This is a genomic window from Lentzea sp. NPDC055074 (assembly GCF_053608005.1).
This window is the reverse complement of the sequence record NZ_JBSGUQ010000020.1, coordinates 55202-165901: the sequence shown is the minus strand read 5'-3', so window position 1 is coordinate 165901 and position 110700 is coordinate 55202. Positions and strand designations below refer to the sequence as shown.

General features: G+C 69.8%; 117 protein-coding genes, 1 tRNA gene, 2 pseudogenes and 1 riboswitch (2 of these 121 only partly in view). Of the genes and pseudogenes, 75 read left to right on the top strand and 45 right to left on the bottom strand.

From position 1 onward, the window contains the following. Window positions 1–693: the 3' portion of an oxygenase MpaB family protein gene (locus ACWF7A_RS35505; protein WP_452254882.1), read on the top strand. The gene continues 96 nt to the left of window position 1, outside the view; 693 of the gene's 789 nt are visible here — the last part of the coding sequence; its start codon lies beyond the left edge, outside the window; its stop codon occupies window positions 691–693. Here ACWF7A_RS35505 and ACWF7A_RS35500 read toward each other — a convergent pair. Genes ACWF7A_RS35500 through ACWF7A_RS35485 form a run of 4 tightly spaced genes read right to left on the bottom strand, consistent with a single transcriptional unit; the run spans window position 668 to window position 6019 of the window. Then, window positions 668–2056, bottom strand: coding sequence for an aminobutyraldehyde dehydrogenase (locus ACWF7A_RS35500; protein ID WP_452254881.1), 1389 nt, complete (start codon window positions 2054–2056; stop codon window positions 668–670). The two genes, ACWF7A_RS35505 and ACWF7A_RS35500, sit on opposite strands and share 26 nt — an antisense overlap. Next, window positions 2053–3666 (bottom strand): thiamine pyrophosphate-binding protein, encoded by a 1614-nt coding sequence (locus tag ACWF7A_RS35495; protein WP_452254880.1) that lies wholly within the window; start codon window positions 3664–3666, stop codon window positions 2053–2055. Before ACWF7A_RS35495 ends, ACWF7A_RS35500 begins: the two co-directional genes overlap by 4 nt. Further along, entirely contained in the window at window positions 3663–4601 is a 939-nt protein-coding gene (speB, locus tag ACWF7A_RS35490; RefSeq protein ID WP_452254879.1) for an agmatinase, read from the bottom strand. Before speB ends, ACWF7A_RS35495 begins: the two co-directional genes overlap by 4 nt. Continuing rightward, window positions 4598–6019, bottom strand: coding sequence for a sodium:solute symporter (locus tag ACWF7A_RS35485; protein WP_452254878.1), 1422 nt, complete (start codon window positions 6017–6019; stop codon window positions 4598–4600). Before ACWF7A_RS35485 ends, speB begins: the two co-directional genes overlap by 4 nt. 87 nt (window positions 6020–6106) lie before the next feature. Here ACWF7A_RS35485 and ACWF7A_RS35480 point away from each other — a divergent pair, with 87 nt between their 5' ends. The 7 genes from ACWF7A_RS35480 to ACWF7A_RS35450 all read left to right on the top strand — a co-directional run bounded on the left by ACWF7A_RS35480 (window position 6107) and on the right by ACWF7A_RS35450 (window position 12111). Then, window positions 6107–7480, top strand: coding sequence for a PucR family transcriptional regulator (locus ACWF7A_RS35480; RefSeq protein WP_452254877.1), 1374 nt, complete (start codon window positions 6107–6109; stop codon window positions 7478–7480). Window positions 7481–7624: 144 nt separating this feature from the next. Continuing rightward, window positions 7625–7696 (top strand) — tRNA-Glu (locus ACWF7A_RS35475). 119 nt (window positions 7697–7815) lie between these two features. Then, complete coding sequence (locus ACWF7A_RS35470; protein ID WP_452254876.1) at window positions 7816–8478, top strand: SAM-dependent methyltransferase; 663 nt, start codon at window positions 7816–7818, stop codon at window positions 8476–8478. 78 nt (window positions 8479–8556) lie between these two features. Beyond that, the gene (locus ACWF7A_RS35465) at window positions 8557–9165 is read left to right on the top strand and encodes a DUF4383 domain-containing protein (protein WP_452254875.1); all 609 of its coding nucleotides are present in this window, start codon (window positions 8557–8559) and stop codon (window positions 9163–9165) included. Between the two features lie 72 nt (window positions 9166–9237). Continuing rightward, window positions 9238–9918: a M50 family metallopeptidase gene (locus ACWF7A_RS35460; protein ID WP_452254874.1), complete on the top strand. Its 681-nt coding sequence runs from the start codon at window positions 9238–9240 to the stop codon at window positions 9916–9918. Window positions 9919–9981: 63 nt separating this feature from the next. Continuing rightward, window positions 9982–11715, top strand: a complete 1734-nt coding sequence (gene argS / locus ACWF7A_RS35455) for an arginine--tRNA ligase (RefSeq protein ID WP_452254873.1) — start codon at window positions 9982–9984, stop codon at window positions 11713–11715. 75 nt (window positions 11716–11790) lie between these two features. Continuing rightward, on the top strand, window positions 11791–12111 hold the full coding sequence (locus ACWF7A_RS35450) for a WhiB family transcriptional regulator (protein WP_452254872.1): 321 nt from the start codon (window positions 11791–11793) through the stop codon (window positions 12109–12111). On the opposite strand, the gene ACWF7A_RS35445 is transcribed toward ACWF7A_RS35450, so the two are convergent. Both ACWF7A_RS35445 and ACWF7A_RS35440 read right to left on the bottom strand, forming a co-directional pair. Beyond that, window positions 12081–12815 carry a SigB/SigF/SigG family RNA polymerase sigma factor gene (locus tag ACWF7A_RS35445; RefSeq protein WP_452254886.1) on the bottom strand — a complete coding sequence of 245 codons (735 nt, stop codon included), beginning with the start codon at window positions 12813–12815 and terminating at the stop codon, window positions 12081–12083. The two genes, ACWF7A_RS35450 and ACWF7A_RS35445, sit on opposite strands and share 31 nt — an antisense overlap. 98 nt (window positions 12816–12913) lie before the next feature. Continuing rightward, complete coding sequence (locus ACWF7A_RS35440) at window positions 12914–13312, bottom strand: ATP-binding protein (RefSeq protein WP_452254871.1); 399 nt, start codon at window positions 13310–13312, stop codon at window positions 12914–12916. Window positions 13313–13444: 132 nt separating this feature from the next. On the opposite strand from ACWF7A_RS35440, the gene ACWF7A_RS35435 reads away from it, so the two are divergent. Then, window positions 13445–14113, top strand: a complete 669-nt coding sequence (locus tag ACWF7A_RS35435) for an ATP-binding protein (protein ID WP_452254870.1) — start codon at window positions 13445–13447, stop codon at window positions 14111–14113. On the opposite strand, the gene ACWF7A_RS35430 is transcribed toward ACWF7A_RS35435, so the two are convergent. Both ACWF7A_RS35430 and ACWF7A_RS35425 read right to left on the bottom strand, forming a co-directional pair. Next, window positions 14110–14466: an STAS domain-containing protein gene (locus ACWF7A_RS35430; protein WP_452254869.1), complete on the bottom strand. Its 357-nt coding sequence runs from the start codon at window positions 14464–14466 to the stop codon at window positions 14110–14112. The two genes, ACWF7A_RS35435 and ACWF7A_RS35430, sit on opposite strands and share 4 nt — an antisense overlap. 178 nt (window positions 14467–14644) lie before the next feature. Continuing rightward, the gene (locus tag ACWF7A_RS35425) at window positions 14645–15313 is read right to left on the bottom strand and encodes an ANTAR domain-containing protein (RefSeq protein WP_452254868.1); all 669 of its coding nucleotides are present in this window, start codon (window positions 15311–15313) and stop codon (window positions 14645–14647) included. 265 nt (window positions 15314–15578) lie between these two features. Here ACWF7A_RS35425 and ACWF7A_RS35420 point away from each other — a divergent pair, with 265 nt between their 5' ends. From ACWF7A_RS35420 to gcvP, 9 genes are all read left to right on the top strand, one after another. Then, window positions 15579–15782 (top strand): hypothetical protein, encoded by a 204-nt coding sequence (locus tag ACWF7A_RS35420; RefSeq protein ID WP_452254867.1) that lies wholly within the window; start codon window positions 15579–15581, stop codon window positions 15780–15782. Window positions 15783–15891: 109 nt separating this feature from the next. Then, a complete protein-coding gene (locus tag ACWF7A_RS35415) occupies window positions 15892–16473 on the top strand; it encodes a CDP-alcohol phosphatidyltransferase family protein (protein WP_452254866.1) in 582 nt (193 codons plus the stop codon). Window positions 16474–16515: 42 nt separating this feature from the next. Further along, on the top strand, window positions 16516–16899 hold the full coding sequence (gene gcvH / locus ACWF7A_RS35410; protein ID WP_452254865.1) for a glycine cleavage system protein GcvH: 384 nt from the start codon (window positions 16516–16518) through the stop codon (window positions 16897–16899). 113 nt (window positions 16900–17012) lie between these two features. Beyond that, a complete protein-coding gene (gene garA / locus ACWF7A_RS35405) occupies window positions 17013–17471 on the top strand; it encodes a glycogen accumulation regulator GarA (RefSeq protein WP_030476302.1) in 459 nt (152 codons plus the stop codon). A 48-nt stretch (window positions 17472–17519) separates the two neighbouring features. After that, window positions 17520–18059 carry a transcriptional regulator FtsR gene (gene ftsR, locus ACWF7A_RS35400; RefSeq protein WP_452254864.1) on the top strand — a complete coding sequence of 180 codons (540 nt, stop codon included), beginning with the start codon at window positions 17520–17522 and terminating at the stop codon, window positions 18057–18059. A gap of 151 nt (window positions 18060–18210) precedes the next feature. Further along, window positions 18211–18684, top strand: a complete 474-nt coding sequence (locus ACWF7A_RS35395) for a bifunctional nuclease family protein (protein WP_030468959.1) — start codon at window positions 18211–18213, stop codon at window positions 18682–18684. A gap of 328 nt (window positions 18685–19012) precedes the next feature. After that, window positions 19013–19579, top strand: a complete 567-nt coding sequence (locus tag ACWF7A_RS35390; RefSeq protein WP_030476305.1) for a MerR family transcriptional regulator — start codon at window positions 19013–19015, stop codon at window positions 19577–19579. Window positions 19580–19666: 87 nt separating this feature from the next. After that, window positions 19667–20635: a Clp protease N-terminal domain-containing protein gene (locus tag ACWF7A_RS35385; protein ID WP_452254863.1), complete on the top strand. Its 969-nt coding sequence runs from the start codon at window positions 19667–19669 to the stop codon at window positions 20633–20635. Window positions 20636–20691: 56 nt separating this feature from the next. Beyond that, window positions 20692–20787: riboswitch (glycine riboswitch) on the top strand. A 152-nt stretch (window positions 20788–20939) separates the two neighbouring features. Continuing rightward, window positions 20940–23834: an aminomethyl-transferring glycine dehydrogenase gene (gene gcvP, locus ACWF7A_RS35380; RefSeq protein ID WP_452254862.1), complete on the top strand. Its 2895-nt coding sequence runs from the start codon at window positions 20940–20942 to the stop codon at window positions 23832–23834. 45 nt (window positions 23835–23879) lie between these two features. On the opposite strand, the gene ACWF7A_RS35375 is transcribed toward gcvP, so the two are convergent. Genes ACWF7A_RS35375 through ACWF7A_RS35360 form a run of 4 tightly spaced genes read right to left on the bottom strand, consistent with a single transcriptional unit; the run spans window position 23880 to window position 25741 of the window. Continuing rightward, complete coding sequence (locus tag ACWF7A_RS35375; RefSeq protein ID WP_452254861.1) at window positions 23880–24062, bottom strand: hypothetical protein; 183 nt, start codon at window positions 24060–24062, stop codon at window positions 23880–23882. A 13-nt stretch (window positions 24063–24075) separates the two neighbouring features. Beyond that, window positions 24076–24690 (bottom strand): class I SAM-dependent methyltransferase, encoded by a 615-nt coding sequence (locus tag ACWF7A_RS35370; RefSeq protein ID WP_452254860.1) that lies wholly within the window; start codon window positions 24688–24690, stop codon window positions 24076–24078. Window positions 24691–24701: 11 nt separating this feature from the next. Then, window positions 24702–25361 (bottom strand): maleylpyruvate isomerase family mycothiol-dependent enzyme, encoded by a 660-nt coding sequence (locus ACWF7A_RS35365; RefSeq protein ID WP_452254859.1) that lies wholly within the window; start codon window positions 25359–25361, stop codon window positions 24702–24704. Between the two features lie 2 nt (window positions 25362–25363). After that, entirely contained in the window at window positions 25364–25741 is a 378-nt protein-coding gene (locus tag ACWF7A_RS35360; RefSeq protein WP_452254858.1) for a DUF3224 domain-containing protein, read from the bottom strand. Window positions 25742–25790: 49 nt separating this feature from the next. On the opposite strand from ACWF7A_RS35360, the gene ACWF7A_RS35355 reads away from it, so the two are divergent. Further along, window positions 25791–26762, top strand: a complete 972-nt coding sequence (locus ACWF7A_RS35355; RefSeq protein WP_452254857.1) for a helix-turn-helix transcriptional regulator — start codon at window positions 25791–25793, stop codon at window positions 26760–26762. Continuing rightward, window positions 26750–27565 (top strand): aldo/keto reductase, encoded by an 816-nt coding sequence (locus ACWF7A_RS35350; RefSeq protein ID WP_452254856.1) that lies wholly within the window; start codon window positions 26750–26752, stop codon window positions 27563–27565. The genes ACWF7A_RS35355 and ACWF7A_RS35350 overlap by 13 nt, the downstream gene beginning before the upstream one ends. 14 nt (window positions 27566–27579) lie before the next feature. On the opposite strand, the gene ACWF7A_RS35345 is transcribed toward ACWF7A_RS35350, so the two are convergent. After that, window positions 27580–29256: a substrate-binding domain-containing protein gene (locus ACWF7A_RS35345; protein ID WP_452254855.1), complete on the bottom strand. Its 1677-nt coding sequence runs from the start codon at window positions 29254–29256 to the stop codon at window positions 27580–27582. Window positions 29257–29349: 93 nt separating this feature from the next. Next, window positions 29350–30165, bottom strand: coding sequence for a 3-methyladenine DNA glycosylase (locus ACWF7A_RS35340; RefSeq protein WP_452254885.1), 816 nt, complete (start codon window positions 30163–30165; stop codon window positions 29350–29352). Between the two features lie 76 nt (window positions 30166–30241). On the opposite strand from ACWF7A_RS35340, the gene ACWF7A_RS35335 reads away from it, so the two are divergent. Further along, on the top strand, window positions 30242–30700 hold the full coding sequence (locus ACWF7A_RS35335; protein WP_452254854.1) for a DUF1801 domain-containing protein: 459 nt from the start codon (window positions 30242–30244) through the stop codon (window positions 30698–30700). On the opposite strand, the gene ACWF7A_RS35330 is transcribed toward ACWF7A_RS35335, so the two are convergent. Both ACWF7A_RS35330 and ACWF7A_RS35325 read right to left on the bottom strand, forming a co-directional pair. After that, window positions 30675–30920, bottom strand: a complete 246-nt coding sequence (locus ACWF7A_RS35330; protein ID WP_084401880.1) for a hypothetical protein — start codon at window positions 30918–30920, stop codon at window positions 30675–30677. The genes ACWF7A_RS35335 and ACWF7A_RS35330 overlap by 26 nt on opposite strands. A gap of 10 nt (window positions 30921–30930) precedes the next feature. Continuing rightward, on the bottom strand, window positions 30931–31359 hold the full coding sequence (locus ACWF7A_RS35325) for a winged helix-turn-helix transcriptional regulator (protein WP_452254853.1): 429 nt from the start codon (window positions 31357–31359) through the stop codon (window positions 30931–30933). Window positions 31360–31439: 80 nt separating this feature from the next. On the opposite strand from ACWF7A_RS35325, the gene ACWF7A_RS35320 reads away from it, so the two are divergent. Beyond that, on the top strand, window positions 31440–32096 hold the full coding sequence (locus ACWF7A_RS35320; protein WP_452254852.1) for an SDR family oxidoreductase: 657 nt from the start codon (window positions 31440–31442) through the stop codon (window positions 32094–32096). Between the two features lie 10 nt (window positions 32097–32106). Here ACWF7A_RS35320 and ACWF7A_RS35315 read toward each other — a convergent pair whose 3' ends face one another. The 3 genes from ACWF7A_RS35315 to ACWF7A_RS35305 form a co-directional block, all read right to left on the bottom strand. Further along, complete coding sequence (locus tag ACWF7A_RS35315; protein ID WP_452254851.1) at window positions 32107–32598, bottom strand: GNAT family N-acetyltransferase; 492 nt, start codon at window positions 32596–32598, stop codon at window positions 32107–32109. After that, window positions 32591–33187 carry a dihydrofolate reductase family protein gene (locus tag ACWF7A_RS35310; protein WP_452254850.1) on the bottom strand — a complete coding sequence of 199 codons (597 nt, stop codon included), beginning with the start codon at window positions 33185–33187 and terminating at the stop codon, window positions 32591–32593. Before ACWF7A_RS35310 ends, ACWF7A_RS35315 begins: the two co-directional genes overlap by 8 nt. Window positions 33188–33278: 91 nt before the next feature. After that, entirely contained in the window at window positions 33279–33971 is a 693-nt protein-coding gene (locus ACWF7A_RS35305) for a DUF2848 domain-containing protein (protein WP_452254849.1), read from the bottom strand. 46 nt (window positions 33972–34017) lie between these two features. On the opposite strand from ACWF7A_RS35305, the gene ACWF7A_RS35300 reads away from it, so the two are divergent. Continuing rightward, complete coding sequence (locus ACWF7A_RS35300; protein WP_452254848.1) at window positions 34018–35373, top strand: MFS transporter; 1356 nt, start codon at window positions 34018–34020, stop codon at window positions 35371–35373. Here the strand turns inward: ACWF7A_RS35300 and ACWF7A_RS35295 are convergent. Next, window positions 35334–35969 (bottom strand): GntR family transcriptional regulator, encoded by a 636-nt coding sequence (locus ACWF7A_RS35295; RefSeq protein ID WP_452254847.1) that lies wholly within the window; start codon window positions 35967–35969, stop codon window positions 35334–35336. The two genes, ACWF7A_RS35300 and ACWF7A_RS35295, sit on opposite strands and share 40 nt — an antisense overlap. 25 nt (window positions 35970–35994) lie before the next feature. On the opposite strand from ACWF7A_RS35295, the gene ACWF7A_RS35290 reads away from it, so the two are divergent. After that, entirely contained in the window at window positions 35995–36771 is a 777-nt protein-coding gene (locus ACWF7A_RS35290) for a carbon-nitrogen hydrolase family protein (RefSeq protein ID WP_452254846.1), read from the top strand. After that, window positions 36771–37109 carry a cupin domain-containing protein gene (locus tag ACWF7A_RS35285; protein ID WP_452254845.1) on the top strand — a complete coding sequence of 113 codons (339 nt, stop codon included), beginning with the start codon at window positions 36771–36773 and terminating at the stop codon, window positions 37107–37109. Before ACWF7A_RS35290 ends, ACWF7A_RS35285 begins: the two co-directional genes overlap by 1 nt. On the opposite strand, the gene ACWF7A_RS35280 is transcribed toward ACWF7A_RS35285, so the two are convergent. The 3 genes from ACWF7A_RS35280 to ACWF7A_RS35270 all read right to left on the bottom strand — a co-directional run bounded on the left by ACWF7A_RS35280 (window position 37106) and on the right by ACWF7A_RS35270 (window position 40569). Next, on the bottom strand, window positions 37106–38131 hold the full coding sequence (locus ACWF7A_RS35280) for a hemolysin family protein (protein WP_452254844.1): 1026 nt from the start codon (window positions 38129–38131) through the stop codon (window positions 37106–37108). The two genes, ACWF7A_RS35285 and ACWF7A_RS35280, sit on opposite strands and share 4 nt — an antisense overlap. Further along, complete coding sequence (locus ACWF7A_RS35275; RefSeq protein ID WP_452254843.1) at window positions 38128–39438, bottom strand: hemolysin family protein; 1311 nt, start codon at window positions 39436–39438, stop codon at window positions 38128–38130. Before ACWF7A_RS35275 ends, ACWF7A_RS35280 begins: the two co-directional genes overlap by 4 nt. 114 nt (window positions 39439–39552) lie before the next feature. Continuing rightward, the gene (locus tag ACWF7A_RS35270; RefSeq protein WP_452254842.1) at window positions 39553–40569 is read right to left on the bottom strand and encodes a LacI family DNA-binding transcriptional regulator; all 1017 of its coding nucleotides are present in this window, start codon (window positions 40567–40569) and stop codon (window positions 39553–39555) included. A gap of 122 nt (window positions 40570–40691) precedes the next feature. On the opposite strand from ACWF7A_RS35270, the gene ACWF7A_RS35265 reads away from it, so the two are divergent. The 3 genes from ACWF7A_RS35265 to ACWF7A_RS35255 are packed head-to-tail and all read left to right on the top strand — an operon-like array spanning window position 40692 to window position 43634. Next, a complete protein-coding gene (locus tag ACWF7A_RS35265) occupies window positions 40692–41834 on the top strand; it encodes a Gfo/Idh/MocA family protein (RefSeq protein ID WP_452254841.1) in 1143 nt (380 codons plus the stop codon). Further along, window positions 41827–42846 carry a dihydrodipicolinate synthase family protein gene (locus ACWF7A_RS35260; RefSeq protein ID WP_452254840.1) on the top strand — a complete coding sequence of 340 codons (1020 nt, stop codon included), beginning with the start codon at window positions 41827–41829 and terminating at the stop codon, window positions 42844–42846. The genes ACWF7A_RS35265 and ACWF7A_RS35260 overlap by 8 nt, the downstream gene beginning before the upstream one ends. Further along, window positions 42828–43634, top strand: a complete 807-nt coding sequence (locus tag ACWF7A_RS35255) for a sugar phosphate isomerase/epimerase family protein (RefSeq protein ID WP_452254839.1) — start codon at window positions 42828–42830, stop codon at window positions 43632–43634. Before ACWF7A_RS35260 ends, ACWF7A_RS35255 begins: the two co-directional genes overlap by 19 nt. 111 nt (window positions 43635–43745) lie before the next feature. Here ACWF7A_RS35255 and ACWF7A_RS35250 read toward each other — a convergent pair whose 3' ends face one another. After that, window positions 43746–44780 (bottom strand): serine hydrolase, encoded by a 1035-nt coding sequence (locus ACWF7A_RS35250; protein WP_452254838.1) that lies wholly within the window; start codon window positions 44778–44780, stop codon window positions 43746–43748. Window positions 44781–44830: 50 nt separating this feature from the next. Between ACWF7A_RS35250 and ACWF7A_RS35245 the strand changes: the two genes are divergently transcribed. Next, entirely contained in the window at window positions 44831–45514 is a 684-nt protein-coding gene (locus ACWF7A_RS35245) for an SDR family oxidoreductase (protein WP_452254884.1), read from the top strand. 30 nt (window positions 45515–45544) lie between these two features. Here ACWF7A_RS35245 and ACWF7A_RS35240 read toward each other — a convergent pair whose 3' ends face one another. From ACWF7A_RS35240 to ACWF7A_RS35220, 5 genes are read right to left on the bottom strand one after another with little or no spacing between them, the layout of a single operon-like run. Continuing rightward, window positions 45545–45715, bottom strand: a complete 171-nt coding sequence (locus ACWF7A_RS35240) for a S1 RNA-binding domain-containing protein (protein ID WP_452254837.1) — start codon at window positions 45713–45715, stop codon at window positions 45545–45547. Next, entirely contained in the window at window positions 45712–46104 is a 393-nt protein-coding gene (locus ACWF7A_RS35235) for a S1 RNA-binding domain-containing protein (RefSeq protein ID WP_452254836.1), read from the bottom strand. The genes ACWF7A_RS35240 and ACWF7A_RS35235 overlap by 4 nt, the downstream gene beginning before the upstream one ends. Next, on the bottom strand, window positions 46101–46904 hold the full coding sequence (locus ACWF7A_RS35230) for an alpha/beta fold hydrolase (protein ID WP_452254835.1): 804 nt from the start codon (window positions 46902–46904) through the stop codon (window positions 46101–46103). The genes ACWF7A_RS35235 and ACWF7A_RS35230 overlap by 4 nt, the downstream gene beginning before the upstream one ends. 19 nt (window positions 46905–46923) lie before the next feature. Beyond that, entirely contained in the window at window positions 46924–47355 is a 432-nt protein-coding gene (locus ACWF7A_RS35225; protein WP_452254834.1) for a cupin domain-containing protein, read from the bottom strand. Beyond that, window positions 47352–48836, bottom strand: a complete 1485-nt coding sequence (locus tag ACWF7A_RS35220; RefSeq protein ID WP_452254833.1) for a diguanylate cyclase domain-containing protein — start codon at window positions 48834–48836, stop codon at window positions 47352–47354. The genes ACWF7A_RS35225 and ACWF7A_RS35220 overlap by 4 nt, the downstream gene beginning before the upstream one ends. Window positions 48837–48972: 136 nt before the next feature. On the opposite strand from ACWF7A_RS35220, the gene ruvC reads away from it, so the two are divergent. The 7 genes from ruvC to ACWF7A_RS35185 all read left to right on the top strand — a co-directional run bounded on the left by ruvC (window position 48973) and on the right by ACWF7A_RS35185 (window position 55187). Then, window positions 48973–49539 (top strand): crossover junction endodeoxyribonuclease RuvC, encoded by a 567-nt coding sequence (gene ruvC / locus ACWF7A_RS35215; protein WP_452254832.1) that lies wholly within the window; start codon window positions 48973–48975, stop codon window positions 49537–49539. 30 nt (window positions 49540–49569) lie between these two features. Then, window positions 49570–50151 (top strand): Holliday junction branch migration protein RuvA, encoded by a 582-nt coding sequence (ruvA, locus tag ACWF7A_RS35210; protein ID WP_452254831.1) that lies wholly within the window; start codon window positions 49570–49572, stop codon window positions 50149–50151. Then, entirely contained in the window at window positions 50151–51161 is a 1011-nt protein-coding gene (gene ruvB / locus ACWF7A_RS35205; RefSeq protein ID WP_452254830.1) for a Holliday junction branch migration DNA helicase RuvB, read from the top strand. Before ruvA ends, ruvB begins: the two co-directional genes overlap by 1 nt. 93 nt (window positions 51162–51254) lie before the next feature. Beyond that, window positions 51255–51605: a preprotein translocase subunit YajC gene (yajC, locus tag ACWF7A_RS35200; RefSeq protein ID WP_452254829.1), complete on the top strand. Its 351-nt coding sequence runs from the start codon at window positions 51255–51257 to the stop codon at window positions 51603–51605. Between the two features lie 129 nt (window positions 51606–51734). Then, the gene (secD, locus tag ACWF7A_RS35195) at window positions 51735–53516 is read left to right on the top strand and encodes a protein translocase subunit SecD (protein ID WP_452254828.1); all 1782 of its coding nucleotides are present in this window, start codon (window positions 51735–51737) and stop codon (window positions 53514–53516) included. A 1-nt stretch (window position 53517) separates the two neighbouring features. Further along, window positions 53518–54672 (top strand): protein translocase subunit SecF, encoded by a 1155-nt coding sequence (gene secF / locus ACWF7A_RS35190; protein ID WP_452254827.1) that lies wholly within the window; start codon window positions 53518–53520, stop codon window positions 54670–54672. Window positions 54673–54695: 23 nt separating this feature from the next. After that, entirely contained in the window at window positions 54696–55187 is a 492-nt protein-coding gene (locus ACWF7A_RS35185; RefSeq protein WP_452254826.1) for an adenine phosphoribosyltransferase, read from the top strand. 9 nt (window positions 55188–55196) lie between these two features. Here the strand turns inward: ACWF7A_RS35185 and ACWF7A_RS35180 are convergent, their stop codons facing one another. The 3 genes from ACWF7A_RS35180 to ACWF7A_RS35170 form a co-directional block, all read right to left on the bottom strand. Next, a complete protein-coding gene (locus tag ACWF7A_RS35180; protein ID WP_452254825.1) occupies window positions 55197–55478 on the bottom strand; it encodes a hypothetical protein in 282 nt (93 codons plus the stop codon). A 12-nt stretch (window positions 55479–55490) separates the two neighbouring features. Further along, a complete protein-coding gene (locus tag ACWF7A_RS35175) occupies window positions 55491–55832 on the bottom strand; it encodes a hypothetical protein (protein WP_452254824.1) in 342 nt (113 codons plus the stop codon). A gap of 84 nt (window positions 55833–55916) precedes the next feature. Then, window positions 55917–56192 carry a hypothetical protein gene (locus ACWF7A_RS35170; protein WP_452254823.1) on the bottom strand — a complete coding sequence of 92 codons (276 nt, stop codon included), beginning with the start codon at window positions 56190–56192 and terminating at the stop codon, window positions 55917–55919. 303 nt (window positions 56193–56495) lie between these two features. On the opposite strand from ACWF7A_RS35170, the gene ACWF7A_RS35165 reads away from it, so the two are divergent. The 4 genes from ACWF7A_RS35165 to ACWF7A_RS35150 all read left to right on the top strand — a co-directional run bounded on the left by ACWF7A_RS35165 (window position 56496) and on the right by ACWF7A_RS35150 (window position 61235). Then, entirely contained in the window at window positions 56496–57728 is a 1233-nt protein-coding gene (locus tag ACWF7A_RS35165; RefSeq protein ID WP_452254822.1) for a DUF222 domain-containing protein, read from the top strand. A gap of 93 nt (window positions 57729–57821) precedes the next feature. Beyond that, window positions 57822–58676, top strand: coding sequence for a helix-turn-helix domain-containing protein (locus ACWF7A_RS35160; RefSeq protein ID WP_452254821.1), 855 nt, complete (start codon window positions 57822–57824; stop codon window positions 58674–58676). Further along, on the top strand, window positions 58651–58827 hold the full coding sequence (locus ACWF7A_RS35155; protein WP_452254820.1) for a DUF397 domain-containing protein: 177 nt from the start codon (window positions 58651–58653) through the stop codon (window positions 58825–58827). Before ACWF7A_RS35160 ends, ACWF7A_RS35155 begins: the two co-directional genes overlap by 26 nt. A gap of 122 nt (window positions 58828–58949) precedes the next feature. Continuing rightward, window positions 58950–61235 carry a RelA/SpoT family protein gene (locus ACWF7A_RS35150; protein WP_452254819.1) on the top strand — a complete coding sequence of 762 codons (2286 nt, stop codon included), beginning with the start codon at window positions 58950–58952 and terminating at the stop codon, window positions 61233–61235. A 90-nt stretch (window positions 61236–61325) separates the two neighbouring features. Here the strand turns inward: ACWF7A_RS35150 and ACWF7A_RS35145 are convergent, their stop codons facing one another. Continuing rightward, a complete protein-coding gene (locus ACWF7A_RS35145) occupies window positions 61326–62183 on the bottom strand; it encodes a peptidylprolyl isomerase (protein ID WP_452254818.1) in 858 nt (285 codons plus the stop codon). Between the two features lie 114 nt (window positions 62184–62297). On the opposite strand from ACWF7A_RS35145, the gene ACWF7A_RS35140 reads away from it, so the two are divergent. From ACWF7A_RS35140 to ACWF7A_RS35130, 3 genes are read left to right on the top strand one after another with little or no spacing between them, the layout of a single operon-like run. Beyond that, window positions 62298–63011, top strand: a complete 714-nt coding sequence (locus ACWF7A_RS35140; RefSeq protein WP_452254817.1) for an MBL fold metallo-hydrolase — start codon at window positions 62298–62300, stop codon at window positions 63009–63011. Between the two features lie 5 nt (window positions 63012–63016). Continuing rightward, a complete protein-coding gene (gene hisS / locus ACWF7A_RS35135) occupies window positions 63017–64264 on the top strand; it encodes a histidine--tRNA ligase (protein WP_452254816.1) in 1248 nt (415 codons plus the stop codon). Then, a complete protein-coding gene (locus ACWF7A_RS35130) occupies window positions 64261–64887 on the top strand; it encodes a hypothetical protein (RefSeq protein ID WP_452254815.1) in 627 nt (208 codons plus the stop codon). Before hisS ends, ACWF7A_RS35130 begins: the two co-directional genes overlap by 4 nt. Here the strand turns inward: ACWF7A_RS35130 and ACWF7A_RS35125 are convergent. After that, window positions 64884–65720, bottom strand: a complete 837-nt coding sequence (locus tag ACWF7A_RS35125; RefSeq protein WP_452254814.1) for a spermidine synthase — start codon at window positions 65718–65720, stop codon at window positions 64884–64886. The genes ACWF7A_RS35130 and ACWF7A_RS35125 overlap by 4 nt on opposite strands. Before the next feature lie 46 nt (window positions 65721–65766). On the opposite strand from ACWF7A_RS35125, the gene ACWF7A_RS35120 reads away from it, so the two are divergent. Further along, entirely contained in the window at window positions 65767–66120 is a 354-nt protein-coding gene (locus tag ACWF7A_RS35120) for a DUF1304 domain-containing protein (protein WP_433213360.1), read from the top strand. Here ACWF7A_RS35120 and ACWF7A_RS35115 read toward each other — a convergent pair. From ACWF7A_RS35115 to pnuC, 3 genes are read right to left on the bottom strand one after another with little or no spacing between them, the layout of a single operon-like run. After that, on the bottom strand, window positions 66041–67375 hold the full coding sequence (locus tag ACWF7A_RS35115; RefSeq protein ID WP_452254813.1) for a YibE/F family protein: 1335 nt from the start codon (window positions 67373–67375) through the stop codon (window positions 66041–66043). The two genes, ACWF7A_RS35120 and ACWF7A_RS35115, sit on opposite strands and share 80 nt — an antisense overlap. A 34-nt stretch (window positions 67376–67409) precedes the next feature. Next, entirely contained in the window at window positions 67410–68471 is a 1062-nt protein-coding gene (locus ACWF7A_RS35110) for an AAA family ATPase (protein ID WP_452254812.1), read from the bottom strand. Then, a complete protein-coding gene (pnuC, locus tag ACWF7A_RS35105; RefSeq protein ID WP_452254811.1) occupies window positions 68468–69040 on the bottom strand; it encodes a nicotinamide riboside transporter PnuC in 573 nt (190 codons plus the stop codon). The genes ACWF7A_RS35110 and pnuC overlap by 4 nt, the downstream gene beginning before the upstream one ends. Window positions 69041–69066: 26 nt before the next feature. Here pnuC and ACWF7A_RS35100 point away from each other — a divergent pair, with 26 nt between their 5' ends. Continuing rightward, a complete protein-coding gene (locus ACWF7A_RS35100) occupies window positions 69067–71061 on the top strand; it encodes an intein-containing Rv2578c family radical SAM protein (RefSeq protein ID WP_452254810.1) in 1995 nt (664 codons plus the stop codon). A 52-nt stretch (window positions 71062–71113) separates the two neighbouring features. On the opposite strand, the gene ACWF7A_RS35095 is transcribed toward ACWF7A_RS35100, so the two are convergent. Together ACWF7A_RS35095 and ACWF7A_RS35090 are read right to left on the bottom strand one after the other, a co-directional pair. Next, entirely contained in the window at window positions 71114–71461 is a 348-nt protein-coding gene (locus ACWF7A_RS35095; protein WP_452254809.1) for a nuclear transport factor 2 family protein, read from the bottom strand. A gap of 19 nt (window positions 71462–71480) precedes the next feature. Next, the gene (locus ACWF7A_RS35090; protein ID WP_452254808.1) at window positions 71481–72212 is read right to left on the bottom strand and encodes a putative protein N(5)-glutamine methyltransferase; all 732 of its coding nucleotides are present in this window, start codon (window positions 72210–72212) and stop codon (window positions 71481–71483) included. Window positions 72213–72339: 127 nt separating this feature from the next. On the opposite strand from ACWF7A_RS35090, the gene ACWF7A_RS35085 reads away from it, so the two are divergent. The 8 genes and pseudogenes from ACWF7A_RS35085 to ACWF7A_RS35050 all read left to right on the top strand — a co-directional run bounded on the left by ACWF7A_RS35085 (window position 72340) and on the right by ACWF7A_RS35050 (window position 81563). After that, complete coding sequence (locus ACWF7A_RS35085; protein WP_452254883.1) at window positions 72340–72867, top strand: TetR/AcrR family transcriptional regulator; 528 nt, start codon at window positions 72340–72342, stop codon at window positions 72865–72867. Then, on the top strand, window positions 72864–73595 hold the full coding sequence (locus tag ACWF7A_RS35080; RefSeq protein WP_452254807.1) for a TIGR03084 family metal-binding protein: 732 nt from the start codon (window positions 72864–72866) through the stop codon (window positions 73593–73595). Before ACWF7A_RS35085 ends, ACWF7A_RS35080 begins: the two co-directional genes overlap by 4 nt. Continuing rightward, window positions 73592–75114: pseudogene (locus tag ACWF7A_RS35075) on the top strand (acyclic terpene utilization AtuA family protein). The gene ACWF7A_RS35080 and the pseudogene ACWF7A_RS35075 overlap by 4 nt, the downstream one beginning before the upstream one ends. Beyond that, complete coding sequence (locus tag ACWF7A_RS35070) at window positions 75111–76223, top strand: acyl-CoA dehydrogenase family protein (RefSeq protein WP_452254806.1); 1113 nt, start codon at window positions 75111–75113, stop codon at window positions 76221–76223. The pseudogene ACWF7A_RS35075 and the gene ACWF7A_RS35070 overlap by 4 nt, the downstream one beginning before the upstream one ends. Beyond that, the gene (locus tag ACWF7A_RS35065; RefSeq protein ID WP_452254805.1) at window positions 76223–77773 is read left to right on the top strand and encodes an acyl-CoA carboxylase subunit beta; all 1551 of its coding nucleotides are present in this window, start codon (window positions 76223–76225) and stop codon (window positions 77771–77773) included. Before ACWF7A_RS35070 ends, ACWF7A_RS35065 begins: the two co-directional genes overlap by 1 nt. Before the next feature lie 5 nt (window positions 77774–77778). Beyond that, the gene (locus tag ACWF7A_RS35060; RefSeq protein ID WP_452254804.1) at window positions 77779–79611 is read left to right on the top strand and encodes an ATP-binding protein; all 1833 of its coding nucleotides are present in this window, start codon (window positions 77779–77781) and stop codon (window positions 79609–79611) included. Continuing rightward, the gene (locus tag ACWF7A_RS35055; protein WP_452254803.1) at window positions 79608–80747 is read left to right on the top strand and encodes an acyl-CoA dehydrogenase family protein; all 1140 of its coding nucleotides are present in this window, start codon (window positions 79608–79610) and stop codon (window positions 80745–80747) included. The genes ACWF7A_RS35060 and ACWF7A_RS35055 overlap by 4 nt, the downstream gene beginning before the upstream one ends. Before the next feature lie 12 nt (window positions 80748–80759). Continuing rightward, entirely contained in the window at window positions 80760–81563 is an 804-nt protein-coding gene (locus tag ACWF7A_RS35050; protein ID WP_452254802.1) for an alpha/beta fold hydrolase, read from the top strand. Here the strand turns inward: ACWF7A_RS35050 and ACWF7A_RS35045 are convergent. Then, window positions 81503–82402, bottom strand: coding sequence for a hypothetical protein (locus tag ACWF7A_RS35045; RefSeq protein WP_452254801.1), 900 nt, complete (start codon window positions 82400–82402; stop codon window positions 81503–81505). The genes ACWF7A_RS35050 and ACWF7A_RS35045 overlap by 61 nt on opposite strands. Window positions 82403–82583: 181 nt before the next feature. Between ACWF7A_RS35045 and ACWF7A_RS35040 the strand changes: the two genes are divergently transcribed. The 9 genes from ACWF7A_RS35040 to ACWF7A_RS35000 all read left to right on the top strand — a co-directional run bounded on the left by ACWF7A_RS35040 (window position 82584) and on the right by ACWF7A_RS35000 (window position 92867). Beyond that, window positions 82584–83744 carry a S8 family peptidase gene (locus ACWF7A_RS35040; RefSeq protein WP_452254800.1) on the top strand — a complete coding sequence of 387 codons (1161 nt, stop codon included), beginning with the start codon at window positions 82584–82586 and terminating at the stop codon, window positions 83742–83744. A 101-nt stretch (window positions 83745–83845) separates the two neighbouring features. Further along, window positions 83846–84919, top strand: a complete 1074-nt coding sequence (locus ACWF7A_RS35035; RefSeq protein ID WP_452254799.1) for a S8 family peptidase — start codon at window positions 83846–83848, stop codon at window positions 84917–84919. Between the two features lie 118 nt (window positions 84920–85037). Continuing rightward, a complete protein-coding gene (locus tag ACWF7A_RS35030) occupies window positions 85038–86207 on the top strand; it encodes a S8 family peptidase (RefSeq protein WP_452254798.1) in 1170 nt (389 codons plus the stop codon). Window positions 86208–86267: 60 nt separating this feature from the next. After that, a complete protein-coding gene (locus ACWF7A_RS35025) occupies window positions 86268–87287 on the top strand; it encodes a hypothetical protein (RefSeq protein ID WP_452254797.1) in 1020 nt (339 codons plus the stop codon). Window positions 87288–87295: 8 nt separating this feature from the next. Beyond that, window positions 87296–88327 carry a hypothetical protein gene (locus ACWF7A_RS35020; RefSeq protein ID WP_452254796.1) on the top strand — a complete coding sequence of 344 codons (1032 nt, stop codon included), beginning with the start codon at window positions 87296–87298 and terminating at the stop codon, window positions 88325–88327. A 5-nt stretch (window positions 88328–88332) separates the two neighbouring features. Next, a complete protein-coding gene (locus ACWF7A_RS35015; protein WP_452254795.1) occupies window positions 88333–88707 on the top strand; it encodes a hypothetical protein in 375 nt (124 codons plus the stop codon). Between the two features lie 66 nt (window positions 88708–88773). Then, entirely contained in the window at window positions 88774–90585 is a 1812-nt protein-coding gene (gene aspS, locus ACWF7A_RS35010) for an aspartate--tRNA ligase (protein WP_452254794.1), read from the top strand. A gap of 474 nt (window positions 90586–91059) precedes the next feature. Then, complete coding sequence (locus ACWF7A_RS35005) at window positions 91060–92043, top strand: hypothetical protein (protein ID WP_452254793.1); 984 nt, start codon at window positions 91060–91062, stop codon at window positions 92041–92043. A 53-nt stretch (window positions 92044–92096) separates the two neighbouring features. Further along, complete coding sequence (locus ACWF7A_RS35000; RefSeq protein WP_452254792.1) at window positions 92097–92867, top strand: SGNH/GDSL hydrolase family protein; 771 nt, start codon at window positions 92097–92099, stop codon at window positions 92865–92867. Here the strand turns inward: ACWF7A_RS35000 and ACWF7A_RS34995 are convergent. From ACWF7A_RS34995 to ACWF7A_RS34980, 4 genes are read right to left on the bottom strand one after another with little or no spacing between them, the layout of a single operon-like run. After that, window positions 92846–94666, bottom strand: a complete 1821-nt coding sequence (locus ACWF7A_RS34995; RefSeq protein ID WP_452254791.1) for an ArnT family glycosyltransferase — start codon at window positions 94664–94666, stop codon at window positions 92846–92848. The two genes, ACWF7A_RS35000 and ACWF7A_RS34995, sit on opposite strands and share 22 nt — an antisense overlap. Further along, complete coding sequence (locus ACWF7A_RS34990) at window positions 94663–96384, bottom strand: ArnT family glycosyltransferase (protein WP_452254790.1); 1722 nt, start codon at window positions 96382–96384, stop codon at window positions 94663–94665. Before ACWF7A_RS34990 ends, ACWF7A_RS34995 begins: the two co-directional genes overlap by 4 nt. Before the next feature lie 18 nt (window positions 96385–96402). Beyond that, window positions 96403–97812, bottom strand: a complete 1410-nt coding sequence (locus ACWF7A_RS34985) for a sensor histidine kinase (RefSeq protein WP_452254789.1) — start codon at window positions 97810–97812, stop codon at window positions 96403–96405. Next, a complete protein-coding gene (locus ACWF7A_RS34980) occupies window positions 97790–98515 on the bottom strand; it encodes a response regulator transcription factor (RefSeq protein WP_452254788.1) in 726 nt (241 codons plus the stop codon). Before ACWF7A_RS34980 ends, ACWF7A_RS34985 begins: the two co-directional genes overlap by 23 nt. Before the next feature lie 109 nt (window positions 98516–98624). Here ACWF7A_RS34980 and ACWF7A_RS34975 point away from each other — a divergent pair, with 109 nt between their 5' ends. The 6 genes from ACWF7A_RS34975 to ACWF7A_RS34950 all read left to right on the top strand — a co-directional run bounded on the left by ACWF7A_RS34975 (window position 98625) and on the right by ACWF7A_RS34950 (window position 105264). After that, a complete protein-coding gene (locus ACWF7A_RS34975; protein WP_452254787.1) occupies window positions 98625–99134 on the top strand; it encodes a hypothetical protein in 510 nt (169 codons plus the stop codon). 62 nt (window positions 99135–99196) lie between these two features. Beyond that, window positions 99197–100870, top strand: a complete 1674-nt coding sequence (locus ACWF7A_RS34970; RefSeq protein ID WP_452254786.1) for a bifunctional metallophosphatase/5'-nucleotidase — start codon at window positions 99197–99199, stop codon at window positions 100868–100870. A gap of 74 nt (window positions 100871–100944) precedes the next feature. Further along, window positions 100945–101403, top strand: a complete 459-nt coding sequence (locus ACWF7A_RS34965; protein WP_452254785.1) for a hypothetical protein — start codon at window positions 100945–100947, stop codon at window positions 101401–101403. 10 nt (window positions 101404–101413) lie between these two features. Beyond that, a complete protein-coding gene (locus ACWF7A_RS34960; protein ID WP_452254784.1) occupies window positions 101414–101731 on the top strand; it encodes a sunset domain-containing protein in 318 nt (105 codons plus the stop codon). Between the two features lie 10 nt (window positions 101732–101741). Next, entirely contained in the window at window positions 101742–102236 is a 495-nt protein-coding gene (gene mug / locus ACWF7A_RS34955; RefSeq protein ID WP_452254783.1) for a G/U mismatch-specific DNA glycosylase, read from the top strand. A gap of 193 nt (window positions 102237–102429) precedes the next feature. Continuing rightward, complete coding sequence (locus ACWF7A_RS34950; RefSeq protein WP_452254782.1) at window positions 102430–105264, top strand: BTAD domain-containing putative transcriptional regulator; 2835 nt, start codon at window positions 102430–102432, stop codon at window positions 105262–105264. On the opposite strand, the gene ACWF7A_RS34945 is transcribed toward ACWF7A_RS34950, so the two are convergent. Next, window positions 105254–105805: an NlpC/P60 family protein gene (locus tag ACWF7A_RS34945; RefSeq protein ID WP_452254781.1), complete on the bottom strand. Its 552-nt coding sequence runs from the start codon at window positions 105803–105805 to the stop codon at window positions 105254–105256. The genes ACWF7A_RS34950 and ACWF7A_RS34945 overlap by 11 nt on opposite strands. A 241-nt stretch (window positions 105806–106046) precedes the next feature. On the opposite strand from ACWF7A_RS34945, the gene ACWF7A_RS34940 reads away from it, so the two are divergent. From ACWF7A_RS34940 to ACWF7A_RS34910, 7 genes and pseudogenes are all read left to right on the top strand, one after another. Beyond that, complete coding sequence (locus ACWF7A_RS34940; protein ID WP_452254780.1) at window positions 106047–106517, top strand: hypothetical protein; 471 nt, start codon at window positions 106047–106049, stop codon at window positions 106515–106517. A gap of 43 nt (window positions 106518–106560) precedes the next feature. Beyond that, a complete protein-coding gene (locus tag ACWF7A_RS34935) occupies window positions 106561–107319 on the top strand; it encodes an LLM class flavin-dependent oxidoreductase (protein ID WP_452254779.1) in 759 nt (252 codons plus the stop codon). A 75-nt stretch (window positions 107320–107394) separates the two neighbouring features. After that, window positions 107395–108024 carry a DUF4041 domain-containing protein gene (locus ACWF7A_RS34930; RefSeq protein WP_452254778.1) on the top strand — a complete coding sequence of 210 codons (630 nt, stop codon included), beginning with the start codon at window positions 107395–107397 and terminating at the stop codon, window positions 108022–108024. Between the two features lie 95 nt (window positions 108025–108119). Continuing rightward, window positions 108120–109451 carry a DUF4041 domain-containing protein gene (locus ACWF7A_RS34925; protein ID WP_452254777.1) on the top strand — a complete coding sequence of 444 codons (1332 nt, stop codon included), beginning with the start codon at window positions 108120–108122 and terminating at the stop codon, window positions 109449–109451. Between the two features lie 20 nt (window positions 109452–109471). Next, entirely contained in the window at window positions 109472–109921 is a 450-nt protein-coding gene (locus ACWF7A_RS34920; protein ID WP_452254776.1) for an SRPBCC family protein, read from the top strand. A gap of 32 nt (window positions 109922–109953) precedes the next feature. After that, window positions 109954–110460 (top strand): annotated as a pseudogene (locus ACWF7A_RS34915) (ATP-binding cassette domain-containing protein); the annotation flags it as partial. 224 nt (window positions 110461–110684) lie between these two features. Continuing rightward, on the top strand, window positions 110685–110700 hold the beginning of the coding sequence (locus ACWF7A_RS34910; protein WP_452254775.1) for an ABC transporter permease. Its footprint extends 956 nt past the window's final position; 16 of the gene's 972 nt are visible here — the first part of the coding sequence; it begins with the start codon at window positions 110685–110687; its stop codon lies off the right edge, out of view.

Here is a 110700-nt window from a genome sequence, read left to right as displayed (position 1 = left end):
CATCCCGTCATCGCCGCCGCCGTGCGCGACGGCTATCGCGCCGACCCGTTCGCGCGGCTCACGCGGACCATCACCTCGTCGCAGCTGCGGTTGTTCGGTGGGGAGCTGGCCGATCGGGAGGCGGAACGGCTGCTGCGGGCCCACTCGAGAATTCCCGGTGCGGACGAGGAGTTGTTCCGCTGGGTGCACGCCACGAGCTTCGACTCGTTGCTCACCGCGTATCGGTTGCTGCGGCCGCGGATGCCCGCGATCCACGAGGAACGGCTGTACCGCGAGTGGCGGGAGACGGGGGAGACGCTCGGCATCAGGTCCATGCCGGGTGATCTCCCCGCGTTGCGCGAGTACGTCGACGACGTGGTCGCCACGCAGCTCGAGCCGACCGACGGGGTGGACGGGCTGCTGGAGGCGTTCGAGCTGCGGACCGGCAAGGCGCCGGGGTCGGAGCACGTCCCCAGCGCGTTGTGGCCGTTGGTGCGGCCCGTGGCGGCGCAGGTGCTGCCGGACTTCGCCATCGGGACACTGCCGGAGGCGTTGCGGGACAAGCTTTGTCTGGAGTGGACAGCCAAGGACGGGCGCAGGCTGCGCCGGTGGGTGCGGATGATCCGGGTGGTGTCCGCGGTCGTTCCGGCTAGCCTGCTGCACTACCCGATGCCGTACCGGGCGATGCTCAGTGCGCGATCATCACGTGCTTGACGCGCGTGTAGTCCTCCAGGCCGTGCATGGACAGGTCCTTGCCGTAGCCCGAAGCGCCGAAACCGCCGTGCGGCATCTCGGCCGCGACCAGGCCGTGCGTGTTCACCCAGACGATGCCGAAGTCGAGCCGTGCGGTCAGTGACGCGACACGGCCGGTGTCGCGGGTCCAGATCGACGACGCGAGTCCCTGCGGCACGCCGTTGGCCAGGGCGATCGCCTCGTCGTCGGAACCGAACGCCTGCACGGTGATCAGCGGGGCGAACGCCTCCTCCTGCACCAGCTCGTCGTCCTGGGAGAGGCCTGAGACGACCGTCGGCTCCAGGAAGAAGCCCGCAGAGCCGTGCTGCTTCCCTCCACAGTGGACGACACCGGACGAACGGGCGAGCAGGCCGAGCACGCGGTCGAGCTGGCCCTGGCTGTTCAACGGCCCGAAGTCCGCGCCGGGAACAGCAGCCGAAGCCGTCTTCACCAGCTCCGCGACGAACTCGTCGTGCACGGCGGAGTGCACCAGAACGCGTGAGGCGGCCGTGCAGTCCTGGCCCGCGTTGTAGAACGCGGCACCGACGATGCCCTCCGCGGCGGCGGCCACGTCGACGTCGTCGAACACCAGGACCGGTGCGTTGCCGCCGAGTTCGAGGTGCGTGCGCTTGACGGTCGCGGCGGCACTGCGGGCCACCTCCACTCCGGCACGGGTCGAGCCGGTCAGCGACACCATCTCGGGCACCGGGTGCTCGACCAGCAGTCGGCCGGTGTCGCGGTCGCCCAGCACGACGTTGAACACGCCGGCCGGCAGCACGGCGGAAGCCAGTGACGCGAGCAGCACCGTGGACGACGGCGTGGTGTCGGCGGGCTTCAGCACCACGGTGTTGCCCGCGGCCAGCGCCGGGGCGATCTTCCACACGGCCATCATCAGCGGGTAGTTCCACGGCGTGATCTGCGCGATCACCCCGACGGCCTCGCGCCGCTGGTACGAGGTGTGACCCGGGACGTACTCACCGGCGGCGGCGGTGCCCAGCGCACGGGCGGCACCGGCGAAGAACCGGAGCTGGTCCACGCACTGCGGGATCTCCTCGTCCAGCAGCACCGAGCGGATCTTGCCGGTCTCGCGCACCTCCGCGTCGGCCACCTCGGAGGCGTGGGCCTCCAGCAGATCCGCGAGCTTCAGCAAAGCGCGCTGACGTTCGCCGGGAGTCGTGCGCGACCAGGCGGGGAACGCCTGGGAGGCCGCACGTACGGCCGCGTCGACCTCGGCGGAGCGGGAGACGGCCGCGCGGCCGAACTCGGAACCGGTCGCGGGATCGACGAGCGGCGAGGTCTCTTCGGCCGGGACGGAGGTGCCGTTGACGAAGTTCTCGACGATCACGTGTTCTCCAGGTGCGTGGGGGCGAACATGCGCAGGACCGCGGGCAGGACGACGACGTGCGGGCCGTCCCCGGCGAACGCCTCGGCGAGGTCCTCGCGCAACGACTCGGGCGTGCTGCGGGTGGCGGGCACCCCGAACGCACCGGCGAGCGCCACGAAGTCCGGGCGGGTGAGCTCGGTGCCGGTGGCCTGGCCGAACGCGTCGGTCATGTACTCGCGCAGGATGCCGTAACCGCCGTCGTCGACGATCAGCCACACGACCCGCGACCCGTGCTGCGCGGCCGTCGCGAGCTCCGAGATCCCGTACATCGCGCCGCCGTCACCGGACACGGCGAGCACCGGCCCGTCGACCGCCGCGGCCACCCCGAGCGCGGCCGGGAAGCCGTAGCCGAGCCCGCCGGAGCCCTGCGCGGTGAACTGCGCGCCACCCCGCGGGTCCCACGCCGACCAGGCCCAGTAGGCGAGGATCGTCATGTCCCAGCACGTGGGCGTCCCGTCCGGCACCGCCGCCCGCAGCGCCTCCAGCACCTGCCACTCCAGGTCGAGCCCCTGCCCGTGCAGCCGTTCCCGGACGCTCGCCAGCAGCCCCAGCACCCTCTCCTCGGCGACACCGTCCGCGGCACGGGCCGTCACGCCGGAAGCCAAGGCGCGCACCGCATGCCGGGCGTCGGCGTGGACTCCGAGCGCGGGGTAGTTCGACTCCAGCTTGCCGAGGTCGGCCTCCACCTGGACCACGACCCCGCGCGGCCGGAACGTCCGGTAGTTGCTCGACAGCTCACCGAGCCCCGACCCGACGACGAGCAGCACGTCCGCGTCGGCGAGGAACTCCGTGGTGTGCCGATCCTCCATCCAGGACTGAGCAGAAAGCGGGTGGTCCCAGGGGAAGCAGCCCTTGCCGCCGAACGTCGACACGACCGGCGCCCGCAGCTTCTCCGCCAGCTCCAGCAGCTCGGCCGGACACCCGAGCGCACCGCCGCCGGCGAGGATCACGGGACGGGAAGCGCCGTCGAGCAGCCGCACGGCCTCCTCGACCAACTCAGCGCGTGGGTGCAACGAACGCGGCGACCACGACACCGACGGCACGGGCGGCACGGTGGCCGGCGCGAGCAGCACGTCCTGCGGGATCTCCACCCACACCGGCCCGAACGGCGCGGTCAGCGCGATCTCCCACGCCTCGGCGAGCGCCGACGGGATCTGCGACACCTGCCGGACCACCCTGGCGTGCTTCACGACGTCGCGGAACGACGCCAGCTGGTCGGTCAGCTCGTGCAGGTACCCGCCGCGCACACCACCGAGTCCGGCGGACGGGATCTGCGACGAGATGCCCAGCACCGGCGCGGACGCGGCGGCCGACTCCTGCAGCCCGGCGAGGGTCTGCAACGCGCCGGGCCCGGTCGAGACCAGCAGCGGTGTCACGGAACCGGTGATCCGCGCGTGCCCGTCGGCCGCGAACGCGGCGTTGACCTCGGTCCGCGAGCCGACGTAGCGCAGGTCCGAGCGCCGCAGCGCGTCGAAGAGCCCGAGCGCGTGCTGGCCGGGGATGCCGAAGACGGTGCTCGCGCCGAGCGCCTCCAGCGTCTCGACCACGACATCGCCACCGTTGCGCGTCACTGCCCCTCCTTCAGCGCCAGCAAGCTCACCAGGTCGTACGCCACGTGTGACGCTGCCACAGACGTGATGTCCGCGTGGTCGTAGGCCGGCGCCACCTCCACCACGTCGGCCCCCACCAGGTTGAGCCCGCGCAGCCCCCGCAGGATCTCCAGCAGCTCGCGCGAGGTCATCCCGCCCGCCTCGGGCGTCCCGGTGCCGGGGGCGTGGGCCGGGTCCAGCACGTCGATGTCGACCGACACGTACAGCGGCCGCGACCCGATCCGCTGCCGCAGCGCGTCCACCGTCTCGTCCACGCCCCGCCGCATGACGTCCGACGACGTCACGACGCCGAACCCGAGCCGCCGGTCGTCCTCCAGGTCCTTCTTGCCGTACAACGGTCCTCGCGTGCCGACGTGCGAGATCGCCTCGGTGTCGAGGATGCCGTCCTCGACCGCGCGCCGGAACGGCGTCCCGTGCGTGTACGGCTCGCCGAAGTAGGTGTCCCACGTGTCGAGGTGCGCGTCGAAGTGCAGCAACGCCACCGGTCCGTGGATCCGCGACACGGCCCGCAGCAGCGGCAGCGCGATCGTGTGGTCACCGCCGATGGTCACCAGCCGGGTGCCACCGGCCTGCAGGTCGGTGGCAGCCTGGTCGATCGTCTCGATGGCCTCGCCGATGTGGAACGGGTTGACCGCGACGTCTCCGCCGTCGACGACCTGAAGCCGTTCGAACGGCGACACGTCGAGGCCGGGGTTGTACGGGCGCAGCAGCCGGGACGCCTCCCGCACGGCCGCGGGCGCGAACCGCGCGCCCGGCCGGTAGGAGACACCGGTGTCGAACGGGACCCCCACCACCGCGACGTCCGCGTGCGCCACCTGGTCGAGGCGCGGCAGCCGGGCGAAGGTCGCCGGGCCCGCGTAGCGCGGGACCCGCGAGGAGTCGACGGGGCCGATCATGCGTTCACCAGTTCCTCTTCTCCGGTCGCCTCGCCCGCCACCCGGCGCTCCCAGTTCGCGAGCACCTCCGGTGACGTGGCCGGCGTGGCCAGGCTGACCACCACGTACGTCACGAACGACGCGCCGAGGCTGTAGTAGATCGGCGAGTCGGCGAGCACCCCGTCGACGATCATGAACGTGATCGACGTCAGCGCACCGACGGCCATCGACACCATCGCACCCACGCGAGTGCCGCGCTTCCACACCAGCCCGCCGATGATCGCCACCAGCAACCCGCCGACGAGGATGTTGTAGGCGACCGTCAACGCGGCCACGACGTCGTTGAGGATCACCGCGATTCCGATCGCGAGCACGCCCAGGACCAGCGTGAACATCCGGTTGGAGTGGACGTCGGTCTTGCGCCGCCAGATGTCGTTGGCGGCGACGGTCGAACAGGCGATCAACGCACCGGACGACGTCGACATCATCGCCGCCAGCGCGGCCGCGAGCACCAGACCACGAACGCCGGTGGGCAGCAGGTTCTCGACCATCACCGCGAACGCCTCGTCCTTGTTCGCGATGTCCGCGTACAGCGCCTTGCCCGCCGTGCCGATCAACGCGCCCGCGACGGCGTAGACCAGGCAGTACAGCCCGGACGTGATGCCGCCCCACGTCGCGACCTCCGGCGACTTGGCGGTGAACACCCGCTGCCAGATGTCCTGGCCGATGAGCAGACCGAAGACGTAGATGAGCAGGAACGTGATGATCGTGCTGATGCCGATGTTGCCGATGTCGAACATCGCCGGATCGTCGAGCCGCTCCCGCATGCCGTCGAACCCGCCGGCGGAGATGATGCTGATCGGGAGCAGCAGGAACAGGATGCCGATCGTCTTGATGACGAACTGGACGATGTCCGTCAGCGTGATCGACCACATGCCACCGAGAACGCTGTAGAGCACCACGATGGAACCACCGATGATCACACCGACGGTCTTCGGCAGTCCGAAGAGGACGTTGAAGATCGTCGAGTACGCGATCGTCGACGTGACGGTGAGCATCAACGTGTAGGCCCACATCACCGCACCGGAGACGATCGACGAGTTGCCGCCGTAGCGCAGGTCGAGCATCTGGGAGACGGTGTAGACCTTCAGCCGGACGATCCGCCGCGCGAACAACGCGCTGAGCAACAGGATCCCGAGCCCGATGGCGAACACCATCCAGGCGCCGGAGAGGCCGAACCTGTAACCGAGCCCGACGCCGCCGATGGTCGACGCGCCCCCGAGCACGACGGCCGACATGGTGCCGGAGTACATGCCGAAACCGAGCCTGCGCCCGGCGACCAGGTACTCGCTCTTGCTGGTGGCACGGCGCATGCCCCACCAGCCCATGCCGATCATGCCGAGCACGTAGGCGGCGATCACCGCGTAGTCGAGAGCCACTGCCGACCTCCTTGAGTTGCAGGTCACAGTAGGAACGGGTGCTGGCGCCGGTAAGTGGTCGTTGTGCACAATCCTGGACTTGTGGTTGTGCACACCGTCCCGCTGAGGGATCTCGTCGCCCGCGTCGACCTCGGTCTGACCGTCCTGTGTGGAGCGGACGCGCTGGACCGGCCGGTCCGCTGGGCGCACGTGTCCGAGCTGGAGGACCCGACGCCGTACCTGGTCGGCGAGGAGCTGCTGCTCACGGCCGGCGTGCGGTTCCCGTCCGACGTGCCCGCGTACGTCGCCGGGCTCGTGTCCTCGGGCGTCTCGGCGATCGGGTTCGGTGTCGAACCGGAGTTCCCGACGGTGCCGCCCTCGCTGACCGAAGCCTGTGCGGCACAGGGCATGCCGCTGCTGGAGGTGCCACCGTCGACGCCGTTCCTCGCGGTCTCGCAGGCCCTCGGCGCGGTGCTCGCGGAGATCGCCGTGCGGGAGCAGCGGATGCTCGCGGACAGTCAGCGCGCGCTGACCCGTGCCGCGACCCGCGTCCGTCCCGTCGAGTCGGTGCTGACGACGCTCGCCGTCGTGCTGAACTGCCGCGCCGACCTCGTGGACGCCGCGCACGCGCCCGAGGACGTGTCCTCTCTCGTGGCCCGCGTCGCGTCCGGGACGGGACCCCGTTCGGCCTCCGCCCAGGTGGGTGAGGACCACGTGACGCTGGACCCGGTCGAGTCCGCGGTGCTCGTGGTGCGCAGGCCCGCCCCGCTCTCACCCGCCGAACGCGCTGTCGTCGCCGTCGCGCTGGCGCTGCTCGGGCTGCTGCGCCGCGACCTCGAGAGCGAACGCGGGCAGATCGCGCGCCTCGCGGCCTCGGCGTTGCTGCGCACCGAGGTGTCCGGTGTGGAGGAGGTGCTCGGGGCCGGGCCCTACCGGGTCGTGGCGGGAGAGTCGCGGGCGGACCACGACGTGCTCGCGCAGCGGTACGGGCCGCTGGTGTCGAAGGTGGAGGGTGGGTTCCTCGCGCTGGTGGCCGACGGGCTGGACGTGTCCGGGCCGGTCGGGGTGTCCCCGGTCGCCGTGCCCGCGGTGCCTCCCGCTCGCGCTTCGGAACCGGCCGCCCTCCCCGCCGCCGCGATCGGCGCGGCGGTGGCCGAGGCCTCGTCGCTCCTCCCACGAGCGCTCGCCACCGGCGAACCGGCGCTCCCGGCGTCCGATCTGTCCTCTCTGGTGGACCCGGTGGCCGCCCGCGCCTTCGCCCGCCGCGAGCTCGCCGGGCTCCTCGGCCGTCCCGAACTGGTCGGCACGCTGAGGGCCTGGCTCGGCCAGCACGGCAGCTGGGACCGGGCCGCGACGGTGCTCGGCGTGCACCGCAACAGCGTCCGGCACCGGATCTCCCACGCCGAACGCCTGCTCGGTCGTGATCTTGGAACGGCCGACGCGCGGGCATCGCTCTGGCTGGCGCTCCAGTGGCTCGATTAATTCCTTTGCGGCCGGTGTGCGCGGTCCGTCATCATTGTTCACATGATCCGAGCAGATGAATGGGCCGGAGCGCCCTCCAAGCCGTGACCTGCTAGTTCACTTTCTTCTATTTCTGCGAGCATTTTAGTTTCAATGCTCGTTTCAGGCGTGTTCGTCCAGTGGTCAGGACGTCGGACTCTCAATCCGGAAACACGGGTTCGATCCCCGTACGCGCTACGTGGCCCGGTCTTCGTGGGGTGGACCGGGCCCTCCCGCGGGACGGTCCATGTCAGACGGACCCAAAGAATCTTCGAAAACTTCGCCCGAATGGTCTAGGCGCCAGTTACGCTCTGCGAATGGCTGCGGTCCCCGCCTTCGCACGCTACGAGGTCGACGTACGTCGGCCGAACGCCGCGCGCATCCATGACTTCTACCTCGGCGGCGCGCACAACTACGCAGCCGACCGCGCGTTCGCCAAGCAGGCGGTCCGGATCGACCCCGAGCTGCCGCTCGTGACCCGCGCCCAGCGCACGTTCCTGCGCCAGGCCGTCCGCCACTGCTGGGCGGCGGGCGTGCGCCAGTTCCTCGACCTCGGCTCGGGCATCCCGACGTGCGGTGCCGCGCACCAGACGCTGCCCGAGGCGCGCGTGGTCTACGTGGACTCCGATCCGGTCACGGTCGCGTTCTCCCGTGGACTGTTGCGCGGCGAACCGCGGGCGTGCGCCGTCGAGGCGGACCTGCGTCGTCCCGACCAGGTTCTCCGGCATCCGGGCGTGGTGTCCCATCTCGACCTCCGCGAGCCGTACGCGGTGCTGATGGTCGACGTCCTGCGGTACGTCGACGACACCACCGGGCCGGGCCGCGTCGTCCGCCGCTACCGGCACGCGCTGCCCGCCGGCGGGTTCCTCGTGGTCTCGCACCCCACCCCGGTCGAACAGCTCATGGAGGGTCTGTCGATCGAGGCCCCGGCCGTCGTGCCGGGCGCGTACGCGGGCATCGGGCGCAAGGGCCCGCGCTGACCCCCGGCCCCGAACGTTTGGTCCCTGTGAGGTCGGGGTAGTCCGGCAGGCGACAAGACACGGAGCCTGGAGGGCGACATGACCCACCGCATCAAGGTCGCCGGTCTGCAGCCGGTGCAGTTGCTGGCCGGACTGGCCGGCATCGCGTTCATCGTGTTCGGCGTCGTGGGTTTCACCCGCACCGGGGTCGGCGACTGGGCCGCCCAGTCCTACGTGCTCGGGTTCTCGGTGAACCCGCTGCACAACACGGTGATGGTGGCCGTCGGCGTGCTGGGCCTGCTCACGGCTCTCGGTTCGGGTCTCGCGCGGTTGTACGGCTGGCTGCTCTTCGCCGCCTTCGCCGCGATCTTCGTGTGGGACCTGATGATCACCGGGATCCTCGCCCAGAACCCGGCGGAGCAGTACGGCAACCCGCTGGCGATCAACACGAACGACAACTGGCTGCACCTCGGCATCGCACTGTTCGGTCTGCTGCTCGCGGTGATGCCCGCGCGCCGCAAGCTGGTCGAGGACGAGGAGCCGGTGCTGCCCGAGCCTCGCTCGGAGGCGTTCCGCGGCGAGCGGGACACCACCCCGATCACGGAGCCGTTGCCCACCGCGGCACGGCGCGAGGAGCCGATCACCCACGAACAGGCGGTGGTCGACCCCAAGACCGAGCGGGTGAGCAAGGACAAGATCAAGCATTAGGACCCTGTCCGGCACAGACGCGCCGTGAGAGCCCACATGCGGCTCTCACGGCGCGTCTGTTTCGATGTCGCGATGCCTTCCGAGTTGCTGACCCACGAAGTGCTGATCACGTGGGGGACGGCCGCCGCCGCGTTCCTGGCCGTCGCGCTGCACGGGCTCTGGCGGGTCACCCGCAACGTCATCACCATCGCCCACGAGGGCGGGCACGCGCTGCTGGCCGTGCTGACCGGCCGCCGGCTGAGCGGCATCAAGCTGCACTCCGACACGTCCGGCCTCACCGTGTCCCGCGGCAAGCCGCGCGGGCCCGGCATGGTGCTCACCGCGCTGGCCGGCTACGTCGCGCCGTCGCTGCTCGGGTTCGGTGCGGCCGTGCTGATCACCAACGAGAAGATCCAGCTGATGCTGTGGATCAGCATCGGGTTCCTCGCCGCCATGCTGATCATGATCCGCAACGTGTTCGGCGTGCTGTCGATCATCGTCACGGGCGGCGCGTTCTTCTTCATCTCCTTCTACGCCACGTCGGAGGTCCGCGACGTGGCCGCCTACGTGTTCGCCTGGTTCCTGTTGCTGGGCGGCGTCCGGCCCGTGTGGGAGCTGCAGGTCAAGCGATGGCGGCGGCAGGCTCCCAAGTCCGACGCGGACCAGCTGGCCTGGCTCACCGGCGTGCCCGCGCTGGGCTGGGTCACGCTCTTCGGCGCGGTCAGCCTCGCCGCCCTCGTCGGCGGTGGCGCGCTGCTGCTCGGGCGGTGGTGAGGAACCGTTTTGCGACGGGTGAAATACTGAACTGAACAAGCCGGTGGTCGAGAGGTGGGTTCAGTGCTGCGTGGGGATGTCGGGCTCGAACTGGGCCAGCGGGTCGCGCGGGCGTTGCGCGTCGCCCTGGACGTGGACATCACCGCCGAGGAAGCGCTGATCCGACCGTCCACCCGGGACGGTGCCGACTACCAGTGCAACGTCGCGATGAGCCTCGCCAAGAAGGTCGGCAAGAACCCGCGCGAGGTCGCCGCGCTGATCGTCGAGAACCTGGACTCGCAGGACGCGGTGGAGACCGCGGAGATCGCCGGCCCCGGCTTCATCAACCTGGGGCTGCGCCGCGAGTGGCTCGAGACGCAGACCGCGAGGCTGCTGCGCGACGACCGGCTCGGCGTGCCCGAGACCGAGGAGCCCCGCCGGATCGCGATCGACTACAGCAGCCCCAACGTGGCCAAGGAGATGCACGTCGGCCACCTGCGGTCGACGATCATCGGCGACGCGTTCTGCCGGCTGCTGACCTTCGCCGGGCACGAGGTCATCCCGCACAACCACCTCGGTGACTGGGGCACCCCGTTCGGCATGCTCATCGAGCACCTGACCGACGAGGGCCACGGCGCCGACCACGAGATCAGCGACCTCAACGCGTTCTACCAGCAGGCGCGGCAGAAGTTCGACAACGAGCCGGGCTTCGCGGACCGCGCCCGGCGCCGCGTGGTGCTGCTGCAGGGCGGCGACGAGGCGACGCTCGCGCTGTGGCACGAGCTGGTGGGGGAGTCGCAGCGGCACTTCAACCAGGTCTACGAACTGCTCGGCATCGGGTTGTCGGCACAGGACAACTACGGCGAGAGCTTCTACAACCCGTACCTCGCGGACACGATCACCGAGCTGCAGCAGAAGGGTCTCATCGAGACCAGCGACGGCGCGCTCTGCGTGTTCCCGCCGGGGTTCTCCAACCGCGAGGGCGACCGGCTGCCGCTGATCGTGCGCAAGAGCGACGGCGGGTACGGCTACGCCACCACGGACTTCGCGACCGTGCGGTACTGGGTGCGCGAGCGCAAGGTCGACGACCTGATCTACGTCGTCGGCTCGCCGCAGGCCCAGCACTTCCAGATGATCTTCGCCACCTCGAAGCAGGCGGGCTGGCTCGACGACGCCCACACCGCCGTGCACACCGGGTTCGGCACGATCCTCGGCTCCGACGGCAAGACGATCCGGACGCGCGCGGGCGGCACGATCAAGCTCATCGACCTGCTCACCGAGGCCGTCGAGAACTCGTACCAGGTCATGCCCGAGACCTCCGAAGTGGAGGGTGAGGAGAAGGACGAGCTCGCCCGCACGCTCGGCATCGGCGCGGTGAAGTACGCGGACCTCTCCAGCGACCGGGAGAAGGACTACGTCTTCACCTGGGAGAAGATGCTCGCCAAGACCGGCGACACGTCGGTGTACATCCAGTACGCCAACGCACGCACGCTCTCCATCGCCAGGAAGGTCGGGCGTGAGGCCCCCGCGGACGCTCCGCTGGTGCTGCGGGAGAAGGCCGAACGCGATCTGGCGCTGAAGCTGTTGCAGCTGCCCACGGCCGTCCAGGCGGCCATCGACGAGCTCGCGCCGCACAAGCTCACGACCTACCTGTTCGAGACGGCCACGGCCCTGTCCACCTTCTACAACGAATGCCAGGTGGCGAAGGCGGAGACCCAGGAGTTGCAGGACTCCCGCCTGCACCTGCTCACGCTGACGTCCCGGGTGCTCACGCTCGGTCTGTCTCTGTTGGGAATCGGGGCACCCGAACGGCTGTAACAGGTTTATCCCTGGTCAGGCCTCGGGTACGCAGTGATCGCAACTCTTCTTCCCCCTAGTCTCCCGGGAGTCGCGATGACCTGCACGACCCGTCTGCCCAAGCCGGTCACCGAGGTGTGGGACTGGCAGATGGAGGGCCTGTGCCGGGGGGAGAACAGCGCGATCTTCTTCCACCCCGACAACGAACGCGGCTACGCGCGGGCAGCCCGTGAGGACAAGGCGAAGGCGATCTGCGGGCACTGCCCGGTGCTCGCACAGTGCCGCGCCCACGCGCTCGAGGCCCAAGAGCCGTACGGCGTGTGGGGCGGCATGGGAGAGGACGAACGGCGCCAGATCGTCAACGCGGCCCGGCGCCGGATTCGTGCCTACGCCTCTTCCAACACGTCCCGGAGCTGACGCAGCGTCTTCGCGAGCAACCGCGAGACGTGCATCTGGGAGATGCCGACCTTCTGCGCGATCTGGGTCTGGGTCATGTTGCCGAAGAAGCGCATGACCACGATCTTGCGTTCGCGCTCGGGCAGCTTCTCCAGCAACGGGTGCAGAGCCTCGCGTTGCTCGATCATCGCGATCTCGGGGTCTTCCTCGCCGATCGTCGATCCCAGCGAGATCGACGAGTCCTCCGACATCAGCATGTCGTCCAGAGACGCGCTCTGGTAGGCGTTCCCGGCCGCGAGTCCTTCGTGGATCTCCTCGCGGGACAGACCCAGGTGCTCGGCCAGTTCCGACGGTGTCGGCGCGCGGCCGAGCGACTGAGACAGGCGCGACGTGCCCGCGTTGATCGCCAGGTGCAGCTCCTTGAGCCGCCTCGGCATCCGCACCGACCAGCTGGAGTCGCGGAAGTACTTCCGGACCTCACCCATGATCGTCGGCACCGCGAACGACAGGAAGTCGCTGCCGCGGTCCGGGTCGAAGCGGTCGACCGCGTTGATCAGGCCCACCGTCGCGACCTGCACCAGGTCCTCGTGCGGCTCGCCGCGGTGACCGAACCTGCGGGCGATGTGCTGGGCGACCGGCAGGTGCTCGGTGACGAGTCTGTCCCGCAACGTCTCGCGCTTGGCGCCCGCGGGGGTCGCCGCGAGCTCGGCGAACAGCGGAGCCAGGTGGTCGTAGTCACCGGACCGGGACTTCTTCTCCTCGGCCTTGGGCTCTTCCGCTTCCGTCTCGGTCTCCGCCGTCTTGGTCGCCTCTTCCGCCCCGGTCACGCATCCACCGCCCCTGCCGTCGACTTGACGAGGTCGATGTGCACCACGAATCCCTCGGACTCCTCGACGTTGGTCCGCACCGAGTCCACGAGCGCGGTCAGCACGCGCCAGCCGAAGCTGGCCTCGTCCGGACCGGCCGCGGACTTCGCGGAGACCTTCGCCGACACGTGCACGGCATCCTTGTCGTCCACCGCGAAGTGACAGCTGAGCACCGCGTCCTGGGCCGCCAGCGTGATCAACGTCGAACACGTCTCGTCCACGGCGAGCTTCAGGTCCTCGATCGAGTCGAGGTCGAAGTCCTGCCGCATCGCGATGTCCGCCGCGACCGCGCGCACGATGGACAGCTGCGTGGGGTCCGCCGCCATCCGAAGCTCGACGCCTGACAATTGAGTCACAGCCACCTCGTAGTCCGTTCTGCTTAAGGACGGCACATCATTGCCGTACCCGAATCGATCTCATTTCACACGTGTACTGGTCGCGTGCCCAGGGAAGTCACCTGGTGAAGCCCACTCAACCGGAGGAGCGCTGTGCTTGTGCACGAGGATTTCCTTGCCCTCCGATTCCCGGCCGACGCGCACGAGGTGGCACCTGTGCGGCGCCAGCTTCGCGAATGGCTGCACGATGCCGGTTTCGGTGAGGACGAAGCGAGCGATCTCGTCCTCGCTGTCAGCGAGGCCGTCAACAACTCGGTGGAACACGCCTACCCCGGGGCCGCACACGGCACCGTGGAGGTGCGTGGCCGCTTCGAACTGGACGGTTCCGCCCACGTGGACGTCACCGACCACGGCCAGTGGCGCGTGCCGCCGCCGGCCATGACGATGCGAGGGCGGGGCTTCCTGCTCATGAGGGAGAGCGTGGACGAGGTCGAGATCGACCGCAGTGCGAGCGGGACGACCGTCCGCCTGCGTCGAGCCCGGTCGCCCGTGCTGCCCGCGGCCGGGGCGGCGCCCGAGTGCGACGTCCAGATCCACGAGACCTCCTCCGGCGTAGTAGCGGTCGTGCGCGGGAACGTGCCCAGCGTGGACGCTCCTTCGTTGCGCCGGGTGCTCACCACGGCGGCGCGCGGAGGAACCGTGCCGCTGACCGTCGACCTCAGCGGTCTCGGCGCGGAGAGGAGCGGAGTGGAACAGGCCCTCCACGACGTCGCCGAGGCGCTGGGCGCGGCGGGCAACCGCCTCACCGTCCGGAGGAACTAGCCCAGTGCCGAGTCGACGGAGTCGTGCAGGCTGAAGACCTCACCGAGACCGGTGGCCTCCAGAGGGCGCGTCACGGCCCGTGCCTTCGCCACGATCTTGAGGGTGGCCTCCTGCTGCTGCGCGAGCCTTGCCGCCTCGACGAGCACGGCCAGTCCGGCGGAACCGAGGAAGGTCACGCTCGACATGTCGACCACGAACACGCCGCCGTCACCGAGGCCGTTGACCAGTGCTTCACGCAACGCGGGCGCGGACACCATGTCGACCTCGCCGGACACGGCGAGGACGGTGACTCCAGGCGCCGGCTGCCGCACCTTCAGCTCGATCTGCTCCGCACGTGGGTCCTGCACAGTCACCGAAGTACTCCCTCTCGCAAACAGGGAGCCGCCACGCAGCGGCTCCGGACGCGGCTGCTGGCTCAACCGCTGCGGCCACCACCGTACGGGAGCGGCCGCCCAACAGGACAGGTCGAGCAGTCGGTACCCGGACAATGGTCGGTTCAAACGCCCGCTGCCGGATTCTCCGCGAGTTTTCTCAGGCCCGCAGCGCCGCCCACAACCGCTCGGCGACCTCACGGGCGGCGTCCGGAGGGGTGGCGACCTCGTCGGCGCCGTCCTCCAGCGTCCCGCCCGCGGCCAGCACCAGCGCCGTCGCCACGTCCCGCAGCTTCACGTTGGCGTGCTGGCTCGTCCTGACCAGCAGTTCGAAGGCGTCACCGGGGGTGCAGGACCGGGCACCCATCACCAGGCCCTTCGCCTGCTCGATGGTGCGGCGGTGCTGCACCATCCGCACCATCTGGTCGGCCCGCAGGACCTCGCCCGCGCAGAACTCGATCACCGCGGCCGCCGTCGCGACGAGCGGCTCGATCTCCTCGATCGCCGCCAGGTCCTCGACCGTGGGCGCGTGCGAGAGGTAGACCGTCAGCACCACCGGGCCGCTGTCGCCCCAGCTGCCGGGGACCGCGACCACGTGCCTGCCGGCCACCTGAGCGGACACCTGCCGTTCGCCGCGCGAGGCGTCGACGAGCGGTCCCTCGCCGCTCGTCAGCTGCTCGTCGTCCAGCTCCTCGGCGACACCGACAGCGCGCAACGACGTGCCGTCGGGCCACACGCTGAGCCCGACTCCCTCGCAGCCGTCGAGCTGCGAGCACAGGTGCTCCATCAATCTCGAGATGAGCTCCGTTCCGAATTTCACCTGGTCCACGCGCTGATATTAGGCCCGGCCGATCCCAGGTGGACGTTGTGCGGTCATCGGCGTACGACGAACGGTTGCGCAGGCAAGGACCGCGAGTTCCGTTCCGCTTCGGGCCCGAACAGCTCGGCGCGCGGATTGATCCACCCGTCGCTTGGGACCCAGAACACACGAGTGTTCTGAACCACAGTCCGACAGAATTCGTTTCAAGGGATAACGCCGGAGCCCCGGTACGCGACATCCCTGATGTCACGAGAGGACAGAAATGAGAACCGCCATGGAAACCCAGCCGCAGCAGGACGCAGAGTCCGACTCAGCGCTGCCGACCACGCCGTGCAGCGTGGTGTGGAGCCGGGGTCACGCCTACGTGCTCGAGGGTTTCCGCGCTCGCTGGGTGGGCCGCGACGACCGGGGCCGCCCGCACGCCATCACCGGTGCCGAGATGCAGCGCCGGGGCTGGACGCTCACCCACTCCGCCTGAGCGGGACCGCGAACCGAACGAAGAACGACCGCACTCCCGCAACCAGTCGCACAGCGTGCCGTGACGCCATCCGGCAGCCCATGCGCAGTCACTCGTTTAGAGTGCGGGTGTGCGTGATCCGGCTGATCGCCTGCTGACGATTCCGAACCTGCTCAGCGTGCTGCGGCTGGCCGGTGTCCCGCTGTTCCTGTACCTGTTGCTCGGACCCCGCGAAGACGGCTGGGCGCTGCTCGTCCTCGTGTTCGCGGGTTTCTCCGACTGGCTCGACGGCAAGCTCGCGCGCTGGCTCGACCAGACGAGCAGGCTCGGCACGCTGCTCGACCCCGCCGCCGACCGCCTCTACGTGTTCTGCACGCTGCTGGCGTTCGTGATCAGGGACATCGTCCCGCTCTGGGTCGCCGTCGTGCTCGTGAGCCGCGAGATCGTCGTCGGCGTCTGCCTGCTGGTCCTGCGGTACCGGGGCTGGGGCCCGTTCGAGGTGACCTACCTGGGCAAGGCCGCGACCTTCAACCTGCTCTACGCCTTCCCCCTGCTGCTGCTCGCGCAGGGGGACTCGGCGTGGGCCCAGGTCGCCCTGCCGTTCGCCTACGCGTTCACGGTCTGGGGCGGAGCGCTCTACCTGTGGTCGGCGCTGCTGTACGTCTACCAGTTCTTCCTGGCCCTGCGGGGTACACCTCGCACGGTCGCGTGAAAAGATCACCCCATACAGGTTGAGCACGAGGAGCGCAGTCAGTTGATTCCCGAGGAGCTTCGTTACACCGAGGAGCACGAGTGGATCGCCAGCACAGGCGAGAACACCGTGCGCGTCGGCATCACCGACTACGCCCAGGAACAGCTCGGTGACGTCGTCTTCGTCCAGCTGCCCGAGGTCGGTCACACCGTGGCGGCGGGTGACACGTTCGGCGAGGTGGAGTCCACCAAGAGCGTCTCCGACCTCTACTCGCCGCTCGACGGTGAGGTCGTCGCCATCAACGACGCGTTGGTCCAGACGCCCGACTCGGTGAACAGCGATCCGTACGGCGAGGGCTGGATGGTCGAGATCCGGTTGAACGACCCGGAGGCGCTGGAAGGCCTGTTGGACGCGGACGCTTACAAGGCGTTGGTGGAGAAGGAGTGACGTCGATCTTTCGCCGGATCTTCGGCCGGAAGGGGAGCCGCGCTGAAGGCGGTGACCCCAACGCGATAGGTTTTACCGGAAGTGACGGATCCAGCAGCAGGAGGAGAGCTCAGGTGAGCACGAACGACGGCCCAGGCGTTCCGCCGGAGCAGTCCCCGGAGCGGACCTCCGTCTTCCGGGCGGACTTCCTCCAGGAGATGGAAGGCGGCGCCGAGGCGCCCGCACAGGAGCCGGCCGTTGCCGGTGTTGACGCCCTTCCCGCCGGTTCCGCGCTGCTCGTGGTCAAGCGCGGTCCGAACGCCGGATCCCGGTTCCTGCTGGACCGAGACACGACGAGCGCCGGGCGCCACCCCGACAGCGACATCTTCCTGGACGACGTGACGGTCTCGCGCCGGCACGCCGAGTTCCGCCGGGAGAGCGGCGAGTTCGTCGTCATCGACGTGGGCAGCCTCAACGGCACCTACGTCAACCGCGAGCCGGTCGACCAGGCCGTCCTCGCGAACGGTGACGAGGTCCAGATCGGCAAGTTCCGCCTCGTCTTCCTGACGGGTCCTGGCTCCGCGGGAGCCTGACGCGTGACGGCCGGGCGGCCACAACGCGGGGACTCGAGCATCGGCGCTGTGCTCGCGCAGCTTCGGGCCGAGTTCCCCGACGTCACCATCTCCAAGATCCGCTTCCTGGAAGCGGAGGGGCTGGTCCGCCCGGCACGCACCGCCTCCGGCTACCGCCAGTTCAGCGTGGCGGACGTCGAGAGGTTGCGGTTCGTGCTGTCCGCACAACGCGACAGGTACCTGCCGCTCAAGGTGATCCGCGAGCAGCTCGACGCCGTGACCGACTCGGCGGCGTCGGTCTCCCGGATCGATCTGCTGGCCCAGACCGGGTTCGGCGCCGACCAGCTGTCCCAGCTGGAACGCGACGGTCTGCTGCGCCCCGGCCCCGGCGGCCGGTTCACCACCGAGGACGTCACCGCGCTCCGCACGATCCGGACGATGACCGGGCTCGGCGTCGAGCGCGAGCACCTGCGCGCGGTCCGCGCAGCAGCGGATCACGAGGTGGTCGTGCTGAAGTCCTTCTCAGATCCCGAGACGATCCGGGAATTGGCAGGCCTCTTCACCTCGTTGCACACGTTGTTGGTGAGAGCGGGCCTGCGCCAGTCCTGATCAGCTGGAGATGTGTGCCTTCTTGATCACGATCTGCCCGAAACGATTGAGCACACGGCCCGCTTGGCGGGTAGCGTCGGACAGGTACGCCGGGGGATGCTCGGGTGTGAAACCGGGTCGTCCCCGAACAAAAAGAGGGAGGCGAGGCCCGATGAGCGAAATGCGCGTCGTCGGCGTGCGGGTGGAGCTGCCCCAGAACCAGCCGATCCTTCTTCTGCGCGAAACCGAGGGCGAGCGGTACCTGCCCATCTGGATCGGCAGCGTCGAGGCCACCGCGATCGCGCTGGAGCAGCAGGGCGTGCGTCCTGCTCGACCGCTCACCCACGACCTCCTCAAGGACGTCATCGGGGCACTGGGCCGCAACCTCGAACAGGTCAGGATCACCGACCTGCAGGAGGGCACGTTCTTCGCGGAGCTCGTGTTCGACGGTGACGTGCGGGTGTCCGCGCGGCCCTCGGACTCGGTGGCGCTGGCGTTGCGCGTGGGCGTCCCCATCCACGCCGAGGAGTCGGTGCTGGCCGAGGCGGGCCTGATCATCCCGGACGAGCAGGAGGACGAGGTGGAGAAGTTCCGCGAGTTCCTCGACTCCGTCTCCCCGGAGGACTTCCGTGGAGCGGATACGTAGGCACTGCGGGGGAGCGGACATCTGAGTTTTCAGGGGTCGCGCTCTGTCTTGTATGGGCGGCAGGTCAGTTCATTCGGATGTCCCTCGATCAGACTACTTACGGTCGTCATGGCCGCTAAACGATCACTAAACGTCACCTGAACGTGCTAGTTCGGGTGACGGTATGACTCTCAACCTCAGGTTGAGGGTCGCAACTCCCCGCGCGTCGCGTTGACCTGCCATCGGACCGGTCTTACCGTCGAACTCGAGTGGACGTCGCCGCTTCACGAGAGTGGACGCGGCGGCTTGACGGTCATGAGTTTCGTGGCCGTTCCGAGGGGAGGCAGGCGTGGTCGAGGAAGCGCCCTTGAGGGCCGAATCCGGGCTGCAGGGTGAACTGTTCCCGGACTCCTCGCTGCCGGACGAGCTCGTCGGTTACCGAGGACCCGCGGCGTGTCAGATCGCGGGCATCACGTACCGGCAGCTCGACTACTGGGCAAGGACCGGGCTGGTCGCGCCGACGATAAGGATGGCGCACGGCTCCGGGAGCCAGAGGCTGTACTCCTTCAAGGACATCCTGGTGCTCAAGGTCGTCAAACGGCTGCTCGACACCGGCGTCTCGTTGCAGAACATCAGGGTCGCGGTCGACCACCTGCGCCGCCGCGGCGTGCAGGACCTCGCGAGGATCACGCTCTTCTCCGACGGCACCACCGTCTACGAGTGCACCTCGCCGGAGGAGGTCGTCGACCTGCTGCAGGGCGGTCAGGGCGTGTTCGGCATCGCGGTGAGCGGTGCGATGCGGGAGATCTCCGGCACGATCCACGAGTTCCCGGCCGAACGTGCGGACGGCGTCGAGATCGCCCCGATGACCGAGGACGAGCTGACCCGCCGGCGTCGCGAGCGCGCCACCGGCTGACCGGCCCGATGACCGTGGCCGACTGGCCGCCGTGAGTGGCCGGTCGGCAGAAGCGCCGCGATCACGCTGATCCCTAGCGTTCACGGCATGACGCACACCCCTTCCTCGCAGGTCGTGAAGGTGCTGGCCGCCGCGGTGCAGCGAGCCGTCCGGCTGGAGTTCGGCTTCCTCGGCACCGAGAACCTGCTGATCTCGCTGATCGACACCATCGGTCCGGGCCGCAAGCTCGGCGTGAGGTCGCTGGCGGCCCAGGCGATGGCGCGGGGGACCGAGCACTGGGCCGGTGACGACGGCGGTGTCGTTCCCGAGTCCCATCCGGACGTCACGGCGCTGATGAGCGCCGCCTGCGACCTGGCCCGCGTGGACACCGTTCTGCCCGTCAGCCGCGCGCTGGAGGACTGTCTCCTCGCCGCTGCCGGCCAGGCGGGCGAAGGCGTGCTGACCACGACCCACCTCTCGCTCGCGTTGCTGGCGCAGGACTCCGGTCGTGCGGCCGACCTGTTCGTGGTGCGCGGTGTGGACGTCGAGGCGACGGCCGACGCCGTGCGAGCCGACGCCGCGCGGCCCTACGCCGAGCAGGAGGAAGCACCCGCCGTGTGGTTGCTGCGCAAGGCGGGAGCCCTGGAGGGCGAGTCCGGCGGCGGGTACGTGCGCTGGCTGACCAAGCTCGTCTCGCGCGGCCAGGGGCTCGGCGGTCCGATGCTGACCGTCGTGCGCAACGAGGCCGAACGGCTCGCGGTCGCCGCACGGCGTGACCTCTCGTCACGGGACCTCGTCGAGGCGGTGCTGACCGTCGACCACCAGCTCGCGGTGGCGGGCCGCAGGCTCAAGGCGGAGTTCGAGACCGGTGGCGCCGCGGCCCTGCGAGAGGCGGGCGTGGACCCGTCCGCGTTGCCCGCGGGCGGCACCGTGGAACGCGCGGTGGAACGGGCGAAGCTCGTCGCCGCCCGGCGCGGGGACGCGGTCGTGGGCACCCGGCACCTGCTCGAAGCGCTCCGCGACGACCCGGCGGACCCGGTCGCACGGGTGCTCACCGGTCTCGGTGCTGAGACGTAGGTCGCGTCCCTAGGGACTACCTGGACTGCCTGCGGGTATTCTTCGCGGGTAGTCGCTGAACTCAGGCGGGAGAGACCGGGCCCCGAGCCCGGCGCCGAAGGAGCAAGTCCCTCCCCGGGAACCTCTCAGGCATCCAGGACCGCTCGAGCGAGACGCCTCTGGAAAGTGGATCCCCCGGGATCCCGCCGACGGTGAAAGCCCAGCCTGTGCAGGTGGGTGAACCTCTCAGGCGCCCGACATCGGGTACGGACAGAGCGGGGAGGGCACCAGGACACGTGTGCCCGCAGCCCCCCGGAGGCGTTTGATGACGCAGGACCGCATTCCGCTCGCCGCTCTCGAGCACGGCACCCCGTTCGCCGACCGCCACGTCGGCCCGCGCCCCGCCGAACTCGCGCGCATCCTCGACGTCATCGGCGTCGGGTCGCTCGAGGAGCTGGCGCAGCACGCGGTGCCTTCGTCCATCCACGAGCGCGACCTCGTGCTGGACCTGCCCGCCCCGGCCACCGAGACCGAGGCGCTCGCGGAGCTGCGCGAGCTCGCGTCGCAGAACCGCCCGATGACGCAGATGATCGGCCTGGGCTACTACGACACCGTGACGCCGGGCGTGATCCTGCGCAACGTGCTCGAGTCGCCCGCCTGGTACACCGCGTACACGCCGTACCAGCCGGAGATCTCGCAGGGCCGTCTCGAGGCGCTGCTGAACTTCCAGACGATGGTCGGCGACCTGACGGGCCTGCCGGTCGCGAACGCGTCCATGCTGGACGAGTCGACCGCGGCCGCCGAGGCGATGACGCTCGTGCGCCGCGCCGGCAAGTCCAAGTCGAACAAGTTCGTCATCGACTCCGACACGCTGCCCCAGACGCTCGCCGTAATCGAGACGCGCGCCGAGCCGCTCGGCATCGAGATCGTCGTCGCCGACCTGTCGCAGGGCATCGAGGGCCTGGGCCTCGGCGGTGACTTCTTCGGCGTGCTGCTGTCCTACCCCGGCGCGTCCGGTGTGGTGCGCGACCAGAAGGCGCTCATCGAGGAGATCCACAACGCCGGTGCGCAGGCCGTCGTCGTCGCCGACCTGCTGGCGCTGACGCTGCTGCGCGCGCCGGGCGAGATCGGCGCGGACGTCGTCGTCGGCACCACCCAGCGCTTCGGCGTCCCGATCGGCTTCGGCGGCCCGCACGCGGGTTACATGGCCGTCCGGTCCGGTCTGGAGCGTCAGCTGCCCGGCCGTCTCGTGGGCGTCTCCGTCGACTCGGACGGCTCGCTCGCCTACCGCCTCGCGCTGCAGACGCGCGAGCAGCACATCCGCCGCGAGAAGGCCACGTCGAACATCTGCACCGCACAGGTGCTGCTGGCCGTCATCGCGTCCATGTACGCCGTCTACCACGGTCCCGAGGGCCTGCGTTCGATCGCGACCCGCGTGCACCGCCTCGCGACCGTGCTCGCCACGGGCCTGTGCGAGGCCGGTCTGGACGTCGTACACGGCGAGTTCTTCGACACCGTCGAGGTCCGCGTCGAGGGCCAGGCCGCGGCGGTCGTCGCGAAGGCTCGCGAGGCCGGCATCAACCTGCGCCTCGTCGACGCCGACGTCGTCGCGATCGCTTGCGACGAGAAGACCACGCGCGCGCACATCATCGCCGTGTGGGAGGCCTTCGGGGTCACCGGGTCCGATGTGGACGCGATCGACGCCGACACCGCCGACGGCATCCCGGCCGACCTGCGCCGCACCTCGGACTACCTGACGCACCCGGTCTTCCACGCGCACCGCTCCGAGACCGCGCTGCTGCGCTACCTGCGCGCGCTGTCCGACAAGGACGTGGCGCTCGACCGCAGCATGATCCCGCTCGGCTCCTGCACGATGAAGCTGAACGCCACCGCGGAGATGGAGTCCATCACCTGGCCGGAGTTCTCGACGCTGCACCCGTTCGCGCCCGTCGAGGACGCCCGCGGTCTGCTGAAGATCGTGTCCGACCTGGAGGCGTGGCTCGCCGAGGTCACCGGCTACGACGCCGTCTCGCTGCAGCCCAACGCCGGCTCGCAGGGTGAGTTCGCCGGTCTGCTGGCGATCCGCGCGTACCACCGCGCGAACGGCAACGCCGACCGCGACGTCTGCCTGATCCCGTCGTCCGCGCACGGCACCAACGCCGCGTCCGCCGTCATGGCCGGCATGCGCGTCGTCGTCGTGAAGTGCGACGACAAGGGCAACATCGACATGGGCCACCTGCGTTCCACGGTCGCCGAGCACGCGGACGACCTGGCCGCGATCATGATCACCTACCCGTCGACCCACGGCGTGTACGAGGACACCGTCCGCGAGGTCTGCGGCCTGGTCCACGACGCGGGCGGCCAGGTGTACGTCGACGGCGCGAACCTCAACGCGCTGATCGGCCTCGCCCGCTACGGCAAGTTCGGTTCGGACGTCTCGCACCTGAACCTGCACAAGACGTTCTGCATCCCCCACGGCGGCGGTGGCCCCGGCGTCGGCCCGATCGGCGTGAAGTCCCACCTCGCCCCGTTCCTGCCGAACCACCCGCTGCAGCCGACGGCCGGCCCGGCCACCGGTGTCGGCCCGATCTCGGGCGCCCCGTGGGGGTCCGCGTCGATCCTGCCGATCTCGTGGGCCTACGTGCGCATGATGGGCGGCGACGGCCTGCGCCGCGCCACCCTGACCGCCGTGGCGGCCGCGAACTACGTGGCCCGCCGCCTCGACGAGCACTACCCGGTCCTCTACACCGGCGAGGGCGGCTTCGTCGCCCACGAGTGCATCCTCGACCTGCGCCCGATCACCAAGGCCACCGGCGTGACGGTGGACGACGTCGCGAAGCGCCTCGCCGACTACGGCCTGCACGCCCCGACGATGTCGTTCCCGGTCGCGGGCACCCTGATGGTCGAGCCGACCGAGTCCGAGGACCTGGCCGAGATCGACCGGTTCATCGACGCCATGATCGCCATCAAGCGCGAGATCGACCGCGTCGGCGCCGGCGAGTGGCCCGTCGAGGACAACCCGCTGCGCAACGCCCCGCACACCGCGGCCTGCGTGACGACCGGCGAGTGGAACCACCCGTACACCCGCGAGGAGGCCGTCTTCCCCGCGGGCCAGAGCAGCACGCCGAAGATCTGGCCGCCGGTCCGCCGCATCGACGGCGCGAAGGGCGACCGCAACCTGGTCTGCTCCTGCCCGCCGCTCGAGGCGTACAGCAGCTGACGTGGTTCGAGGGAGAAGGGGCGCACTCGGGGGTGCGCCCCTTTTTCACGCCCCGACGGGGCAGGCGTCGTCGCCGCAGTTCTCGTCGGCGCTCAGACCGGGCTGGTTCAGGTCGTGCTCGAACGCGAAGTGGAAGCAGTCCGGGTGCATCCGCTCGAACAGCTCGAAGTCCTCGGTCTCCAGCTCGACCGTCTCACCGCAACGCTGGCAGATCTGTTCCTCTGACACGGCGCAGATGGTCTCACCCGCGCCGGGCGAACAGCACCGCGCCGTCCTCGCCGTTCTCGCCGAACAGCCACCGCGCCTCGACGGTGAAGCCCGCGTCCCGCAGCCAGCCCGCCACCCGGTCCGGCGGCCGCAGGTGCACGTCCACCCGCATCGGGTGCCCTCCGTAGCCCGTGGTCTTGCGGTTGGTGCGGTCCCCGACGTGGAAACCCAGCTGCAGCAACCCGCCCGGCCGCAGCGCCTCGCGGAAGTGCCCGAACACCACGGGAACGAGCTCGTCGGGCACGTGGATCAACGACCACCAGGCGAGGATCCCGCCGAGCTCACCGCCGATCGGCTCGGTCATCGACCCCACCTCGAACCGCAGCCCGGGGTGGCTCTCCCGCGCGAGCGCGATCATCGCGGGGGAGAGGTCGATCCCGGACACGTCCACACCGAACCCGTGCAGCAGCGCGGTGATGTCACCGGGCCCGCAGCCGACGTCCACGACCGGGCCGCTGACCTCCTCCGCGAACAGCCGCAGCGCCGCCCGCAGGTGCGGCAGGCCGTCGAGCAGGCCGCGCGTGAGGTCCGCGTAGCTGACCGCCACCGTGTCGTAGGAGTCGCGCGTGTCCGCCAGCCAGTCGCTCACAGCCGAGGAAGTTACTCCTCGAACGGCTCCGGCCGGTGCCGACCGAACAACGCCAGCGACGAGATCCACACGTCCGGATCGCCGTCCCACGGCAGCGCCTTGATCTGGTCGGCCGACCGCCGCCCGCCGATGGCCCGCATCAGCTCGAACGACGTCGTCCGCAACGTCCCGGCCGGCTCGCCGTGCCCGAGCACGCGGTCCCCGTGCTCCAGCGTGATCCGCAACGCGGGCACGTCGTTCTCCCGCATCCGCTGGTCGAGCTCCTGCAACGGCCGCACCAGCGCCGCCCGCACCTCGACGCCGTCCCGGTCGCCCGGAACCCCCAGCGCCGCACGGAGGTCGTGCTCGTGCGCGACCACCTCCGAGACCAGGACCGGCCCCATCGGCGTGTCGAACAGGTCCGCGGCGAGGAGGAGGTTCGCGTCCCACTCGGCGAAGGCGTCGGCGAGCGAGTTGTCACGGCGGTCGCGCACCTGCCGTTCGCCCCACTCGCCCGACTCGACGCCGTCGAACCGGCGGTCCGCGAAGTCGCGCAGACCGCCGGCGAGGTGCGCCACCACGTCCTTGACCGACCAGCCGGGCGTCGCCGGCACGGGCGTCTGGGGATCGCGTCCCTCGACGAGCGAGGTGATCCGGGCCTTGGCCGCGACGTAGGTGGGGGCGTTGGTCATCGTCAGACCTCGTACTCCAGGGTGTAGGTGCCGCTGCCATCCTCCGCCCAGTCCACCGACACCGCACCTCGCGCGTTCAGGTACCTCCCGGTGCCGTCGACGACCTCGATGACGGCCTCCACAGAGGACCGGTACGCGCCGACGTGCCGCAGCACCAGCGTGCCCTCGTCCGTCGTGATCTCCTCCAGCGCGGTCGTCCACGCCACGTTCTCGCCGTAGTACATGAGGTACCGGCAGCTGCCGACGCCGCTGACGTCACCCGCGTACCCGAACCGCACGTGCGCCTCGGTGAGCTTGCGTCCCTCGACGTCCTGGTAGGACCGGCCGTCCCAGGTCTTCTCGTCCCAGCTCTTCACTTCGATGGTTCCGGTTGCCTTCATGGCGCCCACTCTGCTGGTAATTCCTGACAGATCGTGTCAGGTTCATCCCATGAAATCCGGCAGGCTCCTTCAGGTCCTCCTGCTCCTGCAGTCGAGGGGCCGGATGACGGCCGACGAGCTCGCGCAGGAGCTGGAGGTCTCGCCGCGCACGATCTACCGCGACGTCGAGGCCCTGAGCGCGTCCGGCGTCCCGATCTACGCCGACCGCGGCCCGGCGGGCGGCTACCAGCTGGTCGACGGCTACCGCACCCGGCTGACCGGCCTCACCACCGACGAGGCGCAGTCGCTGTTCCTCGCAGGGCTCCCCGGACCCGCGCAGGCGCTGGGGCTGGGGGAGTTCGCGGCCGCCGCCCAGCTGAAGCTCCTCGCCGCGCTGCCCACGGAACTGCGGTCGCGCGCCGAGCAGATCCGCCAGCGCTTCCACCTCGACACCCCGACGTGGTTCCGCGGCGACGAACCCACCGAGCACCTCGCCACGATCGCCGACGCCGTGTGGGAGCAGCGCAGGATCCGCATGACCTACCAGCGCTGGGGCAACCAGACCGTCGACCGCGAGGTCGACCCGTACGGGCTCGTGCTGAAAGCGGGCACCTGGTACTTCGTCGGCAGCGGCCGCACCTACCGCGTCTCGCGCGTGCTCACCCTCGAAGCCACACCGGACACGTTCGACCGCCCGGAGGACTTCGACCTCGCGCGGTTCTGGGCCGAGTGGTCGGAGCAGTTCGAGGCCCGCATGTACGGCGAGCGCGTCACCGTCCGCATGACCCGCCAGGGACTGGACAAGTCGCAGTACCTGCTCAGCGGGTACCAGGCGCGCGTGATCCGGGAGCTCGCACCGGAACCGGGCCACGAGTTCGGCTTCCCGACCGAGTCGTACCGGCACGTCGTCGCTGACCTGCTCAAATTCGGCGCGGACGTGGAAGTGCTGGCACCAAACGAGGTGAGGCACGAACTCGTCGCGACAATCAAGGCGATGCACGACGTCTACAACGGTGCGAAGCTACCCGCATGGTTCCGCTGATCTCGTTGAACAACGGAGTTCGGATCCCTCAACTCGGCTTCGGCGTCTACCAGGTGCCGGAGGACCAGGTGGCCGGTGCGGTCACGACGGCGATCGAGGCCGGCTACCGCAGCATCGACACGGCCGCGGCGTACGGCAACGAGTCCGGAGTCGGCGACGCGATCGCCGGCATCCCCGACCTGTTCATCACGACCAAGCTGTGGAACGCAGACCAGGGCTACGACGCCACGCTGCGCGCGTTCGACGAGAGCCTGCGCCGTCTGCGCCTCGACGTGCTCGACCTCTACCTCATCCACTGGCCCGCCCCGGAACGCGACCTCTACGCCGAGTCGTGGCGTGCGTTGGAACAGCTCTACGCCGACGGCCGGGTGCGCGCGATCGGCGTGTCCAACTTCCACACCCCGCACCTGCAGCGCCTGTTCGACGAGTTCCCGACCACGCCGGCGGTGAACCAGATCGAACTGCACCCGTTGCTGCAGCAAGAAGAGATGCGCAAGGTGCACGTCACCCACCGCATCGTCACCGAGGCCTGGTCGCCGCTCGCGCAGGGCGGCGCGCTGCTGCGCGAGCCCGACATCGCGAGCCTCGCCGAGAAGTACGGCAAGACCCCGGCCCAGATCGTGCTGCGCTGGCACGTCCAGCTCGGCACCGTCGTGATCCCGAAGTCCGTCACGCCCTACCGGGTCAAGGAGAACATCGACATCTTCGACTTCGAACTGGCCCAGGACGACATGCTGGTGATCAACGAGCTCGACAACGGCACCCGCACCGGCCCGGACCCCGACCGCTTCAACGTCGCCTGACCACCCGCGTTCGGTCAGGCCTTGGTCGACAGCACCTGACCGAGCGCGGCCTCCACGCCGTCCACGTTCTCCACCACCGACACCGAACCACCGGTCGTCTGCGCGATGTCCGTCAGCGCCGCCTTGTCCACCTCGCCGCCGATCGCGATGAAGCTGACCGGCAGGTCCGTCCCGTGCAGCTGCGCCTTCAGCGCGTTCAGGTCGATCCCGCCGTCGGAGGTGCCGTCGGTGATCACGACGACCCGGTTGACCCGCCCGGCCACGAACCCGTCGTGCGCCGTCTCGTAGCAGGCCGCCAGCGCGGTGTAGAGCTGTGAGCCGTCCGAGGTCTTCAACGAGTCGATCGACCTGCGCAACGCGTCGCGCTTCTCGCTGACGGGGGCGGTCGCGACCAGTTGCTTGTGCGGCTTCGAGCCGTCGAGGTCGCGGGCGAACTCCCACAACCCGAACGAGCCGGAGACCGACCTGTCGACCTGGCCGCGCAGGGCCGCCTTCACCTTGTCCAGTCTGGGTTTCATCGACGTCGAGACGTCCGTCAGCACCGTGACGACCTGTCCGCCGCGGTCCGCCGACGCCCAGGCCGAGGAGATCTGCTGCGTGGTCGTCGCGTCGGCGCCGACCAGGTTCTCCGTGACGGGGGACCAGGACACGCCCGGCGAGGGCGACGGGCGGTCCTGAGTGGACTCCACCCGCAGGCCGCCCTTCGCGAGGATCGCCTGCTGCGCGGGTTCGGTCATGAAGTCGCGGAACGCCTGCGCCGCACGCACTTCGGCCTCGCCGACCTCGCTGCCGCCGAGCGCGACGTACGGGAAGTCCGCCACCGGCGCCGGTCCGGCGGGCAGCACGCCCACCAACGGCTTCGACGGGGCGTCCTTGCCCGTGTTGTGCTTGAACAGGTCCACTTCGGACACCGGCGTGACGGAGAAGCCCGCCGCGTTGACCGTCGCGCTGTCACCCAGGCGCGCCAACGCGTCGCGCGTCGTCGCCGGCACCTCCGGCGGCACGGTGGCCGCGAGCTTGGAGAGCGCGGCCTTGGCGGCGTCGGATCCGAGCGTCTCGGCGGTGACCGGGCCCTTGCCGCCCGCCAGCGCCGACTGGATCGCGAGCGCGGACGCCGTGTTCGTGGCGGGGTCGGGCATCGCGACGCTGAACCGGCCCCAGGGCTGGCCGAACTTGGTCCAGTCCGTCACCTCGGGCATGTCCGGCCAGCGGAAGTCCTTGAGCACCGGCGCGGCGGCCTCGGGAGCCGCGAGCAGCACCGGTGACGTGCCGACGGACTTCGGCGCCGAGCCGACCAGCTTCGCGTTCAGCGCGGACAGCCGGTTCGCCCAGAGCGTCGAGTCGGGCAGCCACGCGTGCGGGCGCTTGCCGAGCTTCTGCTCGTCCCAGGTCGTCGTCAGGCCTTCGAGCACCGCGGAGGAGTCCGCGGAGGTCACTTCGATGGCGATGCAGTGGTCGTACACGACGGGCCTGGTCGCGCTGTAGGCCTGTGCGACGTCCCTGACGGCACCGGCGACGCTGGGCGTCACCGACACGCGCAGGACGGAGTCACCCTCGCTGCAGTCCTGCGCCAGCGCCTGGGAGCGCTTGTCGAGGATGTCGCCCGCCCAGGACAGCGCGAGCCAGCTGAGGCCAAGCAGCACCACGAGCACAACGATCAGCACGGGCCATTTGGCGATTCCGCGCTTCACCTTCGCCCGCAGAGTGCGGTGTCGAGACATCGATCCCTCACAACTACTCAGCGGCCCCCGACGACCGCCAATCACGCTAACAGGTGAACTCGGTCAGCAGAGTGAAGTCACTTCAAGTATCGATCGGCACACGACGATGATCCGTTCTCGCAACGGTCGCGCCCGTTCGGCGAACTCCGCCTGCCGCCGCACGTACTCGGCGCGCCCCTCCGGCGACTCGATCCGCACCGGTCCGTAGCCCAGTTCCGCCAGGTCGTAGGGGGAGGCCTGCATGTCGAGTTCGCGCACGTCAGCGGCCAGTTCGAAGCAGTCGGCCACCAGCGCCGACGGCGTCGCGGGCTCCAGTTTGTACGCCCACTTGAACAGGTCCATGTTCGCGTGCAGGCAGCCCGGCTGTTCGTTCTGCAACTGTTCGTCGCGAGTGGGCTGCAGAGCGTTACGCGGCCGAGCGGGTGGCGTGAAGAACCGGAACGCGTCGAAGTGCCCGCACTGGATCCGGCTCGCGTCGACGACCTCGTCGGTGCCCTCGCTGCCGAGCCTGAGCGGCCACGCGTTGTGCCGGACCTCCTCGGGCTGCTGCCGGTAGACCATGGCCCACTCGTGCAGCCCGAAGCAGCCGAGGCGAGCGGGGCGGCTCAACGTCGCCGTGAGCAGCCCCTGCACGAACTCCAGCGTCTTCGCGCGTTGCCCGACGAAGCTCTCCACGTCGAGCGTGACGCCCTCGTCCGTGAGCTTGTAGTGCGGGAACTCCAGGTACTCCGCCGCGTCCTCCAGCACGACGCCGGGACCCGGATGCCAGCGTTCGAGCCGCACAGGCCGATGGCTGTAGTACGTGAAGAGGAAGTCGATGACCGGGTGCTTCTCCTTGCGAAGCTTCCGCTCCTGGTGCGGTCCCGTGAACCGGCGCATGCGCTCGACGTGCGAGTCGCGCAACTGGTGCCATTCGGCTCGGGTCAGGACCTCCACGGGCGGTTACCGTACGCGAATGGTGAAGAGCAACGCCTCCACGGTCGCCCAGTACCTCGCCGAACTGCCTGATGAGCAGCGTGCCGAAGTCGAGACCGTGCGCGACGTCATCCTCGCCAACCTGCCCGGCGGCTACGTCGAGATGATGGACTGGGGCCTGATCGTCTACGCGGTGCCGCTGGAGGTGAGCGGCCCGACGTACAACAAGAAGCCGCTGCTCTACGTGGCGTTGTCCGCCCAGAAGCGCTACTTCTCCGTCTACCTGACCACCGTGATGGAGGAGTTCGAGGAGTCGTTCCGCGCCCGGTGGGCGGCAACCGGCAAGAAGCTCGACATGGGCAAGGCCTGCGTGCGCTTCAAGCGGGCGTCGGACCTGGCGCTCGACATCATCGGCGACGAGGTGGCGCGCCTGTCCGTGCCCGAGTTCGTCGGCTGGCACGCCGAGAACAGGGCTAGAGCGGTGGCACGAGCCCGGTGAACGTCCGCGCGCCGTTGCAGTGCGGGCACTCCCGCCCGTTGTCGACGGTCCGCGGCGCACCGCCGATGATCGCCAGCGTCGGCGCGGCGATGTAGCTCGCACCCCCGCACAGGTGGCACACCGTGCGCGGTTCGGGGGTGACGGCGAAGAGGTCGTCCGGGTCTTCCTCGTCCTCGAAGTCGTCGTCCTCGGCGAACTCGTCCTCGTCGTCCTCACTCATGCTGCCCAACCTAGTGGGTCAGTTCCGCCGCACGAGTCAGCGACTCAGTTGTGGCTTCTTCGCCACAGTGCGCGCACACGACCCGTGGCTCCAGCACGGCGCCGCACGAGTGCTCCCACACGAGGGGCAGCGGCCCCTCCGTCACGTACGTGTCACCCCACTCCTTGAGCGTCAGCATCACGTTGTGCAGCGCGCGCCCCGAGTCCGTGAGCAGGTACTCGTGCCGTGGCGGGTGCTCGGAGTACTGGTGCTTCTCCAGTACGCCGGCGGCGACCAGCTTCTTCAGGCGCACGGTCAGCACGTCGCGGGAGGCGCCGGTGTTCGCGGCGATCTGGTCGAAGCGGGTGCTGCCGAGGAAGACCTCGCGCAACACCAGCAGTGACCAGCGCTCGCCCACGACCTCCAGCGCGTTCGCGATGGAGCAGGTTCGAGGGGTCATGTGACCATCCTAGCAGTGAGTTGGCAAATCCAACTGACTGGCGCTACCGTGAGTTGGGAAATCCAACTTAGGAGGTAGCGATGAGCTTCGACGGTGCAGTGGTGCTGGTGACCGGGGCCAACCGAGGGCTGGGCAGGGCGTTCGCGCAGGAGTTCGTGAAGCGCGGGGCGAAGGTCTACGGCGGTGCGCGCAACCCGGAGTCCGTGGTGGACGAGGGCGTCGTGCCGGTCCGGCTGGACGTGAGCGACGACGAGTCCGTCGCCGCCGCGGCCAAGGAGCTCGGGGACGTCACGATCGTCGTCAACAACGCCGGCGTGACCGGCCCCGGCGCGGGCGTGGACAGCATCAAGGCGGAGTTCGAGGTCAACTTCTACGGCGTCGTGCGCACGACGGACGCGTTCGCGCCCGTGCTGAAGGCCAACGGCGGCGGCACCCTCGTGAACGTGCTGAGCATCCTGTCGTGGCTCGGCTACCCGGCCGCGCGCGGCTACGCGGCCTCCAAGGCGGCGGCCTGGTCGTTCACCAAGTCCACGCGGGACGCGTTGCGGGAGCAGGGAACCCGCGTGGTCGGCGTGCACGTCGGCTACATCGACACCGACATGGCGGCGCACATCGACGGCCCCAAGGTCAGGCCCGAGGACGTCGTGTCGCAGGTGCTGCGGGCGATCGAGAACGGTGACGACGAGGTGCTCGCGGACGAGGGCACCCGCGCGGTGAAGGCGTCGCTCGCGTCCTGAGGCGGCCGGCTCAGGAGCGCCGCAGCTCCCAGACGACGTCCACCCCGACGCGGTTGCCGATCGCGGGTTCGCGCGGCGGCGTGAGGCGGTCGATCTCGGTGAACCCGAGGCGCCGCGGCACACCGCCGCTCGCGACGTTGGCCTCGTCGTGCCAGATCTGCACCCGGTCCACGCCGTCCAGCGCGAACGCGAACTCGACCAGTTCCGCGGTCGCCGCCGTGACATGACCCCGCCCGGTGTGAGCGGGATGCAGCCAGTAGCCGATCTCGACGACTTCCGGCTCCTTGCTGCGGTTCGCCGTCACCACACCGATGATCGCGCCGTCGACCGTGATGGCGTGGGGGAACAGCGTCCCGCGTGCCCAGCCTTCCGCGGCGTCGGCGAGGAACTCCGCGAGCATCGTCTCGTCGTAACCGCCGGCCGCCCAGGGCATCCACGCCCGCAGGTGCGGGAGCGATTCCGTGACGACCCGGAGCAACTCCTCCGCGTCGGCGTCAGTCACCCTTCGAATCTTCATACCTCACCTTGTACCGCAGGTGTGTGACCGAGCTCGACTCGATTACCGACACCGGACCCTCCAGCGCGTACCCCTTGCCGGGCGCGAAGAACGGCGTCCCTCCACCGAGGATCACCGGCACCAGGTCGAGGAAGATCTCGTCCACCAGGCCCGCGTCCAGGGCCTGCCGCGCGATCTCGCCGGAGTTCAGGCCGACGGCCTTGTCGCCCGCGTGCTTCCGGGCCACCGCGACGGCTTCCTCGATGTCGCCGTTGATGAACGTGAAGTGCTCGTTGTCCTCCAACGGCCGATGGGTGAGCACGACGGTGTGCACGCCCATCGGGTGCTGGCCACCCCAGCCATCGGTGAAGTCGTAGAGCTTGCGCCCGACCACCAGCGCGCCGGTCGCCTGGATCATCCCGCCGTAGTACGCGGCGCTGGCCGGCGTGAGGTGGACGGTCATCGCGCCCGTGGGCATCGTGAACGCCACTTCGCCCGCCTCGTACCAGGCGAACAGCCTGTCGAACCCGGAGAAGTCCGGCCCCGAGACGTAGCCGTCGATCGAGGTGCTGGCGCCCGTGTAGACCTTGCTCATCCTGTGCCTCCCTGTGGGTCTGTCTGTCCTTCACAGGGACGTCGATCGGGAGCCGCGGGCGTCGACAGGTCCCGGCGCGCGCATACCGGGCTCAGCCGATGGGGTCGGGCAGCCGCGTGACCTCGTAGTCGCAGTCGAGGACGTCGCCGGTGGCCGGGTCGCGCAGCTCGACGCGCCACCTCGACGCGAACTGGTCCACGCCGTGGTGCATCGGGATCGTGCCGGACAGCAGCACGGTGCCGGGCCGCAGCAGGTCGAGGTAGCGCAGTCGCTCCACCCAGTACTGCGGGGTCAGCAGCTCGGCGAGCGTGCCCCGCTGGATCTCCACGCCGTCCGCCCACGCGGTCAGCTCGATCGAGTCGATCCGCCCCGCCACCTCGGACAACCGCCACGCCCTGCGGCCCAGCACGTCCGGCCCGGCGTTCTTGCTCCACGCAACGCCGTGGACTTCCAGCGCGCGGTCCGTGTGGTCGCATGCGACGGTCAGTAGGACGTCGTCGTCGGTGACGACCAACGCCCACTCGGCCTCGCCCGAGGTCCGGCCGTGCTGCGCGGGAACCGCCGAGGTCTGCTGCGCGAGGTACGGCGAGACGGGGTAGAGGCTCGGCGTCACGGACGGCGCCGGCACGCCCAGCTCGGCGAGTTCGCGCACGTGAGCGGCCACGTCGTCCTGGCTGCGACCTGCGTAGCCGCCGTTGAGCAGGGTCGTCACGGCGACCTCGGCGACGGTGCCGTCGGGGAGGTCGAACTGCAGCGCGGCGAGCTGTGTACGAACGGTAGACATGCGGTACTCCTTGCGCATACGAGTTGTATACAGGCAGTATTACGCCATGCCGCCCGATACGACAAACGCAGGCTCAGCGACGACGGCACCGGACGTGCCGCGCTCGGCCCTGGTGCGTGCCTTCGTGGCCTCGCTCTCCGGTACCGCCCTGGAGTGGTACGACTTCGCGATCTACAACGTCGCCGCGGCCGTCGTGCTCGGCCCGTTGTTCTTCCCGAGCGAAGAACCCCTCACCGCGACGCTGCTCGCGTTCTCGACCTACGCCGTCGGCTACCTGTCCCGGCCGCTGGGCGGGTTCCTGTTCGGCCGCCTCGGCGACAAGATCGGCCGCAAACGCGTGCTCGTCACGACGTTGCTGATCACCGGTATCGCGACGCTGCTCATCGGCCTGTTGCCGACGCACGCCGCGATCGGCCCCGCGGCCGGTGTGCTGCTCGTGCTGCTGCGGTTCGCGCAGGGCGTCGGCCTCGGTGGCGAGTGGGGCGGCGCGGTGCTGCTGTCCAGCGAGTACGGCGACCCGAGGCAACGCGGTTTCTGGGCGAGCGCGGCCCAGATCGGCCCGCCCGCCGGCAACCTGATGGCCAACGGCGTGCTCGCCCTGCTCGGCGTCGCGCTGTCGGACGCCGCGTTCATGTCGTGGGGCTGGCGCGTCGCGTTCCTGCTGTCCGCGGTGCTCGTGATCTTCGGCCTGTGGATCCGGGTGAAGCTGGAGGAGACCCCGGTCTTCAAGGCGATCGAGGCCCGCGGCGACCGCCCGTCCGCGCCGATCAGCGAGGTGTTCCGCACCCAGACCCGGCCGTTGGTCGCCGCCGTGCTCTGCCGCGTCGGCCCGGACGTCCTCTACGCGCTGCACACCGTCTTCGTGCTGACCTACCTCACGACCCAGCTGAAGCTGCCGCGCAACGTCGGCCTGATCGCCGTCCTGATCGCCTCGGGCTTCCAGCTCTTCCTGATGCCGCTGGCCGGCTGGCTGTCGGACAAGGTCAACCGGCGCGGGCTCTACGCGGCGGCCGCGGTCTGCGGCGCGGTGTGGCCGTTCGTGCTGTTCCCGCTGATCGACACCAGGTCGTGGCCGCTGATCGTCGTCGGTGTCGTCATCGGCCTGGCGTTCCACGCGTTCATGTACGGGCCGCAGGCCGCGTTCATCGCCGAGCAGTTCACCGAACGCCTGCGCTACACCGGAAGCTCGCTCGCCTACACCCTCGCCGGCGTGATCGGTGGCGCCATCGCCCCGTTGCTCTTCACGGCGCTACTGGCCGGGTTCGGCACGTGGGTGGTCGTCGGCCTCTACGTCACCGTGGCGTGCGTGGTGACGCTCGTCGGCCTCTGGCTCGGCCGCGACCCGCGGCCCGAGGAGCAGGATCAACCGTTGAGCAGCACCTTCAGCGTGGTGTCCAAGTGAGCGGTGATCGCCGCGGTGGCCGCGCCGACGTCCCCGGACTCGAGCGCGGCCACGATCTCGTCGTGCTCGTCGATCACGGCCTGCTGCCTGCCGTGCGCCCGGTACAACGCGACGACACCCGCACGCACCTGCCGTGCGCGCAACCCCTCGTAGGTCTTCGTCAGCAGCTCGTTGCCCGTCGCCGCCACCAGCAGCGCGTGGAACTGCCTGTCGACGTCGATGAACTGCCGCGCGTCCTCGACCAGGAACCGCTGCTGCTCGATGAGCTCCTGCATCTGCCGCAACGGGACCGTGCCCTCGCCCATGGTGCGCTCGGCGGCGTACCGCTCGATGACACCGCGCAGCTCCATCAGCTCGCTGATCTGCCGCGAGGACAACGGTGCGACGTACGCGCCCTTCTTCGGCACGAGCTGCACGAGGTCCTCAGCCGCGAGCAGCAGCAGGGCCTCACGGATCGGCGTGCGGGAGACGCCGATCTGGTTGGCGACGTCCTGCTCGCTGATGAACCGCCCCTGCATCTCGGGGTCTGCGAGGATGGTGTCCTTGAGGAACTCGTAGGCCTTTTCTCTGCCGGACAACGAGTCTGCGGCTTGCATACAACATGTATACCAGAGGAGGATCATGCGCTTCGCGCTTTGCCAGATCAGCTCCACCGCTGATCCGCAGGAGAACCTCGCCACCGTGCGTGCGGAAGTGGCCAGTGCTGCTGCGAACGGCGCACGGGTCGTGCACCTCCCTGAGGCCACTCAATGCCGCTTCGGCGTGTCCTTGAAGCCGGTCGCCGAGCCCCTCGACGGCCCGTGGGCGACGGCCGTCCGCGAGATCGCCGACGAGCACAACGTCGTCGTGGTCGCCGGCATGTTCACGCCGGGCCAGGACGGCAGGGTCACGAACACCACGCTCGTCACCGGCGCGGGCCTGCACCTCGGCTACGCCAAGATCCACCTGTTCGACGCGTTCGGCTTCGCCGAGTCCGACACCGTCACCCCCGGCGAGAAGCCCGTGACGTTCGAGGTCGACGGCACCACGATCGGTCTCGCCACCTGCTACGACGTCAGGTTCCCCGAGCTCTTCCGCACCCTCGCCGACACCGCGCAGGTCATCCTGCTCGGTGCCTCCTGGGGAGCCGGTCCCGGCAAGGCCGACCAGTGGGACCTCCTGGTCCGCGCCCGCGCCCTCGACGCGACCTCGTGGGTCCTCGCCTGCGGCCAGGCCGACCCGGACGCCGACCACGGCTCCGCCCCGACGGGCATCGGCCGCAGCGCCGTGGTCGACCCGATGGGAACCGTGCGCGAACGGCTCGACGGCGCCCCCGGCACGATCCTGTCCGATGTGGACACCGCGCTCGTGGCCGAGGTCCGCGCCAAGCTGCCCGTGCTGGCGAACCGGAGGTTGTGATGCGGGAGGAACACGAGTTCTTCCCGGTGGGCGAGGTCGAGTGGCGGCCGGCCGATCCGGGTGTCACCGAACGGATCCTGAGCCGCGACCCGGACACCACGACCCTCACGAGGATCGCGCGCTGGGAACCGGGCCTCGAGACCACGGGCGTGATCCGCCACGACTACCACGAGGAGGTCTACCTCCTGGAGGGCGACCTCACCGACCTGACGCTGGGCAGGACGTTCCGGGGCGGCGACTTCGCGAGCCGCCGCCCCGGAATGCCCCACGGTCCTTATCGGACGGAACAGGGCTGCGTGATGCTGGAGATCCGCACCGCGCCCCCGGAAACGCCCTAGACCCAGCGCACGTGGGTGCCGTCGCGCACGGTGCCCACGTACTCCTCCAGCAGGTCCTCCAGCGCCACGACGCCCAGCACCGCGCCGTCGGCCGACACGGCCCGCGCGAGGTGCGACTGCGCCCGGCGCAACGCGGCCAGCGCCTCGTCCAGCCGGGCACCCGCGGGCACCTCGGGCAGCCCGCGCACCCGGTCGCGCGGCACCAGCGTCGCCGCGCCCTCCAGGTCCAGCACGTCCTTGACGTGCAGGTACCCGATCAGACCGGCGTCGGCGAGCACCGGGAACCGCGAGAACCCGGTCGCCGCGACGGCGGCCTCGATCTCGCCCACGGTCGGCGACGCGGACACCGTTGTCAGCCGGTCGAGCGGCACCAGGACGTTCGCCACCGTGCGCGCGGCGGACGACAGCGTCTGCGTCAGCCGCCGGTGCTCGGAGTCCTCCAGGAGCCCCTCCGACCGGGACTGCCCGATCAGCAACGCGAGCTCGTCGGTCGTGTAGGCCGACTCCAGCTCGTCGACCTGCTCCACGCCGAACCGGCGCAGCACCCACCGGCCCACGGCGGTGAACAGCGCCAACGCCGGCGCGATCATCCGCGAGAACCCGTAGTGCACCGGGACCAGCCACACCGCGGCCCGTTCCGGACCGGCGATCGCCAGGTTCTTCGGCACCATCTCGCCGAGGATCGTGTGCAGCGCGACAACGATGATCAACGCCACCGCGAACGCCACACCGTGCACCACGGCCAACGGCAGCCCAATGGCCCCGAGGGGCCCCTCCAGCGCGGAAGCCAGCGCGGGTTCGGCGATCGCACCGAGCCCCAGCGAGCACAGCGTGATGCCGAGCTGCGCGCCCGCGATCAGCAACGGCAGCTCCTGCGACGCCTTGATCGCGGTGCGGGCACGGGCGGACCCCTTGTCCGCCAGCGCCTCCAGCCGGTCCCGGCGCGCGGTGATCACCGCGAACTCGGCCCCGACGAAGAACGCGTTGCCCGCCAGCAGCAGGGCGATGACGAGGAAGTTCACGAGGACGACACCACCCGGAGCTCGGCCACGCGGTGCTTGTCCATCCTCATGACGGTCACCCTCCACCCGTCGACGCGGATCTCGTCGCCGACGTCCGGGATCCGTCCGAGCCGCGCCAGCACGAGGCCGGCCAGCGTCTCGTAGTCGCCCTCCGGCATCTGGAACCCGGTCGCGTCGGCCACCTCGTCGTCGCGCAGCAGCCCGGACACGATCCAGCTGTCCGACCCGAGCGAGCGCACCGGAGCGGCCTCGCCGCGGTCGTGCTCGTCGCGCACGTCGCCGACGATCTCCTCGACCACGTCCTCCAGCGTCACCATCCCGGCCGTGCCGCCGTACTCGTCGACGACGAGCGCGGTCTGCAGCCCGGACGCGCGCAGCCGGTCCAGCAGCGCGTCGCCCTCCAGCGTCTCCGGCACCGAGTACACGGGCCGCGTCAACGCCGACAGGGGAGTGGACCCGCGCAGAGCGGAAGGCACGGCGAACGCCTGCTTCACGTGCACGATCCCGCTCACCTCGTCCAGCGAGCCGTTGTGCACGGGGAACCGCGAGAAGCCGGTCTCCCGCGCCTTCAGCACGAGGTCGGCCACCGTCGCGTCGGCCCGGAGAGCCTCCACGCGCACACGGGGCGTCATCAGCTCTCCCGCCGTCCGGTCACCGAAGCGCAGCGAGCGGTCCAGCAGCACCGCAGTGCCCTGGTCCAGCGTGCCGTGCTCGGCCGACGTGCGGACCAGCGCGCCCAGCTCCTCCGGTGACCGCGCGGACGCCAGCTCCTCGACCGGCTCGACGCCCAGGCGCCGGACCAGCCAGTTCGCGGAGTTGTTCATCCAGTTGATCAGCCAGCGGAAGACCGTGGAGAACCCCGCCTGGATGCCGACCACGCCGCGCGCGGTCTCCAGCGGCTTCGCGATCGCCAGGTTCTTGGGCACGAGCTCGCCGAACACCATCGACAACGCCGTGGCGATCGCCAGCGCGAGCGCGAGCGACAACCAGTCGGCCACCGGCTCGGACACGCCGACGGCGGTCAGGCCGGGCTCGATCAGGTTCGCGATCGCGGGCTCCGCGATGTAACCGGTGATCAGCGTGGTCAGGGTGATGGCGAGCTGGGCGCCGGAGAGCTGGAACGAGAGAGTGCGATGCGCACGGTCGATGGTCCGCGCCTTCGCGTCACCGACCTCGGCGACATGACGTTCGACGGTGCTTCGTTCCAGCGCGGTCAGCGAGAACTCCGCCGCCACCGCGATGAAGGTGCCCGCGGTCAGCGCCACGACGGCGAGCAGACCGAGCAGGCTCAAAAGTGTTCCGGTCACCTACGCGCTCCCGAACAGCGCGAACGGCCGACCGGACTGGTATGCCAATCAGGGCCAGACCCCATGGGGACGGCTCAACTCCTCATGACTAAGTACGTGAACAGCCAGACGAGTCTAATTGTGGGCAGTCGAGGCCCGGAGCACCACCTCACCCGCCACACGGACCGTGCGGGCCTCATCACCTCCGCCGTCGAGCACGAGACCTGCGGCGATCTCGCCCATCTCCTCCAACGGAAGTCGCACAGTGGACAAAGCGGGCACCGTGTCGCGCAACGTCGGGATGTCGTCGAACCCGGCGATCGACATGTCGTCCGGAATCCGCACACCGCGCTCGCGCAACGCCGCCATCGCGCCCATCGCCATCACGTCCGTCACGGCGAACACGCAGGTGGCGCGCGATTTCGACGCCAGCAGCGCCATCGCGGCCTCGTAGCCGCCGTCCCGGGTGAAGGCGCCGTTGACCACCACCGGCGAGGCGATCCCGGCGTCGGTCAGACCCGCCTTGAACCCGGCGAGCCGGTCGCGGGCCACCACGAGTTCGGCAGGACCACCCAATACGGCGAACTTCTTGTGGCCGAGCTCCGCGAGCGCACGGGCGAGAGCGCGTCCACCCGCCCGGTTGCCGGGCACGACCGTGTCGGTGCCGAGCTTCGCCTGCGACACGCACGCGACACGCCCGCCCTGCTCGGTGAACGCGTCGATCTCCGTCGCGAGCCTCGACTGCGCCGCGCGGTCCGTGGTCCGCGAACCCGCCAGCACCACCGCACGCGCCCGATGCGCACGCAGAGTGGAAAGCAGCTCCGCCTCCCGCTCCGGCCGGCGTCCCGTCGTGCCCAGCACGACGGAGAGCCCGGCGGCCTCGGCCACGCGCGTCACGCCCGCGGCGATGCAGGAGAAGTACGGGTCGGTGATGTCGTGGACCACCAGCCCGACCAGCGAGCTCGAGTTGCGGGCCAGCGCCTGCGCCGAGGCGTTCGGCACGTAGCCGAGCTCCTCCGCGGTGCGCAGGACGCGTTCGCTCAGATCCTCACTCACCTGCCGCGTGCTGCCGTTGAGCACGCGAGAAGCGGTCGCCAACGACACACCCGCCTGCTTCGCCACCTCGGCGAGCGTCACCTGTCGGGCGGACACGACCACCTCCGTCACCACGCCTGTGAGCGCTGAGACTAACTCGCGAGGAGCTTGACGTCCGCGAAGCGCCCCGATTAGCGTGGCTGGAAAGCGCTTTCCAGCGCTGCTACCAGGGAGGTGCGATGGCGGTTCGGACCATTGGCGTGGCGGTCAACGGCGTCACCGGGCGGATGGGATATCGCCAGCACCTGGTCCGCTCACTGCTGCCGTTGCGCGACGAGGGCGTGCGGTTGCGGGACGGGACCGTGCTGAAGGTCGACCCGGTCCTCGTGGGCCGCAACGCCGACAAGCTCAAGGAGATCGCCGAGCGCCACGACCTCGCGCGCTGGACGACGGACCTCGACGGAGCGCTCGCCGACCCGTCGGTCGAGGTCTACTTCGACTCGCAGGTCACGTCGAGGCACGTCGAGTCGATCACGAAGGCGCTCGAGGCGGGCAAGCACGTCTACACCGAGAAGCCGGTCTCCGACACGGTCGAGCAGGCGCTGGGGCTCGCGCGCCTGGCCGACGAGCGGGGCCTGCGGCACGGCGTGGTCGCGGACAAGCTGTACCTGCCGGGCATCCGCAAGCTCAAGCGGCTGATCGACGGCGGCTTCTTCGGCCGGATCCTCAGCGTGCGTGGCGAGTTCGGCTACTGGGTCTTCGAGGGTGACTGGCAGCCCGCGCAGCGCCCGAGCTGGAACTACCGGGCGCAGGACGGCGGCGGCATCGTCTCGGACATGTTCTGCCACTGGAGTTATCTGCTGCACGACCTGTTCGGCCGCGTCGAGGCGGTCACCGCGAAGGCCGTGACGCACATTCCGACGCGCTGGGACGAGCAGGACAACGCTTACGAGGCGACCGCGGACGACGCCGCGTACGGGATCTTCGAGATCGAGAACGGCGTGATCGCCCAGATCAACTCGTCGTGGTGCGTGCGGGTGCGCCGCGACGAGCTCGTCGAGTTCCAAGTGGACGGCACCGAGGGGAGTGCGGTCGCGGGGCTGCGCGAGTGCTTCGTGCAGCCCCGCGCCGTCACGCCGAAACCGGTGTGGAACCCGGACCTGCCGGTCACGCACCCGTTCCGCGACCAGTGGCAGCAGGTGCCGGACAACGAGGACTTCGACAACGGCTTCAAGGTGCAGTGGGCGGAGTTCCTGCGCCACGTCTACGAGGGCGCGCCGTTCCCGCACGACTTCCGCGCGGGCGCACGGGGTGTCGCGCTGGCCGCGGCCGGTCTGCGGTCCTCTTCGGAGGGTCGCCGCGTGGAGATCGCCGATGTCTAGCCGCATCGTGTTCGCCGCGGCACACGTCGTGGCGAAGGACGAGCGGACCGTGGACTGGGACGCCACCCTGGCGTTCCGGCACCACCTCTGGTCGCACGGCCTGGGTGTCGCCGAGGCGATGGACACCGCGCAACGCGGCATGGGCCTCGACTGGCCGACGGCCGCCGAGCTCGTCCGCCGCAGCGCCGCCGAGAAGACCGGCAGGATCTGCGCGGGGGTCGCGACGGACCACCTCGACGGCGAACCCGGTCTCGACGCCGTGCTGACCGCCTACCTGGAGCAGCTCGACGTCGTCCAGGAGGCGGGCGCCCAGCCGGTGCTCATGTGCTCCCGTCAGCTCGCGGCGGCGGCCCGCGGCCCCGAGGACTACGAGAAGGTCTACGGCACGCTGCTCGACCGCGTCAGTGAACCAGTGGTCCTGCACTGGCTCGGCACCGCGTTCGACCCGAAGCTGGAGGGCTACTGGGGTTCCGCGGACGTCCCGCGGGCCACCAGGAACTTCCTGGAGATCATCCACTCGCGGCCGGACAAGGTCGACGGCGTGAAGGTCTCGCTGCTCGACGCCGGCCACGAGATCGGGCTGCGGCGCGCGCTGCCGGAGGGCGTCCGCTGCTACACCGGCGACGACTTCCACTACCCGGAGCTGATCGCGGGTGACGCCGAGGGCCACAGCCACGCGCTGCTCGGCATCTTCGACCCGATCGCGCCGATCGCGGCGAAAGCGCTCGCGAAACTCGACGAGGGCGACGTCGACGAGTTCCACCGCATCATGGCGCCGACGGTTCCTTTGTCCCGTCATCTGTTCAGTGCGCCGACCTATTACTACAAAACAGGTGTCGTGTTCCTGGCATGGCTCGCCGGGCACCAGGAACGGTTCCAGCTCCTCGGCGGTCTGGAGACCGCGCGCACCGTCGAGCACCTGGCCGAGGCGAAACGTCTCGCGGAGATCGCCGGCGTGATCGAACCGGAGTTCGCGGAACGGCGGTGGAGCGCATGGCTCGCCTCTCGCTGAACCAGGCCACGATCAAACGCGCGACGGTCGCCGAGGCCGTCGAGGGCTGTGCGCGGCACGGCGTCGAGTCCATCGGGCTGTGGCGCGAACCCGTCGCCGACCACGGCCTCGACCGCACCGCGAAGCTCGTCGCGGACGCCGGGCTGCGGGTGTCGTCGTTGTGCCGCGGCGGGTTCCTCACGGCCGTGGACAACCGCGCCGCGCTGGACGACAACCGCCGCGCCATCGACGAGGCGGCGGCGTTGCGCACCGACACGCTGGTCGTGGTCGTCGGGGGAGTGGCGGCCGACAAGGACCTCGTCGGCGCACGTCAGCGCGTCGCCGACGCCGTCGCGGAACTGTCGGTGTACGCGGCGCAGGCGGGCGTGGTGCTGGCGCTGGAACCGATGCACCCGGTGTTCTGCGCCGACCGAGGCGTGCTGTCGACGTTGGCGCAGGCGCTGGATCTCGCCGAACGGCACGAGTCCGTCGGCGTCGTCGTGGACGCGCTGCACGTGTGGTGGGACCCCGACCTCGACGCGCAGATCGTGCGCGCGGGCCCGCACATCGCGTCGTACCAGGTGTGCGACTGGCTCACGCCCGTGCCCGCGGACGTCCTGCTCGGTCGCGGTTACCCCGGTGACGGCGATATCGACCTGGACCGTCTGACCAGGAAGGTCGCGGCGACCGGCTACGCGAAGGACGTCGAGGTGGAGATCTTCAACGCGGCCATCTGGGCGGCGGACTTCGACGAGGTGATCGGGGAGGTGACGCGCAGGTACCACGACATCGTGGAACCGGCGCTGTGACCAACGCGGGAAGCCGGTCGTCGACGGCGGCGACGACCGACCCCGGCGTTGCAGCCTGTATATCCGAAATCCCGGGCCGTGTGGTCCGGGTTTCAGATAATTCCAAGAAAATCAGCCACCGTTGAAGAAGGTGTAGACCTTCGCGCGGTGCCTCGGCTTCGTGGTCGTGATCTTGATGACGGCGTCGAACATCGACCGTCCGAGCTCCGCGCGGGCCGCGACGGCCGGGTGCGTGGTGCTGAAGTCCTCGTCGTTCACGGCCTTGTCGCCGGCGAACTCGCCCGACGCGAACATCGAGTAGATCAGGATCGCCCGGTTGTCCGCGCTGAACATGATCCCGGCCTCGTTGCGGCCGTCCTCGAACCAGCCGGCCTTCGTGGCCACGCGCAGCCGCTCGTTCGTCGTGAGGTCGAGCCGCACGCCGTCGGTGAAGCTGGCCGTGGCGCGCAGGATGTTCAGCAGGTACGCGGTGGACGCGGCCGAGAGCAGCTGACCGTCGACCAGCTTCTGCAGCAACGTGTGCGTCTCGCGCGCGGTGGTGGTGCCGAGGAAGAACCGGTTCGGGTTCGCGACCGGGACGACCTGGGTGTGCACGAAACCCTTGGAGCGCAGGATCTCGTTGAGCTCCAGCGCCGGCACGACCAGGCCGCACAGGCGGACCGCGGTGTTGTCCGAGACGGTCAGCAGGTTCGCCAGCGCGTGACCGACGGTGACCTCGCTCGGGTACGCGCCGTCGAGCGCGAAGATGCCGTCGGTGTCCTGGATGACGATCGCGGACGACACCGTGACCGTCTGGTCGAGCCTGATGAGCCCGCGGTCCACCTTGTCCAGCACGGCGACCGCGACCGCGATCTTGTTGACGCTGTAGGCCTCGACGACCTTGTCGGCGTCCTCGTCCACGGCGGACTTCGTCGTGCCGTCGAGGTCGGCGACCGTGATCAGCGACGACCAGGTGCCGCGCGCCTTGCGCACCTGCCGCTTGTAGACCTGGGCCACGCGCCTGCGCGACCGGTCGGCCGTCGCCGGGGAGCGTTCGATCTCCACCTCCGCGTCTTCCTGCGCTTGTGCTGCACCGTTGGAGCCGAGCACGGCCGTCGCGGCAGCGACGGTTCCCAGCCCGAACACGGACCTGCGGTTCAAAGTCATGGGCCACATCAAAACAGGCGGCACTGACAGTTCCCTGACTAGGGTTCCGGATCATGGAAAACGTGTTCGTCGTGACCGGCGCTTCCCGCGGAATCGGGGCGGCGACCGCCTCTCTGGCCGCTCAGGCGGGGTATCGGGTGGTCAGGGCCTCCCGTTCGGCCGAAGAATCTGTCGGGGATCGAGGCTGGGACGCCCGATGCGATGTTTCTTCATGGAATTCCGTGCAGGATCTCATGTCCCGTGTGGAATCGCGTTGGGGACGAATCGACGTGGTGTTCGCCAATGCGGGCGTTTCGGTGGACACCTCGTTCGTCTCTTCGTCGGGTGCGGAGCCGTCCGAATGGACGGACATGGTCGTCACGAACGTCTGCGGAACGGCTTTCACGGCCCGTGCGGCCATGCCCGCGCTGATGCGCTCCGGCGGTCACCTCGTGCTGACCGGCTCGGCCGCCGGCCGGGGCGTCCGGCCGGGCAACCTGTACTCGGCGACGAAGTGGGCGATCACCGGACTGGCGCAGGCGATCCGCGCCGAGGCGGTCGGCACCGGTGTCCGGGTGACGGTGGTACAACCGGGACTGGTCGACACCGACGCCATCCCGGCGTCGCGTGTGGACGACCCGAAACTGGCACCGGAGGACGTGGGCAGGGCCGTGCTCTACGCCGTGTCCCAGCCGTCCACTGTGGACGTGAACGAGATCCTGTTGCGGCCCACTGGACAGGCCGCGCACCGCTGATCTCCGCGGGGACCGGGACTCGCGCGTTCGTCACGGCTGGCTGAGCGTCACCCGGTTCCGCGCCACGTCGAGGTCGTCGAGGACGACCACGATCGTGTCGCCTTCCTGCGGCGGCGCCGAGGTGAACAGCGACTCGTGCAGGAGTCCCTCGGTGCCGTCGGCGACACGGACGAAGACGCCGAACGGAACCACCTTGGTCACCAGACCGCGGAGTTCCTGTCCGAGGGTGACGGTACCGGCGAACGCCCGCAGGGGGCCGGCTGCAACGCCTTCAGCGACAGCCGGGCCTCCTGCTGGTAGGCGTCGTGTTCCTGGAACTCACCGGTGACGCGTTGCCCGACCCGCAGCACCTCGGTGATGGGGTCGTAGCTCCAGCTCACGTCAGGAACCCTGACGAACCCGACTCCGGGGTAGGACGGATGCGGCGGGCCCTCGTCGAGCGCCACGAACACGCCGAAGTTCTCGATCGCCGCGACCGTGCCGGACAGCGGCTGACCGGGACGAAGGCCGGACAGGAACACGTGCAGCTCCGGGAACTCCTCCGCCAGCTCACGTTCGCGCTCGCTCGGAGTCTTCCCCCGCCGGTTCACGCTCCGCCCAGGAACTCGACCAGCAGCCGGTTGACCTCGTCCGGCCGCTCCAGGTACCCGATGTGCCCGGCGCCCGCCACCTCCACGTACCGGGCGCCGGGGATCACCTCCGCCACCTCGCGCGACAACCGCGGCGGCAGCACGATGTCGTCGGCGAACCCGACCACCAGCGACCGCACCGCGATGGCGCGGTAGGCCTCCAGCCGCGAGTCGTACTCGGCGAGACCGAGCTGGGCGCGTTCGCCCGCGCTCAGCGCCGAGCCGGCGAACTCGTACATCTGCAGCCAGTCGCGGGCGACCATCGGGTCGGCCAGCGTCGTCTGCGACACGTTCCGCATCACCGACGCCGCCGCGTAGAACTGCAGCGGGATCTCGACGCCCTTGTCGTACAGGTCGCACAAGGCCGCGGACCACGCCTGCTGCACCGGTTCGGGCCTGCCCGAGGTCGCCATCATCACCGCCGACCGCACCAGCGACGGGTGCGCCAGCGCCAGTTCCTGGGTGATGCGGGCGCCCAGCGACGTGCCGATCACGTGCGCCGGGCCGCCCAGGTGCTCGATGAGCGCGGCGGTGTCGGCGACCATGTCGTCGAGCGTGAAACCCCCGGCGCACTCCGACGACGGCTTGATGCCGCGGTTGTCGAAGTACGCGACGCGGTACCCGGCCTTCACCAGCGCCGGCACCTGGTACGTGCGCCAGACCCTGCCGGGACTGCCGGTGCCCATGACGAGCACGACGAGATCGCCGGAACCCTCGGCCTGGACGTTCAGCTCGATGCCGTTGAGCGGGACAAGCGCCATTCCCGAGATCCTAGTGACGTCAGAACCTGCACAGAGGCCTGATCACCGCGGCATGGGAGGGATAGCGCGCGCACAGGTCGTCCGCGTGCCCGAACGACACGACGTCGTCGGTGTACGGCGGCACCACGACCGTGCCGACCAACGACCAGTCACCGGCCGGAGTGCTGCCCTGCCACACCCCCGCGGGCACCACGGCCTGCGGGTTCGACGCGCTCAGCACCGGCTCGGTCACCGACCCGTCCGGGTGCAGCAGCACCATCCGCAACGGCGACCCGGCGTGGAAGCTGTAGATCTCCAGGTGTTCCAGCACGTGCATGCCGGAGAAGTCGGGGCTGCGCAACAGGTACGCGATGGCGGACGCCTCGGCCGACCGGTGCGTCTGCGCGAAGTACCCGCCCTCGACGGGGAGCTCCTGCATGCCCAGCGAGGAAATCAACTGCTCAGGGGTCACGTCATCTCCGGAAGCGGTGAACCGTGCACGACGACCATGCCCTTGCCGAGCCGCTTCGCCGTGTACATCGCGGCGTCCGCGGCCCGGAGCACGTCGTCGGCGGTGATCAGGGGATCGTACGAGAACCGTTGCGCCACACCGATGCTGGCGTGCACGCGGTGCACCCGGCCGAGCACCTCGTGCGGATGCGCCAGCGCGGCCAGCAGCCGCGAACCGATCTCGTCCGCGTCACCGCCGTCGACCAGCACACCGAACTCGTCACCGCCGAGCCGCGCGACGGTGTCCTCGTCGCGGACGCTGTTCACGAGCCGTGCGGCGACGTTGCGCAGAACGATGTCGCCCTCGGCGTGCCCGTTGTTGTCGTTGACCGCCTTGAAACCGTCCACGTCGATGAACAGCAGGATCAACGGCGTGGAGCGGTCACGGACAGAAAGCGCGCGCTCCAGCTGTTCGCGGAACAACGATCGGTTCGCGACACCGGTCAACGGGTCGTGCGTCGCCTCGTGTCGCAGCTGTTCGCGAGAGACGCGGAGCTGGTCCATCAGCCGGACGTTGTCCATCATCGTGAGCAACTGACGCACGATCACGAGACACATGACCAGAAGGCCGACGTACGTCTCGACGGGGTTGAGCCGGCCGCCGGTCGCGGTGTTCCAGATGACGAACAGACCGGTGATCGCGAGCGGCAGGTACGGCACGAGCAGGTGCAGCATGTCGGCCGTGCGCATGCGTCCGGGCGAGGGTTCGAGGTTGCGCACCGGCGCCAGCGCGCTCAGCAGGAAGAACGCCGGGCACAGCATGAACCCGATGTCCGCGGTCGCCGGGATCGCCGTGTTGCCCTGGGAGATGTGGAAGGCGAACACCCAGCCCGACGACGACTGCGCGATACCCGCCAGCGCGACGAAGAGCATCGGCCACTGACGCACGGCCTGATGGGTCCATGACATCACCACGATCGCCACGAGCAGCACGAGGTACGCGGCGGGATGCGCGACGACGGTGGCGAACCCCGGACCCTCGGTGGCCCACGCGCGGCCCAGCGACTCGAGCGCCGACACCCACGTCAGCACGAACAGCGACCCGATCACGATCAGCCCGTCGAGCACGACCACGGTGCGGCTGCGGTAGTTCGGCAGCAGGTCGTCGGCACGGCGCTTCTGCGCCTTCACGACCACCGCGGCCAGGCAGAGCACCGGCACCATCGTGAACCCGAGCGGCGCGATCGTCGACGACGGCAGTTGCACGCCCATGATCTGCTGGCCCCAGATCCACGCGGACAGCCCGATCGTGAGGCTGATCATCGCTGCCGTCATCCACCGGTCGCCCTTGCGCGCATAGGCGACGAGAGCGGCGACGGCGAACAGGAGCTGCACGACCTTGTCGATTGCGATACCGATATCGCGGGGCGCGGCCAAGGCGGCGAGGATGGCGATCGCCATGACGGCGCCCACACACCCCGCGACGACCCAGAACCTCTTCACCGGTCACTCCCGTGATCGAAACCCGACCACCGTAGTAACGCCGGAGTGGACTTGTCGAACCGTGTCGGTGCGAGTCACCTATAGGTGCACCGGATAAGGTTCGAACTGTTGTTCGTTCGCGATCCGGGGAGCTGTCGTGCGGGTGTTCGGGGTCGACCCCGGTCTGACCAGGTGCGGCTTCGGTGTCGTCGACGGCGGGCCGGGCCGGGTCGTGCGCGCCGTGGCCGTCGACGTCCTGCGCACGCCCGTGGACGCTCCGCTGTCCGTGCGCCTTCACGAGCTGTACGAAGGCCTCTGCGTGTGGCTGGACCGTTACGAACCTCAGGTCGTAGCGATCGAACGGGTCTTCGCGCAGCACAACGTCCGCACCGCGATGGGGGTCGCGCAGGCGTCGGGTGTCGTCGCCCTGGCCGCCGCGCAACGGAACCTGCCGGTCGAGTTCCACACGCCCTCCGAGGTGAAGGCCGCCGTCACGGGGTCGGGCCGCGCGGACAAGGCGCAGGTGACCGCCATGGTGACGAAGCTGCTCGGCCTGAAGGTCGCGCCGAAGCCCGCCGACGCGGCGGACGCGCTGGCGATCGCCATCTGCCACCACTGGCGCGCGCCGATGCGGTCACGCCTGGAAGAAGCGCAGGCCAAAGCCGCCGAGCTGGCGCGGGTGCACAGGGCGAAGCTCGCCGAAGCCGCGAAGCGCGCCAACTAACGTCCAGCGAGTGAAGTCCGGAGGAACAAGGTGATCTCGTCACTGCGCGGCCAGGTGCAGCACGTCGGCCTCGACCACGCCGTCGTCGAGGTGGGCGGCGTCGGGTTCGCCGTCCAGATGACCCCGACCACGCTCGCCTCCCTGCGCCGCGGCGAGGAGGCGAGCCTCGCCACCACGCTGATCGTCCGCGAGGACAGCCTCACCCTGTTCGGGTTCGCCGACGCCGAGGCCCGCGAGCTGTTCGGCCTGCTGCAGACCGTCAGCGGCATCGGCCCGCGGATCGCGCTCGCCACCCTCGCCGTGCTGGAGCCGGACAAGCTGCGCCACGCGCTCGCCGAGGGCAACATCACCGTGCTCACCCAGGTCCCGGGCATCGGCAAGAAGGGCGCCGAACGCCTCATCATCGAGCTGCGCGACAAGGTCGGTCAGCTCTCCGCGCCCACGACGCCCGCGCACAGCCAGACGCGTGACCACGTCGTCGAGGCGCTCCTCGGCCTCGGCTTCCCGGCCAAGTCCGCGGAGTCCGCGGTCGACGGCGTGCTGGCCGAGAACCCCGACCAGTCCACGTCCGCCGTCCTGCGCCGTGCTCTCGCGACCCTGGGGCGCAAGTGATGGAGGACGAGCTCAGTCCGTACGTCGCGCCCGCCGAGCGCGACCTCGAGACCAGCCTGCGCCCCGCCGACCTGCACGAGTTCGTCGGCCAGCAACGCGTCCGCGAACAGCTCGAGCTCGTCCTGCACGGCGCCATGCGCCGGGGCGCCGCCCCGGACCACGTCCTGCTCAGCGGCCCTCCCGGCCTCGGCAAGACGTCGCTCGCGATGATCATCGCCAAGGAGCTCGGCGCCGCCATCCGCATCACCAGCGGCCCCGCCCTGGAACGTGCGGGCGACCTCGCGTCGATGCTGTCCAACCTGGTCGAGGGCGACGTCCTGTTCATCGACGAGATCCACCGCATGGCCCGCCCGGCGGAGGAGATGCTCTACCTCGCGATGGAGGACTTCCGCGTCGACGTCATGGTCGGCAAGGGCCCCGGGGCGACCAGCATCCCGCTCGACATCGCGCCGTTCACGCTGGTAGGAGCCACGACGAGGTCCGGCGCGCTCACCGGACCGCTCCGCGACCGCTTCGGCTTCACCGGTCACATGGAGTTCTACACGGCCGCCGAGCTCGATCTCATCGTGAAGCGCAGCGCCAAGATCCTCGGCGTCGACATCGCCGAGGACGCCGCCATCGAGATCGCCGGCCGGTCCCGGGGCACGCCTCGCATCGCGAACCGGCTGCTGCGCCGCGTCCGCGACTTCGCCGAGGTCCGGGCCGACGGCCGCGTGACGGAGGCCATCGCCCAGCAGGCCCTCGTCGTCTACGACGTCGACGAGCTCGGCCTCGACCGACTGGACCGCGCGGTGCTGAACGCGCTGGTCAAGAGCTTCAACGGGGGCCCGGTCGGCGTCGCCACCCTCGCGGTCGCGGTCGGGGAGGAGCAGACCACCGTCGAAGAGGTGTGCGAACCGTATTTGGTGCGGGCTGGCATGCTGGCCCGGACACCGCGAGGCCGAGTGGCGACGCCGGCAGCGTGGTACCACCTGGGGCTCGAACCGCCCGCCGGTGATCAACTGTGGTGACCTGGCACAATCGGTGAAAGCACCTGGACATATCGGACGTGCGTCGAGGCATGTCCACTTGATCGGAGAATGATGGGCAACCTTTCGTCTTTGATGTTCCCGTTGCTTCTGGTTCTGCTCGCGGTGCCGCTGTTCCTCAGCGCCCGCAAGCAGAAGCGGGCGATGGCCGAGCAGAAGAACCTGCAGGACTCGCTCGCCCCTGGCGACAAGGTGATGACGACGTCGGGTCTCTACGGCACCGTTGCCGACGCGAGCCACGACACCACCATCGACATCGAGATCTCCGAGGGTGTCGTCACGCGCTGGCTGCGTGCCGCCATTCGCGAGAAGGTCGCCGACACGGACGAGGCCGTCGTCGAGAAGACTGACGACGTCGTCGAGGAAGAGGTGCCCGCGACCACCGCACAGGTCGCCGAGCCCCTGGACCACAGCGCCAAGAAGTAACGAACTGGCGCGTGACACCTGGAGTTGGCAACTGTGAACACCGCCAACTCCAGGTAGTGACGCGCAGCTCACGCGGCGCGCGTTACGCTGCGCGCTCGGAAACCATCGCTACTAGGAGACGGACGGATCGTGGCACCTCCGGCCGGGCAAATTCGCCCTGCGAAGTATTTGGCGAGTTTTGTCCTCATCGTGGTCGCGCTCTACGCCCTGGTGTTTTTGACCGGGAACGGTTCGGCCAAACCCAAGCTCGGAATCGACCTGCAGGGTGGCACGCTCGTCACGCTGACCGCGCGTCAGGAAGACGGAGCCCAACCCAGCGAGGAGGCGCTCAACCGCGCACGTGACCTCATCGAGGTCCGCGTGAACGGTCTCGGCGTCTCCGGTGCCGAGGTCGTGCGAGACGGCAACAACCTGGTGATCACGGTCCCGGGCGCGGACAGCGAAGGCGCGAAGGGCCTCGGCCAGACCGCTCGCCTCGCGTTCCGCAAGGTCATCGGCCAGCCGGTCCCGGCGGGCGCCGTGCCGCAGACGCAGACGAGCACTCCGCCGTCGGGCTCCGCGAGCACCCCGCCTTCGGCCCCGGCCAGCCAGAGCGCCGGCACGCCGCCGCCGTCGAGCGGCGCACCGCAGGGCCGTCCCGCGCCGAACCTGGCCGCGCAGCCCTCCAGCACGCCGCCCTCGAGCAGCGCCGCGCCGTCCAGCACCGCGCCGAGCACGCCGCCCGCCCCCTCCAACGTCGACCCGAAGGTCGCGAAGGAGATCCAGGAGGCGAAGGCGCTCCGCCAGGCGACGGACCCGCAGATCCTGCAGCAGGCCGCGCTCATGCTCGACTGCACGCAGCCCGACCCGCTGCGCGGCAACGACGACCTGGACAAGCCTCTCGTCACGTGTGACGAGAAGGGCGAGTTCAAGTACACGCTGGCCCCGGTCAACCCTCCCAAGGAGGACACCCAGACCAAGGCCGACGACTTCTCGAACTACTCCCGGCTGACCGGTGAGGACATCAGCAACGCCGCCGCGAACAACAACCCGAACGGCACCGGTTACGTCGTCAACCTGGACTTCAAGTCCGAGGGCGGCACCAAGTGGGGCTCGTTCACCGCGGCCAACGTCCAGCAGGCCGTCGCGGTCGTGCTCGACGGCGAGGTCATGTCCGCGCCGACCATCCAGTCGGCCATCTCGGGTGGTTCCACCGAGATCAGCGGCAAGTTCACGCTGAAGGAAGCCCAGAACCTCGCGAACACGCTGAAGTACGGCGCGCTGCCGCTGTCCTTCGACTCGTCCGAGGCGCAGACGATCTCCCCGACGCTCGGCCTGCAGTCGCTCAAGGCGGGTCTCATCGCCGGCGGCATCGGCCTCGCGCTGGTCTTCGTGTACTGCCTGTTCTACTACCGCCTGCTGGGCATCCTGACGATCCTGTCGCTGGTCCTGTCCGCGGTGGTCATCTACGCGGTGCTGGTCCTGCTGGGCCGCGTCATCGGCTTCACGCTCGACCTCGCCGGCATCGCCGGGTTCATCGTCGCCATCGGTATCACAGCGGACTCGTTCATCGTCTTCTTCGAACGATTGAAGGACGAGGTGCGTGAGGGCCGCACGTTCCGTTCGGCCGTGCCGCGCGCATGGGTCCGTTCGCGGCGCACGATCCTCTCCGCCGACGCGGTCAGCTTCATCGCCGCCGCCGTGCTGTACGTCATCGCGGTCGGCCAGGTGAAGGGCTTCGCGTTCACCCTGGGCATGTCGACGGTCCTCGACCTCGTGGTCGTGTTCCTCGTGACGCACCCGCTGGTCGCGATCGCGTCGAAGTCCAAGTTCCTGTCCAACTCGAGCCTGTCCGGTCTGGGTGGTGCCGCCCGAGAGGGCGCCGCGCACCGTGCGACCACGACCGGCAAGACCGCCGTGAAGGAGGCCTGACGTGAGCAGCGTGTTCTCGCGCCTCTACGTGGGCAACGGCGCGTTCGACATCGTCGGCAAGCGCGTTCGCTGGTACATCGTCTCGGCCATCATCCTGCTCATCTGCATCGGCTCGATGGTGTTCAACGGCTTCAACCTGGGCATCGACTTCAAGGGCGGCACGAAGATCTCGATGCCGTCGGTGTCCGCCAGCGGCCAGACCATCTCGACGTCCACCGTCGAGGACGTGTACGCGAAGGCGCTGCCCGGCAAGAAGCCGAACGCCGTGCAGGCCGTCGGTTCCGGCGCCAGCGCGTCGATCCAGCTCAAGTCGCCCGCGCTGAACGTCTCCGAGGTCGCGACGCTCAAGACCGCTCTCGCGGCGGACACCCAGCCGCAGGGCGGCCAGACGGCGATCTCCGACAGCGCCGTCTCCGCGTCCTGGGGCGGTGAGATCAGCGGCAAGGCCCTGTGGGCCCTGTTCTGGTTCTTCGTCGCGGTGACGATCTTCCTGGTGTTCTACTTCGAGTGGCAGATGGCCGTCGGCGCGCTCGTCGCCGTGTTCCACGACGTCATCATCACCGCCGGTGTGTACTCCCTCATCGGCTTCGAGGTGACGCCGGCGACGGTGATCGGTCTGCTCACGATCCTCGGCTTCTCCCTGTACGACACGGTCGTCGTGTTCGACAAGGTCAAGGAGAACACCCGAGGCCTGCTGGGCCTGACCCGCCGCACGTACGCCGAGGCGGCGAACCTGGCGCTGAACCAGACCCTGATGCGCTCGATCAACACCTCGCTGATCGCGCTGCTCCCGGTCATCGGCCTGCTGGTCGTCGGCGTCGGCATCCTGGGCGTCGGCACCCTGCAGGACCTGGCGCTCGTGCAGCTCGTCGGCATGTTCATCGGTGCCCTGTCCTCGATCTTCCTCGCCACCCCGGTGCTGGTGGACCTGAAGATGCGCGACCCGAAGTACATCGCGCAGGCCAAGCGCGTGGCGGCCCGCCGCGCCAAGGCCACGAGCCCGCAGGCCGTCGAGGGCATCGAGTCGGTCGACGAGGACGCCCTCGCCGCCGACCTGCGCAAGGAAGAGGCGTACGCCGCCGCCGCGTCGGTGCCCCACCGCACCGCCAAGGCAGGCGACGCCCGCCGCCGTCCGACCGGGAAGCGCCAGCGTTGAAATTGGATCGTGCTCTGGGACTGATGCGTGAAGTCCCGGACTTCCCCCAGCAGGGGGTCGTCTTCCGGGACTTCACGCCGGTTCTCACCGACCCCGACGCCCTGCGCGCCGTGGTCGACGCTCTCCAGGACAAGATCGACGACAGCACCCAGGTGATCGCCGCCATCGAGTCGCGCGGCTTCCTCCTGGGTGCTGCCCTGGGTTACGGCTGGCGCTACGGCGTCGTGCCGCTGCGCAAGCCGGGCAAGCTGCCGGTGGTCGCCGACTCGGTCTCCTACGACCTGGAGTACGGCTCCGCGTCGCTGGAGCTTCCCGCCGACGCCATCCAGCCGGGCCAGCGCGTGGTCGTGGTGGACGACGTGCTCGCCACCGGAGGCACCGCGGAGGCCGCCTGCACGCTCGTGGAGCGCGCGGGCGGCATCGTGACGGGTGTGTCGGTGGTGCTGGAGATCTCGGCCCTGGGAGGCCGTTCGCGGCTCGCCGGCCGCGAGGTCAGCGCACTTCTCGCCGTCTAGTCACGCCGTCTAGCCCGTGACAGGCACCACGAACCTGTAGGCGACCACCACGGTGATCGCCCACAGGAAGTAGAAGATCGGCAGCCCCAGCAGGATCAGGCGCCACGCCTTCATCTCGCCGTGCCCGACCCGCATCAGCGCGGCGGCCGCACCGAGCCACGGCACCACTCCCAGCGTCGCCGCGCGCACGCCTTCGGCCGCGCCGTTCGTGACGAGGTTGAGCAGGACGATCGCGGCGTACCAGATGCCCGCGAACGCCAGGCAGTGCCAGATCGGGCGGTGCGAGTGCATGGGCACAGCTTGTCAGCCGACCATCATCCGGAAGACGGCGCCCAGCGCACCCATGACGCCCCTGATCAGCGACCACGTCACGAAGTAGACCAGCAGCGTCACCAGGATCAGCACCCACGGCTGGAGCCGGATCCTCAGCAGGATCAGGTAGGTGGTGAACGTGGTGACCGCGAACAGGGCCGCGCCCACCAGGAGCACGGGCACGATCCTGCCCAGGCCTTCGCCGCTCCTCAGCCCGACGATGACGAAGGCCGCGATGAGCGCGACGTACCAGACCGCGGCACCCGCGGCGCAGTGCGCGAGCGGAGTTCCCCGCCGGGCGGGCGGTCCGGACGGTGGCGGAGCAGAAAACATGAGCGGTCCCCCCAGACCTCGTTCACGCCGAGTGGCCGATCATGCCAGCTTCGTGTCAGCGCGTCTCCGTGATCGCGGACGAGCTCACACGACGGGCGGGGGCGCCACTATTGCGGCGCCGATGCTGACGAAGACCAGCGTGACCAGTGACGCCGGTGCCGTGACGACCGCGAACTCCCACAGTTGCGGTGCTTTCGCGCGCCTCAAGACCAGCCAGCTCAGCGTGGTCGCGACGACCCAGCCGACCGTCGAGCCGATGATCGACCTCGGGTCCACGTAGCCGGGGTCGTCGAGGGCCAGGTACGCCATCGTGCCCAGCCACACGAACGTCATCGCGGCGCACCAGAGCAGAGTCCTCACCTGGTCGAGTTTGTCAGGCGGGTGTTGGTGGGGTGTCAGGGCACGGCTTCGCCGAGCCGGTACATGCCCTCCTTCGTCGGGCGTGTGCCGGAACGCAATTCTGTGGTCCTTTTGCGTGCGTGGTTGCGGCACGTGGTCGTTGTGCGTTTTTCGCGTTTTGTTGTGTGCGTGGTTTCTAGTGGTTGCGTTGCTACAAGAGAGGTGCGCGCTTACGGTGCCTATGGCGGTTTGTCCATATGGTTCACCCGAACGTGGCTGCTCTGACGTGCTTTTTTGCTGTGATCTTGCGGTAATGTCGAACGCATGAGCGAACGAGACTTCCGCCTTCTGGCCACCGACGAGCTGCTTGCCGCAGTCGTCGGTGCCGTGGTGGAGATTCGCGTTCTCGAGAATGTGATGATGTTGAAGATCGCTGAGTTGGAGCGGCGTGGTGCGGCCGTCGAGCTGGGTTATCGGAATGTCGCTCACGTGTTGCGCGATGCCGTGCGGTGGGACCTGAAGACCGCGCGTCAGTGGGTCGCCCGCGCCGAGGCCGTGACGGGGGAGATCACGCCGTCCGGTTCGGTGCTGGAGCCCGCCTTGCCGCTCACCGCCGCCGCTGCGGCGGAGGGTGTGCTCTCCGGTGAGCACGTGTCGGTAGTGGCCGAGGTGATGAAGGAGCTGCCTGCCGCGGTGGAGCAGTCTCTCGTGGAGCAGTCCCTCGTGGAGTACGCCAAGGCCCACGAGCCCAGCGCGGTGCGGTCGTTCGGCAAGGAGCTGGCGTACCTGGCCGACCAGGACGGCGAGGAGCCCCGAGAGCCCGCCGAGGTGTCGCGTCAGGTCAACCGGCTCCGCATGGAGTGGAAGGGCGACCGGCTGGAGATCTGGGCCCGGCTCGGCAAAGAGGCCGGCGCGAAGTTCGAGACGCTGATCGACCCGCTCGCCAAGCCCCGCCCCACCACCCCGGAGGAAGGCGTCGACGCCCGGACCCGTGTCGAGCGCGAAGGCGACGCGTTCGCCGACCTGATCGACCTCGTGCTGCGCTCCGATCGTTTGCCGGAGCACGGCGGCGAGCCGGTCGCGCTCACGCTGACGATGTCCTACGAGGGCCTGGTCGAGCAGACGGGCCTGGCCCGGCTCAACACCCAGGCCCGTGTCCCGGCCTCGCTGGTCCGCCGTCTCGCCTGCAACGCGGGCGTGATCCCGGTGGTCCTCGGCGGCCGCTCCGAGGCGCTGGACGTGGGCCGCAAGACCAGAACGTTCCCCGCGTCCCTCCGCCGCGTGCTCGTGGCGAGAGACCAGGGCTGCACCTTCCCGGGCTGCGACCGCCCGCCGAAGCACTGCGACGCCCACCACCTCAGATTCTGGTCGGAAGGCGGCAAGACCTCAGTGGACAACGCCGCCCTGCTCTGCCGCCACCACCACACCCTGATCCACCGCAGCGACTGGGAGGTGAAGCTCCACAATGGAATCCCGACGTTCGTCCCGCCCGCGTGGCTCGACCCCGACCGCGTCCCCAGGGCCAACACCGCACTCCGCCACCACCAGGTCGCCTAGCCCTCCGCAAGGCGTGCGACCTGCGCTTCGAGCATCCGTTTTCACCCGTATGAGCCGGTTCGTGGAGGAGGGCCAATGCCTACCGTCGGACGAATGACCGCGATCACCTCCACCGCCTACAGCCGCGACCTGGGCGACGAACTGCGCCGCCTCCGCGAGAAGTTCACGGCCCTCACCGGCCACGCCTTCGCGGAACAACTCGGCTGGGACCCGAGCAAGGTCTCCAACATCGAGAAGGGCAAAGCGCGTGCGAGCGAGATCGACCTCGTGCAGTACCTGATGATGTGCGGCCGCGACACCGACCACTTCGAGGCCTTCCGCGACCGCTACCGCTACGCCTTCGACCCCTACGTCCTCATCGTTCCCGACAACCTGCGCACGCTCGCCTTGGCGGAGGCGCAGGCCGTGAAGATCACCAGCTTCGACGGGCTGACCATGCCCGGCCTGGCGCAGACCCCGGAGTACGCCCGAGCGCTGCTCATCGAAGGAGGCAACGAAGCCCACGAGAACATCGAGAAGTTCGTTCAACTGCGCATCGATCGGCAAGCGGTTCTGAGGCGTCCGAATCGGCCAGAATGCACCTTTTTCGTGCACGAGCTCGCACTCAGAATGCGGGTGGGCAACGCCCAGATCATGGAGGAGCAGTACCTGCGCCTCCTCTTCGAGACCCACAGCTTGCGGATCGTGCCCATGGCGGCGGGGGTCGCCATCGCCATGAGGTCTGCGCGGCGGCTTTTCAGCTTCGAGAAGATGGTGCCGGTCGCCTACAGCGAGAACGATGTGGCGCAGCTCTTCGCGCACGACGGCAAAGCCATTGCGAGCAGCCGAGAGTTCTTCAAGTGGTTGGATGCGCTGGCACTTGATGAGGGACAATCGCGGAGCATGCTGACGCACTACGTCAGCGGACTGCGGGAGGACCTTCATGACGCTCGGCCGGAGCTGGCGTAAGAGCACCTACAGCGGCAACACGGACAGCGGCTCGTGCGTTGAGGTGTCGCTTGCCGCGGACGCTCTCGTGCGTGATTCGAAGGCCACCCGGGGTGCCGTTCTGGCCTTCTCGGTCGTCGCCTGGCGGGCGTTCGTGAAGGTCGTCGCCTGATCGGCTCAACGGAAGTTTGTGCTGCGTTCACCGTGTGAGCTGTGCCGCTCAGCGCTCCATCGGAAGTTTCGTCAGCGTGAACGCGTTATCCTCGGTACTCGCGAGACCCGAGGAGCGTGGGGTTGAGTCAAGACACCGAACCCGCTGCGACGGCTGTTCAACCGTCGGCTACCCGGCGTGTGCGCGCCCGCCTTGCGCGGCGTATCACCGCCCAACGTGCGGCCCCGGTGAAGCAGGTCCTCGAACCTCTCGCCGCCGTGCACCGTGACCTCCATCCCAAGGCCGATCTGGCGCTTCTGCAGCACGCGTACGACGTTGCCGAGGAGAAGCACCGCCCGCAGCGCCGCAAGTCCGGCGACCCGTACATCACCCACCCGCTCGCCGTGGCGACCATCCTCGCCGAGCTGGGCATGGACACCACGACGCTGGTGGCCGCGCTGCTGCACGACACCGTGGAAGACACCGACTACTCGCTCAACCAGCTCAAGGAAGACTTCGGTGAGGAAGTCGCCCGGCTGGTCGACGGAGTCACGAAGCTCGACAAGGTCAAGCTGGGGGCAGCGGCCGAGGCCGAGACCATCCGCAAGATGGTCATCGCGATGGCGAAGGACCCGCGGGTCCTGGTCATCAAGCTCGCCGACCGGCTGCACAACATGCGCACCATGCGGTTCCTGCCGCCGGAGAAGCAGGCCCGCAAGGCCCGGGAAACGCTCGAAGTGCTGGCGCCGCTCGCTCACCGCCTGGGGATGGCGACGGTCAAGTGGGAGCTGGAGGACCTCGCGTTCGCGATCCTGCAGCCCAAGAAGTACGACGAGATCGTCCGCCTGGTCGCGAAGCGCGCGCCGAGTCGCGACACGTACCTGAGGTCCGTCGTCAGCGAGCTCAACACCCAGCTGGAGAGCGCGCGGATCGTCGCGAAGGTCGAGGGCCGGCCGAAGCACTACTACTCGATCAACCAGAAGATGATCGTCCGCGGACGGGACTTCGACGACATCCACGACCTCGTGGGCGTCCGGATCCTCGTGGACGAGGTGCGTGACTGCTACGCCGCGATGGGCGTCGTGCACGCCGCCTGGCAGCCGATGCCGGGCCGGTTCAAGGACTACATCGCGCAGCCCCGGTTCGGCGTGTACCAGTCGCTGCACACGACCGTGATCGGTCCCGACGGCAAGCCTCTGGAAGTGCAGATCCGCACGTCCGAGATGCACCAGCGGGCCGAGTACGGCATCGCCGCGCACTGGCGCTACAAGGAGACCAAGGGCACGCACAACGGCAAGTCCGTCGAGATCGACGAGATGGCGTGGATGCGCCAGCTCCTCGACTGGCAGCGGGAAGCCGCGGACCCCGGTGAGTTCCTCGAAGGCCTGCGCTGGGACCTCGCCGCGCGCGAGATCTTCGTGTTCACGCCCAAGGGCGACGTGGAGACGCTGCCGACGGGGTCCACGCCCGTCGACTTCGCCTACTCCGTGCACACCGAGGTGGGTCACCGCTGCATCGGCGCCCGTGTGAACGGTCGTCTGGTCGCTCTGGAGCGCAAGCTCGAGAACGGCGAGGTCGTCGAGATCTTCACCTCCAAGGCGGAGGGTGCGGGCCCGTCCCGCGACTGGCTGAGCTTCGTGGCGTCCCCGCGCGCCAAGGCGAAGATCAAGCAGTGGTTCGCCAAGGAGCGCAAGGAAGAGGCGATCGAGCAGGGCAAGGACGCGATCACCAAGGAGGTCCGGCGTGTCGGGCTTCCGATCCAGCGCCTGGTCTCGGTCGACTCGATGCAGGCCCTCGCGAAGGAACTGCACTACCCGGACATGAGCGCGCTGTACGCGGCGGTGGGTGAGGGCCACACGAGCGCCCGCCACGTCGTGCAACGGCTCGTCGCGCAGCTCGGCGGTGTCGACCACGCCGAGGAGGAACTGGCCGACCGCGCCACCCCGTCCACGGTCACCCGGCGCCGCCCCACCGGCGACGCGGGCGTGATCGTCAAGGACGCGGGCGACGTGTGGGTGAAGCTCGCCCGCTGCTGCACCCCGGTGCCGGGTGACGACATCCTCGGCTTCGTGACGCGGGGCGGTGGCGTGTCCGTGCACCGCACCGACTGCACGAACGCGGAGGAGCTGCTCAAGTCGCCGGAACGCCTCCTCGACGTCGAGTGGGCGCCGTCGGCCTCCAGCGTGTTCCTGGTCGCCATCCAGGTGGAGGCGCTCGACCGGCACCGGCTGCTCTCGGACGTCACGAAGGTGCTGGCCGACGAGCGCGTGAACATCCTGTCGGCGTCGGTGACGACGTCGCGTGACAGGGTGGCCGTCAGCCGGTTCTCGTTCGAGATGGGCGACCCGAAGCACCTCGGCCACGTCCTGAAGGCCGTGCGTGGCATCGAGGGCGTCTACGACGTCTACCGGGTGACCTCGGCGTCGTAGCGGGTCACCGCAACTGGGGTCCAGACGAGAGGAGCCCCCGTCCTGAGAAGGGCGGGGGCTCCGTCGTGTGCGAGTGGTGCCGGGAGGCGCTTAGTTCGCGACCAGCGCCGACTTGATGTCGACCGGGGTCTTCGGCTTGCCGTCGCCCTGGCCGGGCTGCTGGGAGATCGTGCCGGTCTTCGCGACCTCGTCGACCTTCTTCAGCGACTCCGCGTCGACCGTGCCGAACACGTTGTACTTGGCCTGCAGGTTCGAGGCGTCGCCGTAGACGATGAAGAACTGCGAGCCGTTGGTGTCGGGGCCCGAGTTCGCCATGGCGAGCACGCCGCGGCCGTAGGTGAGCTCCGGGTAGACCTCGTCCTTGAACGAGTAGCCCGGGCCGCCCATGCCGTTGCCGCCGGGGTCGCCGCACTGCAGGACCTGGATGCCGGTCACCGTGAGGCGGTGGCACGTCGTGTTGTCGAAGTACTTCTGCTTCGCCAGCTCCACGAAGTTGTGGACGGTGCACGGCGCGAGCGAGCGGTCGAGGTTCAGCTTCAGGTCACCGATGGAGGTGCCGAGCGTGACGCCGACGGTGCCCGTGGTGGACTGCTCGCCGTTCGCGGGCGGCGTGTTCTCCTTGGCCGCCGGCTCCTGGCCCTTCGTGTATTCACAGTTCACCGTTGCGGGAAGCGCCGTCGGCCGCTTCACGATCTGGTGCATTTCGGTGGGGATGTTCTCCGCCTTGTCCACCGACTCCTGGGTAGGAGTCTCCGACGCGGCGGCGTCGCCATTGCCGAAGACGTCGTTGGTCGCGAGGAACCACACGCCACCTCCGACGAGCGCAACAACGACGACCGTCGACACGACGGCGATGATGCGACGCTTCTTGGCCCGCTCCTGGCGGTAGACCATTTGACGCTCAAGCTTGCGCTTGGCTGCCGCGCGTCGCTGCTCGTTGGTGGGCACGTGCTCCCTCCCCAGGGACTCATGCGAATAGGGCGGTCGGCTCGGGAGTCTAGGGCCTGGGCATATGAGCTTTGTGTGGTGGTTAGGCTGTCGTTGAACAGGGAGGTCATTTTCGTGCTCGTGATCGGGTTCCCCACTGGTGCGCTCCAGGCGAACTGCTTCGTCCTGGCGGCCGGTGAGGGCGAGCCCTGCGTGATCATCGATCCCGGTCAGGACGCGGTCGAACCGATCGAGCAGGCCTTGCGCAAGCACCGTCTCGCGCCTGTCGCCGTGCTGCTCACGCACGGGCACTTCGACCACACCTTCTCCGTCACCCCCGTCTGCGACGGCAACGACGTTCCCGCCTACATCCACCCGGATGACGTAGCGATGCTCTCCGACCCGTTGAAGGGCATCAGCCGCGAGTCGGCCGCGTTCTTCGGCGGCAACCTGGAGATGCGGGAGCCGTCCGAGGTCCGCGAGCTGACCGACGGCGCCGACCTGGACCTCGCCGGTCTGAAGATCACCGTCGACCACACGCCGGGCCATACCGGCGGGTCGGTGATGTTCCGGTCCGGTGTGCAGGAAGGCGGTCGCCTGGTGATCTCGGGTGACACGCTCTTCGCCGGTTCCATCGGACGCACCGACCTGCCGGGTGGCGACCACTCCGCGATGCTGTCGTCTCTGCAGAGCAAGGTCATGACCTTGCCCGATGACACAGTGGTGCTGCCCGGCCACGGCCCGACGACGACCATAGGCCGCGAGCGTGCGACGAACCCCTACCTGCTCCAGTTGCAGGACGCTGTTCAGCCGCACGACGCGCAGGCCGCCCCGCACCGAGGACTCTGAGAGACGTGTTTTCCGCACCCAAAGGCGTTCCCGACTACATCCCGCCGACGTCCGCCGCGTTCGCGCACGTCCGGTCGACGCTGACCCGCGCGGCCGAGCTCGCGGGCTACGGCTACATCGAGCTGCCGGTCTTCGAGGACACGGCGCTGTTCGCGCGCGGTGTCGGCGAGTCGACCGACGTCGTGTCGAAGGAGATGTACACCTTCCTCGACCGAGGCGACCGCTCGATCACGCTGCGCCCCGAGGGCACCGCGGGCGTGATGCGGGCCGTGATCGAGCACAGCCTCGACCGCGGCTCGTTGCCGGCGAAGCTCTACTACGCGGGCCAGTTCTTCCGCGCCGAGGCCCCGCAGGCCGGCCGGTACCGGCAGTTCCACCAGGTCGGCATCGAGGCGATCGGCATCGACGACCCGGCGCTCGACGCCGAGGTCATCGCGGTCGGCGACGCCGGGTTCCGCGCGATCGGCCTCACCGGGTACCGCCTGGAGCTCACGTCGCTGGGCGACGCGAACTGCCGTCCCGCGTACCGGGAGAAGCTGCAGGCGTTCCTCGCGAAGCTCCCGCTCGACGAGGCGACCCTCCAGCGCGCCGAGCTGAACCCGCTGCGGGTGCTCGACGACAAGCGCCCCGAGGTGCGCGAGATGGTCGCCGAGGCGCCGCTGATGGTCGACAACCTGTGCGACGCCTGCCGTGAGCACTACGAGCTCGTCAAGGGGTACTTGACCGAGCTGGGCGTGAAGTTCGTCGAGAATCCGCGCATGGTCCGCGGTCTCGACTACTACACGAAGACGACGTTCGAGTTCGTCCACGACGGTCTCGGCGCCCAGTCGGGCATCGGCGGCGGCGGTCGCTACGACGGCCTGATGGCGCAGCTCGGCGGTCAGGAGCTGTCCGGCGTCGGCTTCGGTCTCGGCGTCGACCGTGCGCTGCTCGCGGCGCAGGCCGAGGGCGTGCTGCCGGAGTTCAGCCGCGTCGACGTGATCGGCGTGCCGCTGGGCGAGGCCGCCCGCTCTCGCCTGGTCGCGATCGCCGGTGAGCTGCGGGCCGCCGGAGTGCGGACCGACCTGGTCTACGGCGGCCGTTCGATGAAGGCGGGCTTCAAGGCCGCCGACAAGTCGGGTGCCCGGATCGCGCTGGTGCTCGGTGAGCGCGACCTGGAGGCCGGCAACATCGGCGTCAAGACTCTCGCGACCGGCGAGCAGGTCACGGTGCCGCTGGCGGACGTGGTCGAAGAGGTGCGGAAGGCGCTGTGAGCGACGACAAGCTCGTTCTCGACCTGCTCGACAAGGCGACGGTCCGCAAGCGGGCGCGCATGGTGGCGATCGGCGGCATCATGGTCGCCCTCGCCTTCGGCGCGATCGTGGGGCTGATCGGGGGCCGCTGGCCCGGCGTCATCGCCGGGGCGATCGTGTCGGTGCCGGTGATCCTGCTGGCGATGTCCGAGGCGCGTCGCACGGTGTGGCTCGAGGGCACGACCGTGTACGTGCGGGCGTTCGGCACGCGCAAGGTCGACCTGGCCACCGCCGACGGTCTCGACCTGCTGGTCACGGACCTGCGTGGCGCGCGGACCGTCGGGCTGTTCGTGCGCGGGAACAAGAAGGCGATCAACGTCGCCCTCTCGATGTACGCGGGCACGGGCGGGCGTGAGCTGGGCGTCTACCAGCTGCGCCGCCTCGCCGACGCGCTGGCCGCGCGCGGGGACACGCCCGGACTGGTGTTCTCGGAGCTGCTCGTCGCGCAGCTGCGGGCCGAGGCTCGTGGGCTCGCCGCCGCGGAACGGCCGCTGTACCGGCTGGGCTCGCTCGCGCCGGCCGGGCGGATGGCGCAGAAGCTCCATCCGGAGGCCGTCTCGAAGTTCGTGACCTCGCTGGACTAGGTGCCCCAGAGCCCGGACGGCGGGGCGGGGGAGAGCGTCGCGGTCGCGTCGGTGGTGACCGGCGCGCCGCCGATGAACTTCGTCAGCCCCGTGCCGTGCTCCACGCGGCCCTGGAACGGGTCGCCGGCCGTCGCTCGGGTCAGCTGCTGCATCGGCAGGCCGTTGTGCGAGGCCATGATCACGAAGTTGCCGAAGCGGCGGCCGCGGAACACGCCCGGTTCGGCCATCACGCAGACGTGTTCGAACACCGCGCGCACGGTCGCGCACTGGGCGCGGGCGAACTGCAGGCCGTTGCCGTCGCCGATGTTCGCGGCGTAGATGCCGTCGTCGGCGAGCGCGGCCGACGCCTGCTGGACGAACTCGACCGACGTCAGGTGGGCGGGCGTGCGGGCGCCGGCGAAGCAGTCGGAGACGATCAGGTCGAACGAGCCGGGGCGCGCCTTGACGAGCACGGCGCGCGCGTCGCCTGTGGTGATCTTCACCCGCGGGGGCGGCGGGAGCTCGCGGCGGATGAACGCGATCAGGCCCGCGTCGATCTCGGCCACCTGCTGAGACGCACGGGGGAGTAGATCGGCGACGTAGCGCGCTAGCGTGAGAGCGCCACCACCGAGGTGGAGCACACGCGAAGGCGCGGTGAGATCGACGATGTGACCCAGCCGGCGGACGTACTCGAACTCCAGGTAGGTCGGGTCGTCGAGGTCCACATGCGACTGTGGGGTTCCGTTGACCCGCAACGTCCAGGAGCGCCGGCCGCCGAGATCGGGGACCAGCTCCGCGACACCGGAGTCGATCGACTCGGTGATCGCCTCTGTGTCGGGCCGTTGTCTTCCCACTGCTCTATTGTCTCACCGCGTGTGTCAGCTCTGAGGAGGAACCCAAGTGCAGGTCATCGCCAACGTTCTGCTCGCCCTCGTGGCGTTGATCCACATCTACATCGTGGTGCTCGAGATGTTCCTCTGGACGACGCCGCGCGGGCAGAAGGCGTTCGGCCTCACGCCCGAGTTCGCGCAGGAGTCCAAGGCGCTCGCCGCGAACCAGGGCCTGTACAACGGCTTCCTCGCCGCCGGTCTGATCTACGCGATCGTCCGCCAGGACTTCGGCGCGTCCGTGCTGTTCACGGTGTTCGTGATCGTCGCCGGCATCTACGGCACGTTCACGGCGAGCCGGAAGATCTTCTTCGTGCAGGTGGTGCCGGGCGTGCTGGCGCTGCTCTTCGTGCTCTTGGCTCACTAGGCCGTTCCCACGGCCCCTTGTCGGGGTCGTAGCCGGTGTAGAGGTCGCCCTCGATGCGCGCGGGCCGCGGTTTCACGGGCTTCGCGGCGCGCTTCACGGTCTTGGTCTTGGGCTCGGGTTCAGGCTCGGGGTCGGGTTCGGGAGCCTGCGCGGGGGCGACCTCCTGGCGCACCGCGACCAGGGCGGCGAGGGCGGTGGTCACCGGGATCGCCGCCACGAGGCCGATGCTGCCGACCAGGGTTCGCACGATCTCCTGCGCGATCTGCTGCGCGGTGAGGATCTCGCCCATCGACCGCCCGGCCAGCGAGATCGCCAGCAGCAACGGCAGCGCGGCACCCGCGTAGGCCATCACCAGGGTGTTCACGACGGACGACATGTGGTCGCGCCCGATCCGCGAGCCCGCCGCGAAGAGCTCGCGCCACGTCAGCTCGTCGTTGGCCCGCCGGAGCTCCCAGACCGCGCTGGTCTGCGTGACCGTCACGTCGTCCAGCACGCCCAGCGCGCCGATCAGCGTGCCCGCGAGCAGCAGGCCGCGCGTGTCGATGTCGGTGCCGAGCAGGGTGACGAGGTTCGTCGTGTCGTCGTCGATGCCCGTCAGGCTCGCCAGGGCCGAGAACGCCGCGCCCAGCACGCCGATCAGCGCCAGGCTCACCAGCGTTCCGAGCACCGCCGTCGACGTGCGCGCCGATATGCCGTGCGTCACGTACAGGACCACGAACATGATCAGCCCGGCGCCGACGACCGCCACCATCAGCGGGTTCTGGCCCGCCAGGATCGACGGCATGATGAACAGCACCAGCACCACGAAGCTCAGCAGCAACGCGCCCAACGCGGCGAGGCCCTGCCAGCGTCCGAGCAGCAGCACGGCGGCCGCGAACAGCAGCGCCAGCACGGCGAGCGACCAGCCGCGCTGGAAGTCGACGATCTGGTACGACTCGGCGGCCTGCGGCTGGCTGCCCGCGTAGGACAGCACCACCTCGTCGCCGAGCTTGAAGCTCGGTGCTCCCGGACCCTTCACGCTCGGGATCGTGATGCTCTGCCCGCTCGCGGCGCCGTCGGTCATCCGCACCGTCACCGCGACGCACTTCTCGCCGCAGTTCTCGGCGACGCCCGTGACGACTGCCTCGACCGGCGTCTGGTGCAGGCCGATCTCGGCGCCGGTCTTCTGCTCGACCCCGAACGGGTACAGCAGGGCGGCGCCGACGATCGTGGCCAGCGCGAACGGCACCAGCAGCCACAGCAGCAACGTGCGCACGCGCTGCGAAGCCGGTTCCTCGTTCAGCGCATTGCTATGCCCGTGACCGTGACCCACGCGCGACATCCTGCCCCATGAGATGTTCGACGGCGGTTATGGCCGTCGCCAACCTGTTCTCGGTGAGCTTCAGCCACGGCACACCGCGGCGCGTGAGCTCCTGTTCGAACAGACCCGTCATCCACTCGCGGAGGTGTTCGCCGTCGCGCCAGCCGTCCTGTTCGAACGGAACGCCGGTGTGGTCGGTCAGCAGGTACAGGTCCGGTGCGGTGCCGAGGGGGAGATCCGGGCGGAAACCGAGGTAGCGCTCACCCCACACGGTCGCGGCGAACGCGTCGTTGTCCGCGATCACGAGCGGCGCGGTCTCGGCCTGGATGCGGCGTTCCTGTTCGTGCGCAACGTCTTCGAAGTCGCCCAGGGTCCACACCAGACCGTCCACCGTGGCTGCCGGGTCGAACGCGCGCGCGGCGGTGAGCTTGTGCTCGGTGTGCTCGCGGCCGTACTCGGGGATCCAGGGGGCTCCGAAGTGGGCGGCGAGTTGTCTCGACAGCGTCGTCGTGCCGGTGCTCTCCGCGCCGACGACCACGACCTTCCAGCCCAGGCCGCGCTGGGTCGCGGGCGCGAGGTGGTGCCAGTTCGCGACGGGGTCGGTGCGCATCGCGGTGCCGGAGACCTGGTGCGTGAGGCGGTCGAGGTCGACGAGCACGTGCTGGGCGCCGAGCCTGCGGGCCAGCTCGTCGCCGTACTTCTCGCTGGAGAACACGACGTCGACGCGTGCCTGCGAGGGGTCGCCGTCCGCGATCGCCCGGCGGGCCAGGACCGCGCGGGTCAGGTCGACGTGCAGGGCCCAGATCTCGTCGGAGTCGAAGTCCATCGGGTGGTCGTCGAGGTCGCCGACGATGCGCACGCCGGGGGTGTCGCGGTGGGTCTCGGTCAGCCAGCGCACGCGGTGTTCGAGGGGGAGGGTCTCGTGCGAGGCCGCCAGCACCGTGACGGTCGTGCGCTCGCTCCGGGAGGCCGCCGTCTCGATGAGGTGGTGGTGGCCGTTGTGCGGTGGGTAGAACTTGCCGAGCACGAGCGCGTGGTCGAACTCCTTCACGCGGCCACCTCGTTGCTCCTGAGGTCCTTCGTCCAGTTCCGCAACCCCAGCACGCACAGCACCATGAACCCCACGTACAACACCGCGGTCAGGTACAGCTCCTTGTACGCGTAGAGCGGCACGTAGATGACGTCCGCGGCGATCCACAGCCACCAGCACTCGACCTTCTTGCGTGCCTGCCCCCAGGTGGCGAGCAGCGACAGCACGGTCGTGACGGCGTCCCAGAAGGGCACGGTCGACTCGGTGAAGGTGACGAGGATCCAGTGCAGCAGCCCGGTTCCGAGCACGCCGGCGACCGCGAGCCAGACCCACTGCGGTGTCGTGGTGCGGCTGACGTTCAGCGTCGAGTGCTGCTCGCCGCCGCGCACCCACGCCCACCAGCCGTAGACCGCGAGTGCCATGTAGACGATCTGGAGGCCGGAGTCGGCGTAGAGGCCGCTGCCCCAGAACAGCACGAGGAACGCGATGTTGTTCGCGATCCCGATGGGCCAGTTCCAGGGGTTCTGCCGGGCGACCAGCCACACGCACAGTGCGCCGGTGACGAAGCCTGCTACCTCAACGGGTGACACGTGCGCTCCTTGACCGCTGTTCGAACATGTGTTCGAATCGAAGTGTGCGATGGGACGGACAGAAACTCGAGGCAGAGCCGCAGCTGGCACTACCGGGGCTACCGGGACTGGTGCGCAGCGTACGAACTCCTGAGTTCACGGACGTGGTGTTCCACGAGGTCCGCGCCAAATCCGTGCTCAACGGGGTGCCGGGTTCGTCGTTGCCGTTCTCGTGGACGGTGAACCCGTATCGCGGCTGTTCACACGCCTGCACCTACTGTCTGGCCGGTGACACGCCGATCCTCATGGGCAACGGTCGCACGAAACCGTTGTCCGAGCTGCGTGAAGGTGACGAGATCTACGGCACCGAGCTCGTCGGCAACTACCGGCGCTACAAGCTCACGACCGTTCTCGCGCACTGGGAGACGCGCAAGACCGCGTACCGGCTGACGCTGGAGGACGGCACGACGGTGGTCGCGTCCGGTGACCACCGGTTCCTGACCGACCGCGGCTGGAAGCACGTGACGGGCGAGACGGCGGGCGTGGGGCGCAGGCCGCACCTCACGACCGGCAACAAGCTGATGGGCACGGGGGCGTTCGTCGAGCAACCCGCCGTGACCGACGACTACCGCCGCGGCTACCTGCGCGGCATGGTCGACGACGAGACCGAGTTCCACATCCCCCTGGCCGACATCGAGGCCATGGACCGCACTCAGGAGTATCTCGACTACTTCGGAGTGCGAGAAGGGAGGGGATTTCTGCACCAGGTGCGCGAGCTCGCGCACTGGCAGATAGCCCCGAACCCCGACTGGCTCAAGGGATTCCTGGCCGGCGCGTTCGACTACCTCGGGACCTGCTCGCGCAGCATCCTGCGGCTCTCGACGCGCAACGCCACCGTTCTGGAAGCGATCTGCTTGGCTTTGAAGCACTTCGACTTCGACTTCGCGATCGAGGAACTGCGCCGCCGGCGTGGTGTGCGGGTCGTGCGGCTGCGCGGCGGGCTGCGGGAGAACCTGCGGTTCTTCCACACCGTCGACCCGTCGATCACCCGCAAGCGCGACATCGACGGCGTGGCGATCAAGTCGCAGCAGCCGCTCGGCGTCGTGTCGGTGGAACCGCTGGGGGAGATGACCCTCTACGACATCTCGACCGGCACCGCGGACTTCATCGCGAACGGGATCGTGTCCCACAACTGCTTCGCGCGGAACACGCACTCCTATCTGGACCTCGACACCGGCAAGGACTTCGACGACCAGCTCATCGTCAAGGTCAACGCGGGGGAGGTGCTGTCGCGTCAGCTGCGGTCGAACCGGTGGAGGCAGGAACACGTCGCGCTCGGCACCAACACCGATCCGTACCAGCGGGCGGAGGGGCGGTACGCCTTGATGCCAGGGATCATCGAGGCGTTGACCGCCTCCCGCACGCCCTTCTCGATCCTCACGAAGGGCACGCTGCTGGCGCGTGATCTGCCGTTGCTGACCGCGGCCGCCGAGGTCGTGCCGGTCGGCATCGCGGTGTCGCTCGCGTTGATGGACCGGGACCTGCACAAGTCGCTGGAGCCCGGCACGCCGACGCCCGCCGCCCGGCTGGAGCTGGTGCGGAAGGTGCGGGACGCGGGCCTGCCGTGCGGGGTGTTCGTGGCGCCGGTGTTGCCCGAGCTCACGGACTCCACCGAGCAGCTGGACTTCCTGCTGGAGCAGATCGCGGCGGCCGGTGCCACCGGCGTCACCGTGCTGCCGTTGCACCTGCGGCCCGGTGCCAAGGAGTGGTTCGCCGCGTGGTTGCGGCGGGAGCACCCGGATCTGGTCGAGACGTACCGGTACCTGTACGGCAACCGGTCCTATGTGGACAAGCGGTATCGCGCACGGCTCGCCGCGCGGGTGGTCCCGTTGATCGAGAAGCACGGCCTGGCGCCGCAGGGGCGGTCCACCGACGCCGTCACCGGTGTGCCCGGCGACGACGACGGCGTGTGGCCCGACGGCAGCCTGCCGGTGGGTGTGCCGGCGCCGCGCGTCGATCAGGAACAGCTCACCCTGCTCTGAAACGCCCCTGTTCGAGAACCGTGGTGGACGCCCCCTTCCCCGGGGTGGTCCTCTACTCGGCCCATCCGCCCTGGGCCATCGTCTGGAACTTCCAGTCGCCGCCGACCCGCGTGAGCAGGTCGCCGTAGCGCACCGTGATCCCGTTGATCGTGCCGTCCGTGATCACGAAGACCAGGTTGTCGTTGATGAAGTGCGGAGTCCTCTTCGACTCCATCTGCACGTCACCGCCCAGCTGGGCCCCCATCTCGCGCAGGAACGTCTCGCGGTCCCACGACGTCGCCGAACCGTCGGTGACCGTGTTGACCGGGAACAGCGCCATGTCGGCCATCGCCTCGACGTCGCCCTTCACCGCGAGCGCGTCCCACTTCTCGAACCACTGCATGACCTCGTCGTACGACATACCGTACATTGTACGGATCTTAGCGGCTGCCGACCACTGCGTTACTGTCTTCGCTGGTCACGAGCTTGGCGGTCAGTCCGGCGGCGGTGAACGCGGCCAGGGCGGCCGGTGCCTGGCGCTCGCTGGTCTCGCTCAGCAGGTGGCCGCCGGGGCGGAGCCAGGTCGCGGCCTGGGTGGCCACCCGGCGCAGGACCTCCAGGCCGTCCGCGCCGCCGTCCAGCGCCACCCGTGCCTCGTGGTCGCGGGCCTCGGTGGGCATGAACGCGATGTCGCCGGTCGGCACGTACGGGACGTTGGCGACCACGACGTCGATGTGTCCCCGGAGGTGCGTGGGGAGGGCGTCGAACAGGTCGCCCTCGAAGACGTTCGTGAGGTTCTGGCGCGCGCACGCCACGGCCGCGGGGTCGATGTCGGCGGCGTACACGGTGGCGTCGGGGAGGCGGTGCTGGAGCACGGCGCCCACCGCGCCCGAGCCGCAGCACAGGTCGACGATCACGTCCGGCTTCAGGTCGGTGGCGAGGTCGACCAGCAGTTCGGTGCGGTGGCGGGGGACGAAGACGCCCCTGGTGACCACGATCCGCCGGTCGCAGAACATCGCCCAGCCGACGGCGTGCTCCAGCGGGAGGCCGCCGACCCGCTGGGCCACCAGGTCTTCGAGGTGCTGCGGGCTGGTGGCGGCCTGTTCGAGCAGTGCGGCCTCTTCCTCGGCGAACACGCAGCCGGCGGCCCTGAGTCTCTCCACGATGGTCATCGAGGCGGGACGCTACTCGGCGCATTTACAAGCAGGCTTGACTGTTTGTTTGTTCGACGGAAGACTCGGGCGGGTGGAGACGAGGCAGCGCCAGGCCGACCGCACGCGGGAGACGAAGCGCAAGCTGATGGAGGCGACCGTCGAGTGCCTGGTGGAGCGGGGCTGGTCAGGCACCACGACGACCGAGGTGGCCGAACGCGCCGGGGTGTCGCGCGGCGCACAGCTGCACCACTTCCGCACGCGCGGTGAGCTGGTCGCCGCGGCCGTGGAGCACGTGGGCGCGGAGAGCGTCGAGGTGCTCAAGCAGCGCGCGCAGACCGCCGAGAAGAGCACGCACGCCGTGGTCGAGCTGATCGCGGACTTCCACGCCAGCGACCTGTTCACCGCGGCCCTCGAGCTGTGGGTGGCCGCGCGCACCGATCCCGAGCTGCGCGAGCAGGTGCTGGAGCTGCAGGCGCGGCTCGGCCGCGAGGTGTACGGGCTGGCGCTGGAGCTGCTGGAGGTCGACGACGCGAAGCCGGGTGTGAAGGACGCCGTGCAGGCAACCCTTGATCTTGTGCGCGGGCTGGCGCTCGCCAACCAGCTCGCCGACGACACCAAGCGCCGGGCGCACGTCGTGCGCTACTGGGCGCGGATGCTGGAGGAACAGCTGTGATCACGGAACTGCTGGCCGACCTCGACGCCGAGTCGCGGGACCTCGACGCGATCGTCGACGGAGCCGACTGGAGTGTCCCCACGCCCGCGGAGGGCTGGACGGTCGGGCACCAGATCGGCCATCTCATGTGGACGGACAAGGCGGCGGTCCTCGCGATCACCGACCCCGAGGCGTTCCAGGCGCAACCGCTGACGGCCGACGTGGTGGACCGGACAGCGGCCGAGGCGGCCGTGCTGCCGGACCTGCTGGAACTGTGGCGGGACGGGCGTTCCGCGCTGCAGGAGCACCTCGCGCGGGCGTCGGGGAAGATCGTCTGGTTCGGGCCGCCGATGAGCCCGGCGTCGATGGTCACCGCGCGGATCATGGAGACCTGGGCGCACGGGCAGGACGTCGCGGACGCGCTGGGCGTGGTGCGGGAGCCGACCGCGCGCTTGAAGCACGTGTGCCACATCGGTGTGCGGACGATGGGGTTCGCGTTCCTGCTCAACGGGCTGGCGGTGCCGGCCGACGAGGTGCGGGTCGAGCTGACCGGGCCCGGTGGCGAGGTCTGGACGTGGGGGCCGGAGGACGCGGAGAACCGGGTTTCGGGGCCCGCGCTGGACTTCGCGTGGCTGGTGACGCAGCGGCGCAACCGCAAGGTGCTCGCGATCGAGGCCGTCGGGCCGGTCGCGGAGGAGTGGGTGCCGATCGCGCAGGCGTTCGCGGGGCCACCCGGAGGCGGCCGATGATCCGGATCGGCAACGCGTCCGGGTTCTACGGCGACCGGCTGTCCGCGATGCGGGAGCAGCTGGAAGGCGGGCAGCTGGACGTCCTGACCGGGGACTACCTGGCCGAGCTGACGATGCTGATCCTCGGGCGGGACCGGATGAAGGACTCGTCGCTGGGGTACGCGAAGACGTTCCTGCGGCAGATGGAGGACTGTCTCGCGCTCGCGCTCGACCAGGGCGTGAAGATCGTGGTCAACGCCGGAGGGCTGAACCCCGAGGGCCTGGCGCGCAAGCTCGACGCGAAGGTCGGGTACGTCACCGGGGACGATCTGAAGGAGCGGTTCCCGGAGGCGCTGACCGCCAACGCCTATCTCGGCGCGTGGGAGATCGCGGACTGCCTGCGGCAGGGCGCGCAGGTCGTCGTGACCGGGCGGGTCACCGACGCGAGTCTCGTGGTCGGGCCCGCCGCGGCGCACTTCGGCTGGGCGCGCGACGACTGGGACCGGCTGGCCGGCGCCACGGTCGCCGGGCACGTGCTGGAGTGCGGGACGCAGGCCACGGGCGGGAACTACTCGTTCTTCACCGAGCTCGACGTGACACGGCCCGGGTTCCCGATCGCGGAGATCGACGAGGACGGGTCGTCGCTGATCACCAAGCACGAGGGCACGGGAGGCGCGGTCACCGTCGACACCGTGACGGCACAGCTGTTGTACGAGATCGGGGCGCCGGAGTACCTGGGGCCGGACGTCACCACGCACTTCGACACGATCCGGCTGTCCGGGCACGAGCGCGGGGTCGGGATCAGCGGGGTGAAGGGCTCTCCGCCGCCGGACACGCTGAAGGTCTGCCTGAACACGTTGGGCGGGTTCAGGAACTCGACGACGTTCGTCCTCACCGGACTGGACGTCGAGGCGAAGGCGGAGCTGGTGCGGCGGCAGCTGCGGGAGGCCATCGGTGACGAGGGGCTGACCTGGACGCTGGCGCGGACCGACCAGGCCGACGCGGTGACCGAGGAGCAGGCCAGCGCGTTGCTGCACGTCACGATCAAGACGACGGACCCGAAGCGGGCCAAGGGGTTCAGCCGGGCCGCGATCGAGCTGGCGCTGGCGAGCTATCCCGGTTTCCACGTGACGGCACCACCTTCGGACGGGACGCCGTTCGGCGTGTACAAGGCGGCGTACGTGCCCCGCGACGAGGTCAGCGCGAAGGCGGTGTTGCTGTGAGGCGACCGTTGGGAACGATCGCCGGCGCGCGCAGCGGCGACAAGGGCGGGGACGCGAACCTCGGTGTGTGGGTTCGGTCCGACGAGGCTTTCGAGTGGCTCAACGGTTTTCTCACGGTGGAGAAGCTGAAGGAGCTGCTGCCGGAGGCCGGTGAGGTCAGCCGGTACGAGCTGCCGAACCTGCGGGCGCTCAACTTCGTGCTGCACGGCCTGCTCGGCGACGGCGTGGCGAGCAGCACGCGGTTCGACCCGCAGGCCAAGGCGCTGGGCGAGTGGTTGCGCGCGAGGGAAGTAGAGATCCCCGAGGAGCTCCTGTGATCACGAAGGACCTGTACGAGCGCAAGGAGCTGCGGCAGCTCGTCCGCGACTTCACCCGCCGGGAGATCGTGCCGCACCTCGACCAGTGGGAGCGCGACGGTGAGATTCCGCGGGAGCTGCACGAGAAGGCAGCGGAACTGGACCTGCTCGGCATCGGGTTCGAGCACGGGGACCTGCTCGACTCGGTCGCGCTGACCGAGGAGATCATCCAGAACGGCGGGTCGTCCGGAGTGATGGCGGCGCTGTTCACGCTCGGCATCGCGATCCCGCACATCTGGCAGAGCGGGAACGCCGACCTGGTCGAACGGTTCGCGAAGCCCGCGATCCGGGGCGAGAAGATCGGCAGCCTCGCCGTCACCGAGCCCGGCGCCGGCTCGGACGTCGCGGCCATCAGGACCAAGGCCGTGCGGGACGGTGACCACTACGTCGTCACCGGCGAGAAGACGTTCATCACCTCCGGGTGCCGGGCGGACTTCGTCACGACCGCGGTGCGGACCGGCGGCGAGGGCTACCAGGGCATCTCGCTGCTGGTGATCGAGGACGGGTTCACCCGCCGCAGGCTCGACAAGATGGGCTGGCACTGCAGCGACACCGCCGAACTGCACTTCGACGGGGTGCGCGTGCCGGTGGCGAACCTGGTCGGCGAGGAGAACCAGGGCTTCGCGCTGATCATGCGGCAGTTCCAGGTCGAACGCGTGACGATGGCGGTCGAGGCCTACGCGACGGCGCAACGGGCGCTGGACCTGACCGTCGAGTGGACGCGCAACCGCGAGACGTTCGGCAGGCCGCTGATCAAGAACCAGGTGGTGCGGCACAAGCTCGCCGCGATGGCGCAGAAGATCGACCTGGCCCGGACCTACACGCGGGAGGTCGCCGCGCGGATCCAGCGCGGCGACGACTGCGTCACCGAGGTCTGCTTCGCGAAGAACGCGGCCGTGGACGCCTGCGCCGAGGTGGTCGACGAGGCGGTGCAGCTGCACGGCGGCATGGGGTACATGCGGGAGTCCGAAGTGGAGCGTCACTACCGGGACGCCCGCATCCTCGGCATCGGGGGCGGGGCGAGTGAAGTGATGACCGAGCTCGCGGCACGACGATTGGGGTTCGCCTGATGGGCAACAGGGAGGCGCTGCTCGCGAAGATCGCGGGACTCGACGCCGAACACGCCAAGGCTCTCGCGGGCGGGGGGCCGAAGTACGTCGAACGGCACCACAAGCGCGGCAAGCTGCTCGCCCGCGAACGGGTCGAGCTGCTGATCGACGAGGACAGCCCGTTCCTGGAGCTGTCGCCGCTGGCCGCCTGGGGCACCGACTTCCCGGTCGGCGCGTCGGTCGTCACGGGCATCGGGCGGATCGAGGGCGTCGAGTGCGTGATCGTCGCGAACGACCCGACGGTGCGCGGTGGCTCGTCGAACCCGTACACGCTGCGCAAGTCGTTGCGGGCCAACGACATCGCGTTGCAGAACCGGCTTCCGCTGGTCAGCCTGGTCGAGTCGGGTGGCGCCGACCTGCCGACGCAGAGCGAGATCTTCATCCCGGGCGGGCGGGCGTTCCGCGATCTCACGCGGTTGTCCGCCGCGGGGATTCCCACGGTCACCGCCGTGTTCGGCAACGCGACGGCCGGTGGCGCGTACGTGCCGGGCATGTCCGACTACGTGATCATGATCAAGGACCGCTCCAAGGTGTTCCTCGGTGGTCCGCCGCTGGTCAAGATGGCGACCGGCGAGGACGCGGACGACGAGTCGCTGGGCGGCGCGACCATGCACGGCGCCACGTCCGGGCTCGCGGACTTCGTGGCCGAGGACGAGACCGACGCGATCCGGCTCGCCCGCCGGGTCGTCGCGCGGCTGAACTGGCGCAAGCTCGGGCCGGAGCCGGCCGCGGTCGAGGAACCGCTGTTCGACGCCGAGAGCATCCTCGACGTCGTGTCCGAGGACCAGCGCGTGCCGTTCGACCCGCGGGACGTCATCGCGCGGCTCGTCGACGGGTCGCAGTTCGACGAGTTCAAGCCGTTGTACGGCAGCAGCCTCGTCACCGGGTGGGCGCGCATCCACGGCTACCCGGTCGGCATCCTCGCCAACGCGCGCGGCGTGCTGTTCAGCGAGGAGTCGCAGAAGGCCACGCAGTTCATCCAGCTCGCGAACTCCAGCGACACGCCCCTGGTGTTCCTGCAGAACACCACCGGGTACATGGTCGGCGCCCAGTACGAGCAGGGCGGCATCGTCAAGCACGGCTCGATGATGATCAACGCCGTGTCGAACAGCCGCGTGCCGCACCTGACGATCACGATGGGCGCGTCGTACGGTGCCGGCAACTACGGCATGTGCGGCCGGGCGTACGACCCGCGCTTCCTCTTCACCTGGCCCAACGCCAAGTCGGCCGTGATGGGCCCCGCGCAGCTCGCCGGTGTGCTGTCGATCGTCGGACGGCAGGCCGCGATGGCGAAGGGGCAGGAGTACAACGAGGAGCACGACGCCGCCATGCGCAAGATGGTGGAGGCGCAGATCGAGGAGCAGTCGCTCGCACCGTTCCTGTCGGGGAAGCTCTACGACGACGGCGTGATCGACCCGCGCGACACCAGGACCGTGCTCGCCCTCTGCCTCTCCGCTGTCCACAGCGGACCGATCAAGGGCGCCGACGGCTTCGGCGTCTTCCGGATGTGAGCGCCATGATCAAGACGTTGTTGATCGCCAACCGCGGCGAGATCGCCCGCCGGATCATCCGCACGTGCCAGGCCCAGGGCATCCGGACCGTGGCGGTGTTCTCCGACCCCGACGCGGACTCCCCGCACGTCCGGGAGGCCGACTTCGCGGTCCGGCTGCCGGGTGCGTCACCGTCCGAGACCTACCTGCGTGCCGATCTGCTGGTCGAGGCGGCGGTGCGGGCGGGTGCGGACGCTGTGCACCCCGGTTACGGATTCTTGAGCGAGAACGCCGAGTTCGCGCGTCGCGTGCAGGCCGCCGGACTGACGTGGGTCGGGCCGGAACCGGACTCGATCGAGGCGATGGGCTCCAAGGTCGCCGCGAAGAAGCGGATGGCCGCGGCGGGCGTGCCCACGTTGCCGGAGCTGGACCCCGAGACGGTCACCGACTTCCCGGTGCTGATCAAGGCGTCGGCCGGTGGTGGCGGCCGTGGCATGCGGATCGTGCGGGAGAAGGGCGAGTTCGCGGACGCGCTGGCGAGTGCGCGGCGCGAGGCCGAGTCGGCGTTCGGCGACCCGACGGTGTTCTGCGAGCCGCTGCTGGAGCGGGCGCGGCACGTCGAGGTGCAGATCCTCGCCGACGCGCACGGCACGGTCTGGGCGCTCGGCGAACGCGAGTGCTCGATCCAGCGGCGGCACCAGAAGATCGTCGAGGAGTCGCCCAGCCCCGCGGTGACCGACGACGTCCGCCAGCGCCTGTTCGCGGCGGCGACGGCGGCGGCCGAGTCGATCGGGTACGTCGGCGCGGGCACCGTCGAGTTCATGCTGAAGGGCGAGGACTTCCACTTCCTGGAGGTCAACACGCGCCTGCAGGTCGAGCACCCGGTCACCGAGCTCGTCCACGGCGTGGACCTGGTCGAGTGGCAGCTGCGGATCGCCGAGGGGGCCAGGCTTCCCGCCGAGGTGCCGGAACCGCGCGGGCACGCGATCGAGGTGCGCCTCTACGCGGAGGACCCCGCGCACGACTGGCGGCCGGCGAGCGGTGTGCTGCACCGGTTCCACGTGCCCGGCGACGTCCGGCTGGACAGCGGTGTCGAGGACGGCTCCGTGGTGTCCGTGCACTACGACCCGATGCTGGCCAAGGTGATCGCGTACGCGCCGACGCGCCGTGCCGCCGCCCGCAAGCTCGCGACGGCGCTGGAGAGCGCTCAGATCCACGGTCTCGTCACGAACCGTCAGCTGCTCGTGGACGTCCTCGGCCACGACGCTTTCCTCGACGGGGACACGCACACCGGGTTCCTGGCCGAGCACGACCTCACCAGGACCGTTGACCCGCAACCGTTTGCGCTCGCGGCGGCCCTCGCGTCCGCCGCCACCCGCAGGATCGGGACGCTGCCGCTCGGCTGGCGCAACGTGCGGTCGCAGCAGCCGAAGGCGCGGTTCCTGTTCGGCGAGGAGCTCGTCGAGGTCGAGTACGACCCTCGGCAGGCGGCTCCCGGCGTGGTCGTGCTGGACCTGGAGGGCGTGCGCACCCCGTTCCACGTCGCCCGCTACGGCGACCTGGTCGAGGTCGACTCGCCGCGCGGGTCGGTCACGTTGAAGGTCGTGCCGCGCTTCCCCGAACCCGAGACGAAGCTCGCGCCGGGGGCGACCGTCGCGCCGATGCCGGGCACGGTCGTGAGGGTCAGCGTTGCGCGGGGCGACGTGGTCGAGACCGGTGCCGAACTGCTGGTGCTGGAGGCCATGAAGATGGAACACCGCGTGCTCGCGACCACCGCGGGCACCGTCACCGAACTCCTTGTCGAGCAGGCACAACAGGTCAACGCCGGAGACGTCCTGGCCGTAGTGGAGGAATCGTGAGCTTCGTCGAGTCCGAAGAGCGGATCGCGCTGCGCAGGGCGGTCTCCGAGTTCGGTGCCAAGTACGGGCACGAGTACTTCACCGCCAAGGCCAGGGCGGGGGAGAAGACCACCGAACTGTGGGAGGAGGCCGGCAAGCTCGGCTACCTCGGCGTGGCCGTGCCCGAGGAGTACGGCGGCGGTGGCGGCGGCATCGGCGATCTCGCGGCGGTGTGCGAGGAGCTGGCGGCGGCGGGATGCCCGTTGCTGCTCATGGTGGTCTCGCCCGCGATCTGCGCGACGGTGATCGCGCGGTTCGGCACCGAGGAGCAGAAGTCGAAGTGGCTGCCCGGTTTCGCGGACGGCACGCTGAAGATGGCCTTCGCGATCACCGAGCCGGACGCCGGGTCGAACTCGCACAAGCTCCGCACGAACGTGCGCCGCGACGGCGACGACTGGGTGCTGAAGGGCGGCAAGACCTACATCTCCGGCGTCGACGAGGTCGACGCCGTGCTCGTCGTCGCCATCCAGGAGACCGGTCCCGTGCTCGTCGTCGTCCCGACGAACGCCGAGGGCTTCACCTGGCAGGAGATCGACATGGACCTGTTCATGCCGGAGAAGCAGTTCACGCTGTTCTTCGACGACGTCCGGCTGCCGTCCGGCGCCGTCGTCGGCTCGCCGGACCAGGGACTGCTGCAGGTCTTCGCCGGGCTCAACCCCGAACGGATCATGGGCGCGAGCATGGGGACCGGGTCGGCGCGGCTCGCGATCAGCAAGGCCGTGAAGTACGCGAAGGAGCGCACGGTCTGGGACACCCCGATCGGCGCCCACCAGGGGCTCGCGCACCCGCTGGCGAAGGTCCACGTCGAGGTCGAGCTCGCCCGGCTGATGACGCAGAAGGCCGCCGCGCTCTACGACTCCGGCCGCGACAAGGAGGCGGGAGAGGCCGCGAACATGGCCAAGTACGCGGCGGGCGAGGCCATCGCCGCGGCCGTCGACCAGGCGATCCAGATCCACGGAGGCAACGGGCTGAGCCGCGAGTACGGCCTCGCGTCGATGCTCGCGTCGTCGCGCCTGTCCCGCATCGCGCCGGTGTCGCGCGAGATGGTGCTCAACTTCGTCGCGCAGAACTCGCTGAAGTTGCCGCGCAGCTACTGACACACTGCGGGCATGGGGACTTTCAGAAACGCGGACGGGCTCGGCCTCGCCTACCACGGTGAGGCCGAGAACCCGCTGATCTGCCTGCCGGGCGGGCCGATGCAGGACTCGTCGTACCTGGGCGGGCTGCCGCTCGACGACGTGATCCGGCTGGACCTGCGCGGCACGGGAGACTCGGACGAGGCGACCGCGTACGGAGTCGACGACCAGGTGGGCGACGTCGACGCGCTACGCCGGCACCTCGGGCTCGACCGGATCCGGCTGCTCGGCCACTCCGCGGGAGGCACGCTCGCGGTCCTCTACGCCACGCGCCACCCGGAACGGGTCGAGGAACTCGTGCTCGTCGCGCCCAGCCCGTTCGTGGTGGGCATCGACGTCGCCGACGACGACCGCCGCGAGATCGCCCTGCGGCGCAGCGGAGAACCTTGGTACGCCGAGGCGATCGCGGGGTTCGAGGAGATGTGGGCGGGCCGGCCGACGCCCGAGGCGTTCGCGAAGATCACGCCGTTCCTCCACGGCCGCTGGGACGACGCCGCGCGTGCGGTGGAGGCACACCCGCGCCACCCCAAGGCCGCCATGGAGTACTACAAGGACGCCGGGTTCGACCCCGCGAAGGTGCGCGAGGAGGTCCAGAAGCTCGACGTGCCAACACTTCTGGTCGCCGGTGAGCTGGACGTGTCGCTGCCGCCGGACCGCGCGCGGGAGTACGCCGGCCTCTTCCCGCGCGCGACGCTGGTCGTGCAGCCCGGTGCCGGTCACTTCCCCTGGGTGGACGACCCCGGGGCGTTCGCGGCGACCGTCCAGCGCATGCCGTAGAGGCCGGGGCCGAAGTCGAGCGCGGCGGCGTGCGCGTAGCCACCCTCGTCCACGGGGGCCGCGCGCGTTCCGCCGGGCATCTCCGCGCCGGCCGGGCCGGACGAGAATTGCTCGCAGTGCTCCGGTGAGCCCTGGAACTTGATCTCCAGCACGTAGTCGTGGACGCGCTCCCCGAAACGCCGGAAATGCGTGTGCTCGACCGTCGGATGTGGATAGATCAATTCGTACTCGATCGCGATCGACTCGCCGGAGGAGATCGGTTCGTCGAACAGGATCTCGGCGACGAGAACGCCGTTCGTGCGTTCGCGCGCGATCCGGCCGACCCGGCAGGAACGGACCGCGGTGAGCGCGGGCTGCGCGGAACCCGTTTCCTGGCAGAGGATCCAACGGTCCACATTGGCGGTGCTCGCCCGCATGACCTGGCGTGACCGGACGCCGCGCACACCGCCGCAGGGCGCGACGTCGACCCGGTCGTGCTGGGCGGTGAGCACGAGCCCGGAACCGTCCCACGGTGCCCGCGCCGACTGCTCCCGCCTGCGGGAACGGCCACGGGGTCTGGGAGGGCCCAGCAGGCGGCTCAACGCCGTCGCGGGCAGTCCGAGCACGTCCTCGAGGTGCGCCAGGGCCATCATCGACTCCGGGCGCTCGGGTCTGCGGCGACCCGACTGCCAGTAGCTCAGCGCCGTCACGCTGATCGGTGCTCCCCGCACCTTCAGGCGGTGCTGCAGCCGTTCGAGACTGAGTCCCCGCACCTGGATCGCGACGCGCAACGCGTCCGCGAACGGGCCCGTCACGAGAAGATCGGCGAGCTCCTCGCGCGGTGGGTAAATCGTGAGCATCCACTCCTCCGTTTCACGGAGTCAAGCTGGGAAGGCTATCGGCAGCAAAGGGGACGCGGTACAGCCGATCGGCGGTTTTGTCCGGGTTGCGAACTCGGCAGGTTCAGATCTCGGGACTATTACGCCGCCAATAGTCCGATTGAGGTTCCTGCAGCATCCCTGCGACGAACAGGACCGCACAATGCGCAAGACCGCAACTCTGCTGGGCTCGGCTGTCATGATCGCCGCCTTCGCGGCACCGGCCACCGCCGCGGTGGGCGAGATCCGCGTCTCGCCCGGTGAGAACATCGCCGGGAGCTTCATCGTGAAGCTGAAGGAGGGCGGGGTCACCGCGAGCGCGCAGACTCTCGGTTCCCGCTTCGGCGGCCAGGTGGGACACGTCTACAGCACGGTCTTCCAGGGCTTCTCGGTGAAGATGAGCGACGCGCAGGCGCGCAGACTCGCCGCCGACCCCTCGGTCGAGTACGTGGAACGCGACCAGGTCGTCAGCATCCAGGCCACGCAGGTCAACCCGCCGTCGTGGGGGCTCGACCGCATCGACCAGCGCAACCTGCCGCTCGACCAGCGCTACACCTACAACAGCACCGGCTCCGGCGTGAACGCCTACATCATCGACACCGGCGTCCGCATCACGCACAGCGACTTCGGTGGCCGTGCGCGCAACGGCCGCGACCTCGTGGACAACGACGCGATCGCGCAGGACGGCAACGGGCACGGCACGCACGTGGCCGGCACCGTCGCGGGCACGCTGCACGGTGTCGCGAAGCAGGCGAACATCATCGCCGTCCGCGTGCTGAACAACTCGGGCTCCGGCACCATCGCCGGTGTCGTCGCGGGCGTCGACTGGGTGGCGAACAACCACGTCAAGCCCGCCGTCGCCAACATGTCCCTGGGCGGTGGCGCCAACACCTCGCTCGACAACGCCGTGCAGGGCGCGATCACGCGAGGCGTGACGTTCGCCGTCGCGGCGGGCAACTCCAACGCCAACGCGTCGGGCTTCTCCCCGGCCCGGGTCGCGGCGGCCCTGACCGTCGGCTCGACCGAGCGCACCGACGCGCGGTCGTCGTTCTCGAACTACGGCGCCGGTGTCGACGTGTTCGCGCCGGGTGGCGGCATCACGTCCGCGTGGCACACCAGTGACACGGCCACGAACACCATCTCGGGCACCTCGATGGCGTCGCCGCACGTCGCCGGTGTGGTGGCCCGCTACCTGCAGGGCAACCGGAACGTGACGCCCGCCCAGGTGGCGACCGCGATCACCTCCAACGCCACCAACGGCAAGGTGACCAACCCCGGCGCCGGCACGACCACGAGGCTCCTGCACTGGCCGCCGACCAGCTGAGCGCGGCCCCTGATGTGACGTGCGGCCCCGGTTCCTCTCGTGAGCCGGGGCCGTTCGCCCTGCCCGGAACAGAACCCCTGCACCTGAAAGGAAGTCTGCCTGTGAGAGCCCTGCTGGCAGTCGCCGCCCTCGCGGCAACGGTCGTGGTCGCCCCGGCGTCCGCGGCCACGTCGTCGTACGTCGTCGTGCTCCGGGACGGAGCCGTCTCGTCGTTCAGCGGTGCCGTCGAGCACCGGTACACCAGTGTCCTCAACGGTTTCAGCGCCCGGCTCACCGCGGCCCAGGTGAGGTCGCTGAAGGCCGACCCGAACGTGTCCTCCGTGGAGCGCGACGGGATCGTGCACGCCCACGGCGTCCAGCTCGACCCGCCGTGGGGCCTGGACCGGGTCGACCAGCGCGCGTTGCCGCTCGACCAGCGCTACGAGTACACGACCACCGGCCGCGGCGTGAACATCTACGTGATCGACACCGGGCTCCGCGTGACGCACGCGGACTTCGGCGGCCGGGCGCGCAACGGCTGGGACACCGTCGACAACGACGCCGTCGCGCAGGACGACAACGGGCACGGCACGCACGTCGCCGGGATCGCGGCGGGAGCCAAGTACGGCGTCGCGAAGCAGGCGACGGTGTGGGGCGTGCGCGTGCTCAACGGGTCGGGTTCCGGCACGATCTCCGGGGTCATCGCCGGGGTCGACTGGGTGACGCGCAACGCCGTGAAGCCCGCGGTCGCGAACATGTCGTTGGGCGGCAGTGCCTCCGCGGCGCTGGACACCGCTGTGAAGAAGTCGATCGACTCCGGTGTTTCGTACACCCTCGCAGCGGGCGGCAGCAACACCGACCCGGGAAACTCGTCGCCACAACGGGTTTCGCAGGCGATCTGCGTGGGTGCGTTGACGCAGAACGACACCAAGGCCTCCTCGTCGAACTTCGGGCCGCTGGTGGACATCTGGGCGCCGGGCGTGAGCATCCCCTCCGCCTGGAACACTTCGGACTCGGCGACCAACACGCTGAGCGGAACCTCAATGGCCGCACCACATGCGGCCGGTGTCGCGGCCCGCTTCCTGGAACGGAACCGCGCGGCCACGCCCGCGCAGGTCGAGCGCGCGCTGGTTACCACGGGCACTCCGGGCACGCCACCCGTCACTCGTATCCTCTACTGGCCGCCATCCCTGTGAAAGGTGAATTGTCCGGCAATGCAAGCGCGTCTTAATCCGTAAGACACCCTTGGCAGGAACCGGATCTCTCCATAACGTCGAAAGCGCTTCGTTCCCCTGCAAAGAACGGAAAGCAATCATGACGCGAAAGATCCGGTTCCTGGCCGGTGCCGGCGCGGCGACTCTCGCCATGTCGGTTCTGATGGTGCCCAACGCCTCCGCAGCGGAAGGCGAGGTGCTGTCGCTCAACGCTCCGGAGAAGATCGCCGGCAGCTTCATCGTGAAGCTGAAGGAAGGCAAGGCGAACGGGCACGCCCTCGCTTCCCGCTTCGGCGGCACGGTCGAGCGCGAGTACAAGACCTTCGGCGGCTTCAACGTGAAGCTCACGGAGAAGCAGGCCAAGCGCCTGGCCGCCGACCCGTCGGTGGAGTTCGTGGAGGCCGACCAGGTCGTCCACACGCAGGCGACGCAGACGAACCCGCCGTCGTGGGGTCTCGACCGCATCGACCAGCGCAACCTGCCGCTCAACAGCTCCTACAGCTACACCTCGACCGGCTCCGGCGTGACGGCCTACGTCATCGACACCGGTGTCCGCATCAGCCACTCGACCTTCGGTGGCCGCGCCGCCAACGGCCGTGACTTCGTGGACAACGACAACGTCGCCCAGGACGGCAACGGCCACGGCACGCACGTCGCCGGCACCATCGCGGGCTCGCAGTACGGCGTCGCGAAGGCCGCGAGGATCGTCGCCGTCCGCGTGCTCGACAACAACGGCTCCGGCACCCTCGCGGGCGTCGCGGCCGGCATCGACTGGGTGGGCGCCAACGCCGTCAAGCCCGCCGTCGCCAACCTCTCGCTCGGTGGTGGCGCCAACGCCACCCTCGACACCGCCGTGCGCAACGCCGTCGCCAAGGGCGTGACCTTCGCGGTCGCGGCCGGCAACTCCAACGCCAACGCGTCCGGCTTCTCCCCGGCCCGCGTGACCGAGGCGATCACGGTCGGCTCCACCGACCGCAACGACGCCCGCTCGTCGTTCTCGAACTACGGCTCGGTGCTCGACATCTTCGCCCCGGGCCGCGACATCACGTCGTCCTGGAGCACCTCCGACACCGCCACCAGCACCATCTCGGGCACGTCGATGGCCACCCCGCACGTCGCGGGTGCCGCCGCTCGCTACCTCTCGACGAACGCGTCCGCCACGCCGGCCCAGGTCGCCTCGTACCTGATCGGGCAGTCGACGCCGTCGAAGGTGACGAACCCGGGCACCGGTTCGCCGAACCGCCTGCTGTACCTCGCGCCCACCGCGTGAGCTGAGCACTGAGGCGAAGGCCGCGACTCCGGTCGCGGCCTTTTGTCTATTCTCGGGTCCGTGCTGGAGGGTCTGAGGCAGGTCGGCTGGGACGAACTGCGGGGCCGGCAGGGGTACGCGGGTGAGGTTCCCGCGTTGCTGCTGCGGGTTCGGAGCGCCGCCGATGCCCAGGACGAGCTGACCCGGCACCTGGTCACCGACGAGTTCGACGTCCCCGAGGCGGCCGCCGCGGCGTGGCCGTTCCTGCTGGAACTCGTGGCCTGCGAGGACACTCCCCGGCGGGAGTGGCTCATGGAGTACACGTGCGGCAGCATCGCCGTCGCCGCGGGGAGCCAGGGCCACGGCGTCCACCCGAGCTGGCCGCCCGCCTGGGAGGCCGCGAAGCCCGCGCTGCTGGCACTGCTCGACGACGACTCGGCCGGCGTGCGGCAGGCCGCGTTGTTCGTGCTCTCGCAGGGCCGTGGGGACAGCGAGCCGGTGCTGCCGGCCTTGACGCGGCGGTGGGAGGCCGAGACCGATCCGGCCACGCGGCTGTACGTCGTGGTCACCGCCACGCACTTCGCCGGACACGGCGACGAGGCCGTGACGGAGTGGCTGCGGGCACTGCCGGTCCCCGCGGACGAGCCGGAGGCGCGGATGTTCGTGTCCGCCGCGACACGGCCGGACCCCGAGGTGATCCTGCGCGGGCTGAACGGGAACCTGTCGGTGCTGGTGGAGTGCGAGCTGTTCGACCTGGGCTGGGAGGGCGTGCTGCACCACCTGTTCTGGCTGGTGCGGGACAAGTCCCTGCGGGAGCTCGACCTCGTGCTGGCGCTGGTGCGGGAACCGTCGTGGCGGACGGAGGCGCTCGCCTTCCTGGGTGGTCGTGCCGAGTGGAGGGAACGGCTCCTGCCCCACGTGCCGGAGTGGATGTCCGATCCCGACGTCCGGTTGCGCCACTTCGCGCTGTGGCTGGTGGGTGTCTCGAACGCCCGGGAACATCGGCACCTCGTCGCCGAGGCGGTGTACGACGGCACCCTGATCTCGCCGGCTCTGAGGATCTCGGCCGTGGCTTCGTCGGTGCTCGGACAGATGGAATGATCCGACCCGTGGTGGAGGCTCTGAGGAAGATCGACTGGTACCGGTTGCGCGGGCACGACGGGTACGCCGACGAGCTTCCCCGTCTGCTGAAGCAGGCCCGGACCTCCGTCGAGCCCCACGAGGAGCTCGTGGGCCTGCTCACCGGCGAGGAGTCGGAGGTCAGCGAGGCGACCGCGGCGGCGTGGCCGTTCCTGCTGGAGCTGGTCGCCCACGACAACACGCCCAGCCGCGAGTGGCTCCTCGAGAACCTCTGCGGCGCGATCGCGGTCGCCGGGGGCAGCGGCTCGGACGGCGTCCACCCGAGCTGGCCACCCGCGTTCGAGGCCTCGAAACCCGCCCTGCTCGCCCTGCTCGGCCACAGCTCCGCGGGCGTGCGCCGGGGCGTGCTGTTCGTGCTCGGGAAGGGGCGCGGGGACAGCGCGCCGGTGCTGCCCGCCCTGACGCTGCGGTGGGAGGAGGAGACGGACCCGGCCACGCGGCTGTGCCTCGTGCTCGTCGCGACGGAGTTCGCCGGGCGGGGCGACGAGGCCGCGGTCTCGTGGCTGCGGGAGCTGGACGTGCCGGACGACGAACCGTTGTCGCGGCTGCTGGTGTCCGCGGCGACCCGGCCCGACTCCGGGGTGATCCTGCGCGGGCTGACCGGGAACCTGGAGCTGTTCCTCGCCACCGGGTCGTTCGAGATGGGCTACGACGAGGTGCTGGAGCACGTGCTCTGGCTGGTGGGGCCCAAGGACTTCGAGGGCATGGACCTCGTGCTGGCGCTGGTCGACGTGCTGCCGTGGCGGACGGAGGCGCTCGACTACCTGCGCCGGCTCTTCGAACGCGACACCACCGACGCCGGCCTGGTCGTGCCGTACGTGCCGGTGTGGATCGCCGACCCCGACGTCCGGTTGCGGGCGTTCGCGGTGTGGCTGGTCGGCGTCGCGCGGGCTCGCGAGTACCGGGACCTCGTCGCGGAGAGGGTGCACGACCACTCCGTGACGTCGTTGGGGCAGAAGGTCTCGACGCTCGCCACGTCCGTGCTGCTGGACCTGGGGTGAGACCGGTGCTGGAGGGCCTGGACGACGTCGCCTGGCACTCGATCGACCACGCCTACGGGCCCGCGCTGGACACGCCGGGCCACGTCAGGGCGTTGCTGTCGGACGATCCCGAGGTGGTCGCGCGGGCCATCACCGACCTGGACCGGACCGTGCACGAGGAGGGCGGGTTCGTGTGCGGTGCCGCCACGGCGGTGCTGCCGTTCCTGGTCGAGGTGCTGCCGTCGCTGGAGCCGGCACCGCGGGCACGAGTGCTCGACCTGCTCCACCGGATCGCGGAGTGGGGCGACGCCGAGCAGGTCGACCCCGGCTGGCACGCGGCGTGGGCGAAGGCGGAACCGGTGCTCGGGAGATCATCTCCGCGGCCGGAAAGCCCTGCCTGAAAATCTGTCGGTGGCTCCGGCTAGCCTTGACGGCAAAGCTGACTTCGTCTACAAGGAGCCACCACCGTGTTGCGCACGCACGAGGCCGGATCACTCCGGGCCGAGCACGCCGGGCAGTCCGTCACCCTCACCGGGTGGGTCGCCCGCCGGCGGGATCACGGCGGTGTCATCTTCATCGACCTCCGCGACGCCTCCGGTGTCGCCCAGGTCGTCTTCCGCGAGGGCGAGATGGCGGAGCGCGCGCACCGGCTGCGCAGCGAGTACGTCATCAAGGTCACCGGCGACGTGAGCGCGCGTCCCGAGGGCAGCGAGAACCCCGACCTGGCCACCGGCGCCATCGAGGTCTACGTCAGCGAGCTCGAGGTCCTCAACGAGGCCGCGCCGCTGCCGTTCCAGGTCGAGAGCGACGTGGAGCCGGGCGAGGAGGCCCGCCTCAAGCACCGCTACCTCGACCTGCGCCGCAGCGGCCCCGCGCAGGCCATCCGGCTGCGCAGCGAGGTCAGCCGCATCGCCCGCGAGGTGCTGCACGGCGAGAAGTTCGTCGAGGTCGAGACGCCCACGCTGACTCGGTCCACGCCCGAGGGCGCGCGTGACTTCCTGGTGCCGGCGCGGTTGCGTCCCGGCTCCTGGTACGCGCTGCCGCAGTCGCCGCAGCTGTTCAAGCAGCTGCTCATGGTCGGTGGCCTGGAGCGGTACTACCAGATCGCGCGCTGCTACCGCGACGAGGACTTCCGCGCCGACCGCCAGCCGGAGTTCACCCAGCTCGACGTCGAGATGAGCTTCGTCGAGCAGGACGACGTGATCGCCCTGACCGAGAAGCTGCTCGCCGCGATCTGGAAGGAGACCAAGGGCATCGACATCCCGGTGCCCTTCCGCCGGATCTCCTACGCCGACGCGATGGCCAAGTACGGCTCGGACAAGCCCGACCTGCGCTTCGAGCTGGAGCTCACCGACCTCACCGAGTACTTCAAGGACACGACGTTCCGCGTGTTCCAGGCGCCGTACGTCGGTGCCGTCGTCATGCCGGGTGGCGCCTCGCAGCCGCGCCGCACGCTCGACGCGTGGCAGGAGTTCGCCAAGCAGCGCGGCCACAAGGGTCTCGCGTACGTGCTGATCCAGGAGGACGGCACGCTGGGCGGCCCGGTCGCGAAGAACCTCACCGACACCGAGCGCGAGGGTCTCGCGAAGGCCGTCGGCGCCAACGCGGGCGACTGCATCTTCTTCGGCGCGGGCGACCCGCGTGACGCGCGTGCCCTGCTCGGCGCGGCGCGTGTCGAGATCGCGCACCGCGTCGGCCTGATCGACGAGAACGCCTGGGCGTTCGGCTGGGTCGTCGACTTCCCGATGTTCGAGTCGGTCGACAAGCTCGAGGCAGGCGACGTCGCGGTCGGCGGCAGCAACTGGACGGCGCTGCACCACGCGTTCACCTCGCCGACCCCGGAGTGGATCGACACCTTCGAGGAGAACCCGGGCGAGGCGCTGGCCTACGCCTACGACGTGATCCTCAACGGCAACGAGCTCGGCGGTGGCTCGATCCGTATCCACCGCGCCGACGTGCAGCAGCGCGCGTTCAACGTCATGGGCATCGGTGCCGAGGAGGCGCAGGAGAAGTTCGGCTTCCTGCTCGACGCGTTCAAGTTCGGCGCCCCGCCCCACGGTGGCATCGCGCTGGGCTGGGACCGCCTCTGCATGCTGCTCGCGGGCGCCGACTCGATCCGCGAGGTCATCGCGTTCCCGAAGTCGGGTGGCGGCTACGACCCGCTGACGGCGGCTCCGGCCCCCATCACCGCGCTGCAGCGCAAGGAGGCCGGTGTGGACGCCAAGCCCCAGGAGAAGGGCGCCGAGAAGGGGTCCGAGAAGGCCGAGCAGAAGGCCTGACGATCTTTCTTCCGAGCGGAGGCAACCCACGGGTTGCCTCCGCGCGTCCCAGAACATGAGACCGGTTCGCCCGATCGAGCAGCTACTTGATCGGTATTGAGGTGTGCGTGCCGATCGATCGGCTTGATCGGCACGTAAGGGGCAACGGAAGGTGTTTTCACACGTCCACACGTCGGAGGGGTGTCCGGGAACCGCGCGAGCCGTTATCAACGAGTGGTGGTGGTCGCAGCCCGGCCCGATTAGCGTCGGTCCGGCTCACGGACTTGGGGAGTAGGGTCGGAGGGGATGAGCGTGGAGATCACCGCGGGCCCTCCCGACACGACTTCACCTGAGATCGCAGACGCTGTCGGGGCGGCTGAGCGGGTACTGACCAGGCGACTGGGCGCACAGGTGCGTCTCGCGGACCCCGAGGCTCTCGGGGGGACCGGTCGTTCCGTCGTCATTCGCGTGAGAGTGGCGTCCTCACCTTTCTCGATGCCGCGCACCTTGGTCGTGAAGCGCTATCCCGCCGGGACCGGCGACCGCGACCCGTGGGCGCACGAGGCCGTGAGCCACCAGCTGCTGACGGCGCTGCCGGCCGAGGAACGCGCCACACCCGAGCTCTTCGCGCACGACGCGGCGTCGCGCCTGGTCGTGCTGGAGGACCTGGGCCGGGCGCCGAGGCTCTCCGAGAAGCTGCACGCCAAGGACGCGCGCGCGGCCGAACGAGGTCTGCTCTCGTGGGCGCACGCCATGGGTCGCCTGCACGCCACGACGGCGGGCCGTGACGCGGACTTCGACGCGCTGATGCGCCGGGCCGGTGCGCAGTGCTGCCAGGACCCGATCGCGGTCGACGTGCACGCGGCGATCGCCGGCTTACCCGGGCTGCTCGAGTCCACCCTGGGCATCGCCACCTCCTCGCAGGCCACCGAGTTCGCCGCCGGGGCCGCGAAGGCGTTCAGCACCTCGCGGCGGCGCGCGTTCAGCCCGTCGACGTCGTGCCCGGACAACCACCTGGTCACCTCGCGCGGGGTGCGGTTCGTCGACTTCGAGGGCGGCTGCGTCCGCGACATCGTGTTCGACGCGGCCGCGCTGCGCGTGCCGTTCCCGTCCTGCTGGTGCGGGTGGGGCCTGCCGCCGGGGATGTCCGAGGCCATGGTCGCCGCCTGGCGCGCGGAGGTCGGGTCGGTGTGGCCCGAGATGGACGACGACGCGGTGCTCTTACCGCGGCTGCTGGAGGCCCAGCTGCTGTGGGTGTGGCTCGCGACGTGGCGTGCCCTGTCGAAGCCCATGCCGACGGCGGACAACGCGCCGCCGCGCAGCGTCGTGCTGACGGGCCGGTGGGTCCGGTTGCGCTCGGACGCGCTGATGCTCGGTGAGAAGACGGTCGCGTCGCACGCCGACGCGGTGATCGGGGCACTGGTCGACCGTTACGGCCCCGAGGTGCTCGAACTCCCGCTTTACCCAGCATTTCGCTGAACCGTTCCCGCACGGTCACGCCCGCATCACCGGGCCCGCTGATGCTGTTTCGCGTGCTGGTGTTACTCGGTGACTCGACAGCGGTCGGGATCGGCGACCTCGTGCCCGGCGGATGGCGCGGCTTCGGCCCGATCCTCTCGTCCGCCTACTCGGACAACGGTTATCGCAACTACGCCGTCTCCGGTGCGCGGCTGGCGGACGTCCGGCGCACCCAGCTGCCGCGGGCATTGCGGGACGGGCCAAGCGTCGCCGTGGTCATCGCCGGTGTGAACGACACGCTGCGGTCGGACTTCTCCGTGCGGCGGATGCACGAGGACCTCGACCACGTCTGCCGCGAGCTGACGGCCGCCGGGGTGTCCGTGGTTACCGTGCGCTTCCACGACCAGGGCCGGGTGTTCAAGCTGCCCGGCAGGATGCGGCGGGTGCTGAAGGAGCGCATCGACGAGTACAACCGCGTGGTCGACGTCGTGGTGGCGCGGCACGGGGTCCGGTGCGTCGACCTGCACACGATGCCCGGTGCCTACGAGCTGGAGACGTGGGCGGTCGACCGGCTGCACCCGTCGGAGCGCGGGCACCGCATGCTGGCGCGGGCGTTCGCCGCGGAGCTGCGGGCGCTGGGGCACCGGTTCGACGAGGTCAGCCTGGAGTGCTCCGGCGGGCGCGAGCTGACGGTGTGGCACCACGTGGCGTGGCTGATGCTCAAGGGTGTTCCGTGGCTGGTGCGGCGGGGCGCGGACCTGCTGCCCCTGCTGTGGAGCGAGGAGACGGCGGCCGAGGTGTTCCCGGCCGCCGCCCCGGACGCTCAGCCCGCGGTGAGGTCGTAGAGCGTCTGCCCGCCGACCGTCGTGGCGGTGAAGTTCGCCGCGACCCACTCGCCGATGTCGCTGCTGCCGCCGCCGGGGCCGCCACCCCGGCCGCCTTCGACGTAGTAGTGCACCTTTCCGGCCGCGACGAGCGCCTTGAACTCGTCGAGCGTCGGCGCGGGATCGCTGCCGTTCCAGCCGCCGATCGCGATCACCGGCCGGCCGGACGCCAGCTGCAGCGACGCCGCGCCCTGGGCGCCGCCCGTGGCCGCCGCCCACTCGGTGGAGGTGGCCTTGAGCAGCTGCACGACCTCCGTGGACGACGAACCCTCGCGCATGCCCGCGCCGCCGCCCTGCTGGGAACGCGGGCCGGACAACGGGATCGAGCCGCTGTGCGTGGTGGCCGCGGTCGCGAGCGCGTAGCCGGAGGTGCCGAGCAGTGCCACCACGACCAGGACGGCGGCGAGCCAGCGCCGGTCGAGGCCGAACACCAGCGCGAGCACGGCGACCGCGGTGACGGCCAGCAGGACCCAGCGCAGCCACGGCGTCCAGTCCGGGGTGCGGTCGAGCAGGATGAAGCCCCACACGCCGGTCGCCGCGACCATCGCCGTCAGGGACGTCCGGACCGGGAAGTGGGCGCGGCCGCGCCACAGCTCGCTGCCCGCGATGCCTGCCACCGCGGCGATCGCGGGTGCCAGGGCGACGGTGTAGTACGGGTGCGTGATGCCGCTCATGAAGCTGAACACCGCGCCGCTCACGAGCACCCAGCCGCCCCAGACCACCAGCGCCGCACGCGTGCGGTCGGTGCGGGGAGCGCGGCGCAGGAACCACAGTCCGGCGGCCAGGCCGATCAGCGCGGCGAGCAGCAGCCAGGAGATCTCCGGCCCCATGCTGGCGCCGAACAACCGGCCGATCCCCGTTTCCCCGCCGAATCCGATGTTGCCGTTGCCGCCCATTCCGCCACCACCGGGACCGCCGCCCGCACTGCCGAAGATGCGGCCGAGCCCGTTGTAGCCGAGGGCGAGTTCCCACAGCGAGTTGTTGGTGGAACCGCCGATGTAGGGACGGCTGTCCGCGGGCCACAGCTCGACCAGCGCGATGAACCACCCGGCCGAGACGACGACCGCGACCCCGGCGCCGAGCAGGTGCAGCACGCGCTTGAGCGGGGACGTCGGCGCGGCGATCAGGTAGGCCAGCGCGAGGGCGGGCAGCACCAGGAACGCCTGCAGCATCTTGGTGAGGAAGGCGAAACCGATCGCCGAGCCCGCGAGCGCCAGCCACAGCGGGCTCGCGTTCTCCAGCGCCCGCACCGTGCAGTACGCGGCCGCGACCATCAGCAGCACCAGCAGCGCGTCCGGCAGGTTGAACCGGAACATCAGCGTGGCGACCGGGGTGACGGCGAAGGCCGCGCCGGCGAAGAGCGCCGCGAGCGGGCCGGAGGTGCGCTTCACCGTCGCGTACAGGAGTCCTACCGCCGCGACGCCTTCCAGCGCCTGCGGGGCGAGCACGGCCCAGCTGGAGAACCCGAAGAGCTTCGCGAACAGCCCGCTCACCCACAGGAACGCGGGCGGTTTGTCGACCGTGATCGTGTTGCCGGGGTCGAGCGAGCCGAACAGCAACGCCTTCCAGCTCTGCGACGCGGCCTGCGTCGCCGCCGCGTAGAACTCGTTGCCGTAGCCGGACGCGGTGAGGTTCCACAGGTACAGCACGGCGGTCGCCGCGAGCAGACCCAGGAAAGCGAGGCGGTGCACCGTCTTCGGGTCTCGGCGTTGCCTTGGCCGGGGTGCCGCGACGGGCGCGGGAGCGAGCGTGGCGGTCATGACGCGTCCAGTTCGTAGAGGGTGGTACCGGCGACGGTGGTCGCGGTGTGGTTCTCGGCGACCCACGCGCCGATGTCGTGAGCGGCGTCGCTGCCGGTCTCGCCCTGCATCATCCGGCCGGCGGCGACGTAGTAGTGGATCTGTCCATTTCGGACCAGCTCCTGGAACTGCTCCAGCGTTGGCGCGGGATCGGTGCCGTTGAAGCCGCCGAGCGCCATGACCGGCCGGCCGCTGGCGAGCTGGAGCCCGGCCGCGTTGTTGGAGCCGATGGTCGCGGCGGCCCACTTGTAGCTGCCCGCGTTGTCCTGCAACAGGGTCACGACCTCGGTGTCGGGCGTGGTGGCGTCGAGGAGTCCGCCGCCCATGCCGCCCATCCGGCCGTTCGACGGACCCGCGACGGGCAGCGCGCCGGTGTGCGGGGTGGTGACGGTGGCGAAGGAGTACGTGGTGGGGCCGAGCAGCGCGGCGATGAGTGCGACCGGGATGGCCCAGCGCAGCGACAGCACCAGGCCGACCGCCGCGATCAGTCCCGTCATGAGCACGAGGAGCGCGACGGGCGTCGAGAACTCGTTGATCAGCACGTGGCACTGGAGTGCGGACAAGGCGACGGAGCCCGAGAGCACCGCTGCCGCAACAGGTTCCGCGCGCTTCTCCCAGAGCTCGGTGGCCGCGATGCCTACGATGGCGGCGATCGCGGGTGCCAGGGCCACGGTGTAGTAGGAGTGGATGATGCCGTTCATGAAGCTGAACACCCCGGCGGTGACGACGAGCCAGCCACCCCACAGGGCGAGCGCGGTGCGGGCGCGGCCCTTCGTCAGCCACAGCCCGGCGACCAGCAGCACCACCGCGGCCGGCAGCAGCCACGCGATCTGACTGCCCATCTCCGCGCTCAGCAGACGGCTCCAGCCCGCCGAGCCCCAGCCACGTCCGCCGCCCACGCTGCCGACCTCGTCGCCGGTGAGGCGGCCGAGACCGTTGTAGCCCAACGTCAGCTCGAGCACGCTGTTCGTCTGCGAGCCGCCGACGTAGGGCCGGTCCGACGTCAGTTCGACGGCGGCGATCCACCAGCCGCCCGCCATGATCATGGCGCCCAGCGCGCCGGTGAGGTGCAGGGTCTTGCGGCCGAGCGTGGTGGGCGCGGCGATCAGGTAGACCAGCGCGAACGCGGGCAGCACCAGGAACGCCTGCAGCATCTTGGTGAGGAAGCCGAACCCGACCGCGACGCCGGCGAGCGCGAGCCAGAACGGGCTCGCCTTCTCGACCGAGCGGGTCACGCAGTAGGCACCCGCGATCAGCAGCAGCACGAGCAGCGCGTCCGGGTTGTTGAAGCGGAACATCAGCACCGCCACCGGCGTCAGCGCGAGCACGGCGCCGGAGATCAGCGCGGCGGCGGGGGAGAACCAGCGGCGCACCGTCGCGTACAGCAGCCAGACGCTGCCGACGCCCATCAGCGCCTGCGGCACCAGGATGCTCCACGCGTTGACGCCGAACAGCCGCGCGGACAGGCCCATCACCCACAGCGAGGCGGGCGTCTTGTCCACGGTGATCGCGTTCGAGGCGTCCGAGGAACCGAAGAACCACGCCTTCCAGCTCTCCGCACCGGCCTGCGCGGCGGCGGAGTAGTAGGCGTTGGCCCAGCCCGAGTCCCCCAGCCGCCACAGGTACAGCGCGCCGGTCGCGATCAGCAGGACCGCCAGCGCCAGGCGTTCTCGTCTCATGCCGACGAGAATCGCGGCCTAGCCTGGGTGGGTCGTGTGCCCTTGCTGTGAACGACCTGTGTGCAGCGCGGTCACCTTCAAAGACACCGTGAACGTGGTGTGGCCAGGCCTGCTCGCGACGGACACCTGGCCGTCGTGCGCGCCGACCACCGCGGCCACGATCGACAGGCCGAGGCCCGTGCTGCCCGCGGCCCGCGAGCGCGAGGAGTCGCCGCGCGCGAACCGTTCGAAGACCTCCAGGCCCTCCGGGACGCCGGGGCCGTCGTCGGTGACGCTCAGGTCGACGCGTCCGTTGTGGACGGACAGTCCGGTGGTCACGGTGGTGCCGGGCGGGGTGTGCGCGCGGGCGTTGGACAGCAGGTTGCCGAGGACCTGGTGGAGTCGTTGCACGTCACCGGGAACCGTGACGGGGTCCTCCGGGAGCGCGAGCCGCCAGCTGTGCTCCGGGCCCGCGATCCGGGCGTCGCCGACGACGTCCAGCACCAGCCTCGACAGGTCGACGTCCTTGCTCTCCAACGGGCGTCCGGCGTCGAGGCGGGCCAGCAGCAGCAGGTCCTCGACCAGGGACGTCATCCGCACCGCCTCGGACTCGACGCGACCCATCGCGTGCGTGACCTCGGGCGGCAGGTCCGCGCTCGTGCGGCGGGTCAGCTCGGCGTAACCGCGGATGGCGGCGAGGGGTGTCCTCAGCTCGTGCGAGGCGTCGGCGACGAACTGCCGGACCCTGGTCTCGCTGTCGTGCCGGGCTTTCAGGGCCTGGTCGACGTGGCCGAGCATCCTGTTCAGCGCCAGTCCGACCTTCCCGACCTCGGTGGCCGGGTCGGTGTCCTCCTCCGGCACGCGTTCGGCGAGCGCCACCTCGCCCTCGTGCAACGGGAGCTCGGAGACGCGCGTGGCGGTCTCGGCGACGCGGTCGAGCGGCACCAGCGCGCGCCGCACGATCACCCTGCCCGCCAGCGCCACCACGGCGGCGCCCGCGGCGATGAGCGCGGCGAGGATCCAGACCATCCGCCACACGATGTCGGTGACCGGTTGCAGCGACATGCCCCTGATCCCGCGCTGGTCGGCGACCACGCGGAACTCGCCGGCCTCACCCAGGTCGACCGTGTGCGGGGTCGAGGGCGCGGCGGCCAGGACCTCGATCTCGGCGGCGGTGAGCGCGCGTGGGGCGTCCGAGCCCGGCAGCTCCACGAAGCCGCGGATGCTGCCGTCGGGGTAGATCCTCGCGTTGATGCCGGGAGGTCCGTACTGCTGGCCGGGCGGTGGCGGGCGGAAGCTCGTGACCTCGTGGTCGAGGTTGTCCATCAGGAACGCGTGCAGTGCGAGCACCGAGACGCCGCCGATCACCAGGCACAGCGCCGTGAGCAGGACGATCTGGCCCGAGACGAGCTGGGCCCGCAGGGTTCTAGGTCGCAGGCTTGAGGACATATCCGGCGCCTCGCATCGTGTGGATCATGGGGGTGCGCCCGGCGTCGATCTTCTTGCGCAGGTACGAGATGTAGAGCTCGACGATGTTGGCCTGGCCGCCGAAGTCGTAGCTCCACACGCGGTCCAGGATCTGGGCCTTGCTCAGCACCCGTTTCGGGTTGCGCATCAGGTAGCGCAGCAGCTCGAACTCCGTGGCGGTCAGGTCGATCGAGGTGCCGGCGCGTTCGACCTCGCGGGTCTCCTCGTTCAGCGACAGGTCGCCGACGATCAGCCTCGTGCCCGCGTCCGCGTCGGTCACGCCGGTGCGCCGCAGCAGTGCGCGCAACCGCAGCACGACCTCCTCCAGCGAGAACGGCTTGGTGACGTAGTCGTCGCCGCCCGCGGTGAGCCCGGCGATGCGGTCCTCGACCGCGTCCTTCGCCGTCAGGAACAGCACCGGCAGGATCGGTGCCTCCGCCCGCATGCGGCGCAGCACCTCGAACCCGTCGAAGTCGGGCAGCATCACGTCGAGCACCACCACGTCCGGGCGGAAGTCGCGGGCGGTCTTCACCGCGGTCGTGCCGTCCAGGGCCGTGCGCACGTCCCACTTCTCCATGCGCAGCGCCATCGACATCAGCTCGGCCAGAGTGGACTCGTCGTCGACGACGAGCACCCGCACCGGCTGCCCGTCCGGCCTGCGGAGTTCGGTCTTCATCGCGCGCATGGCTCCCATCGTGAACGCGGATCCTGTGTACCAGCTGTGAGCGATGTGCACAGCTCAGGCCTACGGCGCACACAGGTTCGGCACAGGCTGCGCCACCACGGTTGTCGTCATGACCGAACAACAGCCCCCGGAGTGGGGCGCACCTCAGCCCGCCGAGCAAGCGGCACGCCCCTCGTGGACCGCGAAGAAGACGGTGGCCGCGGTGGCCATCGCCGTCGCGATCGCCGGTGCCGGAGGCGTCGCGATCTACGCCGCGAGCGGCACGAGCCAGCAGACCGGCGCCGGTGGCATGGGCCCCGGCGGCATGGGCGGCACACCGCCGGACGGCATGGGCGGTGGCATGCGCGGCGGCTTCGGCCTCGGGACCGGCACCACGACCCACGGCGAGTTCCAGACCGGTGAGGTCACCGCGATCAGCGACACGTCCATCGAGGTGAAGTCCACCGACGGCTACACCAAGACCTACGTGGTCGACGCCGACACTGTGGCCGAAGGTGTCGAGAAGGGGGACACCGTCACCGTGATCGCCACCACAGAAGAGGGCAAGTCCGTGGCGTCGAACGTCGTCGAACCTGGTCAGCGCGGCCAGCGCGACGGACAGGCCCCTCCCACGAGGTGATTTGGGGTCAAGTGTGAGCGGTTATGGTCGGGTGATCAGCCCGACCACGACCGGAGGTGAGCGTGCGCACGTTCACACTGACGGTGATGGGGTCGACGGACCTGCACGGCAACCTGTTCAACTGGGACTACTACCTCAACCGCGAGTTCGACGACTACGCGCACAACGACGTCGGGCTCGCGAAGATCTCCACTTTGGTGAACGACGTGCGTTCGGCCGTGGGCCGGCATCGGACGTTGCTGTTCGACGCCGGTGACACCATCCAGGGCACACCGCTCGCGTACTACTACGCGAAGGTCGAGCCGATCACGCGTGGCGCACACGTGCATCCGATGGCCGCGGCGATGAACGCGATCGGCTACAACGCCGCCGCCCTGGGAAACCACGAGTTCAACTACGGGCTGTCCGTGCTGCGCACGTTCGAGCGGCAGCTGGACTTCCCGTTGCTGGCGGCGAACGCGCTCGACGTCCACACCGGGCTGCCCGCGTTCCCGCCGTACGTCGTGAAGACGGTGTGGCGCACGGGCGGGCCGCCGTTGCGGGTCGGCGTTCTCGGGCTGACGAACCCCGGCATCGCCGTGTGGGACCGCGCCCACGTCGACGGCGTCCTGACGTTCCCCGGGCTGGTGGAGCAGGCGCTGCACTGGGTGCCGGAGATCCGGCACAAGTCCGACCTCGTGATCGTGGTGGCGCACTCCGGGGCCGACCTGTCCTCGTCGCTGGGCGAGCAGGTGCCGTTCCCGGAGAACTGCTCCGAGCTGCTCGCGGAGACGGTGCCGGGGATCGACGCCGTGCTGGTCGGGCACGCGCACGTGGAGATCCCGCAGCGGATCGTGACGAACAAGGTCACCGGGCGGCCGGTGCTGCTGACCGAGCCGTTGTACTCGGGCAAGCGCCTGTCGGTGATGGAGTTCGACCTGCGGCATCAGGGGCACTGGGAACTGGTGGGCTCGCGCTCGTCCGTGCTGTCGTCGGCCACGGTGGCCGAGGACCCGCGGATCGTGCGGCTGCTGCGCCACGACCACGAGCGGGTCGTGTCGTACGTGAACGCGCGGGTCGGGACGTGCGCCTCGGCGATGTCGGCCGCGCGCTCGCGGTTCGAGGACACGCCCGCGTTGCGGTTCATCAACCACGTTCAGGCGCTGGAGGTCGCGAAGTCCACCTCGCTGCCGGTGCTCTCGCTGTGCGCTCCCTTCAACCGGGCCGCGGCGATCCCGGCGGGGGAGGTGTCCTTCCGGGACGTCGCCGGGCTCTACATCTTCGACAACACGCTGGTGGGCGTCCGGATGACCGGTGGGCAGGTGCGGGACTTCCTGGAGGAGTCGGCGCGGTACTTCCGGCAGGTCCCCGCGGGACCGGTGTCGGCCGCGGACGTGTCGGCCGACGTGCCGGACTACAACTTCGACATCGCCTACGGGCTGACCGCGCCGCTGACCTACGACATCGACATCTCACGGCCCGCGGGGTCCCGGATCGTGGACCTGCGATTCGGGGGCGTGGAGGTGCCGGACTCGTTCGAGTTCGCCGTGGCCGTGAACAACTACCGGCAGGCGGGCGGCGGCGACTTCCCGCACATCGCGGCGGCGCCCGTGCTGCACAACCAGCAGCAGGAGATCCGGCAGCTGCTGATCGACTGGGTCAAGGCCGCGGGGGTGCTGGACCCGGCCTCGTTCGCCGGCTCGGACTGGCGCCTGGTGGCCGGCGGCGACCCGGTCGTGGTGTCCACCAACGAGTGAATTCGGCCGTGGTGTCCTGCGGGTTCCGGTCGAGGCGGTGGCACCCGATCGGCCTGATGGGATAGTCCAAGCGCGTGCAGTTGCTGCAACGCGTTGTCGTCGGTGCGTTCGTCGTGCCGGCCGCGCTCGCCTCCGTGGGGCTGGCGGCGCGTCCCGCACCCGCCGCGGCGCCCGGTCAGCTGGTGCTCGCGGTGCGCTCGTCGGAGATCGTCCTGGCGGGGACCGCGGGGTCCGCGCGCGAACGGCAGGAGGTCGTGGACGCGGTGCGCGCGCTGACGGCCGATCACCGGGTGAGCGACCTGATCACGCTCGACGAGGGCGTCCGCCTGCCCGTCACCCCGGCCGTGGCCACCGCGGTGGTCGGGGCCGTGCTCGGCGGAGAGGTCACCGACTTCACCGGCGTCGTCCACGCGGGACGCCTGACCGCGTCGGCGCGCGTCGCGGACCCGGAGAGCGCGGGTGTGCTGAGCGACGCCCTGCGCACGGCCGCTCCCGGACTGCGCGTCGACGAGGACTTCACGACTACGGGCTAGGAGCTGTTCGGTGTTCGGGTTCTTCTTTCAGATGTTCCTGCTGTGCGCGGGCGCGTTCCTCGCCGGTGTCCTGCTGACCTGGCTGACGATGCGGTCCCGCGAGGCCTCGGCCGTCGTGGACGCGGCACCCCTGTCGATCATGGAGGAGCCCGCCGGCACGGCGCCCGCGATCAAGGCGAACTCGCGCACGATGATGTTCCACACCCCGGAGTCGCCGTACTACAAGCGCATGAAGGGTGACGCGTTCTTCCACTCGCCGGAGGACGCCCGCCGCGCCGGCTACACGATGTGGACGCCGCGCCCGCGCGTGCCGGCGGCCACCTCGTAGGCTCGGCGGCGTGATTCACGACGTGATCAAGCCCGGCCTCGACGTGCTCTTCTGCGGTATCAACCCCGGCCTCGTGTCGGAGGCGACCGGGCATCACTTCGCACGGCCGGGAAACCGCTTCTGGCCCGCTCTTCATTTGTCCGGGTTCACGCCGTCCCAGTTCGCGCCCGCCGAGCAGGACAAGCTGCTCGATCTGGGGCTCGGCATCACGAACGTCGTCGCACGACCCAGCGCCAGGGCCGATGAATTAACAATTGACGAGATGCGGCGAGGTGCGATCGAACTCTCGGAAAAAGTCGAAAGGTATTCACCGAAGGTTCTCGCGATACTCGGGGTGACGGTGTACCGGGCCGCCTTCGGGCGCAAGAAAGCACAGGTCGGGCCGCAGCAGGACACCGTGGGCGGGGCCAGGTTGTGGATCCTGCCCAATCCGAGCGGGTTGAACGCGCACTGGCAGTTGCCGGCGTTGGCTGAAGAGTTCGGGCGACTCAAAGCCAGCCTGTAGAAAACGAAACAGGCGTTCACATTCATGCCCACTGAAAGTGGGCTGGACGTAGTGACCTCTGGTCTGGTTGCATCCAGATCTGCGTCCGTTCGAGTGCATTCACTCTGAAGTGGAACCCCCGTGAGCCGGATTGCGTCAAAATTTGGCAATGCCGTGCAGAACTCGGTGAATCTTCAACACTGGTGGGGGCACAGTGGAGGTCAGGATTCTCGGGCCGGTCGAGCCGTCCGTGCCGCCGAAGCCCGCGCAGATCCTAGCTGTCCTGGCGGTCGAGTGCGGGAAGATCGTGCCCGTCGAACGGCTCATCGACCTGATCTGGGGTGAGGAGCCGCCGCCGCAGGCGCGCAAGTCGCTGCAGGTGCACATCTCCAGCCTGCGCCGGGCCGGGCTGCCGGTCGAGCACCGGGCGGCCGGGTACGTGCTCAACGCCGACCCCGGGAACGTCGACCTGCACGCGTTCCGCCGGCTCGTGAGCGACGCGGGCGACGAGGCGGACCTCAAGGCCAAGGCCGACACCCTGGACAGGGCGCTGCAGCTCTGGCGCGGCTCGCCGGTCGTGTTCGCGCAGACCCTCGACGTGCAACGGCTCGCGGCCGCCGAGGCGTGGGTCGACGCCGAACTGGCGCTCGGCCGGCACGCCGAGCTGATCGACCGGCTCGGGGCGTTCGTCGCCGAGTACCCGCTGGCCGAACGGCTGCGCGGGCAGCTCATGACGGCACTTGCGCGGGCCGGGCGGCGGGCCGACGCCATGCGTGTGTTCCGTGAGACGCGCAAGGTGCTCGTCGACGAGCTCGGGGTCGAGCCCGGCGAGCAGCTCCAGCAGCTCTACCGAGATGTGCTGGAGGGCTCGCGGGACAGCCGCCGCAACTACCTGCCGCGCGACGCGGGCGACTTCACCGGGCGCGACCGGGAGCTCTCCCGGCTGCTCGACAGCGACGGCGGCGTCTGGTGGGTCGAGGGACCGGCGGGCGTCGGCAAGTCGGCGCTCGCGGTGCACGCGGCCCACCGGCTCGCCGACCGGTACCCGGACGGGCAGCTGTTCGTCGACCTGCACTCGCCGTCCGGGGCGCTGGACGCGGTGCTGCGCGCCATGGACGTGCCGAGCGACCGCATCCCCGAGTCGGCCGAGGAACGCGCGGCGCTCTGGCGGGCGACGGTCAGCGGACGGCGGGTCGTGATCGTGCTGGACGGCGTCACGAGCGTCTCGCAGGTCAGACCGCTGCTGCCGGGAAGCCCGGGCTGCCTGACGCTGATCACGAGCCGCAGCAGGCTGTGCGGGCTCGAGGGCGTGCGCCGCATCCCCCTGGACGTGCTGGGCAGCGACGAGGCCGTCACGCTGCTGGGGCGCATCCTCGGCGACGACCGGGTGGCCGCGGAACCCGACCAGGCGCAGGAGGTCGCGCGGCTGTGCGGCTACCTGCCGCTCGCGGTGCGCATCACCGGCGCGCGGCTGGCCGGGCGGGCGCACTGGCCGGTGTCGAAGCTGGTGCGGCGCCTGTCCGACGAACGGTCCCGGCTCGACGAGCTCGTCGCCGACGACCTCGCGGTGCGGGCCGGCCTGGAGCTGACCTACCGGGCCCTGGACGAGAACGCCCGGCGCGCGTACCGGATCTTCGGGTTCCTCGGGCTGCCCGAGGTGCCGAGCTTCCTGTGGGCGCACCTGCTCGACGAGGACGTGCTGGACCAGCTCGTCGACGCGCGGCTGCTCGACGTCATCGGCAGCGCGCGGTACCGGATGCACGAGCTGGTGCGGCTGCACGCCCGCGAGCGCGCCGAGGCCGAGGACGGGCAGCGGGACCGCGAGGACGTCGTCCGGAGGGCCGTCGTCGCCGCTCTGTCCACTGTGGACGGCCTGACCGAACAGCTCTTCCTCGCGGTGCCGCGCATGCAGGACTCGCTGGGCGTCGTCACGTCGGCGGCGCGCCCGACGGACAAGGACGCGTGGTTCGCGGGCGAGGAGTCGTTGCTCACGAGGCTCGTGGAGCGCGCGGCCGAACTGGACCTCACCGAGATCGCGTGCCAGCTGGCCGAGGTGCTGGTGTTCGCGTGGTTCGGGCTCAGAAACCGGTACGAGGCTTGGGAACGAACACACACGGCGGCGCTGGAGGCCGTGTGGAGGACCGGGGACGTCCGGCTGGAGGCCGTGCTGCGGTGCAGCCTCGGGCAGATGCACTACAAGCGCGACAACCTCGCGCAGGCGCGGTCGTGGTTCGACACCGCGCAGACGTTGTTCGTGAACCTGGGTGACAAGCGCGGCGAGGCCGTCGCGATGAACGGCATCGGCATGGTGTGCCGTGATCTCGGCCAGTACCCGTGCGCGCTGGAGGCCCTCGACCGGGCCCGGGAGCTGCTGCGGTCGAACGACCCCGAGGGCGAGGCGCACGCCCTGTACGGGATCGGCTCCATCAAAAGGGAACTCGGCGACGACGAGGGCGCGTTCGAGACGCTGCGCCTCGCGGAGTCGGTCTACCAGCGGGCCCGCAGCCGCCGGGGTGAGGCGCTGGCGGCCCGCGGGATCGGGCTGGTGCACCGCGCCCGTGGCGAGCTCGACCTCGCGGAGGACCACGTCCGGCGCGCTCACGAGATGGTCGCGGGCACCGGGGACGAGCTGCTCGCCTGCTACACCGCACAGGCGTGGGCGAAGGTGTTGCTGCGCAAGGGAGTTCTCGAACCGTCCGAACGGCTGATCCAGCAGGCGCTCGACGGGTGCCGTGACGTCGGCGACCGGTTCGGCGAGGCCCTCGTGCGCCGCACGCTGGGGGAGTGGCGGCTCGCGGCGGGCGACCTCGTCGGCGCGCGGATCGTGCTGACCGACCTGATGCCGGTGTGGAACGAGCTGAGCCTGCCTTTGTGGCGGGCCAGGAGTCTTCGTGACCTGGGAGCGGTCCACGCCCGTCTGGGGGACGTCGAAGACGCGGACCGCTCCTGGCGCGAGGCCGCCGGCGTGTTCACACGACTGGGCACCAGGGAGAGGGAAGAGGTGCACCAGTGGCCGGCTCAATGGGCCCCGCCCGCACTCAGCCGGTGATCTTCTTGTACTTCCACGGGGCGTAGCCACCGCTCTTGAGCGAGGAGATGGTCACGGTCTCGTGGTCCATGTCCGTCGAGGTGCTGCCCTCTTCGTAGATCCACGCCGACGTCTTCGCCGAGTTGGCCCACTTCTCGAACAGCTTCACGTGGCCGTTGCGCAGGATCATGTCGCCCGGCTTGAGGTTCGCCCAGGAGATCTTGGTGGCGACCTCGTCCAGGTTGCGCGTGTTGCGGCTCGTCGTGAGCTTCCACGTCATGGACACGAAACCCGAGCAGTCCGTGCGGTACTTCTTGCCCTTGTTGATGTCCCAGGCGTACGCGGACTGGCTGTACGGAACCTTGCGGTCCCACCAGTCCTTGGCGCGCTTGATGACCTCGGTGCGGCTGATGGAACCGCCGTACCCGGCCGCCGCCTGGACCTGCGAGAGGGAGGTCTCCTGCTCGGCAGGACCCTCCGGCGCGGCCTGTGCGACCCCGCTCAGGCCACCCAGCAGGCCCAGCGAGATCGCGGTCGCCGCGAGGGCGTGGCGAATGCGCATGGTTGTTGCTCCGATCGACTTGCTGTCGGTGATGACCGGAACTGTCCACTGAGGCGCCAAAGATCGGCCTAAGGCCGTTTTAGGCCTTCCTTTACCGGCTCTCCCTAGCGTCACGGCCGAAATCTTGCCGAGTCAGTTCGCGGTCAGACGGGCGGATCGTGGTGCTGAGCGTGAACTGGCCGCCGAGATTTCGGCCGTGACGCCAGCTTTCGCGGCACCTCGGGCAAAGGAGAGAAGGCACATGTTCGTTCGCACGATCGCAGCCGTGGTCGCGATGTTCGCCGCTCTGGTCATGGGCGCGTCCGTCGCGTCGGCGGCCCCGGCCAAGTACACCCACTCGCAGGCGACCGCGCAGTTGCGCGCGGCCGGCATCGCGTGGGACTCGAGCGGCAACTGCAGTGACCGCAACCGTTCGAACTGCACCTCGTTCGAGCAGATCAACCAGACGACCATCGCGGGTGCCAAGACGTTCAAGAGCGCGTCGGGCTGTGCGCTGACCATCACCGGCGGCACGGAGACCGGCCACGCGTCGGGCACGTACTCGCACTGGAACGGGTACAAGGTGGACTATCGCCTGTCCAGCTGCGTCACGAACTACATCAAGGGCAGCTTCTCGTCCATCGGTGGCAACAAGTGGAAGTCGAACGCGGGCAACATCTACTACCTCGAGTCGAACCACTGGGACGTCACGTACCACAACTGCGGGTGCTGAGAGTCTGTTGCTGAACCGGGGTGAGGCCGGTAGTAGTGGACGGGTGACCACACTCGGCGCTGTCTACCGGCCTCAGCTCCCTCCCGAGAACCTGCGTTCCGTCGTCCTCGCCGCGGAGGAGTCCGGTGTGGACTCGCTGTGGCTGTGGGAGGACTGCTTCCTGGAGAGCGGCATCGCCTGCGCCTCCGCCGCCCTGGCCTGGACCTCGCGGCTGAAGGTCGGCGTCGGCCTGCTGCCGGTGCCGTTGCGCAACGTCGCTCTGACGGCGATGGAGGCGGCGACGCTCGACCGGTTGTTCCCGGGCCGCGTCTCGATCGGCGTCGGGCACGGCGTGCAGGACTGGATGGGGCAGGTCGGCGCGCGGGTGGCGTCGCCGCTGACGTTGCTGCGCGAGTACACCGACGCGTTGAAGGCGTTGCTCGCCGGCGACCGCGTCACCGTCGAGGGCCGGTACGTGAAGCTGAGCGGCGTGGCCCTGGACTGGCCGCCGGCCGCGCCGATGCCGATCTACGTGGGCGGGCACGGCCTGAAGACCCTGGCCCTCGCGGGCGAGGTCGGCGACGGCACGATCCTCGACGCCTCGGCAGACCTGGAGCAGGTCAGGACCATCAGCTCCGCCCACGGGCACCCCGTGATCGTCTACGTGGAGACGGACTCGCGGGACCGCGCGTTCGTCACGGACCTGGTCTCGCAGGTCGCCGCGGCGGGTGCCACCAGCGTGATCCTGCAGCAGTCCGCCACGAGCGAGGACCCCGAAGGGTTCGTTCGTTTCGTCGGATCACTCGATGGTGTGAGCGCATAGCGTCGTAGATAACGACGGATTCCTCCTTGCGATGGAACGGTCATGGGCCTTTCGTCGCGGATCGGGGAGGTAAGCATGCTCGGTCGCAAGGACCGTCGGATCGCTGAGCTGGAGCGGGCCGTTGTCGGCCTGCAGGATCTCCTCTCCAAGATCGGCGACGCCGGGTCGGCGCGGACCGACGTGCTGGAGGAGGTCGACCGGGCCGGTGCCGAACTCGCAGCGCTGCGGCACCGGATCTCGAACGCCCGCGCCGAGCTGCAGCCGTTGAGGGACGAACTGACCCTGCAACGGGCAGGCGTGTTCCGCACCGACGCCGTCGCGGACCACCAGGCGCAGCTGGACCTCGTCCACGACGAGATGAAGACCCTGATCAAGACCGGCGCGGCGATCGAGGGTGGCGGGCAGGTCACCTACAACGGATCGGACGCGACCGGGCGCAGGCTCGTCGAGGACTGGTCCGCGCTGATGCTCCGCTCGTACAACTGCGAGGCCGAGAACTGCCTGCGCATGCTGCGAGCCGGTGGCCTGGACGCGGCGAGGAGGCGGCTCGATCGCTCGGCGTCGGCGATCGAACGTCTCAGCGGGATGTTCGCGCTCCGCGTCTCGCCGCGGTACCAGGCCCTGAGGGCGTACGAGCTCGAGCTGACGGCCGACCACCTGCAGCGCAGGGCGGAAAGCCGCCGCACGCGCCGGATTGCGTCGTAATAGTCCGTTCGGGTGTGTTTGACCAATTGGTCTAACGGTCGTGCCGAGCCTCGCGATGACGCCGATACGTGTCGTCGCGCCAAGGAGGCCCGCGGATGTTCGGCAGCAAGCAGAAGAAGATCGTGTCGCTCGAACAGGCCGCGGGCGGGCTCCAGTCGCAGGTCAACCAGCTGAACGGGTACCTGCAACAGATCGGTGGTCTCGACTACGTGCAGGTGCGGCAGGAGATCGACCGCATGCGCGCCGAGCTCGTAGGTCTGCAGCAGGCGCAAGCCGGTGCGAGACAGGCGCATCAGGCCGCGCTGGCCGCCGAGAGAAAGGCGCAGGACGACGCGCTGGCGTTGCAGAAGAAGGGGTTCGAGCAGAGCCTGGCCCAGTTGAAGGCCGAACTCGCGGAGGCGCAGCGGACGCTGGTGCCGTTCACCGACGAGCTGATGTTCCAGGACGCTGGTGTGTTCCGCTACCTCCACCCGCTGGAGAACTCCGAGGCGTACAAGCGCGAGCTCGACCGGGTGCAGGACTCGATGAAGCAGATGATCAGGGACAAGACCGCGGTCACCGGGAGCAACAACTTCACCTTCAACGGGTCCAGCCGGGAAGGCGCCAAGATGGTCGCCGACTGGTGCAAGCTGATGCTGCGCTCGTACAACGCCGAGGCGGAGAACAGCCTTCGGGTGATGAAGGCGGGTTCGGTCGACGCGGCCAAGAAGCGGCTGGTCCGTGCGGCCGAGGCGATCGAGAAGCTCGGCAAGATGCTCAGCATCGAGATCAACGACCGCTACGAGGCCCTGCGCATGCGCGAGCTCGAACTCACGGCGGACTACCTGCAGAAGAAGCAGGAGGAGAAGGAGTCCGAACGCGCCGAGCGCGAACGGTTGCGCGAGGAGGCCAAAGCGCAGGCCGAGTTCCGCCGCGAGCTGGAGAAGCTCGAGAAGGAGCGCAAGCACTTGGAGAACGTCCGCAAGGCTCTGCTGGCCAAGGGAGATGTCGCCGGAGCCGAGGAGCTCCAGTCCGAGCTGGACAAGGTCGTCTCCGGCATCGAGGGCGTGCACCAGCGCGAGGCCAACATCCGTGCGGGCTACGTGTACGTGATCAGCAACCTGGGCGCGTTCGGACCGAAGATGGTCAAGATCGGCATGACTCGGCGGTTGCACCCCGAGGAGCGTGTCCTCGAACTCGGTGACGCCTCGGTGCCGTTCCGCTACGACACCCACATCCTGCATTACTCGGCGGACGCGGTGTCACTGGAGACCAAGCTGCACCAGGCGCTGTCCGACCGCCGGGTCAACCGGGTCAACATGCGCCGCGAGTTCTTCTACGCCACGCCGGAGGACGTGCGTGAGCTGTTGAAGAAGCACTCCGGCCAGATGCTGGAGTACGTCCTCGAACCCGAGGCAGCCGAGTACAGGCAAAGCGTGGCTTCCTGACGAACGGGTACACCGGCTGTATGGCCGAGGTTTCACTGAACGTCGAAGCACCCGTGGACGCCGTGTGGGCGGTACTCGCCGACGGCTGGTCCTACGCGGGCTGGGTGGTGGGCGCGTCGCACATCCGCGACGTCGACACCGGCTGGCCCGCGCCCGGCACGCGCATCCACCACAGCGTGGGGCCGTGGCCGCTCGTCATCCAGGACACCACCGAGGTGGTCCGCAGTGAGCCGTCCCGGCTGCTCGAGCTCGACGCGCGGCTGTGGCCGGCGGGGGCCGCGCGGATCACGTTCACCCTGCACGCGCGGTCCGAGATGCTCACCGAGGTGGTGATGGCCGAGCGGGTGGTGCGCGGTCCGTCGACGGTGCTGCCGGACTTCGTGCAGGACGTGTTGCTGGCCCCGCGCAACAAGGAGACCCTCCAACGCCTGAACGCGCTGGCCAAGGGGCGTGCTGCACCCTTTCACTAGGTAACTAGTGAAAGGGTGATACGGTTGCTCCCATGAGTCAGAGGGAGCACCCGCCGGTCCTGGCGGAGGAGCTGGGGAAGCGGTACTCGCGGGGCTGGGCGCTGCGCGACTGCACGCTGGAGGTGCCCGCCGGGCGGATCGTGGCGCTCGTCGGGCCGAACGGGGCCGGCAAGAGCACGCTGATGGGCATGATCACCGGGCTGCTGCGTCCCACGACGGGCCGGATCTCGGTGTTCGGCGACGAGCCGGGCGGCGGCGGGATGCACCGGTCGGTGGCGTTCCTGACGCAGGCCAAGCCGCTGTACCCGCAGTTCACGGTCACCGAGACGCTGCACTACGGCCGCAACGCCAACCCGGGCTGGGACCAGGCATACGCGGAGGAGCTGGTCGAGAAGGCGCAGGTGCCGTTCTCGGCGAAGGTCGGGACGCTGTCGGGCGGTCAGCGGACGCGGGTCGCGCTCGCGCTGGCACTGGGGAAGCGGCCGCGGCTGCTGATGCTGGACGAGCCGCTCGCCGACCTCGACCCACTGGCTCGCGAGACCGTGTTGCGGACGCTGGTGCAGGAGAGCCGGTCGCAGGGCATCACGGTGCTGCTGTCGTCGCACGTGCTGGCGGAGCTGGAAGACGTGTGCGACCACCTCGTGCTGCTGACCGAGGGGCGCGTGCGGCTCGCGGGGGACGTGAGCGAACTGCTGCAGGCGCACCCGGAGCACCGGTCGCTCAGTCAGCTCGCGCTCGCGCACATGCGCAAGGAGGTGGCGGCATGACGTGGGTCGTGT

What these genes read in the sequence shown, in the direction of transcription:
- ACWF7A_RS35460 (WP_452254874.1), top strand. Translation starts at nt 9,238, where the DNA reads ATGCCTTCCGAGTTGCTGACCCACGAAGTGCTGATCACGTGGGGGACG.
- speB (WP_452254879.1), bottom strand. Translation starts at nt 4,601, where the DNA reads ATGATCGGCCCCGTCGACTCCTCGCGGGTCCCGCGCTACGCGGGCCCG.
- ACWF7A_RS34995 (WP_452254791.1), bottom strand. Translation starts at nt 94,666, where the DNA reads ATGACCGCCACGCTCGCTCCCGCGCCCGTCGCGGCACCCCGGCCAAGG.
- ACWF7A_RS35165 (WP_452254822.1), top strand. Translation starts at nt 56,496, where the DNA reads ATGAGCGAACGAGACTTCCGCCTTCTGGCCACCGACGAGCTGCTTGCC.
- ACWF7A_RS35045 (WP_452254801.1), bottom strand. Translation starts at nt 82,402, where the DNA reads ATGCTCACGATTTACCCACCGCGCGAGGAGCTCGCCGATCTTCTCGTG.
- ACWF7A_RS35090 (WP_452254808.1), bottom strand. Translation starts at nt 72,212, where the DNA reads ATGACCATCGTGGAGAGACTCAGGGCCGCCGGCTGCGTGTTCGCCGAG.
- ACWF7A_RS34920 (WP_452254776.1), top strand. Translation starts at nt 109,472, where the DNA reads ATGGCCGAGGTTTCACTGAACGTCGAAGCACCCGTGGACGCCGTGTGG.
- ACWF7A_RS35180 (WP_452254825.1), bottom strand. Translation starts at nt 55,478, where the DNA reads ATGCACTCGCACCGCCCGATCTGGCACTGCCTGGCGTTCGCGGGCATC.
- ACWF7A_RS35065 (WP_452254805.1), top strand. Translation starts at nt 76,223, where the DNA reads ATGGGCAACAGGGAGGCGCTGCTCGCGAAGATCGCGGGACTCGACGCC.
- ACWF7A_RS34990 (WP_452254790.1), bottom strand. Translation starts at nt 96,384, where the DNA reads ATGAGACGAGAACGCCTGGCGCTGGCGGTCCTGCTGATCGCGACCGGC.
- ACWF7A_RS35040 (WP_452254800.1), top strand. Translation starts at nt 82,584, where the DNA reads ATGCGCAAGACCGCAACTCTGCTGGGCTCGGCTGTCATGATCGCCGCC.
- ACWF7A_RS35160 (WP_452254821.1), top strand. Translation starts at nt 57,822, where the DNA reads ATGACCGCGATCACCTCCACCGCCTACAGCCGCGACCTGGGCGACGAA.
- ACWF7A_RS35340 (WP_452254885.1), bottom strand. Translation starts at nt 30,165, where the DNA reads ATGCGCCGGTTCACGGGACCGCACCAGGAGCGGAAGCTTCGCAAGGAG.
- ruvB (WP_452254830.1), top strand. Translation starts at nt 50,151, where the DNA reads ATGGAGGACGAGCTCAGTCCGTACGTCGCGCCCGCCGAGCGCGACCTC.
- gcvP (WP_452254862.1), top strand. Translation starts at nt 20,940, where the DNA reads ATGACGCAGGACCGCATTCCGCTCGCCGCTCTCGAGCACGGCACCCCG.
- ACWF7A_RS35395 (WP_030468959.1), top strand. Translation starts at nt 18,211, where the DNA reads ATGAGCGAAATGCGCGTCGTCGGCGTGCGGGTGGAGCTGCCCCAGAAC.
- ACWF7A_RS34930 (WP_452254778.1), top strand. Translation starts at nt 107,395, where the DNA reads ATGCTCGGTCGCAAGGACCGTCGGATCGCTGAGCTGGAGCGGGCCGTT.
- ACWF7A_RS35265 (WP_452254841.1), top strand. Translation starts at nt 40,692, where the DNA reads ATGGCGGTTCGGACCATTGGCGTGGCGGTCAACGGCGTCACCGGGCGG.
- ACWF7A_RS35295 (WP_452254847.1), bottom strand. Translation starts at nt 35,969, where the DNA reads ATGCAAGCCGCAGACTCGTTGTCCGGCAGAGAAAAGGCCTACGAGTTC.
- ACWF7A_RS35250 (WP_452254838.1), bottom strand. Translation starts at nt 44,780, where the DNA reads ATGACTTTGAACCGCAGGTCCGTGTTCGGGCTGGGAACCGTCGCTGCC.
- ACWF7A_RS35230 (WP_452254835.1), bottom strand. Translation starts at nt 46,904, where the DNA reads ATGGCGCTTGTCCCGCTCAACGGCATCGAGCTGAACGTCCAGGCCGAG.
- ACWF7A_RS34975 (WP_452254787.1), top strand. Translation starts at nt 98,625, where the DNA reads ATGACCGAACAACAGCCCCCGGAGTGGGGCGCACCTCAGCCCGCCGAG.
- ACWF7A_RS34945 (WP_452254781.1), bottom strand. Translation starts at nt 105,805, where the DNA reads ATGCGCATTCGCCACGCCCTCGCGGCGACCGCGATCTCGCTGGGCCTG.
- yajC (WP_452254829.1), top strand. Translation starts at nt 51,255, where the DNA reads ATGTTCCCGTTGCTTCTGGTTCTGCTCGCGGTGCCGCTGTTCCTCAGC.
- ACWF7A_RS35360 (WP_452254858.1), bottom strand. Translation starts at nt 25,741, where the DNA reads ATGAAGGCAACCGGAACCATCGAAGTGAAGAGCTGGGACGAGAAGACC.
- ACWF7A_RS35420 (WP_452254867.1), top strand. Translation starts at nt 15,579, where the DNA reads ATGGAAACCCAGCCGCAGCAGGACGCAGAGTCCGACTCAGCGCTGCCG.
- ACWF7A_RS35095 (WP_452254809.1), bottom strand. Translation starts at nt 71,461, where the DNA reads ATGTCGTACGACGAGGTCATGCAGTGGTTCGAGAAGTGGGACGCGCTC.
- ACWF7A_RS34940 (WP_452254780.1), top strand. Translation starts at nt 106,047, where the DNA reads ATGTTCGTTCGCACGATCGCAGCCGTGGTCGCGATGTTCGCCGCTCTG.
- ACWF7A_RS35470 (WP_452254876.1), top strand. Translation starts at nt 7,816, where the DNA reads ATGGCTGCGGTCCCCGCCTTCGCACGCTACGAGGTCGACGTACGTCGG.
- ACWF7A_RS35305 (WP_452254849.1), bottom strand. Translation starts at nt 33,971, where the DNA reads ATGTCTACCGTTCGTACACAGCTCGCCGCGCTGCAGTTCGACCTCCCC.
- ACWF7A_RS35285 (WP_452254845.1), top strand. Translation starts at nt 36,771, where the DNA reads ATGCGGGAGGAACACGAGTTCTTCCCGGTGGGCGAGGTCGAGTGGCGG.
- ACWF7A_RS34925 (WP_452254777.1), top strand. Translation starts at nt 108,120, where the DNA reads ATGTTCGGCAGCAAGCAGAAGAAGATCGTGTCGCTCGAACAGGCCGCG.
- ACWF7A_RS35290 (WP_452254846.1), top strand. Translation starts at nt 35,995, where the DNA reads ATGCGCTTCGCGCTTTGCCAGATCAGCTCCACCGCTGATCCGCAGGAG.
- ACWF7A_RS35030 (WP_452254798.1), top strand. Translation starts at nt 85,038, where the DNA reads ATGACGCGAAAGATCCGGTTCCTGGCCGGTGCCGGCGCGGCGACTCTC.
- ACWF7A_RS35335 (WP_452254854.1), top strand. Translation starts at nt 30,242, where the DNA reads ATGGTGAAGAGCAACGCCTCCACGGTCGCCCAGTACCTCGCCGAACTG.
- ACWF7A_RS35260 (WP_452254840.1), top strand. Translation starts at nt 41,827, where the DNA reads ATGTCTAGCCGCATCGTGTTCGCCGCGGCACACGTCGTGGCGAAGGAC.
- ACWF7A_RS35325 (WP_452254853.1), bottom strand. Translation starts at nt 31,359, where the DNA reads ATGACCCCTCGAACCTGCTCCATCGCGAACGCGCTGGAGGTCGTGGGC.
- ACWF7A_RS35050 (WP_452254802.1), top strand. Translation starts at nt 80,760, where the DNA reads ATGGGGACTTTCAGAAACGCGGACGGGCTCGGCCTCGCCTACCACGGT.
- ACWF7A_RS35465 (WP_452254875.1), top strand. Translation starts at nt 8,557, where the DNA reads ATGACCCACCGCATCAAGGTCGCCGGTCTGCAGCCGGTGCAGTTGCTG.
- ACWF7A_RS35100 (WP_452254810.1), top strand. Translation starts at nt 69,067, where the DNA reads ATGTGTTCGAATCGAAGTGTGCGATGGGACGGACAGAAACTCGAGGCA.
- ACWF7A_RS35385 (WP_452254863.1), top strand. Translation starts at nt 19,667, where the DNA reads ATGACGCACACCCCTTCCTCGCAGGTCGTGAAGGTGCTGGCCGCCGCG.
- ACWF7A_RS35330 (WP_084401880.1), bottom strand. Translation starts at nt 30,920, where the DNA reads ATGAGTGAGGACGACGAGGACGAGTTCGCCGAGGACGACGACTTCGAG.
- ACWF7A_RS35355 (WP_452254857.1), top strand. Translation starts at nt 25,791, where the DNA reads ATGAAATCCGGCAGGCTCCTTCAGGTCCTCCTGCTCCTGCAGTCGAGG.
- ACWF7A_RS35300 (WP_452254848.1), top strand. Translation starts at nt 34,018, where the DNA reads ATGCCGCCCGATACGACAAACGCAGGCTCAGCGACGACGGCACCGGAC.
- ACWF7A_RS35185 (WP_452254826.1), top strand. Translation starts at nt 54,696, where the DNA reads ATGCGTGAAGTCCCGGACTTCCCCCAGCAGGGGGTCGTCTTCCGGGAC.
- ACWF7A_RS35005 (WP_452254793.1), top strand. Translation starts at nt 91,060, where the DNA reads ATGCCGCGCACCTTGGTCGTGAAGCGCTATCCCGCCGGGACCGGCGAC.
- ACWF7A_RS35060 (WP_452254804.1), top strand. Translation starts at nt 77,779, where the DNA reads ATGATCAAGACGTTGTTGATCGCCAACCGCGGCGAGATCGCCCGCCGG.
- ACWF7A_RS35365 (WP_452254859.1), bottom strand. Translation starts at nt 25,361, where the DNA reads ATGACCAACGCCCCCACCTACGTCGCGGCCAAGGCCCGGATCACCTCG.
- ACWF7A_RS35155 (WP_452254820.1), top strand. Translation starts at nt 58,651, where the DNA reads ATGACGCTCGGCCGGAGCTGGCGTAAGAGCACCTACAGCGGCAACACG.
- ACWF7A_RS34985 (WP_452254789.1), bottom strand. Translation starts at nt 97,812, where the DNA reads ATGTCCTCAAGCCTGCGACCTAGAACCCTGCGGGCCCAGCTCGTCTCG.
- ACWF7A_RS35310 (WP_452254850.1), bottom strand. Translation starts at nt 33,187, where the DNA reads ATGAGCAAGGTCTACACGGGCGCCAGCACCTCGATCGACGGCTACGTC.
- ACWF7A_RS35450 (WP_452254872.1), top strand. Translation starts at nt 11,791, where the DNA reads ATGACCTGCACGACCCGTCTGCCCAAGCCGGTCACCGAGGTGTGGGAC.
- ACWF7A_RS35320 (WP_452254852.1), top strand. Translation starts at nt 31,440, where the DNA reads ATGAGCTTCGACGGTGCAGTGGTGCTGGTGACCGGGGCCAACCGAGGG.
- ACWF7A_RS35255 (WP_452254839.1), top strand. Translation starts at nt 42,828, where the DNA reads ATGGCTCGCCTCTCGCTGAACCAGGCCACGATCAAACGCGCGACGGTC.
- ACWF7A_RS34980 (WP_452254788.1), bottom strand. Translation starts at nt 98,515, where the DNA reads ATGCGCGCGATGAAGACCGAACTCCGCAGGCCGGACGGGCAGCCGGTG.
- ACWF7A_RS35350 (WP_452254856.1), top strand. Translation starts at nt 26,750, where the DNA reads ATGGTTCCGCTGATCTCGTTGAACAACGGAGTTCGGATCCCTCAACTC.
- ACWF7A_RS35085 (WP_452254883.1), top strand. Translation starts at nt 72,340, where the DNA reads ATGGAGGCGACCGTCGAGTGCCTGGTGGAGCGGGGCTGGTCAGGCACC.
- ACWF7A_RS35175 (WP_452254824.1), bottom strand. Translation starts at nt 55,832, where the DNA reads ATGTTTTCTGCTCCGCCACCGTCCGGACCGCCCGCCCGGCGGGGAACT.